Below are 115,343 nucleotides of genomic sequence, written 5' to 3'. Positions count from 1 at the left end.
CAAACTCTCCCATCAGGCGTTTGGCATTTTTATTAATGTAGTCGTAATCCAAAACACCATGGTGACTAAAAGGCTCCTTATAATAAGTTTGTAAAGCCATATTTTCAGCTAGCGTCATTTCAAGAATCATTCCATCACGATGCCGGTCTTCCGGAATATGGCCAACACTCATCTCTGTTATTTGACGAGGATTGGCATGAGTAACTTCTGCTCCCTTAACTTTGACAGAACCAGATTTAGCCTTACGTAAACCAGTGATAGCCTGAATGAGCTCGGTTTGGCCATTGCCATCAATCCCAGCAATACCTACGATTTCACCACCACGAACATCGAGGGACAAACCTTTAACAGCAGGCACACCACGGTTCTCATTAACAACTAAATCTTTAATAGAGAGTACCACTTCTTTTGGATGTGAGGCAATTTTATCTGTTTTGAAAGAAACCGCACGGCCGACCATCATTTCGGCCAATTCTGCGCTGGTTGTTCCAGCCACTGGGACGGTCTGAATAGACTTACCACGGCGGATAACTGTGACACGATCGGCAACGGCACGAATCTCATCCAATTTATGGTTAATAAGGATGATTGATTTACCTTCCTTGACCAAGTTACGCATGATATCCAAGAGCTCAGCAATTTCTGCTGGAGTCAGAACAGCAGTCGGTTCATCAAAAATCAAGATGTCTGCACCACGATAGAGGGTTTTCAAAATTTCTACCCGCTGCTGTGCTCCAACCGAAATATCAGCTACCTTGGCCTCAGGGTTGACTGCTAAGCCATACTTCTCAGAAAGCGCTTTGATTTCTTGGGTGGCCCTTTTGAGATCCAGAAAGGCTCCCTTTGTGACCTCAGTCCCTAAAATAATATTTTCAGCGACTGAAAAGGCATCAACCAACATGAAATGCTGGTGAACCATCCCAATTCCTAAACTTGCTGATTTAGACGGCGAATCCAATTTTACAGCTTTACCATTGAGAAAGATTTCTCCTTCTGTTGGTTCGAGTAGGCCTGATAACATATTCATCAAGGTAGATTTACCCGCACCATTTTCACCCAATAAAGCATGGATTTCACCCGCTTTGACATCTAGATTAATATGGTCGTTGGCCACAAAATCACCAAACTTTTTGGTAATATTGCGCATTTCAATGACAGTTTCTTGTGCCATAGTAGTTCCTTTCAACTTATATTTTTAGGTCAGTTAAACCCACTAGCGGCTACAGTTAATGGATTTAACTGAGATAAAAATCTCAGTCCCTTAAAAAGCGACCATTTTAGGTCGCCCTTTTAAAAGTTATATTTTTGATCGTTTATTTTTTCTTAACGCCATCGTCAACTTTGGTTTTACCATCAATAATGTCTTTCTTAGCACTGTCAACGGCCTTCTTGATATTATCTGGCAAATTCTTAGTGACAATATCAACACCCTTATCTTTCAATCCATAGGTAGTTGTTTTTGCTTGGAATTTCTTGCCATCCAATTGATCATTAGCGATATCTTTTACGACTGTACCAACTTCTTTAACGGTTGAGGTCAAAACAAAGTTTGATTTCTTACCATCTTGAGCAGTATAGTTTCCTTCTTCGGATTGGTCACGGTCAACACCGATAACCCAAACTTTATCAGCAGCATCAGAATTCAATCCTTCATTGATTTCCTTAGCTTGCGAGAAGACACCTTTACCAGAACCACCAGAAGCATGGTAGATGACATCGGCACCACCAGAGTACATTGACTGAGCAATGGTTTGTCCTTTAGCAGCATCATTGTAAGAACCAACATATTGAACTTCTACTTCAATATCCTTGTTCACAGAAGCAACACCAGCCTTAAAGCCAGTTTCAAAACGAGTGATAGTATCTGATTTAACACCACCGACAAAACCAACCTTATTGGTCTTAGTTTGCATAGCAGCTGCAATACCTGCAAGGTAGGCACCTTCATTATCAGCAAAAAGGACACTGGCTACATTCTTTTGGTCTTCAATGACATCATCAATAATAACATAATTTGTCTTTGAATTTGATTGAGCTGCTTCAGCAACAGCATCGTGGAGATTGTAACCAATACCAAAAATCAGATTGTAACCCTTACTTTGGGCTGAATCTAGGTTGGTTGCATATTGAGACTCATCGTCTGATTGGAAATAAGTGAAATCAGTATCCTTTTTCAACTTATTTTCCTTACCCCAAGCTTGCAAACCTTCCCAAGCCGATTGGTTAAAGGACTTATCATCAACCCCACCAGTATCTGTTACGATAGCAGCTTTAACTGAACTAGATGATGAGTGCGATGAACGGCTACAAGCACCGAGTGATAGGATGGCAACTGCTGCCAAACCTAAGCCAATAAGTTTTTTGTTCATCTTCATAAATGAACTCCTCCTCTAAAAAGTCGCAACTAGGTTGCAAAAATATCTTAAACCCTAAGGTCTAATCCAATTAACACAAGAACCTACTCTAGGTTCTGAAAAGAGTATGGTAATAACTCACCGACTGTCATCTCGACAGTCGCACCATCTTTAGAAACTAAAGTAACAGGGCAATCCAAATCAAAAAACTCAGCCATAACCTGTCTACAGGCCCCACAAGGAGAAATTGGCCGATTTGTTTGGCCATAAATCGCAATGCTGCAAAAATCTCGCTGTCCCTCAGAAATTGCCTTAAAGATTGCCGTTCGCTCTGCACAATTAGTCAGGCCAAAACTGGCATTTTCAATATTACAGCCCTGAAAAACTTGACCAGACTTGGTTAGAACAGCCGCACCAACCGGAAAATGCGAATAAGGCACATAAGAACACAGACTAGCTTTCCTGGCCAATTCAACTAGATTGGAATCAGTTAGCACCACTGGCCTTTTCTCCTTCAACAATAGCAACGCCTGCTGAAGCGCCGATTCGACTGGCTCCCGCCTCAACGAAAGCTTTGGCATCTTGGTAGGTACGGGCACCACCAGATGCCTTGACACCGACCGTATCACCAACAGTTTGGCGCATTAATTTCACATCAGGAACATTTGCACCACCCGTTGAGAATCCCGTAGAGGTCTTGACATAATCCGCCCCAGCTGCAACAGCTAACTGACAAGCCTTGACTTTTTCATCATCTGTTAACAGGCAGGTTTCTATAATGACCTTGAGCAGGGTTTTGCCTGTCGCCTCCGCTAAGGCATGAATATCTTCCTTAACAGCTTCATAATTACCAGCTTTCAATTGGCCGATATTAATGACCATATCCACTTCTTCAGCACCGTTTGCAATGGCATCCTTAGCCTCAAAAACCTTAACAGCAGTGGTATTAGCACCCAGAGGAAAACCGATAACCGTACAAACCTTGACATCTGAGTCTTTCAAAGCTTCTGCACAGTAGGCAACCCAATATGGATTAACACAGACAGAAGCAAAATCATAATCTTTAGCTTCTGCCAACAGTTGATCTATCTGATCCTTAGTCGCATCTGGCTTCAGTAGAGTATGATCAATGTACTTATTAATAGACATAACTCTCTCCTAATCAATGATTTTTAATATTTCACTTATGGACACTTTTTCGTTACTTATTGTAACATTTTTTGCGAATTCTGTAATCTTTTTTTGAGGAATTTTTCGATTTGAGTAAATTTTTGCTAACGAATCTCCAGCTGAAACCGTATCCCCGACTTTTTTGTCGAACATAATTCCAGCATCATAGTCTAATTGGTCGGTTTTTACTGCGCGGCCAGCTCCTATTTCCATGGCAAAGCGACCAAAATAGAGGGCCGGAAGAGACGAGATATAACCTGAGCATTCCGCCCTTACTTCATAGATAAATTCAGTCTGAACTGGCCGATAGATATCTTGGACTTCACCGCCTTGAGCAGCTACTAGGTCTTCAAATTTTTTTAGGGCATGGCCTTGTGTCAAGTGGCTCTTAATTTCCTCTAGTTCTACTTCTTGTCCACCTAATTTCAACATAATCTGTGCTAGCTGGCAAATGAAATCAGTAATATCCGACCGCCCTTGTCCCTTCATGATTTGAACAGCTTCAAGGACCTCTAGTCGGTTACCAATAGCTTGGCCCAAAGGCTGTTCCATATTGGTAATGACAGCAACGGTCTGGCGTCCAACCTCTTTACCAAGGTTGACCATAGTTCGAGACAGCTCTTCTGCATCATCAAGGTTCTTCATAAAAGCACCGTCACCAACAGTAACATCCAGCATAATAGCATCTGAGCCAGCAGCAATCTTCTTAGACATTACCGAACTGGCAATCAAAGGCATAATATCAACTGTTGCCGTCACATCCCGCAAGGCATAGAGCAATTTATCAGCCTTAACCATCTGCTCTGACTGGCCAATAACCGCAATACCTATGTCTTTCACCTGCTGAATAAAGTCTTCTTCTGCAACCTCGATTTGGTAACCTTTGATGGATTCTAGTTTATCCAAGGTTCCGCCAGTATGCCCCAGCCCTCTTCCACTCATTTTAGCAACGGGTACGCCAAAACTGGCTACCAAAGGAGCCAAAATTAATGTTACCTTATCACCAACGCCACCGGTCGAGTGCTTATCAACCTTAATACCAGAAATGGCCGATAAATCAAGCTGATCGCCCGAAGCAACCATAGCCATGGTCAAATCGCGAGTCTCTCGCATGGTCATCCCCTTGAAAAAGATAGCCATAGCAAAAGCTGACATTTGGTAATCAGGCACAGCCCCCGCTACATAGTTCGCAATTAACCACTGAATTTCCGCTGTAGTTAATTCGCCGCCATCACGTTTTTTCTGAATTAAATCAACCGCTCTCATTCCTTTATACTCCTTAAAACATAGTAACCCTTATCTTTTTTGACCAGTTCAACATTGCCATAGACTTGCTCCATCTTAGCCTTTGCGCTAGGGGCCCCCTGCTTCTTTTGAATAACTACGGTTAAGCTACCAGTCGGATTGAGATGGTCATAGGCACCTTGCAAAATTTCATGAACCACCTGTTTACCTGCCCGTATAGGGGGATTGCTGATGATGTGATCAAAACGCCCCTTGACATGCTCATAGATATACGACTGGTAAATGTCGGCTTGAACGCTATTGCGCTGAGCATTTCTTCTAGCTAAATCCAAAGCTCGCTGATTAATATCAACCATGCTTACGGTTAAATTATAAACTTTAGCACAGCTAATCCCAAGGGGTCCATAGCCACAGCCAACATCAAGGAGACTGTCCCCAGCTGAAAAATCTAGGGCAGACAAAAGGACCTGACTACCATAATCAATCATCTTTTTTGAAAAGACACCAGCATCAGTATAAAAACGAAAAGTTTCACCTAATAGCTGGACCGTCAAATCATGGATATCATGCTCAGCATCAGGCTTTTCAGCGTAGTACATCTTAGCCACTTCTTCATTTACTCCCTTTATTCAGTCACTTCATTTTATCATATTTTGTGCTACAATAGTCCTATGTCTCATGAATTTATTAATTTCGAAGAAATCAGTCGAAAAACTTGGCAAGGCCTGCATCAAGCCGAACAAGCACCCTTAAGCCAAGAAGAACTAGATTCTATTAAAAGTCTCAACGATAAGATTGATATTCAGGATGTGACAGATGTTTATCTTCCGCTCATTAGCCTGATTCAAATTTATAAGAATGCTCAGGAAAATCTCAGTTTTGCTAAGGGAATCTTCTTACAGAAGCAAGCTAAAAAACGACCCTTTATCATTGGTATCTCTGGTTCAGTAGCTGTTGGTAAGTCTACTACCAGTCGACTTCTGCAACTTCTTCTAGCCCGAACCTTCAAAAATAGTCGTGTTGAAATGGTAACAACCGATGGTTTTCTCTATCCTAACCAGATCTTAATCAATAAGGGTATTTTGGACAAAAAAGGCTTCCCTGAAAGTTATGACATGGAACGTTTGATTAATTTCTTAGATGGTATGAAAAATGGTCAAACCATGTCTATTCCTGTATATTCTCATGAAATTTATGATATTATTCCTCAAGCTGAGGAAACCATTCAGTCACCTGATTTTCTTATCATTGAAGGTATCAATGTCTTTCAAAATCAGCAGAATCACCGACTGTATATGAATGACTATTATGACTTCTCCATCTATATTGATGCAGAAATTGCCCATATTGAAAAATGGTATCTTGAACGTTTTCAAAGTTTACTCCAGCTAGCTAAAACGGATAGTAAAAATTATTATTATTCCTTGACAAAGCTAGATTTAAAAGAGGCCTTAGCCATTTCCAAAAAAACTTGGCAAAGAGTCAATTTAGTTAATCTGGAAAATTATATCGAGCCGACTCGCAACCGTGCTGAGCTCATCCTGCATAAATCACAGAATCATAAGATTGATAAAATTTACCTGAAAAAGTGATTAAGACTTGTCAAAGCCAGCTATTTCCTATATAATGGAATGGTTAGTAAAAATGGAGGTGAAAACTGTGGCAAATATTAAATCAGCTATCAAACGTGCTGAGCTTAACGTTAAGCAAAACGAAAAGAATTCAGCTCAAAAATCAGCTTTGCGTACTGCTATCAAAGCTTTTGAAGCAAACCCATCCGAAGAACTTTTCCGTGCTGCTAGCTCAGCAATCGATAAAGCTCAATCTAAAGGGTTGATTCACAAAAATAAAGCAAGCCGTGATAAAGCTCGTCTTGCAGCTAAACTTGGATAAAACTGACCTCCGTCTGGAGGTTTTTTTATAACTCAAAATCAAGAGTCAGCTCCAGCTTAGCCAAACCGATATTAATACTCAAAGAAAATCAATTAGAAACAAGGTCACAAAGTACAACAGCCTATCAGTTCTGGGAGACCATTGAAGCTACAAAAATAATCAAACAAAGTCTTAGCAAGCTGAAATCAATAAGGTACAGTTTTGATTATCAAAGAACATAAGTCAAAATAACTGTTCCCCTCTCCCTTAATCTCAAGTTCCATAAAAAAAGTGGGAAAGAACCTAAAATTGAAAATTTTGGTTCGCCCCAGATCCTGGTTTCAAAGTGGTGACCTGAAACGCTCTCTCCCCAGACCGTTTTTGACACTTGCTTTGTAAGCTTCATTTCCCGATTAAAAGGTCTCCCAAGCCTTTTACCCCACCTTTGCACAGCTCAACAGGTCTGGAAGACCTGTTGAGGTTAGAAATAAGATAAACGATGGCCATCACATTCGTTTAGGTTTTATACTTTGGCCTTGTGGTAAAAGGAAAGACGCTCAGCAGCGGTTTATCGAGGCTGGTAAAAGGTATTCCAACCTTCTATTTGTGCAGTAATAACAGTTTGACGCAATAGTTGATTGGAGTGAGACAGAAGTCAATTTTTTATATAACTTGACTTCTGTTCCACTCTCTAATGAACTTGAACTGCGCAGGAGTAAGAGTTTATTCCAAAACAAAAAGACTGGACAAATTTTTATACGAAAACTACAAAGAATGCAAAAATTCCCTCCCTATGATATAATCAAAGCGAAAAAAATTATATTTAGACTACTAGCTCGTCCCTAGTAGTCTTTTTCTGTGCTAAAAATTCAGAATAAGTCATCTGTCCTTTTAAGAGGATATAGGCTATTTTTAATAATTGATGTGCTAGGGCAATTGTTGCTTTCTGTGGACCACGCCGATTTTGAATCTGATAAAATCGTTCCACTAAGGGACTTCCTTTTTGATTCCTAGCGGCAAAAGCGGCTTGACATAAGCATTTTTTCAAATAGGAATTACCATGTCGAATCTTGGTACTGCGTTTCTTGCCAGCACTCTCATTATTACCAGGACAAAGTCCTGCCCAAGAGGCTAAATGTCCAGCAGTTGGAAACTGGCTCATGTCAACACCAACCTCAGAAATGATGACAGAAGCTGTAATCACATCGATACCAGGAATAGAATCCAAAACTTCTACTTGTTTCTCGTATTGTGATAGATAGCTATTGATTCGCTCTTCCAACAACTCAATCTGCTTCTGATAAAAATCATAAATCTCCAAGGACTGCTTTAACATAAAGCAATGATGGTCAGAGAAATAACCATCCAAAGCTTCCAGAAGTTGTGGCACTTTCTTCTTCAAGGTGGTATAAACTGATTGATGGACAATGCGAGGAGTAATAGGCGTCTTATCAATCAATAGTTGAAGGAGATGACGACCAGAAGCACCCATAATATCTTCGATATACGTCGTTATCTTAATGCCGCCTGACTGAAGAATTTTATGAATACGATTGGTTTCACGATTACGGCTTTCCACATAATGTTTTCGTTGTCTGGTCAACTCTCTCAATTCTTGGATGGTTTCATCGGGAACGAAACTCCGAGGAAGCAGACCAATCCGTGTTAATTTAGCAATCCAGTGAGCATCTTTCTTATCGGTTTTCTGACCCGGAATGGCCTTCATGTGAGCTGGTTGAGCGAGTATCAACTCGAAGTCATCACATAGAGCATGCCAGACAGGTCGCCAATAAACACCGGTGCTTTCCAGACCAACGGCTTCCACATGAAATTGTCTAAGAAAATCGTGGCAAGCACGTAGGCCTTTAGTTGTTGTATCAAAAGTTGCCATCTCACGCTTTGGACGAGTTGAGGTGAGTGACCCATGTAAAATACAAACAACAATATTGGCTTGATGGACATCAATACCTGCACAAGATTGATAGAGAACATCCATGACAATTCCCTCCTTCCTAAAATAAGAGAGCTTATCTACCGAATTTTAATCGTATTTTTATACTCATGCTTATCGCATATTTTGGGGTGCTCGTCAGTAGAGTGGATCAGTTTTGCCCTCGATTACTAGAATCATTAACTCGTCAACCACAAAGCCCTCACTAAGATTATACACCTAGTGAGGGCTGTGTGTCCGTTTTCATTATTCTGTGGGTGAGGGCGGAGCCATCATGGATGTCTTGCCCAGCTTTTTTAAGCGCTTAATTTAATTTCAAAAATAGTTCCTGTCGGTTCATTATCACGAACAGAGATAGTTCCTTTCAAGGCATCCACAATCTGCTTAGCTAAAGATAGCCCTAAGCCAAAACCACCGGTCTGACGATTGCGAGCTTTATCAATCCGGTAAAAGCGGTCAAAAATCTTTATCTTATCTTCCTCGCTAATACCAGCCCCATTATCCGCAACTGAGATAAGCATTTTGCCTGCTTCGCTAGTAACGCTAATATCAATAGCCCCATCTTCTCCTGTGTACTTAACAGCATTATCAAAGAGAATGGTCATGACTTGCTTAATTAATGTCTTATCAGATTTCATCGGTAAATCAAGCTGATTACGACAGGTTAAACTTTTGCCATTTTCCTCAGCAATCATTTGGTAATTCTCAAAAATACTGTCAAAGAAAGCTGGCTCAATTTCTTCAATGTTAGGATTAAGATGATCATCTCGCCTAGCTAAATTCAACAGATTGGTAGTTAAAATCCGCATATTCCGGACTTCTTCCAAACTAGAAGCAATAGTTTCATAATTGTCCAAAATCGTTTGGTCTGGCTTACGAAAAAGACTCTCTAAACGGTTTTGCAAAACCGTCAGAGGTGTCCGCAATTCATGACTGGCATCCTCAACAAAATTCTTTTGCCTTTCATAACTTTCCACAATCGGCTTACGTGACCAATTGGCCAGATAGACACTGGCAAAGACTGACAATAGCCAGAAGGTTACCATCACCGATATAATGATAATTTGATAACGAGAATTAACACTATCCAGCTGATTGACGCTAATGGCAATAGTGACATAAGCAACCTTAGGAAATTGCTTGTCTGATACCGCAATGGTCTTATAGCGGTAGTGTTCCTTCTCGCGAAAACTACCATCAATACTAACCTCGTTGACATCACCCAGTTCATCCCGATTCATTTTCAGTTTGTTCAGTCCGGAAAAAATTTCTGAGCTATTGAGTACCTTGCCATTTTTATCATACATGACTGTTTCAATCGTAGCATTCAATTCCACATGGGATTTGTTTTGTTCTGGACTACCTGAAGCATTTGCATCAGCGGGAAGAGTCGTCCCATTTCCCAAAAAATCATCCCCATCAGTAAAGATGGAGAGATCTGAATCATCATTACCATCAAAGGCTGAGTAAAGACTCGCCTTATACATATTCATATAGATATAGGAGTTAACACTTTCAGCTGCCTTATCGAGGTTGTCATCAACTGATGAATAAATCCCAATCCGCATGATTTGCAAAATCAAAATGGTCATCACCAAGAAAATTACGGTGAAGACAGATAGGAAGTGAAGAAAAGTCGAGAATCCTTCAGAAAAGAGACCCTTCTTTAACTTATTGAACATCCTTTAAGATATACCCCACACTACGTAGTGTTTGCAAGTTTTGCTCGAAATCTGTTCCTTTGAGCTTTTTACGAATCTTAGAAACATAAACTTCAACAACTGAGACAGTTGTATCGCTGTCAAACCCCCAAATGCGATCGAAAATTTGTGTCTTAGGCAAAATAACATTTTGGTTTTGAAGGAAATAAACCAAAAGATCAAATTCTTTACCTAAAAGTTCAACAACTTTACCATCAACGGTTACCGTATTAGTTGACGTATCACAATCTAAATTTCCGTAAGTAAGAAGCTTATCATTGATTTTACCAGAACGCTTCAAGAGTGCTTGAATCCGCATTTTCAATTCTTCCAAATAGAATGGCTTGGTCAAGTAGTCATCGGCACCGAGTTCAAAACCATGTCCTTTATCATCCAAAGCTTCTTTAGCAGTTGTAATCAAGACAGGGGTTGGGATACCTTTGTCACGCAGCTCTTTCAAGACAGTAAAACCATCTTTTTCCGGCAACATCAAATCGAGCAGAATCAAATCATAAACACCAGTTTCTGCTTCAAAGAGGCCTTCCTCCCCATCGAAAACTTGAGTAACTTCAGCAAAGTCATCCAAAAAATCGAAAACAGAATTTGAAAGGCTAAGGTCATCTTCTACTAATAAAATTTTAATCATATATCTGTACTCCAATCTTTCCTCTATCTTATCATAAATCCAGTACCTTGTCGCCGAAAACTTAATCTGACAATAAGAATTTTTACCTAATAAATTCTATCCAGAATGCGCGAACTAATCACTAATACTCAGAGAAAATCAAAAAATAAGTCGGGCAACAAAACGTAGACAGTATTTGGTCATGACAAGATGAGGTTAACAACATGTAGTTTTGATTTTCAAAAAGTTAAAATAAGTCGTTCGACTGACACCAGTCTAGCAAGACTTGCTAAAAAGCGACTGAACCTGTCTAAGCAAAAAGAGAGTGGGATAAAAATCAGTAAACCGTGATAAAAATCACGGCTTTGATTTTCCTCGCTCTCCCGCTTTAAGGCTCAGGCCTCTGCCACTTTCTTATTTTTAGGTGGCAGGCTTTAGCAGTCTATCCCCAGACTGCCAAAGTCCACTGGAGCATTTTGACACTTGCTTTGCAAGCTTTATTTCCCGATTAAAAAGCTCTACCAGAGCTTTTTAACCCACCTTCGCACAGCTCAAACATACTAAGATTAGTAGTGAGGAAATCTCCGACGGGAGACAGTGACAGTCCTCACTACTTTTTCTTTATGATAAAGTAGAGGTGTCTTGTTAAGTCGTAAGACCTTTTGAGGTTGGAAATAAGATGAACAAGGTTCATCAGATTAGTAACCTCCAACAGTTTTACAAACTGTTGAAGCTATCACTTACGTGGTAATTAAACAGTCCTGTAGACTGTTTAAGGGGAGCCTGAAAATGAGACTGCGCCCTAGCCCTAAGATAAGGACAGCCAATCAGCAGTAGTTCATTGGTGCTAAAGTACCTAATGAACTGTGCAGGGGTAAGCTATCATGGCTGTTTGTCCCAGACCCTAGGCTTTATTTGGCAACAGCTAGGTCGATAGCTACTTCAACCGCAGCCTTGTCTTTTTTAATCAAGTCAATGCGAGCAGAGATTTCCTTGATACCCATTGTTATATTTCTAGCAATGGCTTTATCACCAAGTTGAGGTTCAAAGAAAGCCTTATAATCAGCTAGACGTGCATCTGTCTTAAAGTTATTAGAAGGGTAAATCACAAACTTATCAAAGCTCATGTCACCACCCAAAGTCGTCTTGATCCACTCCCAATTTTCCTTGGCCCAATTCCAAACCTTACCTTGAGTGAAGTCTTGCTGCAAGAAATAAGCATACCAAGTTGCTAAATCTTGTGGTTTCACAACATCTTTATCCTTCCACTGAGTTAGAATATGAACCAAAGTTGCAGGATCCTTAGTATAAGAAAGCGCATTAGAGAGTTGGCGCTTAAAGATTCCATCTGTACTTGCCACATAGGCAGAAAGATACTGTTCAACTAAAGCTGGGGTCTCAGAATGTTTCATTTCATTAACTAAAACTGACAAGCGAATTGAGGCCGGAATAGCTTCGATATTAGCTTGATATTCTTGGAAAATAGCGTGTGCTTGCGCAATGGCACTCTCATCATCAGCCTTGAGCATGAGATGAATAGCTGATTGACGAACCATTTCATCTTCATCAGCTTCTCCAGCAATTTTTTCAAAACCTAGGCGATTAAAGTTGTTTTCCGCGACCTTCTTAATCAAGCTCTTGAAGTTGTCCTCGGTGCTTGTTCCTTCATCAACAAAGCTATCCAAACCTGAAATAATTTGTTGGCCAGCTGCTGCGACCAGATAGGAACTTTCTTCTGGCAGCTTATTGAGCAAGGTAACAAGATCAGCGTAAGAAACTTCACCGCTTTCAGCTAACAGACGGCGTTCCTGCAAAACCTGCAGTTTGGCTGTCTTATCTAAATTAGCAAAATCGGCTAGAACGTCATCCAAAAGTTTGCCTTGATAGTTAGTAATATAATGGGCTGTATTGTCGGTATTCAAACGCAATGCCCCAGCCCCTTTATTCTGAGCGACTAGACTTGAGTAATTAGGAATGGTCAAACTAGCTTCAGACAAAGTATCCGGAAGGCCAGACCAATTACTATTTAGTGGAATCTGCCAGGAGCGATTCCTATCTTCATGTTCTCCAATAAAGAACTGCTTCTGACTGAGAATCAGATTATCATCAAGGACTTGGACAGTCACAACTGGATAGCCTGGCTGTTCCAACCAAGCATCCATAAAGCTAGCGACATCCTTTTCGGAACTTGCTGAAAGAGCATTCCACAAATCGCGACCGATCGTATTACGATACTGATGTTTTTCGAAATAACTTTTAAGCCCTGCTGCAAAGTCCTTATCTCCTAACCAGCGACGGAGCATGTGCATGAGGCGACTTCCCTTAGCATAAACAATAGCTGGATCAAAGAGAGTATTGATTTCATCAGGATGATTGACCGCTACATGAACAGACTGCACCCCATCGGTAGCATCTCGCTTAAGAGCTAGAGGAACACCTGTTGTTTGGAAATCTTCAAAGATATTCCAATTTGGCTCAATAGCATCAACCGAAACGTATTCCATCATGTTGGCGAAGGACTCATTGAGCCAAAGATCATCCCACCATTTCATAGTAACCAGATTGCCAAACCACTGATGGGCTAATTCATGGGCAATCACTAAAGCCACCTGTTGTCGGGTACTGACCGTTGAATTTTCATCAACCACCAAATAAACTTCACGATAGGTTACCAACCCCCAGTTTTCCATAGCCCCTGCTGAAAAATCAGGCAGAGCCAAATGATAAGAATGAGGAATGGGATAAGCAACACCATAATAATCCTCATAAAAATCAATAACACGGACAGCAATATCCAGAGCAAAGTCTAAAGACGAAGCCTTATGGGCCTTGGTAGAAAAAACACCAACCTCGGTACCATTCTTAGTCTGAGCTTTCTTAGCCTGCAAATCACCTAGAGCAAAAGCTAAAAGGTAAGAAGACATTCTTGGTGTCGTCGCAAAGGTCCAAATGCCTGTTTCCTGACGTAATTCAATATTAGTCTCAGGCATATTTGAGATGACTACTTCCCCATCTTCTTGGTCAAATTTAATAGCCAAATCAAAGGTAGCCTTAGCTTCTGGTTCGTCGATAGACGGGAAGGCTTCTCGAGCAAAATGACTTTCAAATTGTGTGGCAATCACTTCTTTTTTGACACCATTAACCGTATAATAAGACGGATAAATCCCCGTCATATTATCTGTAATTTTACCTGAGAATTCTAATACTAGAGTCATATTCCCCGTTTCAGGCAAGTCGAGATGGACCGCTTCCTTTTCAGAATCCAGATTAAACTCCACCTCCTGATTATCCAAAAGGACCGAAGTGACTATCAAATCTTTCTGATGAAAGGAAACCTGATTATCTAAGGCCTCACCACTGATAGCAACATTCCCTGAGAAAGTCTTTGCCTTTCGGTTAATATCCAGAAAAATATTGTAATTTTCAGGTACAAATTTTTCGATAAAATGTTCTACTGAATTCATAAAACTCCTCAATTTTTTATAAATTTTACAAGACTTTATCCTGCTTCTTAGACCAAAAAAGATTGGTCAAAACCAATCTCAATTATAACATAATCATTATTAAAGTTCGATAATTTTTCCTGTCTTAAGATAGACAACCCATTCACAGAGATTGCGAGCATAATCTCCAATGCGTTCCAAATACATTAAGACTTGGAAATATTCCTTAGCCGCAAAAGCTGCATCTGGATTAGCTTTGATAGCCTCAACTGTCATATTTTGGGTTTCGATAAAAAGGTTATCAATATGTTCATCATGAGCTGCTACCGCATAGGCAGCCGCTTCGTCAGCCTTGATATAGACATTCATGGCTTCCTCAACCATATCTCGAACAGCACGCCCCATTTTATTAATGGACTCTTCAACCGATGTAATCCGCTCTTCGCCCTTCATCCGAATAGTAGCCTTTGCAATAGCTGAAGCATGATCTCCCATACGTTCGACATCGCTGGACGCCTTGAGCACAGTAATAACTGATCGTAAATCAGTCGACACAGGCTGTTGCAGAGCAATGATTTCCAAAGATTTCTTTTCTAATTTCGTTTCATAGTTATTGACAATCTCGTCTGATTCAATAACTTCCTTGGCTAACTGCCGATCGTGACTGATAAAAGCACGAACGGTCTTACTGATTTGAGAACTGACTTCAGTCCCCATAGCATAAAACTGATTATGCAATTTATCTAATTCATCTTCAAATTGTGTACGTAACATAAAATCATTTCTTTCTATCTATTTAGTCAGTGAGGCTAACCAAATTTACCACTGATATAATCTTCAGTCTCTTCATGGGCAGGATTGAGAAACATTTCTTTGGTTGAATTAAATTCAATTAAGTCACCATCCAGGAAGAAACCTGTTTTATCGGAAATCCGAGATGCTTGCTGCATGGAACGGGTCACAATGAGCATAGTGTATTGGTCCTTCAGACCATAGAGCGTTTCTTCAATCTTCCCAGAAGAAATCGGATCAAGAGCAGATGTTGGCTCGTCCATTAAAATAATTTTGGGACTAGTCGCTAATACACGAGCAATGCAAACCCGCTGCTGCTGTCCACCAGACAAACCCAAAGCTGAATCATGCAGCCGATCTTTAACCTCATCCCAGATGGAAGCCCCAATCAAGGACGTCTCTACTGCTTCATCCAAGACAGCCTTATCTTTAATCCCCTTGATACGAAGACCATAGGTGACATTTTCATAAATGGTCATAGGAAATGGGTTGGGCTGCTGAAAGACCATACCAATTTCCTTACGTAATTCCACCGTATCAGTCCTTGGTCCGTAGATATTATGACCATTGTAAGTGATGGCCCCTGTCAAGGTTACTTCAGGATTGAGATCGCCCATACGGTTAATAGCTCTCAGCAGAGTTGACTTACCTGAACCAGAAGGTCCAATCAAGGTAGTAATCTCATTAGACATGAAATCCATAGTAATATTATTCAGAGCTTTTTTTTGATTATAGTAGACCGACAGGTCTTTAACCTGCAAAATAGGTTCTGTCATAAGATTCCTTTCTATCCGAAGCGGCCAGAAACATAATCACTGGTTGATTGACACTGCGCATTTTGGAAAATCTTAGCCGTCTTGTCATACTCAATCAAATCCCCTAGGTAAAAGAAGGCTGTATAATCGCTGACACGGGCAGCTTGCTGCATATTATGGGTAACGATAATAATCGAATAATCCTTTTTGAGTTCAGCCATTGTTTCTTCTAACTGCATGGTCGCAATCGGATCCAAGGCCGAAGCCGGTTCATCCATTAAAAGAATGTCTGGCTTAACCGATATAGCCCGAGCGATACAAAGACGCTGCTGTTGTCCACCAGACAAAGTAAAAGCGGACTTATGCAAATCATCCTTAACCTGATCCCAAAGCGCTGCCTGTTTAAGCGACGTTTCAACAATCTCATCTAGAGTCTGTTTATCTTTCACACCAGCACGTTCATGCGCAAAGGTGATATTTTTATAGATAGATTTAGCAAAAGGATTGGGACGTTGAAAAACCATACCGATATGCTTACGCATAGCATAAACATTAATTTCAGGCCGATTGATATCAATCCCTTCATACCAAATTTCACCCGTCACCTTAGCAATATCAATAGTATCATTCATACGATTGAGACTGCGCAAGAAAGTTGATTTCCCACAGCCGGATGGACCGATAAAGGCTGTAATTTTATTTTTTTCAAACTGCATATCGATGCCCTTGATAGCCTCGTTTTGGCCATAATAAACATGCAAATCCTTGGTTTCAAGTGCCAATTCCTTGCCTTCAAAGGTCATGATATGACGCTCATTCCAATTATATTCTGCCATATATATTCCCTTATTTCGCTGATGTCAAGCGAGCATGTAATTTCTTGCCCAAATAGCGAGCAGATAAATTAAAGATTAAAATGAAAATTAGAAGGATGGCGGCACTACCAGCCGACACCATAGTCGCATCAGGAATGGTCCCTTCGCTGTTAACCTTCCAAATGTGGACAGCCAGCGTTTCAGATTGTCTAAAAATCGAGATAGGGCTCGTAACGCTTAAAGGATTCCAATTATTCCAATCAAGAGCAGGAGCTGACTGCCCTGCTGTATAGATAAGCGCTGCTGCCTCACCAAAGATACGTCCGGAAGCCAATACAACCCCCGTAACGATACTAGGAATTGCTTCTGGAATAACCACATGAAGCACTGTTTCCCAACGAGAAAGCCCTAATGCCAACCCTGCTTCGCGCTGCGTATGATGGACATTGCGCAAACTATCCTCGACTGTCCGTGTCATTTGCGGCAAGTTAAAGACAGTTAAAGCCAAAGCACCCGAGATAATAGAAAAGCCATATTGAAACTGGACAACAAAAATCAAATAACCAAAGAGGCCTACTACAACAGAGGGCAACGAGGACAAAATCTCAATACAAGTTCGGATAAAATCTGTCAAACGTCCTTTTTTAGCATATTCAGCCAGATAAATCCCAGCTCCCATAGAAAGAGGAATGGAAATGATTAGTGTGATAACCAATAAAAAGAGGGAATTATAGAGTTGGACACCGATACCGCCCCCAGCTTCATACGAAGAAGACTTCCCTGTCAGAAAGTGCCAGCTGACATGCGGCAGTCCTCTGAGTAAAATGTAGAGAATTAAAGCAGCCAGTATAGTAACAATGATACCAGCAATCGTGTAGAGGATTGCCGTCATAACTTTATCAAATTGTTTAGCGTTCATAGTTTACTTTTTTCTCCCTCGTAATAAACCTCATCAGCATATTAAAGGCCAAACTCATAATCAACAGAACCAAGGCCAAGGACCAGAGAACATTATTCTGAACTGTTCCCATAACAGTATTTCCGATGCCCATGGTTAGAACTGACGTTAAGGTTGACGCTGGAGTAATCAGCGAAGTTGGCATAACAGCTGAATTTCCGACAACCATCTGAATAGCCAAAGCTTCACCAAAAGCACGCGCCATTCCAAAGACAACAGCTGTGAAAATCCCTGGCTTAGCAGCGTGTAGAATGACGCGCCAAATTGTTTGCCAACGTGTAGCCCCCATAGCCAGACTAGCTTCACGATAATGACGAGGAACCGAACGCAAGCTATCCGTTGTCATAAAGGTAACAGTAGGCAGAATCATGACGAAGAGCACAAAAACTCCCGAAAGGATCCCAAAACCGGTACCACCGAACAGTGTACGGACAGCTGGTACAACCACTTGCAAACCAATAAAACCATAAACTACTGATGGAATCCCTGTCAGAAGTTCAATAGCAGGCTGAAGCAGGCGCGCTCCCCGCTTGGGAGAAATCTCTGTCATAAAGATAGCAGCTCCAATCGCAAACGGCGTTGCAATCAAGGCCGATAAAATAGTAACAATGAAAGACCCCGTAATCATCGGTAGAGCTCCCATCATATATTGCCCGTGAGCATCTTTGACCGATGGTTTCCAGTTTTTTCCAAATAGAAAATCAAAGATATTGACACCATCAACAAAAAAAGTTGATAAGCCTTTTTGAGCTACAAAAATTAAAATCATGGCGACAATAAAGGCAATTAGCATCAAACAAAGAAAGGAGATGGTCTTGCCAAATTTTTCCAGCCGTGAATTTTTCGATGGCGAAGTTAACTGTGTCGCCAAATCCTGTTTTTTCATGAAAACTCCTCTTATTTAGTTGTCACATTACCATCAGCGTCTTTAACGACCTTCATATCATTAATGGAAATGTAACCCATGTCTTTAACGACCCCATTTTGAACCTCATCACTAAGGATATAATCCAAGAATTCCTTGGTTAAACCTGTAGCTTTCCCTTTGGTATACATATGCTCATAGGACCAGAGAGGCCAATCATTGGTGGTGACATTTTTTGCAGTTGGGGCATGTCCATTAAGCTTAACAGTCGCTACGCTATCATCAACGTAAGCAAAAGCCAAATATGAGATAGCTCCAGGAGTCTGTGACACAATAGAGCGAACCATACCGTTTGAATCCTGTTCTTGGCTCTGTTTGCTCTCCTTATTTTTCATGATAACACTGTCAAAAGTTGAGCGGGTTCCTGAGCCAGCTGCGCGATTGATAATGGTAATTTCCAAATCCTTACCGCCCAATTGTTTCCAATTGGTATATTCTCCAGTAAAGATTTTTTGCAGCTGCTCGGGCGTTAGATTTTTCATCCCTACCTCTTTATTCGCAATAACGGCGATCCCTGCGACAGCAACCTGATGATCAACGAGTTTGCTGGCATCAATACCACTTTTTTCCTCAGCAAAGACATCACTGTTACCAATCTGGACCGCACCGGATTGAACTTGAGATAAGCCTGTTCCAGATCCACCGCCTTGAACGTTGATAATCTTACCTTGATTCTTTTCAGAAAAACTGTCAGCTGCTCCTTCTACCAAAGGTTGCAGGGCTGTTGATCCAACAGAAGTAATATTCTCTCCTCTGTCAATCCAGCTGGCGCAGGCAGACAGACAAAAGAGAGCTGCCCCCATCATCGCAAGGAGAAACAAACGTTTTTTATTCCATTTTTTCATCTTCAATTCCTGTCAATTTAGTTCTAAAATCAAGCGATTGTAATATATAATTGGAAGCATCAAACCTCCACTCCTAATGATAACACATTACTTTTATTTTGGATATACCAGTTTTCATTGTAACAAAACTGTTACATCATGGGGAAAAGCGCAAACCTTTAGGGAAATAATTTTTTAAGGTTCCATTAACCAGTTTGGCAAATCCAAGACCATTGCCGCCCGCTAAAACCTGATACCAGCCATTGCTGTGCTCACCATCAATGGCTACTGTATTCCCAGAGACATAGGCTCTGAAGTCTTCTTCGCTTAAGGTCAAGCTATAATTGACTTGATCACTAGTCAGAGCTAACCCCAAAGCAAATGAAGGTTCAAATCGCTTCTTTTTAAAGGTTCCAAGATGGAGTCCATTGCGGGCTATCTTTAGGCCCGACAAATCAGGCAGGTCTTTAGGAAGACAGTAGAGCTCATCACCGAAGGTCTGCAGTATACCTGTTAGCTTGATGTTTAATAGCCGGTCCGCAAACTCCTGCCAGAGGCGCTTCTGCTCTTGAGTCAAATTGCTCTTAGGAGATTTGACTTTTAGGGGCTTCTTGAGCACAGGCCGTCTATCTTGCAGATGAGCGATGAACTGTCCCTCTCCCTTAAAACGATGAGGATATATTCGAGCGGTTTCAGGCATATCAATGCCGTCAACCATCCCATTAATTTTTTCAATTGGCAGCAAACGTAGATCAGGATAATGCTTCAAAAGCCAAGAGATAACAGTTTCGTTTTCTTCCGGAGCCCAAGTACAAGTAGAGTAAACAAGACGGCCACCAGGAGCCAGCATAGTCATGGCTTCTTTTAGAATCTCTCTTTGCAAGCCGGCACATTGAACCGGATAGTCCTGATACCAATATTGAATAGCCTCTGTATCTTTGCGAAACATCCCTTCGCCGGAACAGGGAGCATCAAGGACAATCAGGTCAAAATAAGCTGGGAAAATTTTAGCTAAACGCTGGGGAGACTCATTTGTCACCACAACATTACGCGCCCCGAAACGCTCGACATTTTCCACTAAAACCTTGCTGCGTTTTTTTGAAATCTCGTTACTGACGAGGAGTCCAGTATTATCTAAGTAGGAAAGTAAATGAGTTGTCTTACCACCAGGAGCAGCCGCCAAGTCTAAAACCTTCATGCCCTTGGCCGGAGCGGCAACTTGCCCCACCATCTGAGCAGCTGGTTCTTGTGAATAGACCAAACCGGTAACATGCTCAATAGACTTGCCTGAAATCTTGCCATAATAGCCCCAGAGTGTATGAGGGATTGCATTAGGAAAACTTTGTGGTACTTTTTTTAAAGGGTTTAAGCGAAAAGCGGACACAGCTTCTTGCTGCAGACTTGTCAAAAACTCATCACTGCTATCCCCTAAAATTGCTTGATATTTTTCAATAAAGTCCTTAGGTAATGTCATAAAAGCATTATACCAAAAAAGGCTAGTGGTTTGCACCATTCTAACCTTTTTAAAAGCATTTTCTATCTACAGCGAGAGACTTACTTTCGCTGATGAATCCTACATTCTAAAATCTGCCCCAAGGGAAGAAATCTCGAAGATCAAAGAAATCATAACCGCCGAAGCCATAATCTCTGAAACTGTAACCATAACGATTCCTTTCAGTATGACGTGGATAATGATAGAAGTATCCATTTAGAGAATAACGATTCTGATGACGAGGACGTTCATAAATCTGATTGCTAGATCGTCTTGACCTTTGGACTAAAACACCATTTGCATTAAAGTAAAGTCGTTGTCCATCGATGACCTGCCAACCAGTTACGGCAATACCATTTTTATCAAAGTAGAACGTTTCACCGTCTGAATTTTTAACAAACTGGTTAGAAACCATATTCCCGTACTCTTTATCGAAATATCTTACTTTACCTTTATCATCAGTAATAAAGCCGCCCTTAACTTGGAAACCATAAGCATCGTAGAATTGGGTGTAGGTCTTGTACTTACCTTTGACTTGAGTCAAGCCAACATCCATAATGCCATTGGTGAAATGACGCCATTTATTACCAAATTGATAGTAGCCATTCTCGTAACGCGTACCATCTCCAGTGAAATAAGATTTTTTACCTTGAGCATTGGTGATAAACTGGTTCACGGCCATATTACCATACTGTTTATCGAAGTATCTCACCTTACCGTCTTTATCAGTTACAAGTTCTCCTTTGATTTGGAAACCTTGAGCATCATAGTATTGGGTATAAGTTTTGGATTTACCTTTGACTTGGGTTAGACCTACAGCCATGACACCATTTTCAAAATGACGCCATTTATCGCCAAATGGATAGTAGCCATTTTCAAGGCGTTTTCCTTGACTGTTGAAGTAATAGCTCTTACCGGCATTATCCGTATAAATGCCATCTTTCAGAGCCTTACCATCTTTTCCGAAGTAATAAGTTGCACCGTTAATCTTTTGCATACCTGTAACCATGTATCCCTTTTGATCAAAGTAATACAAGTTATTATTTTCAGTGATAAAGCTAGATTTCGCCTGTACACCATTCTTATAGTAAACATAGCCCTTACCATCATGAGAAATACCTGAAACAGATGGTTTTGAAGGCTGAGAAGGTTTTGAAGGCTGAGATGGCTCAGATGGTTTCGACGGAGTTGTTGACTTACTAAACAAGGCTGTTGGCAAGTAGAGCTTATTGTCTGTCAGATTGAAATAGCCCTTGCTGTCACCCAGCACATATTTAGCTCCACGGCCTAAAATATTAGAACCATTGAAGTACTTAGCCGACCAGTTAGTAATCTTAACCGAACCATCAATTGGTTTTCCTGTAGAAATCTGTTTGGTCGTGAAGAGACTTGGGTAGAGCTTTTGCAGCTCATCTAAGAATTTACCGCCATATTGCTCTTGGTAATCACCATAAGTCTTGGTATTGACTACATAAGGCGTCTTGTTGATCGTCGCACCAGCCTTAGGTCTACCATATTGGTCAACCCGAGTCGCTGTGACTACTTCTTTGCCTGGCAGGTTATACATTTGATCTGGTACCCAGTCAGATAGAACCTTGATACCAGCTTGGTGCAAGCTCTTAATAGCATTGGCCAAATCTTCTTTGGAACCATACTTGTTGTTCTTACTCATGGCCAAGTCGTAGCGATCGCTAAAGGCGTAACCATTTAGAACAACAGAATCCAAGAAGGTTCCGTCTTCTGATGACACATACTGCGGTGCCATTTCAAATTGGGTAATGCCCCATGATTTAAAGAGATTTGCATTCTTAGCAATCACCGCATTGGTATATTGTTCAGGTGTCTTAGCAAAAGCTTGGAAATTAGAGAAACCTTCATAGATCACTTGGGAATCCAAGGCATCGCTCTGAGTATAGATATTAGATGATTTGTTACGTCTGGTGCTAGGAGCAATGCGAACATCCTGATTGTCAGCAGCACCAACTGGTACCCAAACTTGAATCATCCCTGAAACTTGAGCATTGGCAACACCACGAAGTTCTGAGGCATTGAAAATTAACCGTCCTTGGTTATCAGTATATTTATATTGACTGCTCTTAACATCACTGTCATTCAAATAAGTCGCAATACCTGTTGAAGTCGAAAGCAAGAGCGGACGGTAAGCTTGATTAGTATGGGCCGCTCCCATATTGAGAGTCACACCACGATTAGCTTGGAAGTTTGGTATATTGTTTATCAGGAGCGCCATACCTGATGTACGTGTTTCACTTGTTCCACGATCTGTTACACTATTAGCTCCCTTACCGTAACGGACAGAAGTCAAAATCCCGCCATTCCAATCTCTATTATACCCTGCAGTTTGACCGCCAGCAACGTATTTGATACGTGCCTTGAGCATGGTTTCAATGGCATTGTAGAACGGGGTCTTTGTGGCCATGTATTGACCGTCATCTGTGTACATATCACCATAATAAACACGGGTCACTGTATCTTTATTTTGCAGCATCCAAGCATAGGCCATTGGAAGGTTGTTGATATAGTACTGCTTATCTGTCGCGTACATATCTTTATTATAGATAGCAAAGGCCTTTTCTAAGTCATCTAAGGTGATATTGGTTAGACCATCGGTATTCGCTTTTCCTAAACGCTCCCGAATGATGGTGGCAATCCGAGTTTGTACTTCCGAATCATGAGCCCGAATAAAGACGTAGTTAGGAACCGGATCAGCACTGTTGGTTCGGCTGCGATTTTGCAAACCAGCTGTGGCTAAAGTACTCAAATCGCTACGGTAGGCTGACGCATACCCGAAAGCTCTCAACATAGCACTGCGTTGGTCATTATCGATAGACAAGGAGAAATTATCCTGATCTCTGACATAATCATTATCATTACCAGACCAAGCTTCTAAGATTGACAAATGATCAATGGCATTCTTTTCATTTTGGTCAATACCGTATTTGGCCTTGTAGTAATCGCGCTGAATCTGCAAAAGGTCAGCATCGACATTATCCACTGCATCAACCCGAACGCCATCAAAGTTAGCTTCCTTATCACCCATGACAATCTCACCCCAGTTCATGAGGTAATGGAAATGGTTGAGTTGTTCAGCTTGAACGATTGGGTTAGAGTTATCAACATCGTTAGCCAAAAGTAACTCATAACCACCATAAGAAGATTTATGGTAATTGACACGGCCATTTTGCTGAGTAGGATTGCGGTTGAGCAAGCGCCAATCTGAGTTAGCATGAGCCGTTGCTTCGTTATTGCTAAAGAGTAAGGCTCCCCCTTGGAAGTGGTCCTGATTAGGGTAAGCTGTTGGATTTTCCGAATTGATATTCCACTGAGATTGCGATTGAACAAACTGACTCATCTTATTGCGCAACCAAGTCGTATTCCCTTCGGAAGCAATTCTCTTTTCAATAGCGGTCTGAATAGCCTGAGCAGCGCTATCAAGATTACGGGAATTTTGTGTATAGGTACCAGAAACTAGACCTTCCTTAGCCCAGAAATTAACATAGGCAGCCTTGGTTGCTGTATCTGGCCACCAAGACATCAAGATAGGACGAAAATCGTTTTCACCACTGGCTGTCCACGTTTGACCATTTTTCAAGATAGCTTTAGGACGATACCAAGAATCAGCCGTCAGGTAGTTATCAACTGTTTCAAAACTGCTGGCCTGATTGCTATAAGCCTGATTATTGGTTGCAAAATCATTCACTGATGGTGTCTGTACTAACTTAGATAAGTTTAAATTATCAAGCTTAGGAGTCGTCAGCTCAGGTCTTTCAGCAACCAAACGATTAACGTCTGTCTTAACTGTTTCTGGTTTGGTTTGCACCAGGCGGTTAACTTGCCTAGCAGCCCTCGGTTGAGCCACAGCCGCTTGAGTGGTTTGTAACTGGCTCTCTTCTGCCTCGGCAGGCGCTTGACTGACTTGGCTTGTAACATTGGCTTGATCGGCACCCTTGTTCACTGAAAGATCAGCACTTTCTTCAACTTCTGTTTGGACAAGATCAACTTGAGCTGACGGCGCAATCTGAACGGCTTGCTGCTCTGTCACAGTTTGGGGTTCCGCAACTGCGGTTTGACTAGTTACAAGAACCTGATCAGCTGCCGACGCATCGCTAGTCACTACCGAGTCTGCATTTACAGTGCTTACCCCCAATAGCGTCATTGAAACGGCTGCTGTCGCAATGGCCACAGTTACCCAGCGCTTCTTAACCTTTCGCATCTTGTAATGCAATTTTGTTTCTCTCTCCATGAAAAACTCCTTTATCTTTATTTATTCGATAATTGAAATAGTATTTCTCATCAAAATATTTCAACATCCTAATTATCATAACATATCATTGGATTTATTACTAGTCAGTTATATTAATTTTACAAAAATATTTCCTGTTTTTTAATAAAGACAACTTCAAATCAAAATTGGCTTCAATTGTTTGCACTTAGTTAGGCTCAAAAAATTAGAAGCAAACAAGTCAAGGCCTTAGATAAATCCGTTATCACTGGATTTAACACGGCAAGTCCTATGGGATCTTGGCTAAAGCCCTCACTAACTCGCCTACCGCAATAATATCGATTGCTTCGGCTCGTATCGCAAGGCCTTAGATAAACCCGTTATCGCTGAATCTAATACAATACGAGACTGAGCAAAAACTCTCCAGTATTCCTATTTTGGAATAAACGCTTGGTTCAGTGCAGGCGAAGCAAAAATACAGTAAACTGAAGTCATTGACTTATTGTTTCGATTTTTAAAAAGTATTAAAAAATCTTCGTGCAGCTCTATAAAGAAAGGCAAGAAAAAAATCTGAGACAAAAGTCCAGATTCTTTAACATTGTTTTAAATTTACTAGATGGACGCAGTGGTTAGGAATAAGACTGGTTAGCTAGGCTAACTTAGTCTCATCCCTGCACAGTTCATGAGATACTTTACCACCAATGAACCACTGTTGATTGGCTTATTTTGCAACTGGGTGCTTTTTAATTTTTAGACACCTACCTTAAACACTACTGGACTGTTTAAGGACTACGCAAGGAGTAGTGGCCAGCCTAAATTGTGATGAACGCCGTTCATCCTATCTCCATCCTCAAAAGGTCTTACGACTTAACAAGACACCTCTACTTTATCATAAAGAAAAAGTAGTGAGGACTGTCACTGTCTCCCGTCGGAGATTTCCTCACTACTAATCTTAGTATGTTTGAGCTGTGCAGAGGTGGGTTAAAAAGCTCTGGTAGAGCTTTTTAATCGGGAAATAAAGCTTGCTGCAAAGCAAGTGTCAAAATACTCCAGTGGACTTTGGCAGTCTGGGAATAATAGACTGCCAAAGCCTGCCACTTAAAAACAGGACAGGGGCAAAGATCTGAGTCCTAAAACAAGAGAGCTAGGGACATCAAAGCCGCGATTTTATCACGATTTACTGATTGAATCCTACTCCCAACTTCCTCTTTGTTTATTTATGAATGATTTTTTTGACCCTTGCTACCTCTGCCTGTGGAATGAACATAACCGCCTGACGATTTTTGTAATCTAAGGGCTCTCCCGCCATGGTTAAGAGTTCATAACCTAATTTCTTTCCCATAATAGTTGCCGCTGCATAGTCCCAAGGGGAAATCGACGAGCAATAACCAAAGAACTCACCTTCCAGAACCCGACTCATACTGATACCAGCACTCCCTAAGACTCTGACACCAAGAAGCTCCTTGGAAAAGTCAGCTAAGCCAAGGTAGTTATTAGCATACATACTGCCATTTGCTCCCAGCAGTTGGCGACTCAAGGGACGAGCCTGATAAGAGAGTAAAGGACGACCGTTACAAGTTACTTCAAAATGGCCACCGCCGCTATAAAGCTTATCGCCTGTAACATCATAGATGAGACCAAATTTGCCAATTCCTTCCTCGTAGTAGGCAATCATAATCGCAAAGTCTCGCTTTTGAGCGATAAAATTGACCGTTCCATCAATTGGATCCAAGACCCACACATGACCTAACTGGAGATCATGATAGAGGCCGTTTTCTTCTCCAAGGATATAATCATCAGGATAGGCTTGCTGAATACACTCAACCATAAAATCTTGCGTATCCTTATCAATATTAGTGACCAGATCATCAAAACGGGTCTTTTCCTCAATCTGTAAATCTTCTGTCATCCGTTTACGGACGTAATCCGCTGCCTGTCGAATTAAGTTCTGAGCAAATTTAAATTTAATGTCCAAGGGAAATCCACCCTTCTTCTTTTCTTTTTGCTTTTGCTGCTTGAAGAGCTCGATAGCTGGAGTAGCCGCTAGCTTTTTCAAAAGCACGGTCAATCTGTTTTTCTTCCATCTTGCTTGGTATCACCTTTTTGAAGTCCCGATAAGCTTCCATAAAGGCTTTAACATCAACTCTGGATTCATAAGCCTCTTCAACACGATTCAAAAAAGAAAGCACTGATGAAATCTCGTCAGTGCTCCATGAAGAATCGAGCGAATAAGAATAATTCTTAGTCATGATTTCTCTCTAATTCTGCTCTAATTGTTGCTTGACGTAACTCTTGCTCCCGATAATGGCGAGGCAAAAAGGCTCGAATTTCATCTTCGTTAAAACCTATTTGCATCCGCTTTTTATCCAAGATGATTGGTCGACGAAGCAAGCTTGGATTTTTAGCAATCAAATCAATTAATTCTGAAATGGATAAATCGTCAACATCTATATCAAGTTTTTGAAAAACCTTTGAGCGTGTCGAAATGATATCTTCAGTTCCATTTTCGGTCAAAGCTAAAATAGCTCGTAATTCATCTGCCGATAAAGGACTGGTAATAATATTATGTTCTTGAAAAGCTACCTCATGGTTGGTTAACCAGGCGCGGGCTTTACGACAACTAGTGCAGCTAGGCGATAAAAATAGTGTAATCATAAAGTCATTAATAACCCTTTCACCCTGCCATTATACACAAAAAAAGCCAAAAATTCCAGATAAAATTAAGCCAACCCATATCACTAACTAGAGATTTAGAAGGGCCAATCGTTAGCCAGTTTTTGATCTTGCCGGAGCTGGTCAACTAAGTCATCTATTCCGTTGAATTTAATCATCTCACGAATTTTATATAACCAGATGATTTCAAGCTCTTCACCATAGATGTCCCCAGAGAAGTCAAAAATATTGGCTTCCAAACGGAGGGTAGTCCCGCCGAAGGTAACATTCTTACCAATGCTAGTCATGGCTCGGTACCTCTGTCCCTTTAACAAGATATCCGTGACGTAGACCCCATCGGCGGGAAGAAAAGTCCGGTCAAGAGGAGCCAGATTAGCTGTTGGAAAACCAATAGTTCGGCCTCTTGCGTCTCCATGAACGACAAGCCCTCTAGTTGAAAACTCATGTCCTAAGAGCTGATTAGCCTTGTCAACTTGACCTTGACTAATCAAGTTACGGATGCGAGTAGAGGAAATCTTTTGCCTATCTTGGGTGACTTCTGCCACTTTGACAAGTTGACCAGAAAAATTTCTTGCCAAGTAATCCGCATCGCTTCGATCATGGCCAAACTTATAATCAAAACCAACAACAATCGTTTGAGCTTTCAGAGCCTTAATATAGGTCTTAATAAACGCATCAGAAGCTATTTGTGCGAAGTTTGACGTGAAATTTGTCAGATAGAGATAGTCCACCCCGTAATCCGCAAACTTAGCATAGCGTTTCTCTGGGGAAAGAATATGATTAAGTAAATCAGGTTCAAAACGTGAGAAAGCTAATTTAGGAGACTCATAAAAAGTCAGGACAGCCATTTTTAACTGTTTTTCCTCAGCCAATGCCTTGGCGCGGTCAAAAAGAACCTTATGTCCCTTATGAAGGGCATCAAAATAGCCCAAAACAAGGACTGTTTCCTCTTCTTGTCGAATATCGTGATAATCTTTAATTGAAATAATTTCCATTGCTTCTCAAATAAAAACCTTACGCGGTTTGTAGCTCTGATCACACTTTTCTAAAATAGCTACCAAATGTCCCTGATAGAAGGCCGCCAAGATCTGTTCTTGTGACTCTTCAGTTTGCAAGTCAATAAAGCGACCAAATGAGATATCCTGCTTTTGTTTATCAGACAGGTCTACATGGGGAAGATCTAAGACACCATACTCGATTGGCAAAAGAAAATCATAGTCTCCCGCAGCAACCCTATCAGCAAGTTCAGATAAAGTATAGGCTTGCTCAAGCTGCAATCCGGCTGAAGCAGTTCGCCTGAGAGCAGACATATGGCTGGCATAACCAAGCCTAGCCCCTAAATCAACTGCCAAAGTCCGAACATAGGTTCCCTTGCTACAGGATACTCGAAAATCAAAATGACATACACCATCTTCAAAGCTTAAGGGAGATGTCCGAACAAACTCTCCAATTGTCACTTGACGCCGAGGACGCTCAACAGTCTCACCTGCCCTAGCATACTCATAAAGCTTGCGACCATTGACTTTGACAGCAGAATACATAGGCGGTATTTGTGTGATTTTCCCTAAAAAGCTAGACATGGCTTGGTCAACTTGTTCATCTGTCAGTTGCTCCTCCCTACTAATAGGAGTTTTATGAACAAGCTGGCCACTAGCATCCTCGGTAGTAGTCGAATAACCTAGGGTAACCTGCCCCTCATAAACCTTACCGCTTTCGGTCATGTATTCTAAGACACGGGTTGCCTTGCCAACCGCAATAGGCAGAACTCCCGTCACATCGGGATCAAGGGTACCTCCGTGGCCAATTTTTTTTTCTTGCAAAATCTTTCGCAATTTAAAAACTGCATCATGACTGGTCATACCAGCTTCTTTTTTAAGATTAATAATACCGTTAATCATTCTGATATTATACCTTTTTTTGGAACTAAAAGAAAGGGAGTGGAAAAAACCAAAAATTGAAAATTTTGGTTCTCCCCACATCCTGGTTTTAAAGTGATAACCTGAAACGGTCTCTCCTCAGACCGTTTTTGACACTTGCTTTGCAAGTTTTATTTCCCGATTCAAAAAGTCTCCCAGACCTTTTGAATTGAGGCTGGAAATAAGATGAACGATGGCCATCACATTCGTTTAGGTTTTCTGATTTGGTACAGGAGTATGACTTCTTGGCGTAGCCAACAAGTCTTGCTCCCAAGCACTAATCCAAGAGTTTATTCTAAAACAGGTACTGGACGAGTTTTATACGAAAACTACAAAGAATGCAAAAATTCCCTCCCTATGATATAATCAAAGCGAAAAAAATTATATTTAGACTACTAGCTCGTCCCTAGTAGTCTTTTTCTGTGCTAAAAATTCAGAATAAGTCATCTGTCCTTTTAAGAGGATATAGGCTATTTTTAATAATTGATGTGCTAGGGCAATTGTTGCTTTCTGTGGACCACGCCGATTTTGAATCTGATAAAATCGTTCCACTAAGGGACTTCCTTTTTGATTCCTAGCGGCAAAAGCGGCTTGACATAAGCATTTTTTCAAATAGGAATTACCATGTCGAATCTTGGTACTACGTTTCTTGCCAGCACTCTCATTATTACCAGGACAAAGTCCTGCCCAAGAGGCTAAATGTCCAGCAGTTGGAAACTGGCTCATGTCAACACCAACCTCAGAAATGATGACAGAAGCTGTAATCACATCGATACCAGGAATAGAATCCAAAACTTCTACTTGTTTCTCGTATTGTGATAGATAGCTATTGATTCGCTCTTCCAACAACTCAATCTGCTTCTGATAAAAATCATAAATCTCCAAGGACTGCTTTAACATAAAGCAATGATGGTCAGAGAAATAACCATCCAAGGCTTCCAGAAGTTGTGGCACTTTCTTCTTCAAGGTGGTATAAACTGATTGATGGACAATGCGAGGAGTAATAGGCGTCTTATCAATCAATAGTTGAAGGAGATGACGACCAGAAGCACCCATAATATCTTCGATATACGTCGTTATCTTAATGCCGCCTGACTGAAGAATTTTATGAATACGATTGGTTTCACGATTACGGCTTTCCACATAATGTTTTCGTTGTCTGGTCAACTCTCTCAATTCTTGGATGGTTTCATCGGGAACGAAACTCCGAGGAAGCAGACCAATCCGTGTTAATTTAGCAATCCAGTGAGCATCTTTCTTATCGGTTTTCTGACCCGGAATGGCCTTCATGTGAGCTGGTTGAGCGAGTATCAACTCGAAGTCATCACATAGAGCATGCCAGACAGGTCGCCAATAAACACCGGTGCTTTCCAGACCAACGGCTTCCACATGAAATTGTCTAAGAAAATCGTGGCAAGCACGTAGGCCTTTAGTTGTTGTATCAAAAGTTGCCATCTCACGCTTTGGACGAGTTGAGGTGAGTGACCCATGTAAAATACAAACAACAATATTGGCTTGATGGACATCAATACCTGCACAAGATTGATAGAGAACATCCATGACAATTCCCTCCTTCCTAAAATAAGAGAGCTTATCTACCGAATTTTAGTCGTATTTTTATACTCATGCTTATCGCATATTTTGGGGTGCTCGTCAGTAGAGTGGATCAGTTTTGCCCTCGATTACTAGAATCATTAACTCGTCAACCACAAAGCCCTCACTAAGATTATACACCTAGTGAGGGCTGTGTGTCCGTTTTCATTATTCTGTGGGTGAGGGCGGAGCCATCATGGATGTCTTGCTCAGTGCCTTTGGCTTTTTACTTATTCGATGATATCACGTTGGTTATCTCCTTCTAACTCAAAGAAGGGTTGAATATCTTGAACATATTCCAGTACCCCTTGAAAATGTCCAGCTTGATCACGAACAGCAGCGTAGGTGACATACACAAACTGACCTCGCTTTTGCGATTTAAACCACATGGTCACCTTATCTTGTTGGCCTGATTTCAACAACTCAAAAACACGTTTAACCTTATCTAAAACCTTAGGCGGATGGCAGAGCTCAACATGGCGGCCAATTTGACTGGGACTTCTTTTAAAAATCATCTCCTGTGCAGGGACACTATTGTTGTAGTACTGAAAAATATCGTCTTTATTAACAAAAGTCACTTCCAAGGGCAGATGGTCCAAAATTAAATTGGCCTGCTCAAGCGACAGGTAACCATTGGTAAATTTCTGCGGAGTATGGCGGTCAACTTCCTCTCCTCGTGCTTTAGGAATGAAACTGATTTTAAATTGCCCTGCCGGTGTATCAATGACTTGCTCCTGCCCTTCTGACAAGTGGTATTCTGAAGGAGCTTGCTCTGCTAAATTCTCAGCAGATCCCTGCCCTTCTGTCTGGTCGGAATGCTTTTCAAAATCCTCTCTCTTGGGCAACCACTTCTCCTCAGGTCTGACAATGGCATAACCAATCGCATCACTTTCCTCAGCAATTTTCAACCAGTCATCTTGAGTAAAAATCTCTAAAAGAATCATCAGCAAGATCGATTCTTCTTTAAAAATCATCTCTTCAAATTCATGAGCAAATGCTTCAAAAGCCTGACTGATAGAAGTAACTGGAACATCTGGAAGCTGGTTAACCTGAAATTCTAATTTTTTAAAGAGGTCCCGAATCTCATCATCCACACCCCACATCACCCGAGGTGGGGAATCATGCCCGTAAGCCTCCATGATTGGAAAAAAGAGATCTTCCTTACGCTGATAGTGCAGCTGAAATTGACCTAACAAGGTCAACTGATGTTTCAGCCCTTTAATGATATCAGCTTGGAAATCTTCATTTTCAGACTGGTCCAAATTATCTAAAATCCGCCGAATCCTTAATAAAGCTCCTCTCAAAGCCAAATTTTCCTGTTTGAAAACATAAACAGGATGACCAAGATGATCAGCATCTGCTACCTCCACCTCTTCCACTGCATTCTTAAACAGATTAGCATGAACATCACAGAGATCCATAACATCTTCAAACGTCACACCAGATTTTTCATCAGACATCAGTTCATGCTCCATAAGGGAAATTTCTAAAGCCGAAACGCCTTTAAAGGTCTTATCGAAACGCTCTTGAACCGCCTCAGGACTAGCTCCGTGGTGAAGGTCTAGAAGAATATCTTTTAGTATTTCGATACGATTATCAGTCATCTCAGTCTCCTTTCACCTCATAACCATTGAATTCCAGCGTTCGCTTAATCTTTTCCAAAGGAACATTAGCTAGTTTAGAACCAGCTTTTAAGCTAGTAGCTTGGCCGAGGGTCTTTAACATTACCGGATTAGCTAGAGGTTTGAAACCCAACTCAATCAAAATGTCTTTTAGTTCTGGGTGCTCTTTGACTATTTGAGCAACCGGTTGAGATAAATCTATAGTATTGGTCATCAGCATGACTCACTTTCTCTTTTAATAATCTTATTATAACAAAAGTAAAGCCAAGTAATCCGGACAGAGAAAGGTTAGTCCGCTTTTTTTAGCAAGTCCCTATAATCGATCCAAAAAAGCCTCGATCTTAAATCGAGACTTTCTCCTACTCTTATTTTGCTTCCCAGTAACGCACTGTAAAATAAGTAGTTGTTGTGATACCAGTTTTACTGTCATAGGTAGTAGAACTTGAACTACTATCACCACGCCAATAATATTGGGTGAAGTCCGTTCCTTCCGTTGGAATGACATTGTCATTAATATCCACATTATGGACATTTAAATCATAGTAGGTACGATAATAATTAGGATTTGGAGCAGTACCATAGCGATTAGTCTCAGTCCAACCGAGAGCTGAAACAGTTGAAGATGCTGCCAACATAGCTCCAGCTAAAGCTGAAGTGAGAAGAAATTTTTTGATAGGTGATTTCATAAAAGTTGAATCCTTCCTTCTTAAAGTAATGATAGCTGAGTTACCTCAACCAATCTATTTTATAAGACAACGGATTCCTAATCTAGTACCTTATCCTCAAATGTTTCCTATTTGGCCTAGAATGTTCTTCTGCCACAACTATTTAGTAGGCTGCTACTATTATTTCCATCTTTTAATTTATAGTTAGATTAAATCAATGCCAACAGTTGCTATTCACCTCCTCCTGAATTGGCAGGGACGTGAAAAAAGGTCCAGTGAAGCTTTTACGTTGGGAATTGAGCTGATATGATTACTAGTCATCACAACCTCTTTTGCAGTTCCACTGCGAAAAAACCATTAGACTAAAAGATGTGTTGAACACCTTGTTCGCTATCCTTTTAAAATCAATGGAACCGCTAAACTGTTAATTTGATTTGAACTGAGTATTTATTGGACTTATATTGGATACAAAAACAATAACTCACACCAAAACAGAGCTGGGAATATCCCAGCTCTGTTTGAGTCGCATTCAAGTTTAAATATAGCGAACGGATGTTAGTTCACCAGTATCTGCATCAAAGGTATAGATACGGTTGTCAATTTTTACAGTTGTTCCCTTAGCTTGTGTACCATCAGGATTAAAGTAGAGATGCTGACCACGGATATCACGGAATCCTGTTACAGCAACCCCGTCATAACCAAAGAAATACCAACTACCATTAACGAGAACGAATTGATTGGTAACTCGATCACCAGTGTTTGCATCGTAGAAATACTTATGACCATTGGCATCTGTAACCACGATTCCCTTAGCTTGCTGACCAGTTTCAGCATCAAAGTACATGTGACGAGATTGGATGATTTGATGACCGCGAACCGCATAACCATCTGCCCCCATATAGTACCATTGATTGGAACCTGCCTTCGTTTCTAGGAAGCTGTTGGTCACCAAAGCACCTGTATCAGCATCATAGAAACGCAATCCTTTAGCATCACGAACAAAACGACCTTTAGCTTGCTGACCTGTCTTGGTGTCAAAATAAAGCTTTTGACCATTGATGGTCTTTTCACCCTTGGCAATATGGCCGTTTTCATCAGCATAGAACCAAGCATTGTTGCCTGTTGAGAAGAAAGTGGAAACAGCTAAATCACCAGTATCGCCACGATAGAAGGAAGTATTGCCATCCTTATCTGTCACAAAATCTCCCTTGACTTGGGCACCAGTCTTAGCATCAAAGTAAAGCTTTTGCCCTTTAACGGTTTGCGCCCCCTTAGCGATAAGGCCTTGGTCATCTGAATAGTACCAATGACCATCTTTATTGAAGAATTGCCCTTTAACAAGATTCCCTGTATTCTTATCGAAATACCGCGTTTGTCCAGCCTTATCCGTTACAAAGTCTCCCTTAACTTGGAATCCTTCTTCATCGTAATATTGAACATTACCATGAATCGTCACCAAACCTACAGACATAAAGCCATAATTGTCAAAATGACGGAAGCGTAATTGACCTTTGGAATCAGTCATCGCAAACCATTCATTATTGCGGCTTCCCTTATACATAACGCCAGTTTTACCATAGTAGACAGAACGTCCATGCTCATCTTCCATAACAGCGTCTTTCAGCATCACACCATTTGGCAAGAAGTAATAGAATTTCGTGTTAATAACGTTAGGTCCAGTAACCATGTGACCAGTGTAGTCAAAGTAGTATGTGTTTCCTGCTACTGTAACAAAGTCAGATTTAGCCTGATTACCAGCAGTGGTAAAATAGGTCATTCCCTTGCCATCATTGTAGAAACCAGTTTTAGCTTCCTTATTACCAGTCAGTACAGCTGGTAAAAACTCACCCTTTTCATTGACAGTGAAGTACTTACCAGTACCTTCATCGTTAAGAACGTAATCAGTACCACGACCGAGAACATTAGTACCATTAAAGTACTGAGCAGACCACTCCTTCAACTTCACAGATGAATCAATTGGTTTACCAGTTGAAATCATCTTAGTGGTAAACATTTCAGGATACTGCTTCTGCAATTCAGCTAAGAATTCACCACCGTATTTTGCTTGGAAATCTTTCCCTGAGCTCTTGGTGTTAGCCAAGTAAAGCTTATTCACCATCGGTTGGTCAATTTTTACACGGCCATAGTTGTCAACACGACTAGCCGTAACAACTTCCTTACCTGGCAATTGATAGATTTGATCTGGTACCCAGTCAGCAATGGCTTGAATTCCAGCTGCATGGAGGGCCTTCAGGGCGTTAGCTAAGTCTTCCTTAGAACCGTATTTGTTATTCTTGCTCATGGCAAGGTCATAACGGTCACTGAAGGCATAGCCATTTTGGATAATAGAATCCAAGAAGGTGCCATCCGTAGCTGAGACGTACTGAGGTGCCATCTCAAATGACGTTACGCCCCAAGCCTTGAAGAGATCCGTATTTTCAGCAATTTTCTTATTAGTATACTGAGCATCTTTTTGAACAAAATCTTGGAAGTTTGAGAAACCTTCGTAGATTAATTGTGAATCAAGAGCCTGACTAGCTGTGTAAGACTTGTCACCCTTAGCATTAGCTTTAGTTGAAGCAGCTACACGGATATCTTGGTCAGACTTAGCTCCAACGGGTACCCAGACTGAAAGGTAACCATTGACTTCAACTTGTTTGTAACCCTTGATTTCGCTACCTTTGAAAGTAATGAAACCGTCCTTGTCAGCAACCTTGGTCAAGTTTGTATCTGAATCATTGAGATATTTTTGCAGTCCCTTATCGGTTGTCAAAAGCAATGGACGATACGCTTGGCCGGCATGGATTTTACCAACATTAACCTTGATTTCTTCATTAGCATCCAACTCCAATTCAGGGTTGTTAGCAATCAAGCTGAACATACCTGATGTTTTAGCCAGTTGACCGCCGGTCATATCATCGGCAGACATGACATCTTGGCCAAAACGAACAGATACTAATACTTCGCTGTTACCCAGCACACTTCCGCTATCAGGATTTTTAGCCTTCATAGCGGCTGAAGGTGTATAAGCCTTATGTTCCATGGTTTGACCACCAGCTGCGTAACGAATACGGGCACGCAGGAGAGTGTTGATGGCATCATAATACGGCGATTTGGTTTCCATATATTGGCCATCATCAGTGAAGAGGTCACCATAGTAGACCCGAGTCACTGATTCCATATTGGACAGCATAATCGCATAGGCTGCAGGAATATTATAGTGCGTATAGTGTTTTTCAACACTGTTCATGTCCTTGTTGTAAATGTCAAAAGCCTGTTTCAATTGATCCAAAGTGAAAGTGAAACCATCTGTCGTTGGATCAATTTTTTCTTTAATAATTTGAGCAATGACAGTCTGAACTTCTGAGTCATGCGCCCGAACAAAGACATAAGATGGTTGAGTATCACCATACTTATCATCTTTAGTCCGGTCAGTCAGGCCGTATTCTGACTTAATCAAGGTTGACAGGCCTGGAGTCCGCTCGCTAAGTGGGCGCGTCAATGTATAAAGAAGCGAAAGACGCAACCCATTATCCATAGCTAAAGCGGCACCGTTGGTATCTTGGTTATAATAATTATCATTGTATGACCAAGCTTCCAAAATTGAGATATGAGCTAGGGCTTGTGCTTCTGATTTATCGACACCATAAACAGCATTAAAGTAGTTGGTATAGAGCTGCAAAGTATCAGCGTCAACATTATCCACCGCATCAACACGGATACCATCAAAGTTAGCATCCTTATCACCCATGACGATAGAACCCCAGTTCATAAGATAGTGAATTTGGTTAAGCATTTCTGCCTGAACGACTGGGTTAGAGTTGTCCACGTCATTGGCCAGAAGGAATTCATAACCTCCGTATTCGTCAGCCTTAGAGTAATGGGTCTTACCATCTTGACGAGTTGGTGTGCGGTTAAGCAAGCGATATTTTGAATCTGCCCACTCGGTTAATTTATTATTGGTATAGAGCAAAGCACCGCCTTGTAAGTGGTCATTCTTATCAAATTGCTCACTATCACTATTCCAACGAGATTGAGTAGCTACAAAGGCAGCCATAGCATCACGTAACCAAGCGGTCCCTTGTTCCTTGCTGATGCGTTGCTCGATCTTCATTTGAATCATTTCAGCGGCTGTATTTAAAGCAGTCTGAGAGTTTTTAGTTGTAAATTCTTCTTTGCCCCCCAAAGCCTTGCTCATGTAGTTGAGATAGGCTACTTGAGTATCCTTATCTGGCCACCAGCTTGTCAGAACTGGACGTAGGTCAGTTTCTTTGGAATCAACCCAAGTCTTACCATTTTCAAGAATCTTAGTCGGACGATACCAGCTTTCTGCTGTTAAATAACCATCCACCAATTCAAAACTTTTTGCTGATGAGTCAAAAGCTTTATTGTTGATCGAAAAGTCCGAAACAAGCGGTGTTAGCCCTTGACTAAACGAATAGGTTGACGTTGATGACAGCGCACCTGTTTCAGCATCAAAGTAGAGAAGTTGACCCTTAACAGTGATGGCAAAGTTCTTTTTATAGGAACCATCAGCCATGACATAGTAATACTTCCCATCAACTTTTTTGATGTTGTCAAGAGAAAGCGCTGCTGCCTCTTCTTGGTCTGACAAATCAGCGCCTTTTTCAGCCGTACGATTCTCAGCAGCAGGTGCTGCTTCTGACACAGCCGTGTTCGTATTATTTGAAGCTGCTGCCTGTGGGGCTGCTGGAGCTGCTGGTTGATTATTAGCTGAGACGCCATCAACATTTTGGACTTGATCAGTTTCTGAGTTCGTATCTACTGAACTTACTGCCGCTTGTTCAGAAGTTGCCTTGGCATCGGTTGCCTGCGCAGCGTCAGAATCTACTACTTCTTTATTCTGACTAGCAGAGGTGTTTTGTTCAGCACTAGCTGAAGCACCATTTCCTATGTCATCGGCAGAAACAGTCTGACTGGCAGCACCAGCGCCAATGACACTAGCAAGGCCAGCAGAAGCAACAGCAATGGTCACCCACTGTTTCTTAACCTTATGCAACTTGTAACGTAATTTTCTTTCCATGAAAATCATTCTCCCTTTAAATTTTAATAGTGAAATATTATTGACCTAAAAATTATTTCACTCACCAAACTATCTTAACACTTTTTCAAAAAAATTACTAGTTATTTACATTATCTGCTATTTGAGAAAACGCTTTTTTGCAGATTGCTGAACTCAAGGTCTTAAAAGGGACTTACGTGTCTTCTTTTCTTGTTACAATATCATGACAAAGCTCTTTTTTCTCTAAAAAACAGCCTCCTAACGAGTGAACATTAGAAAATCATGTTCAAAAGTCAGAGACTGTTTTTTTATAAAGGAGATAGGATTACCATCTTGAAGCAATCCCTTGGTTATTGAACCAGTACCATTGGTTATCACCGATATTATACCAACGGTTGGTAATCATGTCACCGGAACCTGCTGCAAAATAACGAAGATTACCGTCCTTATCCCAGATAGCCTTACCCTTAGCTTGGATACCATTATCATCAAAATAGAGCGTTTGGCTTCCAATCTTTTGAAGGCCAGTGACAACACGACCAGCATCATCGACATAAACCCAGTTGTTATCAGCTGTTGAGTACCAACCCTTACCAGCTAAATGTCCTTGATCACGGTCGTAAAAGCGAAGAACTCCTGCTTCATCCTTAGCCGTGCCACCCTTGACTTGGACACCATTAGGCTGGAAGAAGACTTTTTGTCCAGCAATCGTTTGGCTGCCTGTCAAAAGCTTGCCATCCTTGCGATAGCCCCATTGGTTATCACCCAGTGCTTCCCAAGCTCCTTGATTGTTTGGTTCTGGACTTGGCGTATTCCCCATAATCAAATCACCTTCATTGGCATCAAAGCTATAAGTTTTACCATTGATAGTCAGAGTTTGACCCTTGACTTGGTAGCCATAGGCGTCAAAGTAGAGGGTACGATTATCAAGAGAAACGAGACCGACAGCGATGGAGCCATCACCGTTAAAGTAACGCCATTTATCTTGACCGTTTACCTTGAACTCGACAAATCCCTTATTTGTCCAAGTTCGACCGTTATCATCATAATAGTAAGCCTTCTTGCCATCATACCAAACACCTTCTTTGAGCTGCTTACCATTAGGCATGAAGAGGTAGGTAGTATTGCCAATCTTGGTTTGTCCAGTAGCCATCTTACCATTGGCATCGAAATAATACCAGCTGCCAGCAATTTCCTTAAATTGATTCTTGACTTCTTGACCATTATTATCAATATAATGAATACCACCATTCTTAGAAATGAAACCATTAGCTGGAGCTTGTGGCTGACCGTAGGTATTATTGAGATTGGTTGGTAAGAAGAATTGACCAGCACCTAAATTGAGGTACTTATTATTATCGCTGAGAACATATTTAGCCCCACGTCCTAAGATATTAGAGCCGTTGAAATATTTAGCTGACCAGTTAGTAATTTTGACCGATGGGTCAATTGGTTTGCCAGTTGAAATCTGCTTAGTCGTGAAGAGACTTGGATAAAGCTTCTGCAATTCATCCAAGAATTTACCGCCATACTGCTCTTGATAATCACCATAAGTCTTGGTATTAACTACATAAGGTGTCCTGTTAATCGTCGCACCAGCCTTAGGTCTACCGTATTGGTCAACCCGTGTTGCAGTCACGACTTCTTTACCTGGCAGGTTATACATCTGATCCGGTACCCAGTCCGACAAGACCTTAATACCAGCATTATGGAGACCCTTGATAGCATTGGCCAAATCTTCTTTGGAGCCGTACTTGTTATTCTTACTCATAGCCAGATCATAACGGTCGCTAAAAGCATAACCATTCAAGATGACAGAATCCAAGAAAGTGCCATCTTCGGATGATACGTACTGCGGTGCCATTTCAAATTGGGTAATGCCCCATGACTTGAAGAGATCCGCATTCTTAGCAATCACCGCATTGGTGTATTGTTCAGGTGTCTTAGCAAAAGCTTGGAAGTTTGAGAAACCTTCATAGATCACTTGGGAATCCAGAGCATCACTTTGAGTATAGATATTGGAAGAATTATTGCGATTGGTGTTAGGAGCTACACGAACATCTTGATTGTCAGCGGCACCCACGGGTACCCAAACCTGAATCATTCCTGAGACTTGAACATTAGCAACGCTGCGCAGTTCAGAAGCGCTGAAATTCAAACGACCCTGCCCATCAGTATATTTGTACTGATTGCTGCTAACATCACTATCATTAAGATAGGTTGCAATTCCATCCTTAGTTGATAAAAGAAGAGGGCGGTAGGCCTGATTCTTATGAGCAGCACCCATATCAAGCGTCAAACCATTATAGGATTGGAAATTAGGCTTATTATTAATCAGGACAGCCATGCCAGAAGTGCGAGTTTCTGCTGTCCCAGCATCAATAGCAGTATCGGCTCCCTTACCATAACGCACAGAGGTTAAGATACCGCTGCCCCAGCCTTGTACATACCCAGCTGTTTGACCGCCAGCCACATATTTAATGCGTGCCTTGAGCAACGTTTCAATGGCATCATGGAATGGCGTCTTAGTTTCCATGTACTGACCATCGTCGGTGTACATATCACCATAATAGACACGAGTTACCGTATCCTTATTTTGTAACATCCAAGCATAAGCCATTGGCAAATTATTTGGATAGTACTGCTTATCAACAGCCTTCATATCTTGATTGTAAATATCAAAGGCCTTATTTAAATCATCTAAAGTAATATTGGTCAGGCCATCGGCGTTCGTTTTCCCCAGACGTTCCCGAATAATTTTCGCAATTCGCGTTTGGACTTCGGAGTCATGGGCACGAATAAAGACATAGTTTGGAACTGGATTACCATTTTTAGCATACCGGCGATCCTTCAGACCAACTTTAGGTAACAGGCTGATGTAATCATTCCCCCGTTGACTGGCCGGATAAGCAAAGGCTGCCAGCATATAGCTACGTTGTGAATTATCAATAGACAGCGAGAAGTTGTTCTGATCCTTAACATAGTCATTATCATTACCCGACCAAGCCTCTAAAATAGATAAATGATCAATGGCATTCTTTTCATTTTGATCAACGCCGTATTTAGCCTTGTAGTAATCCCGCTGAATCTGCAGGAGATCGGCGTCAACATTATCAACTGCATCGACCCGAACTCCGTCGAAATTAGCGTTCTTATCTCCCATGACAATCTCACCCCAGTTCATGAGGTAGTGGAAATGATTGAGCTGTTCTGCTTGAACAACTGGGTTGGAATTATCAACATCGTTGGCCAAGAGCAATTCATAACCAGCATAGTTAGTTGTGAAATATTTTTGTTTACCCGTTTGGAAGGTTGGGTTGCGATTGAGCAAACGCCAATCAGAATTAGCATGAGCCGTTGCTTCGTTATTGCTAAAGAGCAAGGCTCCACCCTGCAGGTGATCCTGATTAGGATAAACGGTTGGATTTTCAGAGGCAAGGCTCCATTGATTTTGCGATTTAACAAATTGCGACATCTTGTCACGCAGCCAAGCTGTGCTGCCTTCCGAAGCAATTTTCTTTTCAATAGCCGCCTGAATCGTTTGGACGGCTGTCTCAAGATTCGCTGAGTTTGGTGAATAGGAGCCTGAAATCAAACCTTCCTTGACCCAATAATTAGCGTAAGCAGCTTTAGTAGCTGCATCAGGCCACCAAGTCATCAGGACAGGACGCATGTCTGATTCAGTACTAGTCTGCCAACTTTCTCCATTCTTTAAAATCTTCCGTGGACGATACCAAGAATCAGCCGTCACATAATTGTCAACCGTTTCAAAACTAGAAACATCGTTGGTGAAGGCTTGATTATTAGCCGCATAAGTATCTGGTGCTACCTGATTATCATTTTGATTAACCTGTGGTGTTTCGGCCTGAGCCTGACCAGTCTGAGCGTCAAAATAATAAGTCTTGCCATCAATCACGGTTGAATAATTTTTCAAACGCTGACCGTTAGCATCCACATAGTAGGTTTGGCCATCCACATTTTCCAAATGACCTGGCTGGTCGCTAGTTTGAGGAACAGCTTGGCCGTCTGTTGCAGCATCTTCAGCAGTCTGAGGCTCGATTCCTCCCGCCGGTTGATTAGCACCAGCATTATCGCCTGCTGGACTTGTTTGAGCATTCGCAAAATTAAGACCAGTGAAAATTCCACTTGGAGTATCGAACTTATAGTCAGTAGGCTCTTTAGGAATCAAGTGGGCAACTTGAGTATTCCCTCCGTTACCATCAGTCGTGTCAGCAGCAACAACCTGCCCACCTGCTAGAAAACCGACTGCAAAAGTGGTCACACCGATAGCTACCCATTGCTTTTTAACCTTATGCAATTTGTAGCGCAGATTTTTTTCCATGAATATCATTCTCCTGTAAAAATAAAAGTTATTTGATAATTTTAGTTTTGATATCCAAACTATTTTAATTATCAATTTATTTTAACATGAAATTAAATTATTCTGGACCTTTATTAAAAAATGTCATCTTTTTGTAAGCATCTGGTAATTATAACGGTTTCTTTAATTTTAAATGTAAAAACGGCTGAAAATCTTATTGTTCAGCCGCATTACTATTATTTAGAGTAAATCAATAATTAATTTGATATTGAGTAGGGTCAGTATCAAGGCAATACCATAGGCTAAAATAGTATTCCAGCGAGCATTACGATGCTGCCCCATTAATTCCTTGCTGGAGGTGAAATAAATAAGTGGAAAAATTGAAAAAGGCAAGGCTAGTGACAGAAAAACCTGTGAATAGACAATTAGCTGATCCAACACCTTCTCCTTGCTCCCCCAAATTAAGGTAGCCAGAATGACTGGTAAGAGAGCCAGCAAACGGGTAACTAACCGAATAAACCACTGAGGCAATCGCAGGTGAATGAATCCCTCCATGACAATTTGGCCAGTCAAGGTTCCTGTAATCGTCGAGTTTTGCCCACTCGCCAAGAGGGCAATCGCAAAGAGAGTTGACAAGAGACCGCTGGCAACACTGCCTGCAATGGACGGATCTGCCAAAGCATTATACATCTGAGCAAAAGCCGAGATTTGGCTGGCATGGCCATAAAAAAGGGCAGCACCAAGAATCAAAAGTAAGGAATTAACGATAAAAGCAAGGCTTAACTGAATATTTGAATCCCAAGTCATAAAACGAACGGCCTGTTTAACAGAGTCTGGATTCTCATAATCCACCCGTCTGGTTTGTGAAATTGACGAATGAAGATAGAGATTGTGAGGCATGACAGTTGCTCCAATAATCCCCAGTGCCAGAGTCAATTTACTATTGTCCCCAGTTTGATGAAGATCGAAGATAGAGGCAGACGGAAGAAATCCTTTGAGAATCCCAGAGATACTTGGCTGAGAAATAAGTGTTAAATAAAGGAAAATCAACAAAATAGTTAATATTAAGGTTGAAACAACCGCTTCAATCTTACGAAAGCCCAACTTCATTAGACTCAATAAAATGAAAACATCCAAAATCGTTATAAAAATTGAAAGCATTAAGGGCCAGCCAAAAAGCAAATGGAGAGCAATCCCAGAACCAATAACCTCTGCTAAATCAGTCGCCATCAAAGCCAACTCAATAACCACAAATAAGATATAACGCAACCACTTAGGAAGATGATTGGCTGTGGCCTGAGCCAAATCCTGACGTGTGACGATTCCTAACTTCCCCGCCATCTGTTGCAATTGCATTGCCATGAGAGACGAAATCAGTACGACCGATAGGAGCAAATATTTATAACTGGCACCTCCGACCACGCTGGTAATCCAATTTCCGGGATCCATATATCCTACTGCTACTAAAGCGCCCGGTCCGATAAAAGCCTTCAAAGTTCGCCAAAAAGAAGCACTTTCAGGCACGGCAACACTTTGATTAACCTCACTCAATGAACGCCTATTTCTTTGATTTTTCTTTTGATCTTTCAAGAGAAAACTCCTTTTCTATTTTTTAATCGGGTTCATTATAGCAAAAAACAGAAAATTAAGCACGCTTAAAAAGTAAATAAATGCAACCAAACTTTTAATGCCCGACCATAACTTCACGATAGCATCCCTGACTCTACAGCTGATTGCTAGTTTTAAACATGAAGTGAACACACCTATAATAGTGAGTACTCTTAATGCCTTTCTTAACAATCGGCTTGCGCGCTAAGTTTTAATCCCTTTTAATATGACTACTGGTACAGAAGTCTCGGAGACACACTTATTGATTCGCCTTCCCAAGTCGTCTCAGATGGCACAGGTAGTAGCTTACTCACACCTGCTCCAAATACCAATACTACTTTCTTGTAAACGGCCATTCCTCCTGCCAGACAGCACTTTTTCTTACCAATCACTTCCTATAAATCACTATCAAACTAAGTGACACGTCACAGACAGCTTAAACTATCAGTGGATAATTTAAGATTGAAGATAAGGCAAACAACAACTTATTGAAGTACGAACAAATCAATGTCAAATAACGCACCCTCTTGATTTTAAAAGAGTATTAGCTAATTGAATTGACTACAAGCCCTCTTCTTCTATATGCAATTACACAGTCGCTTTTAGCAGTTAGCTCGCTTCTTTTAAGCATACAAAAACTCCCTTCATAGCTTCTAGTGAAATTTCTGTTTTTCACTGTCCACTATGGGGAGTGTATCAAAGTACTTAAGCTTTTGTTAATTGCCTTGATGAAAACTCTGAACTTTTGGTTATCTTCCTGGTGCTTAATCGTATGATTTTTAGTATCAAAGACAAAAATAATCTTCTACCTCCTAGTTATGTTTTAACAGTTTCATATAATCACTCTTAGTAGAAAACAAATAGATAATATTAACAACTAAGTTATTATCGTCAATAGTATAGAGCGCAATGTAGTCCTTTTTTAATGGCATTCCTCTCGTGGTCATGTTTTCTGTGATAACTCTACCAAACTTCTTATCGGCGTTAAACCCTACTTCTGGAAACAATTTGAGGATTTCCATTCCTTTCACCAATTGGGACACGTAGCGCTGAGACGTATCTTTCGACTGCGACTTTTCCAAAACATAAGCTTTAACCTTCCTTAGCTCGGTCGCAACCTGCGAAGCATATTTAATCTTATAAACCTTAGATGTCAAGATAGTCCCTCAATTCCTCTTCGGTATAATATTGGCCAGCTGCCATTTCAGTTAGACTAGCTTTGACTTCCGCCTGCAATTCTCTAAGTAAACGCTCTTTTTCCAACTCTTCAGGCGAAGGAAGATCCACTTCTCCTGTGACAGCCACATTTGTCAAAAAAGTCCTAAGAGCACCCGTGAGACTGTAGTTATGTGCTTTAAAAACATCTCTAGCGGATTGGACGATAGCCGCATCTGTTTTAAAGGCAATATTGATTGGCTTAGACATAAAATACCTCCTAGTAGTTCGTGAACTTTTTTCGTGTCTTTATTATATCATAATCTTTAGTGACAACAAATTAAAACTTGGCACATCTATCTCTCAGAACACATCGCTCACATATTATAAATCCCAATCGTCTGTCTTCAAATGCATTTTCAGCTGGAAATAGTTGGCTGAGGACATAGGCTATATGGGGTTGGAGCTAATCATCGTATCTCTCGTAAGTCTGCTTTTGTGTTGGGCGCTGCCAAGAGGCTAATAGGCTTGAACTTCTTGCCACAATAAATTTAACAGCAGCATCTGTCAGTTCACCAGATTGCCCGGCACCTGACTTCCCCCGTTCCCCGCGCATGCAGGTAAAACAGATTTTGGAAAATATTTCTAACCAATTGATCAGGATCACCGATCATCCCTGCGTGTATGGGTAAAACTTTTCAAATGTTATTTACCCTTAATAATCCGCAGGATCACCCCCGCATGTGCGGGTAAAACCAGCTCAAAACGCCTTTTATCATGGAGACTTTGGGATCACCCCCGCGTGTGCGGGTAAAACAAAGACTAAAAGAAAATTTCTCAAGGCGCTCACTTTTAGTGACCTATCTGCCTTCACTCTAGTTATCAACAATTGACCTAGATTACTTCATCCATCCAAAAAAGCTGTTTGAGCTAGCTCAAACAGCTTAATGATGCAATCTGTTGCACTTCTTTTTGAATAAGTGCTCCCTTGTCAACTCTTCCACCAAAGGCAGGCCCACTTTTCCTGTGATGATAATATTGGGTCAATAAGGTTCCATGAAACTATATAGTTATACACTTTAAAGACTGCCTAGCAGATTGTTTCAGAATCAGTCTTAAAGGAAAATATTAGTAAGTAGACTTAGATACAAATACTCCTTCATAGTTCGTGATTTTTTTCCGCATTTCTTTGATTTTCAATCTCTGAAATCATGTCTAATCTAACTTGATGACGTCCACCTTCATATTCTGCAGTCAACCATTCATCCACAATCATTTTAGCTACTTCTAGTCCGACTACACGGGATCCAAATGCTAGGACATTCGTATCATTGTGTTGACGAGATAGTTTAGCCGAGTAAGGCTCGCTACAAATCACACAACGGATTCCCTTAATTTTATTGGCTGAAATACCAATACCAACCCCGGTACCACATATAAGGATACCCTTGTCAACTTTATTAGCAGTAACGGCTTCAGCTACGGCTTTCCCAGACTCAGGATAATGAAACCGTTCTGTACTATCTGTCCCGTAGTTAATGACCTCATAACCGTACTTATCTTCAATATAAGTTTTGATGGCGCGTTTATATTCTACAGCGACATGATCGTTTCCAATACCAATCTTCATAACTTTTGTAACTCCTCTACTAACTCTGTATAAGATCTTTCTTTGCCAAATAAAGCGCTGGTCCCTAAAATAAAACCATCAGCTCCAATTGTACTTAATTCCTTGATAATATCTGGGCTGCAAGCACCATCAATCATAATCTTATAATGGTAGTCTGATTTTAAATCAACCAGCTTTTTTATTTTTTTCTTAGTAAAATCGATAAATTTTTGACCCGCAAATCCTGGATTGACAGTCATAACCAGTACATAATCAACTAATTCTAACATTTCACTGACTGTCTCAATACTTGTATCAGGATTAAGTGCCAAACCAGCTAATTTTCCACAATCTTTAATATGACTGAGCGTTTTGATAACATAGCGCTCACTTTCTGGATGAATATAAATTAAATCAACGCCTGCATTGATAAACCAATCCACCTTATTTCCGGGGTTTTCAATCATTAAATGACAGTCAATTAGCTTATCCGTGTATCTTCTAATAGTGCGTATATCATTAATTCCCATGGTTATATTTGGTACAAACTCACCATCCATAATGTCACAGTGGTAAATATCTACACCGGCTTGGTTCAAGTCTCCAACTTCTTTTTGTAAATGACTAAAATCAGCGCACATCATGCTGGGACACAATAACTTCGTCATAATACCCTCCTCTTTTAGCTAAAAAACAGCCCTAAATCAGTATTAGGACTGCTATCCAAATTAGTTAATATTAATCCGCTGCTATAATGGTGGAAACCTTCCCAAGACTATCATCCCAACTATCTGATACGATTGTGACATTTTTTAAATCAAAAGCTTTGACATTGGATAAATTATGAAATTTAGTACTGTCACACAAGAGATAGACTTCATCGGCATGTTCCCGTACCATTTTCTTTTTCGTAGCTTCCACAAGTGTTGGAGTAGTCACTCCAAACTTTTCATCAACACCATTAACACCTAAAAAAGCTTTACCAAAATAGATACTCTTCAAATTTTCCTCAGTCAGAGCACCGCTGACAGAAGAGTTTATAGGATTGAATTGACCACCCAATACGATAACCTCTGCTGCAATGCTGTCGGCAACTCCGAATATATCAGTATTTGTCGTATAAATTGTGATTTTTTTATCCAGAATTTTTCTAAATAATCCTGAGCAGGTTGAACCGGAATCAAGATAGATAACATCACCATCATGAATCTGTTTGGCTGCTAGATTAGCAATCTTATCTTTTTTATCACTGTAAAGTGTGTTGCGCATGGTAATTGGAATCTCTCCCACCGTTGACATCAATTTGATGGCACCACCTGACAAGTATTCAATTTTATTGTTCTTTTCAAGCTCTTTTAAATCACGTCGCAATGTTGAGGAGGAAACTTTTGGAAACACGGATTGAATTTCATCAAATTTTACTAATTCAGTATCTTTTAACAGACCTAATATTTTTTGTTGTCTTTCGTATGGAATCATCTTACATTTACCTTCATTTTGGTAATAATGATACCATATTCAGAAAATTATTTCATGCAGGTAACTAGGCTAACTGGTCATCTCTATTTGTGAAAATAAAACCTAGAACCGCTCCAACAAGGGCAGATATTCCCAGCCCGATAACACCATTAATAACATTAGCATTGCTCTCGATAAACGCAGGGAAGGTCGTCACACTGCCAAATACAAAAGCGTTAGTAACGACTTTTGTCAACCCTAGATAGGCTCCGCCAGCTGCACCTGCAATAATTTGTGCCAAGAACAATTTTTTGTTTTTGACAAGCATACCAAATAAAGTAGGTTCTATAATTGCCGATAACGCAATGGTAATGACGCCTGTCATTGCAAAATTTTTAAGGTTTTTATTCTTTGCCTTGAGCCAAACTCCGAAGGCTGTTCCAATAACAGCAAAGTTACAGGCAAAGGTCAGAGGACAGATGTAATCATAGCCATTTTGAGAAATATTATTAATCATGATAGGGTTGACAGCCCAATGAATACCAAAGCTGACCAAGACACTCCAGCCACCGCCAACAAGGATACCTGTCAGTACACCACTGCGTTCAATTAACCAATTAACAACGTTAGCAATTCCTTCACCGCTGTAAACACCAATCGGACCAATAACAATGACGGTTAAGGGCACCATAATGGCTAGAGAAACCAAAGGAATCAGAACAAGCTTGAGGGTTTCTGGAATATGCTTGTCTAACCACTTATAGAGGTAAGAGTAAGCCCAAATCGCAAGTATGATAGGAACAACCGTTGAGTTGTAATTCATCAAGACAACTGGGATTCCAAAAAAGCTCGTTGTAGCACCATTACCTGTCTTTCCTAGCAAGGATAAAAAATCCGGATGTAATAAAGCAGCTCCAATTAAGGCTGAAATGTAGGGACTGGCTCCGAAACGTCGTGCAGAAGAAAAAGCGAGCAAGACAGGAAGAAAGTAGAAGACTGCCATAGAAGCAGCAAATAAAATGCTGTAGGTACCGCTTTTATCACTAATCAAACCCAACTGGACACTTAAAATAAGCAAGCCACGTAAAATTCCCGATCCAGCTAAGGCCGGCAGTAAAGGTGCAAAAATTCCTGATATAGCAGAAAAAATCTGACTGATAATACTGCCGCCTTGACCTGATGATTCGTCCAAAGCATTCTCTGTACTGCCTTTTACAAGTATTTCAAATTCGTCATAAACATGCGGTACTTCTGTACCAATCAATATCTGATACTGCCCAGCCTTATTGACAACATCCACAACACCATCTACGGCTTTAACAGCAGCATCATCTGCCTTGGATGGGTCTTTCAAGTTTAGACGTAACCGTGTAGCACAGTGGGTCATATTAGAGATATTTTCTGGTCCGCCAATATTCTCTAGAATCCCTTTGGCAGTTGCTTTGTAATCCGCCATAATAATCACCTCCCTAGTCTTTGTTTCCCTTTAAGAACGTTAACATTAATTTATTAGCTGCAATAGCATCATTTTTATCGATAATATTTTGGATATAATCCATTCCGACTGTATCAATTAATTGATCCATATAGGTAATCATAGCCACATTTCTTTCTGCCTCTTCTACTGCAGGTTCAATAACTGGGAAAGTATCAAAATAGACGACTCCCTGATAATCGTACTTTTTCAGGTAGTACAAAAGTTCTAACGTTTTAAAAGGTGATGCTGTTCCAATCATCAAACCGTCATCAGCAACACCATAGCCGTCATTCGCATGAATACCATACAGCTGCCCCCTACTGCCAAAAATATCTGCAGCAAAAGCAGGATTTTCATGCTTCATAAGCATGTGGCAGTAATCCAAGGTAACACCAATATTTTTACGATTCACTTCATTCAGCAGCATCCCAGTTATTCCCATACTGTCAACAAAGGCATAGGCTCTCTCTTCATACGGCTTATATTCAATACTAATTTTTAAATCTGGGGCATAATCACAAATTTCTTGATAGGCTTTAACTAGCTGGTCCCAAACCTTGCGATAATTGATTTGAAAGCTATAGTCAAATCCATCAAACCCCAGCCAAATGGTGATAACTTCTCCGCCTATTGCTCGGCAATAATCGACTGCTTCCTTACATAACCCAAGCGCTTTAGCTGCAACAGCAGGATCTGCGTTGCCTAGTTCGCCATTAATAAAATCATCCCGAAACCTAAGCGCAAGTCCATTCAAAACAAGGTTATGCTTGTCTAAAAGGTTTTTCATTTCCTCAGGAGAAACACCCTTAGTATGCTCTGGATAATTGAGATCAACATAGCCTAGACCAGCTGTTTCAAAATCTGAAAAAGTTTTTTCCAAATTGTAACCGTCTCTCCTCAGATAGGAATTAATCCTTGTCGCTAATTTCATTTATTTCCTCCTAATTATTAACTTCGCCTATATTCTAGCACTAAAAGAAAGCGATTTCAACAAAAATTATCATATTTTTTTATTTTTTTTCATATTTTATCATATTTTTCCATCATTCTATCTATTAGCACAAAAACAGCTGCTACTTATATTAAAAAAGTCGCCATGCCTAAGCATAACGACTTTTAAGATTTCAGCTGCTTAAACAGCCTAGTTTCATAGATTATAGATTAGTGGCTGCACCATCATTGCCGAAGTAAATCCATTGATCGTTGATACGAACAAAACGGTTTTTAGCCATATTACCTGAATCAACATCAAAATAATAACTACGGCCATCAATAGCTACCAAAGCACCCTTAACTTGTTTACCGGTTGTAGGATCAAAGTAGAGGTCTTGATTGTCAATGAAACGACGACCTTTGGCTAGATTACCCTGAGCATCCGCATAATACCAAGCATTGTTGCCAGTTGTAAAGAAGCCGCCGACCTTCTTATCGCCTGAGTTGAGGTCGTAATAAGAAGTGTTGCCTTGGCCATCGGTGACAAAGTCACCCTTAACTTGAATACCGGAATTAACATCAAAGTAGAGCTGTTGACCATTAACTGTTACAGCACCCTTGGCTTGTTGACCGGTTACGTCATCGAAGTAGTACCAATGACCATCCATTTCCTTGAAGCCTTTAGCAACATAACCATTTTCATCGGCGTAGAACCAAGCGTTGTTACCAGTTGTGAAATAACCGCCGACAACCTTATCACCAGAATCTCCACGGTAGTATGACGTATGGCCAGCACCATCGTCAGCAAAACCACCCTTAACTTGAATACCGGAATCCTTATCAAAGTAGAGCTGCTGACCATTGACTGCTACTGCACCCTTGGCTTGTTTGCCTGTTGTTTGATCGAAGTAATACCACTGATCTTGATTTTCAGCTACTTGCTTGAAACCTTTGTAAACATAACCATTTTCAGCATAGTACCAGTCATTGCCGTTGGTTGTGAAGAAACCACTCGACTTCAGGGCGCCTGAGTTGGCGTCATAGTAGGAAATCCGACCTTGGGCATCAGTAATAAATTGTCCTTTAACCTGAACGCCCGTTTCTGGATTGAAATAAAGAATTTGATTGTCAACTGGGTATTGTCCCTTGACAGCATTACCGTTACCATCCATGTAGTACCAGTTATCACCATCATTGACAAATTTATTCTTAGCCATAGCACCATTATCTTCATCGAAGTAATGGGTACCCTTATCATCAGTCACAAATTGACCCTTGGCTTGGAAGCCATTTTCGTCAAAGTAGTAAGTTTGACCGTACATATCTCTGTAGCCTGTAGCCATAACATTGTTGGAATCAAAGTAACGGAAGACAGTCTTATTAGGGTTAGTAGCAGATACGAATGGATACCAGTTATCACCCTTATAGAGGATACCAGTCCGACCATAGTAGTATCTGTTACCCTTCTCATCTTGATGGATAGCATCCCGCAATTGGATACCATTTGGCAAGAAGTAATACTCATTACCATCAGCAGTCTTGTAGGTACCTGTTACCATGTGACCATCTTTATCAAAGTAGTAATAATGACCACCTTCATAAACAAAGCTATTGACAGCCTTGTTACCTGCTGTTGAATAATAAGTCATACCAGTGCCATCATAGTAGAAACCAGTCTTAGCATTTTGGTCACCTGTCAGACCTGCCGGTAGGAAATTACCAGCTGCATCAACCTTGAAGTAAGTGCCAGTAGCATCATCACTAAGGACATAACCAGCCCCTTTTCCGAGAACATTGGTACCATTGAAGTATTTAGCTTCCCATTGTTTAATCTTGGTTGATGGGTCAATTGGCTTACCGGTTGAAATCATATTGACTTCAAACATGTGAGGGTATTTAGCCTTGAGTTCATCAAGGAAGGCACCGCCATACTGAGCTTGGTAATCCTTACCGCTGCTCTTAGTATTCGCAGCATAGAGAGTATTATTCACAAAGGCATCGAAGGTTGGTTTACCATAGTTATCAGTCCGCTTAGCTGTCACCACTTCTTCTCCAGGCAATTGATAGACTTGGTCTGGAACCCAGTCAGCGATAGCTTGGATACCATTAGCATGCAAGCTCTTAAGAGCATTAGCCAAGTCTTCCTTAGAACCATATTTGTTATTCTTACTCATAGCAAGGTCATAACGGTCGCTGAAAGCATAACTATTTTCGATGATAGAATCAAGGAAACTACCATCTGTGGCTGATACATACTGAGGTGCCATTTCGAATGATGTGATACCAAGTTTCTTGAAGAAGTCTGCATTTTCAGCAATCTTCTTATTTGTATAATCAGCATCTGAAGCTGCAAAATCTTGGAAGTTTGAGAAGCCTTCGTAGATAACTTGTGAATCAAGAGCTGCGGAACTTTCAAAGGTCAAACGATTTGGTCCTTTGTCAGCTGTACTTGCTGCAACACGAATATCTTGTCCATCTTTGGCACCAACTGGTACCCAAACAGCTAAGTAACCGCTCATATCAACTGTTGAATAGCCTTTAATATCATCAGCAGTGAAGGTTAAATTACCGTCAGCATCAGTATATTTAACTAGACTAGTATCAGAATCTTTGAGATAAGATTTAACGCCATCATTAGTTCCCAAAAGCAATGGACGGTAGGCTTGGTTGGCATGGGCTTTACCCATATTTACCTTAAAGCTATCTCCGCCAAGGTTGAGATTAGGATCATTGCTGACCAGGGTCACCATACCCGAAGTGCGGCTGAGATCCGTTCCCTGAGTATCATCAGCAGACATGATGTCTTGACCAAAACGAACAGAAGCCAAAACTTTATTGCTGCCATTCACAGTATGAACCTGCTCATTTTGTCCACCAGATACATAGGCAATCCGCCCTTGCAGCATAGTGGTGATGGCATCATAGTAAGGTGTTTTCTTAGCCATGTATTGGCCATCATCTGTATAGAGGTCCCCATAGTACACCCGTGGCACAGATTCCATATTACTTAAAAGCAGGGCATAAGCCGCTGGCATATTATAGTGGGTGTAGGTCTTGCTGACCTTGTTCATGTCTTCGTTATAAATCTTGAAAGCATCTTTCAACTGATCCAAAGTAAAGGTATAACCATCAGTATTGGTATCAATTTTTTCCTTGATAATCTTAGCAATAACAGTTTGCACTTCTGAGTCATGTGCCCGAACGAAGGAATAAGTTGGAATAGAATCACCGTAAGCACGGTCATCACCACGTTCCTTGTTAACAGAATCAGATATGATACTTTCAAGACCGACCCGTTGACCTGGTTGCTTAGTCAGGACGGCTAAGGAAGTCAAACGAGATTGGTTATCAATAGACAGAGCAGCTCCGTTTGTATTGGTATTGTACCAATTATCATTGCCAGACCAAGCTTCTAGAATAGAAAGATGTGCCAGAGCGTTGGCTTCTTTTTGATTAACCTTATAGTATTCTTCGAAGTAATTGGTGTAAACTTGGAGCAAGTCGGCATTAACATTATCAACGGCATCAACCCGAACTCCATCAAAGTTGGCATCCTTATCATTGAGTACAATCGAGCCCCAATTCATTAGATAATGCAGTTGGTTGAGCATTTCAGCTTGAACTACTGGATTAGAGTTATCGACATCATTAGACAGGAGGAACTCATAACCACCCATACCATCTTCATCAAAATACTTCTGTTCACCCGTTTGCATAGTAGGAGTGCGGTTGAGCAGACGATAATCAGAGTTAGCCCAAGGAGTCAAATCACTATTGGTGTAAAGCAAAGCCCCGCCTTGCAAGTGATCGCTCTTGTTAAAGTTTTCGGTGCTCATATTCCACTTGGATTGCGTTGCTACAAAAGCCTTGATAGCAGTGCGAAGCCACTCCGTGTTATTGTCACTGGTAATTTTTTGTTCAATACGCGTTTGCACCAGCTGAGCTGCCTTATTCAAAGCTGTTTGAGAAGTCTCATTGGTAAACTCTTCATTACCAGCCCCCAAATACTTAGTCATATAGTTGAGATAGGCAACTTGAGTGTCCTTATCAGGCCACCAACTCATCAAAACCGGACGCAAATCATTTTCATTTGATGCTTCCCATGTTTGACCGTTGCGCAGAATCGAAGCAGGACGGTACCATGAGTTTGCCGTCAAATAGCCATCAACCAACTCAAAGCTCTTAGCGGTTGAATCGTAAGCCTTGTTGTGACTGGTAAAATCATCAACGATATTTGTCAAGCCTTGAGAGAAAGAATAAGTCGATGTTGACGAAAGGGCACCAGTATCACCATCGAAATAAAGCATTTGTCCATTGACAGTAATGGCAAAATTCTTCTTATAAGAGCCATCCGCTTGAACATAATAGTACTTGCCATCAACTTGCTTGACATTATCAAGCGACATAGCTGCTGTCTTTTCTTGTTCAGAAGGCCCCGCTTGCTGTTGGTCAGCCGCTGTCGCAACATTGGCTGCATCTTGACGTACAACTGCTGTGCCATCTGTCGCAGGCGTTTGAGTTTGAGCTTGAGCTTGGTCTGCTGCTTGACCTTGATCAATTGCCTGTTCAGCAGTTGCTTGATTTTGTGTATCAGCTTGGTTTTGATCTGCTGCTACTGTTTGATCGGATGAGGCTGAATCATTAACTGTATTAGCATCGTCGGCTTTAGCCTGATTTTGCTGTCCAGATTCCTCTACCGCCGCTGTCTGTGCTGCTGTATCCGTTCCGGTATTTTCCTCAGCTGATACTGTACCAGCACCCACAAGTGTTACCAAACCGGCAGTGGCTACTGCGATAGTCACCCAATGTTTCTTAACCTTGTGAAGCTTATAATGTAGCTTTTGTTCCATAAAAAACACTCCTATAGCTATTAAATTAAACTGTGTTGTTATTAAACCTTAGAAGAATGTCATATAACAACATTTTCTATGATAGCACTTTCATATTTAAGAATGAAGAAAGTTAGATGTCAATTTTTTTGATAATTATATCAAATCAGTGACATTGCAAATGTTTTACTTTCATAAGATTTTCAAATCAATTATCTTTAGCTTTCATAACATAAACAAACACTTTCTGAAAGCCTTTTTTAGTTATCTATAACGATTTCACAACTACAGGGTGGGCTAAAGTCACTAGTAGTAAAAAGCTCCTATCCTCAAAGATTTGGGATAGAATGTCTTAACTAAATGACACTGAATAAAAAGGTTTTCAGTTTAGCAATACTTTGTTATCACTTCCTGTTTTGTGATATAAAACCTCAAAAAAACGAACAAAACTGGAATTTCCACTGTTAGAAATCCAACTCTGTTCGTTTTTTAATTTTTACCATCGGGTTTGTTTTACGAAGCCGAGACATACCATACGGCCATGAGCGACACCCTCATGAGCTGATCCGTTCTACTATCATATTTTTTGTGTGAAAGTGCAGTAGTACCTATACCTGCCTGTCTCAACTCCAATGATTAATAGAGGTTTTTTTCAACTTCTTCCTTGATATATTGCCATTCCTGCTGAGCTCTTGCTATCTTGCGTTGATAATCAGCCCGTCCCCTGTTGGCATACTGGACAAGATAGTCTTGCTTAACCAGAGGAATCTGAGGGATAGGAATTTCCAAAAGCTGGGCAGTCGAAATATTCAGAACACCCTTGCCATGGTCGGCTGTATCCAAAAGAGCCTGTCCCACCTCTGATTCTAAAAAGAGCTTGAGATAAAAACCACTGAGGGTCTCACTAGGGCGTAAAACTGTAATATTAGAAGATGCCACCACTGGAAAAAGCTGCTCCTCAAAAACAGCAACCTTTTTAACAGTTCCTTTAGAAGCGACTAAAACATCACCAGTCTCTAACAAGTACTTCTGTAACTTCTCTATTTCCTCATCAAAAGTTTTGAGGTTTTGATAATCGATTCCAAACTCTGTCATATCCGACAAATTAATATAGCTAACACGTCCAGGGTCAGCTTTACTAGAAACAGCTTTCCCCTTAAAGGCTCTTGCTACTTGTCCCAGTGGCAGCTTCTCCACTTGATTAGCCAGATAGTCTTCTACCAGCCTCATGGAACTCCTCCTTCTCCCTACGTTTTCATGGAAGTTATGTGAAAGCGTATCATTCTTCTGCTATATCATACCCTAAATTATCAAGAAAAGCAAAAAAAGGCTAAAAAACAGGTTGTTTAAGCAGCCAAACCATAATCAACTTAGTTTTTTAGCATTTTTAACTAATCGGTATCAATCACAAAGCCTGAACAGCAGCAAGAGCTGCCTGATAATCCGGCTCTGAATTAATATTATCCAGATATTCCGTATAAGTCACTTGGTTGTTTTCGTCAAGCACTAAAACGGCACGCGCCAGTAAGTGCCACTCCTCCATCAAAACCCCATAAGCCTTACCAAAATCATTATCATAATAATCCGAGAGTAAAACAGCATCGTCTAAACCTTGGGCTCCGCACCATTTTTCTTGAGCAAAAGGCAAATCAGCTGAGATGGTAATGACTACTGTATCAGCCATATCTGAAAGCTCCTTATTAAAAGTTCTGGTTTGGGTCGAACAGAGACCCGTGTCAATAGAAGGTACAATACTCAGAACTTTTTTCTTCCCAGCGAAATCTGACAGAGATTGCTTCTTCAAATCCGTTCCTATCAAAGTAAAATCAGGGGCGGTATCTCCCACCTGTAGCTGGTCATCTATAGCCACTGTGACTGGTTGTCCTAAAAATGTTGGCATCGTTATCTCACTTTCTAGCCGTTTCCATACCCTTTGAAAACCAAAACGATAGATCGCTGCAAACTGAACATACCTACGTTTTTGCGAAAATAAATAAGTTTTCCTTGAATCTTTAAATTAATGACTCTGTGTCAAACTTCCTAAAATCTTTGAAACGCTTAACAGCTTTGTATCTTAATCTCAGCTTACCCTACCAAAGTACTGGTCGCACCTTGTCTACTTTTGATTTTCTTTGAGTCTAACGACGCCTCAATCATATCGCATTTAGCTGGAAATTACGAAAATTTTGTTTGTGGATCCTTTCCCACTCCCATAATTTTGTGCCAAAATTTACTAGAAAAATAAAAAAAACAATTAAGAACTAAAGCAAAGTCTTAGAGAAAGAGACTAATAAATTCTGTAATTTCGCATGTTATCCTATCGCATAATGTTTGTAGACACCCATCCGTATCCCCCCTATCTCTACTAATAAACATCACAGCCACATGTATAAATCGTATCCCAATCTTATAACTTTATACCTGACAAGAGCAATCAGCAGAGTAGTCCTAATACTGAACAAGCTCTTCCTTCTTCTACCTCAGCGGATAAAAACACAGATAATACAGATAGTGCCGCTGGCCCAGAACACGAGGGTTCAGACCAAGCTCAGCAAACATCACAAGCACCTGATGCACCCGGAGTCTAATCCTAATACTACTCCAGCAGGAGATGATACGACTGCTAAGTCCCCTACCGAAAACAATAACAGTGCTGCCACTGTTCAAAAACAAGAATCTGCAAACAATACCAATCCTCCAACACCTTCTGTTACTACAGCTGCTGGAGAAAATGAGCAGGAGATTACGTCAATTACTCCTAAGGAGTATGAAGCTAATGTTGCTAATTTGAACAAGGTCTCAATGACTGATGTCTATCAAATGTTTACACAGGATGGAAAAGAACATACTCTTTACCTTGGGCGTCCGACTTGTCCATACTGCCGTCGCTTCTCACCAGAAGTTAAAAAATTCAATGATTTGATTGGTGGACAGCTAGACTATTTTAATACAGACTCTCCTGAATATGATGACGCTGCACAGACAGCTATTCTTTACAATCTGGACAGCATGTTTCTCCTACTGCAGCTCAAAGTAAAGCCAATAAGCTTCCGCAAACAGGGCAAGCTAAGAGCTATCTTTCCCTCTATGGCTACCTCACGCTGTTACTAGCGACAATAACTGGGATTGTTATGAGAAAGAGGACCATTCACTAATTAACTAATTTGTTAGTGTTTTGTTTACAAAAAAATCAGCTTTCGGTGTCCTGCGAAAAGCTGATTTTTCTATTATAAGAATAAATTCCAGGCCAAACTGTATCTCAATTAAAAAATCTCAAAAAGCAAGGCCAACCTATTTCCCTTGAAATTCTTGAAAAAGCTCTAATATCTTAGCAGCAACAGCTTGACTATCTGCTTCTACTTGGTCATCTGCATAAGTCTTCAAGTAAGGATAACGACCGACCTGAACAGCATAAAGCGCATCTTTAAACATACCAATATCATTTTTATCATTGCCAAAAGCTATGTAAGGCTCATCAAACACTTCCCTAATAGTTGAAGACTTACTGATATGGTTAGGATTGAGATAAAGGCACTTCTCACTTTCATGATAAATCAATTCAAACAAGTCCGTCTCCTTAGCTTGATAAGTAATATCAGCTAGGAGATCCTCATGATTTCCCAGATAAATCACCATTTTAATGGGATTTTTCAATTCATCAGCCGAAACTTTCTGAGCCAAATTTAAAGGGTCAACCATCTTGATAAAAGGAATGTATTCCTCATTATCTGTTGCATAATTAAAACAATTATCAACAAAGAAAGGCAGATTAAAGTAACGGCAATAGTTTACAGCCTCCTGATAGCCTACAGGATCTAAGTTATGCTCGAGAATCAACTGACCTCTTTCATAAACGAGACCGCCATTAAGACCGAAAACGCGCTCTTGAGCTAGTTTTTCACCCAACATATCAAGGGAATCACGATAGGAACGAGCCGAAGCAAAATTCACCTTATGGCCATAGCTAGCCGCTTGAGCCAAGACCTCTTTGATGGACTCATCAATACTATAACCATCAAAAGATAGAGTTCCATCTAAGTCAAAAACAAAATTCATATTAAACTCCTAGTTGAGCACCGCCTCAAAAAGCAAAACTCACAATAATCAAAGCTCCTACATTATATCAAAAAACTAGGTTGAAACCTAGATTTTATTGGATATTTATGGCACTACTACCGCCTCTTCCCGAATTTTCAAGTAGATGAAGAGACAAACTGATGCATAAATCAGTAAAGTCAGCAAACTCCCCTCGATACCGAACTGACCACCCGTCAAATAGGTAGGCCCAGAGAGCTTGAACTTAAAAATAGCCGATGAAACCAGACTGAGTCCCGAAACTTGAACCCCAAAAACAGAGCCTTGGAAACAATTCCAAGCTGCATGAAGGCCAAAAGCACCCCAGAGATCACCCTTCCAAATGACATAGAGGCACATCATGAGACCAAAAAGACTGGCATTAAGTAAAGATATCAGAGTAATGTGAGGACTCAATAAATGAAGAACTGCAAATAAAAGTGACACGATAGAAACTGCTGTAACCTTTCGATGATGGCTAGCGAGAACTGGCAGCAACCAGCCTCTTGTCATTAATTCTTCACCAGCACTTTGAATCTGCCAAGCAAAACTGAAAATCATTAGAAAAACAAAACTTGAAAAGGTCAGATTAACCTTATCAAGTCGAGCTATCCCTAAAAGACCAAGCAACAGAATGATAACCGTAAACATAACTCCGCCCCAGAGCAAGCCCTTCAGCAATTCCGATCCTACCCGGTTTTTAAACAATCCCATAGAGGAAATCGGACGTTTCTCTACCCATTTTACCCAGCCAAAAAAGATAACAAATACCCCTATATCATAGGTTAAAAATGTTAACATTCTTATATCTGCCCATTGAGCAGGCAAGCCGAACAAAGATAGAATTTTAACAATCCCTTCCATAATTCCAATCCCTAAAAGCTGACCAGCAGCAAATAGAAAGACTGCAAGAGGAATCGCTACAGCAATATACTTAGTTACTCTGCCCTTGGCAGTTTCGGTAAAAAGATTAGGTTTCATTCTATGTTTTCCCTTTCATAAGGATATGATCCATGAAGCATTCAAACAATAGGAACCTTGACAAGTTCTAGGCAGGTAAGTTTTTTCACAGGAGTGTAGACAGAGGCAATCCATAGGGAGGTGAGCTCGATCCATTAAACACTCCAAAGATAAATGAGGAAAATTCCTTGAAGAGGGAGGGCATAATAAACAACAGCAGGCTTACTTCAAATGTTTATGGCACTACTACTCCCTTACGAATTTTTAAATAGAGGTAGAGACAAACTAGGGATAGCACGAATACCGTCAAAATACTTCCCTCTACACCAAAAGCACCACCACTCAAATACGATGCCCCTTTTAACTTCAACTGGATAATAGATGATGGCAAGACAGCTGTGCCAGAAACTGGGATACCAAAAACAGAACCTTGAAAGCAATTCCATGCCGCATGAAGCCCAAACACGCCCCAGATATTGCCCTTCCAAATGACATAGAGGCACATCATGAGACCAAATAATATGACCACTAAGAGAGAAATAATGGTCACATGAGCATTAGGCAGATGCAATAAGCCAAACAGAAGCGAAGCTACCATAACGGCCGTAAATTTCCGATGATGGCTAGCCACTGCAGGCATTAACCAGCCCCTAGTCAAGAGTTCCTCAGCCCCACTTTGAATTTGCCAAGCAAATACATATAATAATAGGAATCCTAGGCTTTTAGCTGAGACATTAATTTTTTCCAAATCAACCATTCCAAAAAGGCTCAATAAAACCACTATGATGCTAAAAAGTCCTGCACCAACCAACCAGCCCTTGGCTAGTTCTCTACCTGCATCCTTTTTAAACAATCCCATAGAAGAAATGGGACGTTTCTCTACCCATTTAACCCAACCAAAGACAGTTAGATAAATGCCCAAAAAGGCAAAAAGCTCAATTAAGGTAGAAACATCTGTTGAAAATGGTAAGCTGGTTTGTATTTCTCCAGACGGACTAGGGGCCGGAAAGCCATGCTCAAGATAATAAATTAAAGTAACAGGCACTAGGCTAAGTCCACCTATCAGAGTACCTAAAAACAAGAGCATCAGAGCTATAAGAATTAATAATATAATGGACTTCGTTATCTTACCTTTTGCCGTTTCAGTAAAAAGATTAGGTTTCATTTTATGATCTCTCTTTCATAGGGATATTAAGCCATGAAGCACTCCCAAAAATAGGAATCTTGACAAAGGTGCACTAACATCTAGAAATTCTTTTTCAACAGAATCGTAAACGGTTCATGATTAAGATACAAAGGACTTCTGTGGGCATAGCTAAAATAGGGGTTTCGGATTCGACACAGAGTCACAAGTATTCTGGGGGAATACGCTGTCTTTTTAGCCAAGTGCCCGTGTTCCATTCACACGAGACTAAGCCGTGAAGTGGTTCAAAGGAATTTAAGGGCTTGAAGTTTCTGCCGACTAATTGTTGCTTTTTCACTTTTAAGCAACAAACTTCAGCAGTCTCTCCCCAGACTGCTGAACCCCTCAGAGTCTTAAGCATGTTCAAGTGCACAGACTTTAACTTTTTGTACTATTTTAATATAACAGATGTTCTAGCCTTTTGCAAGATAAAAAGAGAGTGGGATCAACCAAATTATTAAAAATTTTGATTCTTACCACGTCTTGGTTTTAAAGTGGTGACCTAAATGGTCTCTCCTCAGAGCGTTTTGACGCTTGCTTTGCAAACTTCATTTCCATTTCCCGATTAAAAAGGTCTCCCAGACCTTTTTGTCCCCCTGCACAGCTCAAAGGTTCAGAGGACCTTTTGAGGTTGGAAATAAGATGATCGATGACCATCATATTCGTTTAGGTTTTCTGCTTTGGCCTTGTGGTCAAAGGAAAGACGGTCAGCAGTAATTTATCGAGGCTGAGAAAAGTATTCTAGCCTTCTATTTTTTGCAGTCATAATAATTTGACGCAGTAGTTGATTGGAGATCCTTATCTTGGGGTGCAGTCCCATTTCAAGCATCCCCTTAAACAGTCCACTGGACTGTTTAACTACTCCGCAAGTGATAACGGCCACCCCATCTACTGTGCGAAGGTAAGACTTCTTGGCCTAGCCAACAATTCCTGCTCACAGCCACTTCACCAGAGTTTTATACGAAAACTACAAAGAATGCAAAAATTCCCTCCCTATGATATAATCAAAGCGAAAAAAATTATATTTAGACTACTAGCTCGTCCCTAGTAGTCTTTTTCTGTGCTAAAAATTCAGAATAAGTCATCTGTCCTTTTAAGAGGATATAGGCTATTTTTAATAATTGATGTGCTAGGGCAATTGTTGCTTTCTGTGGACCACGCCGATTTTGAATCTGATAAAATCGTTCCACTAAGGGACTTCCTTTTTGATTCCTAGCGGCAAAAGCGGCTTGACATAAGCATTTTTTCAAATAGGAATTACCATGTCGAATCTTGGTACTACGTTTCTTGCCAGCACTCTCATTATTACCAGGACAAAGTCCTGCCCAAGAGGCTAAATGTCCAGCAGTTGGAAACTGGCTCATGTCAACACCAACCTCAGAAATGATGACAGAAGCTGTAATCACATCGATACCAGGAATAGAATCCAAAACTTCTACTTGTTTCTCGTATTGTGATAGATAGCTATTGATTCGCTCTTCCAACAACTCAATCTGCTTCTGATAAAAATCATAAATCTCCAAGGACTGCTTTAACATAAAGCAATGATGGTCAGAGAAATAACCATCCAAGGCTTCCAGAAGTTGTGGCACTTTCTTCTTCAAGGTGGTATAAACTGATTGATGGACAATGCGAGGAGTAATAGGCGTCTTATCAATCAATAGTTGAAGGAGATGACGACCAGAAGCACCCATAATATCTTCGATATACGTCGTTATCTTAATGCCGCCTGACTGAAGAATTTTATGAATACGATTGGTTTCACGATTACGGCTTTCCACATAATGTTTTCGTTGTCTGGTCAACTCTCTCAATTCTTGGATGGTTTCATCGGGAACGAAACTCCGAGGAAGCAGACCAATCCGTGTTAATTTAGCAATCCAGTGAGCATCTTTCTTATCGGTTTTCTGACCCGGAATGGCCTTCATGTGAGCTGGTTGAGCGAGTATCAACTCGAAGTCATCACATAGAGCATGCCAGACAGGTCGCCAATAAACACCGGTGCTTTCCAGACCAACGGCTTCCACATGAAATTGTCTAAGAAAATCGTGGCAAGCACGTAGGCCTTTAGTTGTTGTATCAAAAGTTGCCATCTCACGCTTTGGACGAGTTGAGGTGAGTGACCCATGTAAAATACAAACAACAATATTGGCTTGATGGACATCAATACCTGCACAAGATTGATAGAGAACATCCATGACAATTCCCTCCTTCCTAAAATAAGAGAGCTTATCTACCGAATTTTAGTCGTATTTTTATACTCATGCTTATCGCATATTTTGGGGTGCTCGTCAGTAGAGTGGATCAGTTTTGCCCTCGATTACTAGAATCATTAACTCGTCAACCACAAAGCCCTCACTAAGATTATACACCTAGTGAGGGCTGTGTGTCCGTTTTCATTATTCTGTGGGTGAGGGCGGAGCCATCATGGATGTCTTGCCCAGCCTCTTGATATTTTATACTGTTTTAGCACCACTCATCCACTGCAGTTTGACCAGCAATTCGGCCGAAGGTAAAGATATCAGTCAAGGAATTGCCGCCCAGACGATTACCAGCATGAAGACCGCCAGCGACTTCTCCTGCTGCATAGAGACCCGAAATAATACGGCCTTGTTGGCTGATAACATGGGCTTGTGTATCAATCTTCAGGCCACCCATGGTATGGTGAACTGCTGGCTTACGCGGAGTCGCATAGAAAGGCGCTTTCTCAACCTTGAGGTCAAAGGCTCCCTTATTAAATTCAGGATCATAACCCGCATCGACATAAGAATTATAATCAGTAATAGTTTGGACAAAGACCTTTGGATCAATATTAATTTTCTCTGCTAATTCTTCTAGAGTATCAGCGCGATAAAGCGTACCTGCTGCTACCTGTGCCTCGATTTTTTCGTCACTAGTATTATAGGCTGTTTGTTTGATATTATCATCCGCAATCAAATAGAAAAGTCCGCCGTTATCAATAGCCGCTTGTGACAATTTATCACGGCTACCATATTCATCAACGAAACGCTTACCTTCCTTATTAACCATGATAAAGTTTGCAGGCGGTACCTGCAGGCCTGAAAAGAGAGCTCCAGTTTCTGGATCCGATACAGGCATCATCTGAGTGAAGCCCATACCAACAAGATCTGCTCCAACACTTTGACCAAGGATAATACCATCTCCTGTGATAGCTGGTGAGTTGGACGTCCTGATGTCATCGTCAATTTCTGTCCAATAAGTGTTGTATTTCTGCAACATCTCAGTATTCGCACCAAAACCGCCCGAGGCCAGAATTACAGCCTTGGCATAAACTGTAATGGTTTGACCGTTGCGACCTTCTGCAATTGCTCCTTTGATATGACCATCTTCAACAAGCAATTCCTTAACAGGGGTATCTGTCAGAATAGTGCCTCCTGCCTTACGAACATAGTTGTCAAGGACGGAAATATAGGCATAGCCCATTGGCGTCTTAGGCTTATGACCGCGGCGCCAGATAGCCCCTACCGGCATGGTTACATCACTGTGATCAAATTCAACCCCGACATTTTCCAGCCAGTGAACCGAATCCAAGGCATGTTCGGTCAAAATTTTCACCAAATCATAATTGCCATGAATTTCATTACCCTTGAGGTCAGTTCGTTTACCACCTAGATAGGTTTGGATACGATAGAGCAATTGAGAGTCAAAGAGAAAACTTGGATCTTTAAGATAGGCTTCGACTTGTTCTTGAAGTGCTTGAAAATCGTCACGATATTCTGGATCAATTGTTGATAAATCCTTGGAAATCAACTCTTCCAAGTTATGGGCTTCGCCAGGATTAGCCGCAAAGGTCTTTTGCCAGTCAGGATCCGGAGCATTCATAGGACCACCAGCTCGAACTGTATTCCCGCCTAAGGCTGGGAATTTTTCCAAAAGAACAACGGATTTTCCCTTTTGCAAAACAGTAGCTGCGGCAGAAAGACCGGCACCACCACCGCCAACAACCAAAACATCGGTGGTAAACTCCTTGTCTTCCTTATCTAAGGCGGACGGAGCCTTCGACCGCTTCTTCAACGTATCAGGATTACCGCCAGCTAGCCGAATTGCTCGGGCTACACCATCAAGAACACCGTTGGAGGTTACAGAAGCTCCAGAAACAGCATCCACATTAAGAGTTTGTCCTTCAATAATTTCATTTGGAATACGGGTAAAGACAATATCAGAAATGCCAGAAGTTTCGCCAGAACTATCAATATCAATCTTTTCAATTCTGTCATCAGACAAGGTAACCGTCACAGGCAGAGGTCCATTATGGCCTTCTGTCGTAACCTCATATTCACCAGGCTCAAAATGAACGTCTTCAGGCTCATTAAGCTGGTTAGCGACATTGACAAAGCGGACAAAACGATAGAAACAACTTTCTAAAAAGTCTACTGTCTTTTGATCCTTGAGATCACCCTCATCATCAAAAGCTTTATGAGCAAAGCCCAGCAAAAATTCATTGCCTGGCATAACGGTCGCATTCACACCAGGAGCATCCAAAATCTGCCGCAAATGCAGCTGAGCCCGTGAAGACCCCTGCTCAGAATAGGAAGCTCCAACAATCATAATTGGTTTGCCATCAAGCGGATGAATATTAAAAGACAGCCATTCAAGTAAACTGTTCAAACTGGAAGGAATGGTATGATTATGCTCAGGTGTAGCAATAATAACCCCTTCAGCCTCAGTAATCTTCTGATTAAAATTTTGGATGATAGGTGAATCTGTCTGATCATCGGTTTCATTAAACATGGGAACTTGATCGATGTCCAAGATTTCAATCTCGGCTTTATTAGCAAAATGTTTAGCCATAAACTGCAATAACAATCGATTGTAGGAATGCTTAGCATTGGTCCCCGCAATAGCAACTAATTTCATAATAATTTCTCCCTTTACACTTCCCAAGCGAAGGCTTGTTTACGCTTTGTATCAGCTTCCTTGACCAACTGATTGGTTAGGTTAACAAAGCCTTGAAATTCCGCAAAGCAATCATCCAGTTCGGAAACTTTCTCAGGATTATTTAGCTGGTTATCATCGGTTAGAACCTGCTCGGAGTGGCCTAATAGGAATTCATTTCCAGGCATAACCCTAGCCTTTAATTCTGGAGCATCTAAGATTTGCCGCAGGTGGGCCTGCGCCCGAGAAGTCCCCAGAAGTCCAAGTGAAGCCCCGACAATCATCGTTGGCTTATTAATCAGAGGGCGGCTGGTGTAAGCAATCCATTCCAAGGCACTTGAGAGCGGTGCTGGAATAGTGTGGTCATATTCCGGAGTTGCAATAATCACACCCTCTGCATCTGCAATCTTCTCGTTAAAGTCAGCCACAGCTTGAGGAACTTGCTTATCTTCGGGTTCATTAAAGGCTGGCAGATCCTGAATTTCTAGGATTTCAATGTCAGCTTGGTTGGCAAAATGCCTAGCCATAAACTTTAAGAGTTTTCGGTTAGTTGAACGGGCCGAATTAGTCCCAACAATCGCAACTAATTTCATTTTGTTACCTCTTTCACATTATTGGTTCCCCCTCATTGTACTACTCCCCTATTTTTTTGTAAACGCCATCTCCCGAAATTTAATGTCATAATATCTATTTTTCAGATAATAGTATTGCTTTACTCGGTACTCCTGCAGACTAACCACTCGATCCAAGATATCACTAGTCAGGTCGGTTTCGCCAACCAATCCAATTTTAATCGTCAGTTTAAGAAATATTACAAGTTAACACCCAGACAGTATCGGCAAGAGTTTATAAAAGAATCTTTGCGGAAGTAATCCCCTAATTTAGTCCGAGCTCTCCTTTCTAAAAGATCACAAAAAAGCTACTAGGAAAACCTAGTAGCTTTTATCAGGACTCCGCTAAAACCTTATTTTTTAAGGTTGTAGAATGAGTTGATTCCTTTGTATTGAGCAACTTCACCAAGTTGATCTTCGATACGAAGCAATTGGTTGTATTTAGCCATGCGGTCTGTACGTGACAATGAACCTGTCTTGATTTGACCAGCGTTAGTTGCAACTGCGATGTCAGCGATTGTAGAATCTTCTGTTTCACCTGAACGGTGTGATACAACTGCAGTGTAACCAGCTTCTTTAGCCATTTCGATAGCTTCGAATGTTTCAGTCAAAGTACCGATTTGGTTAACCTTGATAAGGATTGAGTTAGCAGCACCTTCTTTGATACCACGTGCAAGGTAGTCAGTATTTGTAACGAAGAAGTCGTCACCAACCAATTGAACACGATTACCAAGGCGTTCAGTAAGAGCTTTCCAACCTTCCCAGTCGTTTTCATCCATAGCATCTTCAATTGTGATGATTGGATATTTATTTACCAATTCTTCGATGTAATCGATTTGTTCAGCGGCAGTACGCTTAGCACCAGTTTCACCTTCGAATTTAGTGTAGTCGTAAACGCCATCTTCGTAGAATTCTGATGAAGCACAGTCGAAACCGAGCATGATTCCGTTTTCACCAGCTTCGTAACCAGCTGTTTCAATAGCCTTAAGGATAGTTTCAACACCATCTTCAATACCGTCGAAACGAGGTGCAAATCCACCTTCATCACCAACAGCTGTTTCCAAACCACGTTCTTTAAGGATTTTCTTCAATGCATGGAATACTTCAGCACCCCAACGAAGACCTTCCTTGAATGTTGGTGCACCAACAGGCATAATCATGAATTCTTGGAAAGCAATTGGAGCGTCAGAGTGAGAACCACCATTGACGATATTCATCATTGGAGTTGGAAGAACTTTAGTGTTGAATCCACCAAGGTAGCTGTAAAGTGGGATTTCAAGGTAGTCAGCAGCTGCGCGTGCTGCAGCGATAGACACACCAAGGATAGCATTTGCACCCAATTTACCTTTGTTTGGAGTACCATCAAGAGCGATCATTGCACGGTCGATTGCTTGTTGGTCGCGTACATCGTAACCGATGATAGCTTCTGCGATGATGTTGTTTACGTTGTCAACAGCTTTTTGAGTGCCAAGACCGCCGTAACGAGATTTGTCACCGTCACGAAGTTCAACTGCTTCGTGTTCACCAGTAGAAGCTCCTGAAGGAACCATACCACGTCCGAAAGCACCTGATTCAGTATAAACTTCTACTTCAAGTGTTGGGTTACCGCGTGAGTCAAGGACTTCGCGTGCGTAAACATCAGTAATAATTGACATTACAATACTCTCCTTATGAGTTTTAATTTTTTACACCACAATAGTAACACAAACTTCGTTAATTAGCAAACGAGAACTGAAGCTTGTATCATTATTTTTTAAATTTTGAAAAAATTTTTGAATCCCTTTTTCCTTATCATTTTGGCCATCTCTGGCCTTTATTTTCTATCTTATGATAAAATAAGGTAACGAGGTACACTATGGATAATTTAGAGAAGAAATTAATGACAGCTGCTTCTGGTGAAACAAGATTCAATCCAGACGAGCAGCGCCGATACATTGGCACCTTTCGTGAGCGTGTTTTGCTTACGATTGATAAAAATATGGGTAACCGGGATGATGTCAAGGCAGCTTTTCCAAAAATCTTGGAAGACCTAAAGAAAAACTACTCTGTCATCAAGGTCAAATCCTGCTCTAATCTAACTCAGACCAATCAAGTCATCTACATGAAAATGGCTCAAGAGGCGGGCGTCAGCTTTACCAATGTCAATGAAAAAGGCGAGCATGCTTTCGACCTAATTGTTCATACCGACAAAGCTGTCAATCAAGCAGAGACGGATATTTTTAAAGTTTATCCCCAATTCTTTGAAACGATTACTGAACCAGCGCCTGAAAAAAAGAGTTTTTGGAAAAAATTGTTTGAGAGTAGAAAAAAAAATCAGTAAACCGTGATAAAATCACGATTTTGATTTTCCTCACTCTCTCATTTGAATGCCTTGGCCTCTGCTGCTCTCTTGTTTTAAGGCGGCAGACTTTGGCGGTCTATCTCCAGACCATCAAACACCACTGGAACGTTTCAAACCCACCTTCACTCCGCTCAGTTGGTTAGGTTTTCCGCTTTGACCTTGTGGCAAAAAGAAAAACAGCCAGCCACTGTGCCAAAAATTAATTCTAAAACAGGGATACCAGACGAATTTTGCACAGTCCCCAATTAAGAACTGTGCAGGGTTAAGACTAAGTTGCATAGCCAACAAGTATTACTCCCAACCACTGCACTAATTTGGTAAATCTAAAGCAATACAAAGGAGGCAGAACTTTTTGTCTGCTTTTCTTCTAAAACAAAGAGGAACGAAATATGAAAGAGAAATACATCCACGAAATCAAAGTCTTTGAAAATCACCAACTAAACAGTTTTGACTATGGCCATGTAGTCGTCACCAGTGACATTGTCCAGTCATCACTCAATTACTACGGCCATGCCCATGGTGGCTATCTTTTCACCCTCTGTGATCAAATCAGCGGCCTAACAGCCATTTCAACTGGTTCTGATGCCGTGACCCTCCAATCAAGCATCAATTACCTCAAGCCAGGGAATTTAGGGGACAAGCTGACTATTGAAGGGAGCTGCAGCCACGACGGTAGAACCACCAAAGTCATTGATGTCACTATCAACAATCAAAACAAGGAACTAGTAGCCAAGGCCAGCTTTACTATGTACGTAACTGGCCAGCATAAGGAAGAAACAATCCAATAGGAAGTCGATCTAAGAATAGTGTTATCTGGCTAACTAAAAAGAGCGTCTTTTAAGCGCTCCTATTAATCTTCAAAAAAATCTCTAAAATCTTCCTGAATAAATGTGATATCGGGGTGGCTCTTTGCCACCTCATTTTTTTCCTTATCCAGCCAAATAATTTTTGCAGGATCTTGCTGCAGAACTAAGCCTGCCAAAGGGTAAACTTCCAAGGTTGATCCAATAACAATGATGAGATCACTGAACTGAGTCCAACGAGCTGCTAAGTCTAAATTGTCGGGATCAATGGCATCACCATAGAGGACAATTTCTGTGTCAACGTGATCCGCTAGAATAGCTAGAGGGTCATTGGTTAGCAGAGTGTGAGCATGTCCCATGATAGCTTGATCATCTCGCAAATCAATTTCTTGAAAACAGATTTGACAAATCCCTCTGTCGGCCTTGCCATGAAATTCAATAATTTCCTTTGAACCAGCCTGACGGTGAAGGCCATCAATATTTTGTGTCAGGACAGGGACTGCCTGCTTAGCGATCCAACGGTGAACCTTGTTGGGCTCCAGTCTTTGTAAAAATTGTTGCTTATGCCACTGCCAGAACTCTCTAGGATAAGATTGGAAAAAAGGACGTGATAAAATTTCACGGGCTTGGAAGTAGCGCCCCTTAAGTTTCATTCCTTTCATGGTGGTATAGTCAGGAACTCCAGATAGAGTCGAGACACCTGCACCTGTGACAACAAGAGGGTTCTGAGCTAACTGGATGCGGTTTTCGAGGTCTTTTTGGTTCATAGCTGCCTCCTTATCTTTTGACTTTATTATACTACGAAACAAAAACCTTAGTGTTTTCAAGCCACAGTCACACTTAAAGGGCTATGGATATATCTCAGATATTGCCCATGAATAGCTTTAAAAGAGAGCGAGATCATCCCTAAAATTGAAAATTTGGTCCTCACCACGCCCTAATTTTAAAGTGGTGACCTGAAACGATCTCTCCCCAGACCGTTTTTGACACTTGCTTTGCAAGCTTCATTTCCCGATGAGAGTGGGACAAAAATCGTAAATCGTGATAAAATCACGACTTTAATTTTCTTCGCTCGCCCATTTTAAGGCTCAGAGCTCTGCCACTCTCCTGTTTTTAGGTGGCAGGCTTTCAATCCCACCTCCGCACAGTTGATTAGGTTGACCGCTACCCCTTGCTACGAAAGGAATAAGGACTGCCAATCAGCAGTGGTTCATTGGTGCTAAAGCACCTAATGAACTGTGCAGGGGTAAGACTAAGTTGGCATAGCCAACAAGTCTTGCTCCTAACCACTGCGCCAAGAATTTATTCAAAAACAGGGATACTTGACCAACCTATCTTCCTTTATCATTTTGAAAAAGGAAGGTGATCCTGGCTAAAGATTACCTGATCTTCAGTCAGACCCGTTAGATTTAGAAATTTTGTCTTAAACTCTTCTAGAGAGTCCTCAGAATGACCATACCACTCCTCACCACTGGTAATATACCACTTGGCAAGGGATTTGATTTCCTTGGTTACTTGAGGGATATGGGATTTATCTTTAAAAGTAATCAGGTAAACTATTTCAAAGGCAGCTGCTATAGAATTATTTCGCAAAGTTTTTAAAGATTCTAACATGATAGATACCTACTTTCTAAAGGATACTAATGCTGAATGACTTGCAATCGGTTTGCTGGGGTGCAACCAAACTAACATTGCGCTTATCCTCAAAATAATCAGACTCATCTAACGAGGTTGATAGGCCGCTCCAAGGTTCAAGAGCGATGAAAGGACTTTGGTTGACAGTAGACCAAAGCACCAGATAAGGAAAATCCGGAAAATCTAATCGAACGCCCTTGTGATGTTTACGAGAACGTAAAGTGACACCGCGAGACTGAAGGCGATCCAGCGTCAGAGCATCACGGGTGAATAAACGATAATCTAAATCAAGCTTCTTCTGCTGATTCAAAAATGGAAGTCGATCGTTAAGATCCAACAGTCCTGTATCTGGAAATGAACGCGGAATTGAGCACGTTTCTTCTTCGTCGAATTCTAGATAATAATCCTCATACTTATCCATTTCCAGCAAAGGGCAATTAAACCCTGGGTGACCGCCAATAAAGTAGGGTAAGGTTTTGCTGGTTTCCTCATTAGCCACCTGATAAGTCGTCTGAATCCTTTTACCTGATAAGCGGTACGTAATGCTCAAATGAAAATGATAAGGATAAGCTCTCAGCATTTTTTCTGTTGGCCTTATTGAAAAGGTAACAGTATCCTCAGAGATGCTATCCACTATAAAATACTCCTTACGTACTAATCCGTGCCTAGGAATACTGCCTGTAAAATGCGGACGATCCGCTGGCCTATACACAGTCCAATTCATCCGCAAACTGCCGCAGATAGGAAAGAGTACCGGTGCTTGGGAGCTCCAATACTCAGGATTGCCCTGCCACAAATACTCAAGTCCATCCTTATCCTTGATCGACGTCAGCGCAGCACCAAATTCTGATAATTGAACGGTTAATTCATCATTTTTTAATGTAATCGTCATTATTGTCCTCACTTAGCTTATAGTTGAAATCAAAACAAAACAAGAGTCTCAATTAAACATTGTGACTCTTGCCTCGCTACGGTCTTTTCTGAAATTGAGAAAAGGGTTAATTAATGAATTAGGTGGAGATTTTAATTAATAAATGGAGAAATATTTGAAAGTTACAAGTTAGAAAGTTAATAAAGTATACTAATCTATTCATCAATTTCTTGAGTTTGAGCTAACTTTTTATACCAGTAAGCGCTCTTCTTAGGATAGCGCTCCTGCGTATCAAAGTCAACATAGAAAAGACCGTAGCGTTTCTCATAGCCATTAGACCATGAGAAAACATCCATCAAGGACCAAATGAAGTAGCCTTTGACATTGGCACCATCAGCAATGGCATCAGCAAGAACCTCTAAGTGTTTTTTGACATAGTCAATCCGTGCGTCATCATAAACAGTATGGTCGATAAATTCATCTTTATAACCAAGACCATTTTCGGTGATATAGATCTTCTTATAATTAGGATAGTCTCTTTTTACGCGCATGATCTGATCATACAGTCCCTGCGGGTAAATAATCCAGTCCCAATCTGTTTTTGGAATATGGGTTGGCGCTTCTCTGCGCCCGACACCTTTAATTTGGTATTTAGAACTGCCTTTTTCGCCCTTACCATTATGGATAATTTCCGTTTCGCCATCAAAAGCCTGCATCCAATCACTCATATAGTAGTTGATGCCCAAGAAGTCATTCAAATCCTTAGCAGCTTTAAGAGCTGCAAAATCGTCATCGCGCAGATCCAGTTTTCCGCCGTTGACACCTAAGATATGGTTGACCCCTTCCATGGTTTTATCCGAGTATTCTCCCAAATAAGTGGCATCAAGGATAAATTTATTGTGGATGATGTCTTCCAGTTCTGCAGCACGCACATCAGCTGGGTTAGACGGATCATAAGGATACTTGGTCGGCAGGGCGTGAACCACACCGATTTCACCAGAGTAGCCGCCATCTTTAAAAGCTTTCACTGCACGGGCATGGGAAACCATCATATTATGATGGGACTGGAAAACCTTAGCTAAGTCATACTTAATACCCGGTGGAAATTTTCCTACTAGATACTGACCATCACCAATAGGGCCGATTTCATTGAAGGTCGTCCAGTAGTTAACTTCTGGAAACTCTTTAAAACAGAATTTTGCATAATCAACAAAATGATCCATATTTTTCCGGTTGAGGAAATCTCCATTAGAATGGAGGGCTGCTGGCGTATCAAAATGGTGCAGGGTCACAAAGGGTTCAACATGACGCTTGTGACATTCCGCAAAAAGATTGTGATAGAACTCAACGCCTTTAGGATTAACATCGCCAAAGCCTGCTGGGAAAATCCGCGACCAAGCAATAGAGATACGAATACCATTAACACCAAATTCTTCAGCCAATTTCAAGTCAACAGGATACTTGTGGTAAAAATCGCTGGCAGGTTCTGCTGTGTACCAATAATTATCTTCCAGATATTTGTCCCAAGCAACAGGACCTTTACCTTCTCCTTTGGTGACACCTTCTGCCTGATAAGCAGCGGTTGCGCCACCAAAGATGAAGTCTTTCGGTAATGTTTTAGTCATCTTATGACCTCTCAATCTTTAAATTGCTCTTCAACAAATGCCAGAGCTCCCTGACCATCACGTGTCAGTTTAATATATTGAGCTCCCTCAGTCTTAGCTAATTTAATACCAAGTTTGTCTGTTTCAGCCTTCATGTCGTCGTAGTTAGAAGCCACTTGCGGAGCCAAAATAACTAACTGATATTGTGGCAGGATTTCACGGTGAGCACCGTAGCTTCCAGCAGCTGCCTTAACAGGTGCCCCATATTCTGCCGCTGCCTTATTAAGAGCATTAGCTAAGAGACCACTGGTACCGCCACCGGCACACAGGACTAGAACATTGGTTTCTTCTTGAATGCTGCTACTTTCCGCTTCAGCTTGAGTATCAGAATTTTCAAGAATGGCATCGGCCTTTTTAGTATCAAAGTTAGCAGCAACTTTTTCTTTAAGAGAATCGGCAGCGTCACCACCGGCTGCTTCTTCAGCTAAAATTTGCTCGTCATAAACCTTAACGAATGGGTAATAAATAGCGACATCAACTACAATCAAGAGAGCAGCTAAAGCAAATGATAGAATACCAAAGCCAGTCCCCATAACAATTCCCAAAGGTCCAGGGGTCGTCCAAGGTAAATTGACACTAAAGCTATTCATGCCAAGCGTATCAACAAAAAACTTGAAACACCAGACATTAACGATTGGAGTCAAAACAAATGGAATAAAGAAAACAGGATTCAAGACGATTGGGGCACCGAACAAAATCGGTTCATTAACCCCAAAGAAAGTTGGCACAACCGAAGCACGTCCAATGGCCTTATTCCGTTTGGACTTCGTCAGCCACATGAACATAAAAGGCACAACCAGAGTTGCCCCTGTACCACCCATAGTAGCGATAAACATCTGCGTTCCTGATGTGATAACCTTATCAGCATGTTGGCCGGCTTGTAATAATTGATAGTTAGTTTCAACATTGGCGTAAGTAATCGCTGCAATCGCGGGTTCGACGATAGATGGACCATGGATCCCCACAAACCAGAAAAGAGCGTAGGCGCCAAAGATAATGGTAATACCAATATAGCCATCCGCAGCTGAGAATAACGGAGCCAGGAGGGTTCCGATTGATTCTGCTACATTAACACCAATAGTAGCGTGCACAACCAATTGGATAGCGTAAAGAATAATAATGGAGAAGGCAAAAGGGAAAATATCTTTAAAAACTTGGGAGATATTTGGTGGAACCTCCTCAGGCATCCGAATCGTCACATTGTGTTTGACACAGAACTTATAAACATTAACAGTGATAAAAGCTGCAATAAAGGCTGTCAAGAGGCCCTTAGTTCCCATAAAAGCACTGAGGAAGCCGCCTTCCTTAGCGGGATCAGCTGCCATGATTAGGAAGCCAGCCATTGATGCCAGCATGGTTGAGATAAAATTAATTTGATTGGTGCTTTCTAAGCGGCGATTCATAGAATCTGTCAAAGACTTGGCTGTTGTACCAGCTACTAAGAAACCAATAATCCCCATGGTATAGTTGTAAGGGGTCATCAAACCATTTTCAATAGTTTTCGGCCAGGTAAACCCAAAAATATTTGGAACATAGGCAATCAAGAGGAAGATACTCGAAAACAAGATAACTGGCATGGCTGAAATAAAACCATCACGAATAGCTCGCAGATAAATATTTCGAGACACCTTCTCAAAGAAAGGTTTGCCCTTTTCAATTTGAGCAATTAAGGCATTCATAATTAATTTCCTCTCTTATAAAGTTCTACGATATGGTTAATCAAATCCTTAATAACCATTGTTGTCATCAGGTGGTCCTGACCGTGCATCAAAGTGACGCTAAAAGCAACATCATCACCTGACGCTTCTTTTTGGAGCAAACTTGTTTGAGCATTATGCGCATCGACTAAACAAGCATCTGCTTCCGCAATGAGACTTTCTGTCTTTTCATAGTCACCAGCTTGTGCTGCTTTCAAAGCTTCTAGCAATTTTGAGCGAGCGTCTCCGGCGTAGGCAACAATTTCAAAACCTAATAAGGTTGTTTCTTCTCTATTCATAGTTTTCCTCCTTCTACACTGACTAAGAGAATGGGTTTATAACAAACGTTGAATATGTAATGTAATGTAAAATCTTTCACTTTGGCAATCATCTATCCCTGTTTCGGTTGTGATAATCCGATAGATCTCATCAGCAATTTGATAAGCTTTAGGATAGGTTTCCTTTATCTGATCTTCCATCTCCAGCAATGACATATTGTCATCTCTGCTTCTATCCAAGTATTCAATGAAATAAGTCAAATGAACCATCAAGCGGTCATAAAAATGGGTATTCACTTTTGTCCGCTTAATATCGTATTGCTTCAGAACCTTTTGTATCTTCTCTAAAAGAGTCTTAGCTGTCCGGACTTTAGACTTCTTTCCATCAACTGTCAGACTTTTAGCATTGATAAAGTGGAGTGCGATTCGCCCGACTTCGTCATCAGGGAAATCACTCAAAAGTTGGCAGCGGAATCTTTCAAGAGCCTCTGTAGCCATCTCATATTCTTTTTTATAATCCTTAGATAGACGAGTTATTTCACTCTTTTGATAAGAATTATCAAGAATTGCTTTGTAAGCACAGTAAATATGATCGGTCAGGGTAACGTAAATATATTCTTGAACAGGATAATGATATTTGCTTGTTAAGCTGTCTATAACATCATAGGTGACTGTAATAAAATCAAGCGGTACATCTCTTAACAGTGTTAAAAAATTATCTTTAGATTCCTTACTTTTTAGAGAGAATACTTTCTCAATTTTATCGCTAACAATCAAATCGCCCTTACTCTTTTTAAAAGTAATCCCCAGCCCCATCACAACAGCTTGCTCACCGTAAGCATCTTTAACGAGTGCAACATTGTTATTCAGAGCCTGAACAATCCGATACATGGTTTTCCTCCTTTCTAATTCCAAACAAAAAGAGACCACAAACAAACCAAAGAAATTCACTGTTCCTTGATTCATTTGTAGTCTCGCCTAGTTTGATTAGTTACGATCTACCCTATTCAATTATGTTTTCATATTAACATAAACAAGGAAAAATGTAAACCCTTACTTTTCATGATATTTTCAAAGTTTTTACACATATAGATACAGCAGGAGATCAGCAATTTTCGTGAAGCTCTCCTTATTTACACGTAAAGAGGGCAGCTATCACTCCTAAGCTTTAGTCTTCCAAGAAGTAGCTGTTTTTTGCAAAACCTTATTAAGGTCGTCAATATTTTTAAAGCCAGTGGTTCGCAGCCATTCGCGAGCGGCTTCTTCTCCCTTTTCAATGTAATCTTTGACACTGCCAGCCCAAGTGGCACGACCGCAGAGAACCCCATTGAAATTAGCTCCCGATTCATGAGCAAAAATCAAAGTATCTTGGAAAAGCTTAGCCGACACACCTGCACTTAGATAAATGTAAGGAAGATTGGTTGCTTGCTCTTGTTGTTTAAAGAATTCAGCAGCTTCTGCCTTGCTGTAAACAATCTCTCCATCGCCAAATCCTTCAACATAATTCATATTAACGGGAACTTCGACCTTTAATACATCAATGTTAAAACGTGGATCTGAGAAGACCTTCATGGCTCCCAAAACTTTGTGCGGTTTTACCTTAGCAAATTCTGCCCCTTTAGCATCCGCAATCTTTTCATCATAGGCCAAAATTTCCAAGAAGAAAGGAATATCTTCAGCTACGCATTCAGAACCAACTCGTTCGATGTAAGCCTGTTTTTGCTGGTTGAGCTCCTCGCTGCTGTCTACATCATAGTAGAGCAAGAACTTAACCGCATCCGCTCCTTGTTCCTTCAAGCGTTTGGCTGACCAGACATCCAAACAGTCTGGCAGGCGTTTTGTGCTGGTAGTATCGTAGCCGGTCTTTTCGTAAGCCAGCAAAAGACCAGCATTTTTATCCAAAACCTTCGTTGCTGGCAGACCATATTCTGGATCCAAAAGCATGGATGAGGCATAAGGAGTCAATTCTTCAGCAACTAAGACTTTTAACTCTTCCATTTGCGCAACAGTGGGCTCTGAATCTTGATGTTCAGCCATCAAACGTTTGAGAGCTCCTCGTTGGTCAAAGGCTAGAGCCGAAATGATGCCATTTTCATCACTCAATTTTTCCATGTAGTTGCGTTTTTGTTCTGTTAATACCATTTTGCTTCCTCACTACTATCTTCAAGTTTTCTATCGTAACGTAACATCTGAACTTAATCGTGATATTCACCGCGGTCCCACTTATCAAGGAATTCCTTGAAAAAGTCTGGGTCCGATTGATCAGCATTTGATGTTTCCACATGGGCAATCTTAGCAATCAATTTGTCATTTTCTGGGGTTGCTTTGTATTCGGCATTGATAAAAGCGTCAATGATATCATTCATCAAAAGTCCACCAGTAATCATGCCACCAAAACCAATAACATTAGCATTGAGTTGCTCTTTAGCATAAAGAGCAGACGTCATGTCCCGTACCAAGGCTGAACGAACACCTGGCACCTTATTGACTGCATTATTGATACCGACACCAGTACCGCAGATACAAACACCGAGATCAGCTTGGCCGCTGACAACAGCTTCACCGACCTTTTTCCCGAAGATAGGATAGTGAGTTCGAACATGGTCATAGGTCCCAAAATCAAGTACTTCATGGCCTTTTGATTTCAAGAATTCTGAGACAGCCATTTTTTCATCCGTTACAATATGGTCACAACCAATAGCAATTTTCATTTTTACATCCTCCAGTTCAAGCTACTTCTCTTAGCACATCTTATTAAGCATATCCACACGGACTTGATGACGGCCGCCATCGTAGTGGCCTTCAACAAAGCCTTTAACAATATTCTTAGCCAGCTCATCTCCGACAATTTCAGCACCCATGGTGATAATACGAGCATTGTTGTGAGCACGTGTCATGTAGGCCGAGCGTTCATCCGATACTTCTGCTGCAATCATCCCTTTAACTTTGGTTGCTACCATGAAAGGCCCAGCTCCATAAGCATCGATCACAATGCCAAGGTTACCATCTGCTGCATTGACTTCCTTAGCCACAGCTAGGGTGACATCGACAAAATCCTCTTGTGAAGTGTCACTGACATCAAGGACTTCAAACCCTTTTTCTTGCAAATAGCCCTTTACGAGTTCTTTAAGACGATTTCCTGCCTTATCGGCACCAAGTACAATAGCCATTTTCGTTCTCCTTTGTTTGTTTTTGTTTGCTACGAGATTATGATAAACCAAAACCAACTTTTTGTCAAGAAAAAGTTGGTTATTTTTGTTTGTTTCAAAACATCTTTGTAAACCCTTTCATATCAATGATTAGAACTATTTTCCAATCATTTTTATAAAAAAATTTTTTCGTAACTTTTTGTTTATAAATGTGTTTTTTGTCCATTTAATATGATATAATGTCATCACAATAAAGGACTGGAGCAAAGGAATGATTAAAAAAGAACGTTTAAATTGGATATTAGATCAACTATCCCAGCAATCGATCATTACAGTCAATGCTATTATGGATGCTCTTAAAGTCTCTGATATGACTGTTCGCCGTGATTTGGCCGAATTAGAAAAAGAGCACCGCCTTATCCGTATTCACGGCGGTGCTCAAAGTATCAATTTATCAAATCGTCAAGAAAAAACAAATGTGGAAAAGCAATCACAACAGGTTGCTGAGAAGAAACAAATCGCTTCTTACACCGCGAAACGAATTCAAGACGGAGAAACAATTTTTATCGGACCAGGAACAACCTTAGAATTTCTGGCTCAAGAGTTAGTAGACAGAAAGCTGAGGATCATTACCAACAGCCTGCCTATCTTTGATGTTTTGAAAGGCAGCAACAGTGTCGATCTCCTACTAATTGGTGGTGAATACCGACCGATCACTGGAGCTTTTGTAGGTTCCTTAGCCAGCAATAATATTGAAAGCTTAGTCTTTTCCAAGGCATTCATCAGTGCTAATGCTGTCTACAAGGATTCTGTAGCCACCTACAGCGAATCCGAGGGTACTATCCAAGAGTTAGCCCTCGATAAATCCATTGAGAAATATCTCTTGATTGACCACAAAAAGTTTGATTCCTACGACTTCTTCGTCTTCTATAAAACCAGCAATTTTGATTATGTTATCACTGATGGAAAACTAGGCGATGACAAAAAAGCCGAATATGAAGAATTGACCCATGTTTTAAAAGCCAATGAATAATAGTTTTCTTACGCAAACAAAGCCAGCTTCAGCAGCTTGAGCCTCTCTGGGGAAAATTGAAAAATCCATTTAAAACCGCAAGCAAAAAGGCCATCAGGTTAAACCCTAATGGCCTTTTCATATCTAAAAATGCGAGTCAGTGCTTTAACGCACATAAATTCTACTCTTTGTCAGCTCTTTTATTAGAATTGAACACTAGAGCTATCTCCTAACCATTAAAGATATAGCCAGGCTAGGAGTCTTGTATCATTTTATTCATTTCTATCATCATAACCTTTTGGATGGCTAGAGTGCCAAGCCCAAGCAGTTTGGATAATTTTTTCGATATTATCAAATTCAGGTGCCCAGCCGAGAATCTCTCTTGCCTTAGTGGAATCTGCAACCAAAGTATCAGGATCTCCTGGCCGGCGGTCAGCCTTTTCAGCTGGAATTTCCTTACCTGTGACCTTGCGGGCAGCTTCTAAAATTTGCAGGTTAGAAAAGCCTGTGGCAGAACCTAGATTAAAGGCGGTAGAGGGATTGCCTCGACGCAAATAATTTAAGGCGAGTAAGTGGGCCGATGCCAAGTCAAAAGGATGGACATAGTCACGCACATTAGTGCCATCTGGAGTATCATAATCATCCCCGAAAATCATGATTTTTTCTCTTACTCCTTGAGCTACTTGAAGAATGATGGGCAGCAAGTGGGTCTCAGGTCCATGGTCTTCACCAATAGAACCATCTGGCTTTGCCCCAGCCACGTTAAAATAACGCAAGGGCACGAATTTAATCCCATAAGCTTGGTCGGACCATTTCATAATGGTCTCCATCATTAATTTGCTTTCGCCATAAGGATTGATAGGTCTTTGTGGCGTTGTTTCTTTGATAGGAATTTCTTCTGGAATGCCATACGTTGCTGCGGTTGACGAGAAAACGATATGCTTGATGTCAAATTCATTCATGACTTCCAAAAGTTTAATCATTCCAGCTGTATTATTATCGAAATACTTGAGAGGATTCTCCATAGACTCGGCTACCAGAGAAAAGGCTGCAAAATGGATAACAGCATTAAGATCAGGATTCTCCCTGAAAACTTGCCGCATGAAGCCTTGATCTGCCAGATCTCCTTGATAAAACTTGGCAGAGGAATGAACGGCAGCCCGGTGACCAGTCACCAAATTGTCCACCACTACAACATCTTCCTGCCCCTTTTGGACCAAATAATCCACCATGTGAGAGCCAATATAGCCAGCTCCTCCCAGAACTAAAATTGCCATGTTACAAGATACTCTAGGGCATGAGCCCTCCCTTTCTAACTGAGCCTTCTTTTATTCATCACAAAACTATTATACTGGGTTAAGGCCATTATTTCAACCAGCCCTGCTTGAAGGCTAATCCCCTTCTGAAATTTCTCTAGTCTGGCTGTTGCTGACCCACAACGGGTTAGTAAACCGTGACAAATAGCCCCATTCATCCGAACAGGGCTAAATTTGTTTTTTATGGTAAATATTTGCCAGATGCCAAGTAGAGTTCATACCAATCGTGATGGGACAAGGTTACCTTACTTGCTTGAGCAGCCTCTTCAATATGCTGCGGATTCATACTGCCAATAATAACCTGCATCTTGGCTGGGTGGCGCAAAATCCAAGCCAAAGCGACAGCAGACTTTGTCACCCCTTCGCGTTGGGCAAATTTTTCCAAAACTTCATTGAGTTCTGGGAATTTTGGATTATCGACAAAAGTTCCTTTAAAGAAACCAGATTGAAGCGGAGACCAAGCCTGAATGGTGATGTCGTGCAAGCGGCAATAATCCAGCGCATCACCATCACGATTGATGGACATTTCAGTTTCCTTATTATTCATGTAAAGCGGCTGATCAATCAATTGAGACTGATCCAAAGAAAGTTGCAATTGATTAAAAACAAGTGGCTGTTTAACGTATTTTTTAAGCAGTTCAATTTGCAGAGGCATTAAGTTACTAACACCAAAATAACGAACCTTTCCTGTACGTTCTAACTCATCAAAAGCCTCAGCTACTTCTTCTGGATCAAAGAGAACATCTGGTCTGTGAAGTAAGAGGGAATCCAGATAATCAGTTTGCAGACGTTCCAGACTCTCATCCACACTGGTTAAAATATTTTCTTTAGTCCAATCGAATTCCTGACGTTCAAAGCGTAAACCACATTTAGATTGTAAAAAGATATCTTCACGCTTGAGACCTGTTAGTTTAAAGGCTTGGCCAAATTTGCGTTCAGCAGCACCATCTTCTCCATAGCAAGTGGCATGATCAAAGAAGGTGATACCAGCATCGTAGGCCGTTTTGATAACCTGAGCGGCATCTTGATCGCTCAAATCAGGCATTCGCATACAGCCTTGAACAATCGCTGGAACAGCTTGTGGGCCATTGACAATAGATAAAGTTTTCATAAGTCGTACTTCCTTTCTAAAATTGCTTATGGTAAGCAAGGTCGAGAATGGGACAAAAATCAGTGAACGAAGTCTTGATTCCTTATTCGCAAGCTTCAGAGATTGCGATAGTTTATGGATAAGAGCAAGACTCTCATGACTGCCTGTCTCAGACTCGTCTCAACTATTTACCAAGAGTTAACAAAACATTGTTAACAATAGTATCCACACTCAAACCATTTTGAGCCATCAGCTCCTGCCGATCGTAGCGATCATGGAAATGCTTGTCAATACCGTAATTCTGAACCTTGAGGTCACTGTTACCAAGATAGCTAGCAATCGTTTGACCGTAACCTCCTTCAAGCAGACCATCTTCCAAGGTAACAACTAATTGGTGATTGGCAGACAATGAATCTAGCAGCTCCTTGTCAAGGCCTGTGATAAATTTAGGATTGACCAGAGTGGCCTTGATCCCATGCTGCTCTTGTAAAACTCTGGTTACTTCCTCTGCTAAACCATAGGAGTTACCCAAGCCAAAAATAGCGACTTGAGAGCCCGCTTGTGTCACTTGGTTCTTATTAAGGATAGAATAATCAGTCTCATCTGCCTGACCTATTTCCTTGAGCGGACCGACTGGTACACGAATGGCAACGGGATGTTCCTGCTGTTCAATAGCCCAATCCAACATGGCCAAGTGTTCTTCCTTATTAGTCGGAGCCAAATAGACGACATTAGGGATATGGCTGAGGAAAGGAATATCGAAGAAGCCCAGATGACTTTCGTCATTCATGGCATTGACCGAAGCCGCATGAACCAAAACAGTTACTGGTTGATTATTGAGAGCAATGTCGTGCGACCATTGGTCATAGGTCCTTTGCATAAAGGTTGAAGACACATACCAGACAGGCTTAGCCCCATTTTTAGCCAAACCTGTCGACATAGTTGCTGCTTCCTCTTCAGCAATACCCACATCAACAAATTGTTGACCAGCTTCCTTTCTTTGCTCCTGATTGAAAAGAACCATAGGGGTTCCTGCATTAACAGCGATGACTCTAGGATCTTTCTTGATTTTTTCAAGCAGAAAGTCGCCGGTCACGGAATTGTAGCTAGGCTCATTTGATCCTTTCAGATAGTAGCCGGTCTGTGGATCGAAAGGACCGCCAGCATGAAAGGCTTCACGGTTGGTTTCCATGAAGGAAACACCGTGACCTTTTTGTGTATGAATATGAAGTAAGACAGGATGGTCGCTGTCTTTAACTTCCTGAAAGAGGGCAATCAAAGCCGCTAAGTCATTTCCCTTGTCCAAGTAATAATAGTCAAATCCCAGAGCTTTGAAAATATTATCAGAAGCCTGGCCATCCGACTCTCGCAAACGACGCAGAGCTGTGTAAATCCCTCCCTTAGGATTAGCTGCAATGGATTGCTCATTATCATTGACGATCACAATAGTATTGGTGCCAGTTGTAGCAATTTGATTGAGACCCTCATAGGCCAGACCGCCTGACAGAGAACCATCCCCGATGACAGCAACAACATTAGAGTGTTCGTCTTTTAAATCACGCGCTTTGGCAACACCAGAAGCCAAGGACAGCGAAGTTGAAGTATGCCCAACAGTGAAGAGATCGTGGTCACTCTCCTTGGGATTGGTGTAACCCGAAACATCATCATAGTGCTTAGGGTCGAGAAAGGCTTGAGCCCGTCCTGTCAGCATCTTATGAACATAAGATTGATGAGAAACATCAAAGATAAACTTATCAATTGGTGAATTAAAGACATAGTGAAGGGCCACTGTCATTTCAACGACACCAAAATTCGGACCGTTGTGACCACCATGATGGCTAGTCTTTTCCAGCAGAGCCTGTCTGGCTTCCACAACGACTTGCTCTAAGTCATTCTGTGACATAGCTTTCAAGTCTGCTGGCGATTGAATTTTTTCTAACATAGTTTTCCTTTCTAAAGATACGCAGGGACTTGTTACTTAAGTGTTCCGCCCTTAATAACAAATGAGACTGGACAAAAACTCGACCAATATGCCTGTTTTGGAATAAACTCTTGACGCAGTGGTTGGGAGTAAAACTTCTGGGGTACGACAACTTAGTTTTAACCCCTGCGCAGTTATCAGGTGCCTTAGCACCAATGAACCACTGCTGACCCATTTAATTCTTTTTGCTTATAACGGCTTCATTATAAACCTTGAAGTTCACTCCAAGTCAAGTCTCAGCCTCCCATATCAAGGCTAATCCTAAAAATATATCTTCAACTACTGATATCACTAAAACTTAACTGAAAAACTCAGTCAATCGCAAGCTGTTGGGACAATATTAATTAAAGCAGTTTTGTCAACTGGACATAGGCAGAGCCACACAGTGGTGACGGTCGCAACTTGTCAGCTAGATCCAAATTTCCTTTGAGAAAATTTGCAAGATACGAATTGGAATTCCCCCACTAGAGAGGTAACCAATAATGATGGCTCCATAAATAGAAAATCAAAAACTAAGTCTACAGACCTACAACTCTGAGATGACCTGCAATCCGTCAGACTAACTGCATTACAATGTGCTAACTTATTCGGTAAAAATCTCAGCTTAAAGAGTTGTACCAACTAATTATCAGCCATTGTGAAGTACCCTACATCTTGTCGCTCTCATTATAGCAAAAAACTCCAAACCTAATAGGAATTGGAGTTAAACAAGCATTCTTGCCTTAGTTAGTTGACTCATCATCTCTTTGATAACGGTGATTTTCCAAGAGTCGCAAGAAATGGTCATTTGGCAATTGACCATTATGATATTTCTGATAAACTTCCTTGATAGCATCGGTATGCTTGGCATAAAGGTCTTTACGTAATTCCAACTGCTCTTGATGAAAGTCTTGGATTTCCTCTCGATTCTTCACAAGCAAGTCCCGCATTTCCTGACGCTCCTCAGGATTTTGAATAGTGTCTAACCCCCAAGCAATGCGCTTAGCTGCATAATCTTGATATTGACGGGCCCGTTCTCTTTCCTGCTCAAAGTGCTTGTTCAAAATCGTTGTGATGTCCCTTGGAGAATGAAAAATTTCACGCACGGCTGAAATTGGCTCAGCATCAACTACTGTATAGGTGAGTGCACCAAAATAAGGCATGAGAAAGACCGTAATGGCTCCTGCTGCCACCAACACCGAAGCAATGTCACTGGTCATAAAATCATCCTTAACCGCAATTCCAGTAATCCCAACAATCAAGGGAAGGGCTGTCGTACAATAAAAGGCAACAGAAAAACGATTATGGAGAGTCAAACGCTGTTCGGTATCCTTCTCTAGGGATAGGGAAAGAACGATAGGAACGGCGCGAATCAAGAAGAGAGCCAGAATAAAAGCCACAAGCAGCCAAGGACGATCCGCTACCGCTGTTAAATTGATACCACAACCCGAAATCACAAAGAAGAGAGGGATCAGAAAACCATGGGCAATCCCATTGATCTTCTTCTCCAAAGTATGACTATTCTCTGGAATAACAAAACGAAGGACAAAGCCAGCCGCAAAAGCTCCCAAGACAATATCCAAATCAAAGATAGCAGAAAAAGCTACTAGAACAATTAAGAGGAGGATCGTTACTCGAACCGTCATCTGGGAATTCGTATCAGACTTAGAGTGAAGAAATTGATACATGGCCCCGCCTCGCTGGACGGCCTTATTTCCTAAAGCTGCTAGCCAAATACAAATCAGTAGTAGACCGCCTAGAATAGCCGCCGTCTTCCAAGTCGACCGAGCTGAGAGCAGGACGGCCATGGCAATGACCGTCGATACCTCTCCCCAAGTTCCGTAAGCAATAATCGTATTACCGATTTGGGTACCTGTTAGGCCGCGTTCTTCAAGGATAGGCATGAGGGTTCCCAGAGCCGTTGTCGTAAAGAGCAAAGCAGTCGCTATCAGGCCCTGTTTCCCTGAGGCAATATCGGGCATGATAAAGGCGACACCTAAACCAATAGCAAAGGTTACGACCCAAGTTCCAAACCCCTTCTTGCCTTCTTTCCCAACAATAACCTTAGGATCAATTTCATATCCCGCCAAGAGAAAGAGGAAGGCACAGCCCAAATCAGACAAAAGCTCAAGAGCTTCACTATCTGAATGAATAAGGTTGAGAGCATGAGGTCCAAAGACTGCCCCTGCCGCTATTAAAATAACCGTCTCAGGCACGACCTGCCTAGGAATTAAACGAGCCACCATGGGGGTGACAGCTGCAATAAAAGTAATCAGTGTTAATGAAATAAACGTTCCTGTCATACTAAACTCCATTATCTAAGCCGGACCAGACAAACCGGCCCAACAGACAATTAGCCAGTATTATACCACTTTCCGCTCCAAGACGCTAGAATTTGAAACTGTATAAAACTGTATTAAGAATCACCAAGGCTGGTTATAACAGTGATGGTTGATGCTTGTTTTTCATAGAGAGCAGTATAGCCAAAACTAGAATAATTGCCTGACAACCATACAGTACAAACTGATTCCCTCCAACAGCTAATTGGGAACAGACATTTATCATGGCATGAGTCATGGCACAGATCCACAGACTATTTGTTTTGTGGTACAGTGCTGATAAGACAAAGCTATTGACTAACAAACTGAGGCAGAAATGACTACCTGTTGCTACTGACATGTCTCCTAAACTCCCATCAATATAAAAGAAAGCAAAATGCCATATTCCCCAAGTCATAAAGGTAAGAACCGTCGCAATAATATAGGGTACTTTCTCTTCAAGAATAGGCTGAAAGGCATATCTCCAGCCTATTTCCTCTATTCCGCCAAACACTAATGCTTTTAGGAAAAGCGCTAGTGGCAAATACCAGATATTGATCTGAAATTGTCCGCCTATCAAAACATAGACAAAATTCAAAGCTAAAAATGTGAACACCAACAAATAATCTACTGGACCTTGCTTAATGTAAAAGAAATCCTTTAGCACTGTTTTGAGGCTGATACCTTTATATTTATTAACAGTCACTATCCCCAAAGGGCCGACGATGTTCCGCCTATCCCAATAGCTGTCCAACCAGCAAACGATGAATAGCCCGTTGCTATGCCTATACGACCCAGCAACCAGACGACAAGACAAGTAAGGTAAACTTGCCCTAAGGAGCCAGTCAAATATAGCGCTAGTGCTCTTTTTCTATCCATTCTTAATAACTCCTGTGACTGCCAATCTGCCATAATCATTTTGTCCTGTTTTTCAATATCCAATAAACGTCAATTCTTTTTATTTAACAATGGTAGCATCTCTTAAAGCATTGATAGTCATGAGCTTTCCATAAGCTGTTCTTATTTTTCCCTCAATAGTTACTGATGCTAGAACTACTTTCGGACTCAAATTGATGATACCTTGCCCAACAATTCATCAGTCTATTTAGTCAAATAGCAATATTGAAGGAAAATAGTCTTCTTCAAAATATTTCACCGTTTGTCAGGAAATACGTCCATTGAAATAACAGAAACATCATTTTCTATGTCCTTATCTTCTAGTGAATAGGAATAGACACCTTTGCCATCTTCTTAAATAACACCTGCATATTTACATAGCCCTTCTTACCTTAATCTAAGAAGGGCTTGCTTTACCTCTTGTAAAGTCACTTTTTTATACTCATTTTCCAAAAATATTCCCTAATTACCTATTAAATAATTTTGCCCAGTTTTGCTTTGAATTCATGATACGAGAAATATAAACATTGTGCTCCTCAATGTAGTAAAAAGCTAAATAATTCTCAATTGGCATGTAGCGGTAACTTTTGCCATCAGCAGTTAATTCACCATAACCACGGCTCGCCACACGCGGACAGGCTTCAGGGAAGGTTTCTAAGATTTCTAAAGCTGATAAAATTAAATCAATCTTACCATCAGCAGATTGTTGGCTATAAAAGTTGAGAACAATGTACTCATGAATAGCTTTTAAATCCTGTTTAGCCGCATCAGATAAGGAAACACTGTAACGTTTATGACTAGTCAAGACCAAATTCCTTCCTTACGTCTGCAAGTGCTGTGACCTTACCTTGAGCAATATCTTGATGGCCTAACAGAATCTCTTTCTTTAAATCTTCAAAAGCAATTTGATACTGTGACTCTGGCAAGTCACTCGAAACAAATTCTTTGGCATCAACAGCACCAGTTGCAATCTTTCTTAATGCAGCATTAAAAACATCTGTAAGACTGATTTGCTCGTCTGCTAAAATGTCCTTAGTTTGTTGATAAAAAACAGAATCAGCACGAAAATTAACAGGTTGTGTAGTAGTCATATCAAAACCTCTTGTATATACATTTTGTATTTACATTATAGCATATCGTTAATGCCTATTTCAACTAAAAACTCAGTATACATCGTTCAGCATAGACACTTCCTTTGCTCCTTTGGTGACGAATACAAAAAATAAATGATGAATAAAATTATCTAATGACCCGTGGTGCTAGTTTATTTTTTAGTTAACAAAAAAGTTCATTTGGACTATGCTGTCAGTAACCAAACGAACAGAAGTCATCCAAATGAACCATTTAAATGATACCGCTAAACGCCATCACTTACCATACAATATGGGGGGAACCATGTGTTCCTCCTATTATCGCCGCTATGCGCCAAGGAACTGATACAGCGTCGAAATGTTAACTATTGTAAATTAAGGACAATTCCATTCTTGTCCTTCTAGTGCTTCGAGCTGAACTCGACATCAAATCCCAGCGACGATTTTATCAACTCTGTCAGATACTGCTTGTGAAATTCAAGCAAGAAATCATAATCGAAATCGAAACATATCATAAGGCTCCATCCTACTAATGAAGGCAATGTACGACAAACGCATGAAGAAAATTTTGTTTTCAGATAACAATTTTATAAAAATAAGTTAACCTTCGCTATAATAAAAGTGGAGGATTTTGTTATAGATGAGCTACTAAATTTCTTGGTTACAGTTAGAGATACTCGTGAACCATGGAAAATCAAACACCTATTGTCAAATATCGTTCTCCTCATTTTCTTTGCCCACTGGTAAGACCGAATCTCTCACGATCGGTTTTTGGGGATTGCAAATTGTCCACATTCATTTATTGTCACCAAGTCCCAGATATTGCTTCTTTGTGGCGCAGGTGGAATGTTCTCTTTTCTATCTATCGTTTCTGCTTTTATCAGCCTATCAATCATGACACCTTGGATATCCGCAAGATGCTTATATTTTTCGATGTCCGAGACAGTTCGCCACTCTCCCTTTTTGCATAAGTCCTACGGGGATATCTATTTTCTCCGCTATTTCTTCCTGCGAAAAGCCATGTATATTACGAAGCATCATAAGATTTTCTTTTAACATAATGTCCTCATTTTGATAGCAGCGAGTTTACCTTTTCAATATAGAAAGCACTATGAACAGTATGAATCACATGGTTACTGTCTTCAGTCTCGACCAACTGACAATTTTCACCAATATAAGCCACCGCTCTCTCGGCTTGTTCGCGGGATGCTGCACACAGATATGTTCCATTCTCGTGAACCATCTCCTTTGCATGAATATAGACACAGGGAACTTCTATTGCTGACAATATTTCTTTGTGTGTCAAACCGTGATTCCAGCTCAGGTCATAGAATCGTTCACCGTATGCAAAATCATATTTCTTGGCATATCCAAAAACATACCAAATCGAACTTGGTAGAAAGCCTATCTGAACAGCCTTATTAGGGTTCTTCTGATGTTGCTTTTGTGCATAGTTAGCAAGTTTCGGCATGGCATCCGGCATATATAGCTGACCCCAGTAGCAGTGACGGAGGTAATAAGCTTCCCAACACTCTGCCTTATCCGACTCATTGTAATCATGCAAAGGCTTATACGCATCCTTGTAAGCAAAGCTGTCTTCCCAGCCTTCTCCATCAGTAGAAAATACTGGTGGATCTTCCAGCACTGCTCCAGCTATGTTTTGACCGCCGTATGCTGCTACATACGCTGCCGTGATTGCTCCGTTGGAGTGTCCGGCAACAACGGTAGGCTTGCCGATGACATTATTGATAAACCAGATCAGATCGTCACCATTCACATCGAGGTAATACAGACTTTCATCATGTGATGATTCCCCGTGTCCATAAACATCAACAGCGTAAATATGCCAATTTTTACTGAATTCAGGCATGACAAGTGCATAGTCCTGCCATATACTCATCTGTCCATGGATTAATAGAAGGGCAGGTTTATCATTGTTCACTTCACCATAATTGATGACATTACCACTCGGAAGAGTAACTTGCTTTTCAACTGCACCTGCCATATTCAGTGTTTTCTTATATCTGTCATACCAATGGATATTGCGATACCAATAAAGTCCAAAAGCTACAATGGCAACTATAATGATAATCAACAGAACTATACCAACAATTTTCATTATTTTTTTCAAGAGAACCTCCTTATTTGATTCTTATGAAAATTGTAGTAAAAAGTTGCCCCATTATCTACCAATCAAAGCTGTCAAAAATGATTGATTTTTGTTATGTTTAGTTGCCTAACCTGCATACTCTATCCCGATATCTAAGCCACAGCCACAAGCTGTTTTTATCCAATTGACCATGTCAAATCTCTGACGAGTGCGATTGTTTGGTAATAAACCAATTTTTTACACTCAAATCTGCCCTCAGGGGCTGATGGTCAAATGCTCGAAAAGACCTGAAATGCAACTCGCTGTTTCCAATCGTTTCGTCACGTCATTCTTTACTCTTCGAAAGTTTTTGAACTAACTTTTTATAATGGACCTCCGCTTTTTCGTAATCTGGCTTCCACTTTGAATTAATTGTCTGTTCAACTTGTTTTAAAAATTTAGAAACCTTAATCGTCAAATCTAAAAGTTCTTTTACAACTTCCTCAAAATTTTCCTTCGAAAGTGAAGTCTCTCGAGAATACTCAAAACCACTCACTGTAGTTAGTCTGGGATTTGTTCCTGCAGCAAGATCTTCAGCAGGAAATCTATTAAGATGCGCTAGATCATTTCTCAGAGAAAACAGATTATCTAATTTATCCAATATATCGGTATTATTTTCATCAATCTCCAAAAATTTTGAATAATTTTGATATTTTCCAGAAAATTTTTTTCCGCTAGAATATTGTTCTGTAATTCTATTTAGATATTTTAAATACTTTTTCGGGACATAATTCTTATCCAAATTTTTCTCTGATTTCCCTTTTTCTGTCTCCTTAAAACCTTTTACTAACAAATCTATATTTAGTTTTAGTAACTGCTTAATAGAATCTTTGAAATATAGTTCAAGGACAGCAGTCAGTCTTAAAATATAGTAGTTTATAAAAGCACTGTACATTTTTGAAGATGTTACTTTTGGATCAGTAAATATTGAATCAAGATTTCCCTTATCAAAATCCTCCGCAAGCGTCCCTTCTTTAATACTTGATGCAATAGCACGATCCCCAAGCTTAAAGAAGTCATTCTCACTAACATGTAGCATAATAATTGACTCATTTCTTAATTCTTTCACTAAACATTCAAATACTTTATAAGGTGCCCCAATTTCTCCTTTAGATTTTTTAAAAGATTTTTCGTGTTCCATGACTTAATCTCCTCAAATAAATATTATCTATAAAAATTCCATTTTATTAATGGTATTATTAAACAGTGTTGACAGATCAAAATAGAATTAATCATTAACATAACCCATACTAACTAAATCTACTCTTAGGCAGCTATTTCAGGAGCAGAAGTCATTACTACTCTTCGTCGTGCCACTCCTTGACTAGCAAACTTACGCACTCAACATGGTGGTATTCGGGGTCAACAGATCCACTGGATCTGTTGAGCATCTTGCCTTAAAACAAGAAAGCAAGGCGGACAATCTAATGGCATTGTTCAAGTAAAGCGACACACTCGATGTGGTGTGTGTTTGGGAAAAGGTCCACAGGCTGCACTTTTTTAAGCTTATAGCCCAGTTCTTCATAAAGCTTGATGTCACGCGCCATGGTGGCTGGGTTGCAGGAGACGTAGGTGATTTTGTCTGGTTGCACGGCGACACTAGCTTTGATGAAGCTCTCAGTCAGTCCCTTGCGCGGCGGGTCAACGAGGAGGACAGTCGGCTCGATACCTGCCTTGACCCAATCCTCCATAGCCGCCTCGGCCGAGGCACAGACATAGTCGGCATTACTGATACCGTTAGCTCGAGCATTTTCTTGAGCATCTTGAACGGCCTTGGCTACCACTTCGACCCCATAGACCTGCTTAACTTGCTTAGCCACAGATAAGCCAATGGTACCGATACCTGAATAGGCATCAATAACGACATCCTCCTTGCTCAGCTCAGAAAAATCAATAGCTGTCTGATAGAGCTTTTCAGCCATGACCGTATTGACCTGATAGAAGGACTGAGCTGAAATTTCGTACTGATTCCCCAGCATGCTGTCGATAATGGTATCTTTACCGTAGAGGGTCCGAAATTCTGAACCCAAAACGACATTAGTAGCCTTATCATTGATATTTTGGATGATGGATTTGACTGCTGGAAAGGCAGTAGTAATCTGTTCAATCATTTGCTCAATTCGAAAGATTTTTGACCGCGTCGTCACCAGAACCAGCATCATCTGACCTGTATAATGTCCTCGACGGACGACTAAGTTACGGATAAGACCTGTCTGCTCTTTCTCATCATAAGGTTTGAGATCATAGCGTCGCAAAAGATCCCGCACAAAAACAATAAGCTTATCGATTTCCTTATCCTGAATATAGAAATCCTCGATAGGCACAAGATCGTGAGAATTCTTGCGGAAAAAGCCTGTCTCCAGCTGCCCGCGAACCCTGCGAACAGGTACCTGCGCTTTGTTGCGATAGGCATAGGGCTGATCCATACCAAGTGTCGGGAGCACCTCGACATCACTAATTCCAGCAATCTTGGTCAGATTATTAACCACTTGCTGACGTTTAAAATCCAGCTGCTTGTCGTAAGCTAGATGTCCCAAGTCAGCAATCCCAGTTCTCAGGTAGGCTGTATCCAGATTCTGCACCCGATCAGGTGACAGTTCTAAATAAGTCTCAACCTTGCCGTAACCAATTTTCTTTTTGATTTTCAAAATACGCATGCGGATTTTTTCACCCGGAAGAGCATTATCCACAAAGAAAACCAAACCATCAACCTTGGCCAGCCCTTGACCCTGATGGGTTAGATCGACAATCTCAACATCAATCACATCATTTTTATTTAACATTTTTTCTCTTTTCTTAAATCATTAGTCTATTTCTATAAAAAAGAGTCTGAGACAAAATTTCAGACTCGATTTGACTGTTTTAAACGGAAGTAATCATCAAGTAGTTAATTGGAAGTCTTTATCTAGGGCGCATGCCCATTTTCAGGAATCCCTTAACCCCTTTAGTTGCCATATTAGTGATAACTTCAACAGTCTGGGAAACTATCAAAATAGGGGAGAGCAAGTAAGACTCGCCCTATCTACTTAACCCTGCATCTGAGGATAAACTGCCAAAGCCTGCCGCCTTAAAACAAAAGATCAGCAGAGGTCTGAGGCTTAAAATAGGAGAGCGTGGAAAATCGAAATCGCCATTTCATACGATCTACTGATGATTGCCCTACTCTCATTATAGTATAGTTGAGCCAATCACCGCATACCCATTTTCTTCAGTTGGGAACGATAGTGGTCAAAATCAATAGATAGGCCTAAACCGCCATACATATCATAATCATCAACCCAGTCCCCATTTTCAGGTACGGTTTTCTGCTGAATCCCCTTAGAGGCATCTGTCATAATGGGCACCCCATTTTTCAGCAAGAAACTGTAAGGCATATTAGTTGAAGTCATGGCAAAGACTTTACCAACGGCTTCTGACCCCGTAAAAAGTTTGGTCGGATTCTTTATCTGGCTGATAACAGCCTTCATAACCTGCTGCTGCCGCTTGGTCCGTCCGAAGTCGCCTTCGTCATCATGGCGGAAACGGGCATAATTCAGCAGCGTTCGGCCATCCATCTTTTGCTTCCCAACCTTGATAGTCTGCTCAGGTGTCACCCCATCCTTGGCATTAAGGTCATCGGGCACTTGAACCTCTGAAACTTCTTCTCCTTCAACGGTCGCAAACTTGGCATTAATTTCAACCCCATTCGGGAAAAGCGTATCAACAGCTTCAGCGAAGGTCTCGAAGTCCAGCATAACATAATACTTAATCTTGAGACCAAAATTATCCTTGAGGGCCTGCCGCATATATTCAGCCCCCTGATTACCGTCTTGCTCCCCTAAATTAAAGGCAGTATTGAGTTTTTGATCATTGGAATAACTATCAGCACTGGTCCCGTCAATATTGATTAGGGTATCTCGCATAAAGCTGACCATCTTAGCCTTGTGATCGCTGTTGCCGATATTAACCACCATAATGGAGTCGGTTCTCGCATCGGTAGAGCCCTGAGTAACCCGTTTATCACTTCCTAGAATCAGGATATTAGTACCATCCTCAGTATCCTCACCATTGAACTTTTCCTTGATTGCTGGTTTATATTTACTGTTGGCTCCATTGACAGCTGAAAGACCCTTATAGAACTTATAGCCCATTCCTGCAAAGATGAGCAACATAATCCCTAAGAGGGCTAAAAAGGTTCTCTTGACCCAATGGCGATTATTTCTAGGCCTCTTGGGACGAGAGGGTCTGGCAGAACTATCATAGGCAGTCGGTTCAACTGTCCTTTGCGATCTTTGCCTCGCCTTACGTGCTTGATATGAGGAATGTTCATCATCATAAAGGGGCAAGCCTTGATCAGTATAGCCGTCCTGATCTAGGTCGTCATCGTAGTCTGAATAGTAGCCATCATCAGCGTCGTCATTTTGATACCACTGGCTTGAATTATCGGACTCTTCCTGATAATCCGATTGGCTGTATTGATAAGCACTTCTGCTACGCTGGGCCTGATTGAAAACCTCAACTTTATTTCTTAAATAATTAAACTCTTCCTGCTCCTTGGGCGATAGATAATGGTAGTTTCGCATCAAGTAGTTGTAACGCAACTCTTCATGATGCGTAAGATTATGATTTGCCATAGTTTCTCTCTATTATCCGATAATTCTGTAGATTTTAAATGTTATAAACATTATACTCCCCTAGTACCTTAAAGTCGATTCCAAGGACTTGCAATTCCTCCAGTGCAAATGCGACGAGCGCACTTAAAGAATTGTCCAAATCAATGATAAAGAAATATTCTCCCAAAACCGTCTTCAAAGGCCGGCTCTCAATCTTAGTCATATCAATACCCCGCCAAGCAAAGACTGACATAGCCTTATAGAGAGCTCCGGGTAGATTGTCAGGCAAGGTAAGGGCTAAAGAAATCTTGCTAACCTGAGCTTGCAGAGGCAGCTGAGGCGCTTCTTGCCCCAGAATCCAAAAGCGGGTATAATTCTCATCAATCTCTTGTATATCTTGACCAATAATGGTTAAGCCATATTCCTGCGCTGCTACGCTAGGAGCAATGGCTGCATAAGACTGCTCAGGATGTTCTGCTACATAGCGAGCCGCATAGGCCGTGCTGGCTGTCACTTCGATTTTTGCCTGAGGATAATGCTCCCGAATATAAGCTTTTCCTTGAGCAAGTGCTTGAGGGTGAGAAAATATTTTCTCAATGTTTCTATCTGCGGTACGAGCCATTAACTGCTGCTGAATAGGCTGAACAATCTCTGCCACAGCCTTAATATCAGCTTGATGGAAAAGGTAATCCAAGGTCTCATGAACCGAACCTTCGATAGAATTTTCCACTGGGATGATAGCAAAATCAACCTGACTATTTTCATAGGCCTTAATCACATCGGTAATATTAGCATACGGGACTAATTCTTGTTCTGGAAAGGCCTTGAGAGCAGCATTATAGGTAAAGGAACCACTAGGACCTAGGTAGGCAATCTTCATCTGATTTCCTCAACAATTTCATCTGGTGTCTTATTAGTAACATCAATAATAACATTAGCTGCTTCCTCATAAAGGGCTTGCCGGCCATCAAAGATGGCCTGAAACTCTTCCTTGCTATTATTGACAAAGAGCGGACGAACATTGGCTTCATCCCTGGCAATCCGATTATAGAGGGTAGCAAAGTCTGCTTTCAGATAGATAGTCTCTGAATTTCGAGCTAAAATATCTCGATTAGCAGGGCTTGTAACCACACCGCCGCCTGTTGCAATCACTGAATTGCTATCAGCCAGTTCTGCTAAGGTTTCAGCTTCAACTTGACGAAAGGCCGCTTCTCCTTTAGTTGCAAAGAAATCTGCGATCGGCATACCAATTTTTTCGGTAATCAGGGCATCCATATCAATAAAATTTTCATCCAAAAGGCCAGCAATAGTAGATTTACCAGAACCCATAAAACCAATTAAAATCTTAGCCATTCATCAATCCTTTCAAATCATCAAAGAAGCCTGGATAACTAGTATTGATAGCCTCCGCTCTCTCCAGCTCGACCTCTCCTTTTTTGACCAAGAGAGCTGCGACAGCTGCCATCATGCCAATCCGATGGTCTCCAAGGGTATTGATCCTTGACCCATGCAGAGCAGTCTTCCCTCGGATAATCATGCCGTCTGCAGTCGGTTCAATGTCAGCTCCCATACTATTGAGGGCATCTGCTACTACTTGAATGCGGTCGGTCTCTTTAACCTTGAGCTCTTCCGCATCAGCAATCACTGTCTGCCCTTGAGCCTGCGTCGCCAATAAGGCAATGATAGGCAATTCATCAATCAAACGTGGAATGATATCACCAGAAATGCTCGTCCCCTGTAAAGCTGAGCTTTCTACTGTAATGGTAGCAGACTTGGCCACAGGATCCACTTGACTGAGACTAATTTTCCCGCCCATCGCCTTGATGACATCCAGAATACCCGTTCTGCTTTCATTAATTCCAACATTTTCCAAAATAATCTTAGAATCAGGCAAAATCAGGCCAGCTACTAACCAAAAAGCGGCACTGGAAATATCTCCGGGAACAACAACCTCCTGACCAGTTAATTTTTGACAGCCATGAACACGAATTTCCTTACCTGAAATCTCTAAGTGACCGCCGAACTGCTCAATCATATCTTCAGTATGATTGCGGGTTTTCTCTTTTTCGATAATAAGGGATTCTCCATCTGCCTGTAAAGCCGCAAAAATCAAAGCCGACTTGACCTGAGCTGAGGCCACTGGCAGCTGATAATGAATCGGTTTAAGTGAGTGGCTGCCGTGAATTTTTAGAGGTGGTAAATCTCGTTTCGTTTGACCAGAAATCTCCACCCCCATCTGACGCAGGGGAATCGAAATCCGATCCATGGGACGCTTAGACAGGCTGTCATCACCATACAATTCAGCAGAAAAGTCTTGGCCGGCTAAAACACCTGAAATCAAACGGATGGAAGTTCCAGAATTACCCATATTAAGTTGGTTCATTGGTGCTTTGAGACCATGGAAGCCCACACCGTAGATTGTAACGACATGACCATCATCCTCAATTCTAACCCCCATATCTCGAAAGGCCTGCATAGTAGACAAGACATCTTCGCCGCGCAAAATATCATGAACAGTCGTCACTCCCTTGGCTAAACTGCCAAACATGATGGAACGATGACTAATGGATTTATCACCGGGAACACGGATCGTTCCCTGAAGATGCTGAACATTCGTTGCTAATTTCATGAAAGACTCCCATAATAAGGCTAATATATACTAGTATTTTACCATAAAAGACAACCATTTTTAGACAAAATCCTAATTTTTCCTAAGTCGAGATGCGGAAATCTCTTCTAAAAACTCCAGTTGTTCCAAGGCAAAAATTGATGCTAAGCTAATACAAGATACTAAGCCGTTAAGCGACTCAAAGAAATTTAGGGAGCTTGACAAAGAATCCCTAAATATTTTGGGAAAGCGAGTCTAATTTCACAGAGCCGCAGGTGTCTTCAATTTAAAAATGCTCAATAAACCTGACAAATGATAGAAAAAAGACCTGAGAAACTCAAGTCTTATCTAAATTAAACATAACCATACAATTCACTGACAGTCACAAACTTATACCCCTGTGAACTTAAATAGCCCAGCACTGTCGGAAGAGCATCAACCGTTGTCTGGTGAATATCATGCATCAGAATAACGCTGCCATTTTTCACCTGAGACTTTACTTGACTTAAAATAGCCTGTGTGTTGCGATTTTTCCAATCCAGTGTATCAACATCCCAAAGCACTTGATAGAGATTTGTTAAGCTCCGCACCTTATCGTTGGTAGCACCGTAAGGCGGACGTAAGAGTTTAGGCGCCTGACCTGTTGCCTTTTCGATCGCCTGACTTGTTTGGGTAATTTGCGAAGAGGCTTGATTAACCGGTAGTTTATTCAATTGGGGATGATTCCAAGAGTGGTTCCCAATATCATGACCGTCTTTCAACTCTTCCTTGAGGATACCTTCATTACCAGCAACGCTTTGGCCGACAACAAAGAAGGTGGCCTTAGCCTTATATTTCTTCAAAATTTTAAGAACCTTAGGTGTTGTCATAGGATTAGGACCATCATCAAAAGTCAAAGCAACAACGTGTCCTGACATCTTCTCCTGTAAACCTGCCCCATGTTTATAAGATTGGTAGGCTTTCAGATCCTTATCTTTTAGATAATTAGGATTGAGAATATCGTAAAGGCTAGTAATAGCAATCATAACCTTTTGACCACCGATAGATAAAACTAACTGAGACTGACTGTAGCTAAAAGCTATCTTTGACAGTTTCTCTTTTTTAAAGACAGTCAAGACCTTAGCCTGCTGCTTCTTACTGATTCCTTGGGCTTTAAGCGCTGCTTTAACCTTAGGCGTTAAGGCTTCCCTTAAATCTGTTGTCCGCGACAGTAGATCCGTCAGTTTCAAAGCCGTATTATCCGACTTGATTAAAAAGCTTCTGAGTACTTTGCTTTTTCCTTTATGCAATGATGCTCCCTGCTTATAGTAAGGGTGTTCATAAAATTTAGCCTGCTGAACATTTTTTAAAGCAGAGTCCGAACAAGCCATGCCAACAAATCGATAATCGCCATCCTTAGCCGTTTCAGCTGCTTTATTTATAGTTTCTTTTAGTCCAGCATAAGCTTTTCCTTTATCATTACAAGGATAATAAAGCCAAGTATCTTGCTTCTTAACTGCCACTACAGATCCTTGCTTTTTACTAAAAATTTTCTCAGACTCAGCTGCTCGGGTTAAATCCTTCTTAATAGCACTATGTCGGTACACTATTATTCCTAATAAAGCTACTAAACAGAGCAAGATCCCCCAAAAGCGATACGATTGTTTATTCACATTTGTCCTCCATTCCAACATCTACTATTATAGGGCAATTAGTCCCGAGCTTCAAGGGGCTGTCCATAATCTATGACAAAAGGCAAACCAAAATTTCAGCATTAAAATTCAAAACGAGATGTTTCCAGACAACTAACTGCCATTGCTCCCTATCTAAAAATTGTATCAATTCCTGTCTTTCTCGAAGCGTGCTTAAAAAATAAATCGTCAAGCAAATAAGAACCTAATGTAATTACATTAAGGCAATTTTCTAAATGATGAGAGTGGGACAGACAGCCATGATGGCTCAGCCTCCTCAATCATACAAAACTCCACCAAGGACTCATCAAAACTTTGATATAATAGCATTATCAACCCGATAGGAGATTATGACCATGAACAGACTGCTAATTCCAATGCTATCGACATTAATGTTAAGCCTCTCAAGAATACTCTTAGCACACCTTTCACAATCAGACTTATTTTTAACAGACCCTGTACATTGGATCAAATCACATGATAAACTGCTCAAATTTTGTGATGAGTTATTAGCCATCACAGCATTTTTATTTAGTGGCTCTATCATTTCTTTCGTACTATACCATAGGCAGGACGACTATTTTATGCTCGCAATAATTAGTGTTAGCTTGATATACTGCATCTTTGCTTGGATAGGTACTGTGTTAATTATTGGAAATAGTATCTATCCGGTTAATGGTCTTAAAGCACTGAAAGAGTCTGAATTACCTAAGGCTTTATTGCAAATATATTCTAGACTGCATTTATCAGACTTATCTCTTGGTATATTAACGATTGCTTTATCTAACTTGAATCCAAATTTATATATCAGATTGAGCGGCTATGCTGTTGGCCCAATGCAGATTTTGTTTACTTACTACAGTAAGCCATTGAAGTACAAAACCTATATCTTTACAGTCATTGCATGGACTATCTGGATGATTTTATTTCAATTAACAACTAACTGAAGTCATTTATATCCTTTATATTTTAAAAATAAAAAATGAGCACTAGGCCCATTTCTCATTTTTATTTACCAAGTTTTGCTTTAGCTGCATCAGCGAGTGCTGTGAAAGCTGCTGCATCGTTAACAGCTAAGTCTGCCAACATTTTGCGGTTAACTTCAACTTCTGCCAATTTCAAACCATGCATCAATTGTGAATAGGATAAACCGTTCATACGAGCTGCCGCATTGATACGTGTAATCCACAATTTACGGAAATCACGTTTTCTTTGACGGCGGTCACGGTAAGCATAGTAGTAAGAATTCATTACTTGTTCTTTTGCCGTACGGAACAAGATATGCTTAGCACCATAATAACCTTTAGCTAATTTAAGTACACGTTTACGGCGTTTGCGAGAAACAACGCCACCTTTAACACGAGCCATTTATATTTTCCTCCAAATATTCTTCTTAATTGCTTTGACTAAATGCCTTATTTCATTTGAGACAGCATTGCTTTGATACGTTTGAAATCTCCTGAATGCACCATAGCTGCCTTACGAAGATGACGACGTTGTTTTTTAGTCTTACCGTGGAAGCGGTGTGAAGTGTAGGCACGGAAGCGTTTCAATCCGCCTGAACTTGTACGTTTAAAACGTTTAGCTGATGCGCGGTGTGTTTTTTGTTTTGGCATTTTAATTTCTCCTCTTTAAGTTTAATGACTGATAAATCCCTTATTTTTTCTTATCAGGGATTGGCGCCAACTGCATGAACATTTGGCGGCCGTCCATCTTAGCGCGTTGCTCAATGATAGCGATATCTTGCGTCGCTTCAGCGAAGTCAGCTAAGACTTGTGCACCAATATCCTTGTGAGTAATCATCCGTCCACGAAAACGGATAGAAACCTTAACCTTGTTGCCCTTTTGCAAGAACTTACGGCCGTTTCGGAGCTTGGTTTCAAAGTCACCCTTATCAATAACGGGACTGAGACGAATCTCCTTAACAGTAACAGTGCTTTGTTTCTTGCGCTGCTCCTTTTGTTTCTTTTGATACTCAAACTTGAACTTTCCATAGTCCATAATCTTAGCAACTGGTGGAGTTGCCTGCGGTTGGATCAAGACGAGATCAACATTAGCATCATCAGCCGCTGCTTGAGCTTCAGACAGGGGTTTGATTCCAAGTTGTTCTCCATCAAGTCCCACAAGGCGAACTTCCCGAACGCGAATTTCATCATTTATGAATAAATCTTTTTTTGCGATGATTTTCACCTCTTCATTTTTTTAGAGAAAAACGAAAGCGGACTTGCCAACGCAAGCCCGCACTACAGTAATATTTCATGGAAATGAAACTTGACATGTAGAGCCAGACAACGTTAGTCGCAAGGCGAGAAGCTCTCACTTCTGCTTTCCTCATTGTTAGCAGTATAACATGTCGACTAACCTCTGTCAATAATTTTCTCTGCTTTTTCTGAAATAAAATCAACCACACCATCAATTGATACCCCAGTCGTATCAAAGGTAATGGCATCATCAGCTGCCTTCAGCGGAGAAACCTTGCGGTGGCTGTCCTTGTAATCCCGATCCGCAATTTCTTGTTTGAGCTGCTCAAAATCAGTTACAATTCCTTTTTCTTGATTCTCTTTGAAGCGGCGCTCAGCCCGTTCTTCAACAGAAGCAACCAAAAAGATCTTTAACTCAGCATCAGGCAGGACAACTGTCCCAATGTCACGGCCATCCATAATAATAGCCCCACTCGCAGCGATTCGGCGCTGCTCATCAACCAATTTTTCACGAACTTGAGGGATAGCTGAGACAGCTGAAACATGGTTGGTCACATCATTTTGACGGATAGCCAGCGTAACATCCTCACTACCCAGACTGACGGTTTGACTGCCATCAGCTGCTTTGCCAAAAGCAATCGGATAGCGGTCAAGCAATTTTAATAAGGCATCAACCTGCTCCAAATCAATACCATGTTTGAGTGCCAAGTAGGTGGCACAACGATACATGGCCCCTGTATCTAAGTAAGTATACCCCAATTTCTTGGCGAGAATCTTAGCAACAGTGCTCTTACCACTGGAAGCCGGACCGTCGATAGCAATTCTAATTGTTTTCATCTTAGTTTACGTGTACCTCATCACCCGGATTAGCATACCAGTATCCTTGAGTCATGTGTTCAGGATTAAGCTCTCTAAGTTTGTCAACAGAGATTCCTGCACGCGCTGCAATAGCCGCTTCACCTTCACCCGGTTGAACAGTAATAGTTTCACCATCACCAGAGGCAGACGATGACGAAGAAGATTCGCTACTGGATGACGCCTCTGTACTCTCTTGGGTATCAGCTTCTGAACTAGAAGGCTGCTCAGAGCTTGATTCTTGTTTAGCACTTGATTTAGAAGCACCATAAAAACTTGAAGTTTCCTTAGTTTCATTGCTGCCGCCGTTTGACGTGTAAAAGACAAAGAAAAGAATAGCAACTACAACCACAAAGAAGACACTGAGTAAAATAGTCAAAACTGGAGTGCTGACAAAGGAACTACGATTTTGACTACTGACCGAGCGGCTACCGCCAGAACGATGTCGCCCAATAACAATATCGTCATCCTCATCATCCTCAACTGCTGCCGCCTCCGCTTTATCACCAACATCCCTGATTTCCGCATCTTCGACATTGTCAAATTCTTCAGCTTCGTTTACTTCTTCAAGCTCTTCAACTTCTTCTTTGATCGGTGTTTCCCATGGTTTTTTAGACATGCTGTCCTCCCTCATCCTTGTAAAATTAATCAATACGTACTAAAATAATACTATGAAAGTCTCAATTATTCCAGAAAAATGCATTGCCTGCGGGCTCTGCCAAACTTATTCTGCCGCCTTCGATTACCACGATGACGGTATTGTCAAATTCGCTGACAGCAACAAGCTCGAACGCATGCTGCCAGACACACAAGCTAACCTTTTAGCTGTTAAATCTTGTCCAACGAAAGCCCTCAGGATTGATTCCTAAGCGAGGGCTTTTCTTTTTTATCATTTTGATAAAGCTTGAAATAATCCAAACTATCCGAATGGTCAAGCAGCTCCACTTCTCCCTTGAAAGCTGGATTCAGTGCTAGGTCATCTAAGAAATATTTCTTAGGCCACTTACGCATATAAAACAGCCGGGACTTGCCATTCGTAAAAATGAGGGCCAGAGTTGTTCGTGTCACCTCAATCCGCTTGATGCTTGCAATATCAACCTTGAGTGGTTTTAAAAAGTTAAGGGAAATAATCCAAAGTTTATTATCCTCACCAATCACAAAGTAGCGGTGAAATCCCAGACCGACAAAAATCATGAAGATGGCAATAAAGGTCAATCCTGTCCTTGGGACAGAAGCCCTTTCATAGAATAATGACATGGCAATAAAAATCGGAATAAAAGTGATGGACCAATAAATAATGGACCAAGATAATTCCGGCTGCCAGTGATATCTAACTTTTCCAAATATCTTTATCATAGCGGCCCCTCCATACCAGTACATTTTACCATAAAAAGAAGAGATTTCCCATTCTAACCGAAAAAACTTGGAAGAATTTTTCATACCTTCTTGTTGGGTTTGAACACTAAAAAGGAGATTGGAAAAACTTTGCCAACCCCCTTTTATTCAATAAGTTTTAACTCAACCGACCTGTATAGTCAATACTTTGGTCAACATTGGCCCCCAAAGCTTTGGAAACACTGGTATATTGCCAAGCTGCCGCATTGCTATAAAGATTATCATTGGCAGCTTCTTCTTCAGACATTTGATTGTAACCATTGACATAATGGGCTACCCACATATTTTCCATACCAACTTGGCCTGTTGAGAAACTACCACCTCGGGTGTCTAGCCAGCTGGCCATAGTATAGTAAATCAGGTTATTATAGCCCATACTCTTCATGGTTTGGGTCCAAACCGCAGTATTTTCATTGACATTGGCCCGAACCTCACTTGCTTCAATATCATCAACCATAGCAGTTCCTGCAGTCAGGCCATAAGACTTAGCCACATTGACAAAGAAGGCTGCTTCGCTTCTGGCCTCATCCGCATTAGTGTAGCGGGCAAAATGATAAGCAGAAACCTTGAGCCCAGCCGCTCTTGCATTAGTAATCTGACGAGCTGCATAAGGGTTAATGTAAGAATTTCCTTCAGTCAGTTTAACCACAACTCCTGTGATTCCACGCGCCTTGAGCGAACGATAACTTTCAACAGAAATGTTGTCATTATAGCTGCTGACGTCGATAAAGTAACGATTGGCTCTTGCTTTATTTAAATCATACTGCCCTAAATTGAAGCCAGTCCGGCTACCATCTTGGTAGTTAACATAGACGTGGACGGTGTAGCTGCCCTTAATATTTCCGTGGTTACTTTGATTGATATCTACACTGGCAACACCATTATTGACATCTGCACTATACCAATGAATATTAGTTTGGTTTTCTTCTGACCACACTGCAACATCCATGCTTTTAGCTTTTTTAGAATGATCTGTTTCATTGAGAATAACTCTCATAGTCCCCTGTTCAGCGTTATGATCCCTAACGGTTGGCCAAACTTCGGCTGGCGTAACTGCATCTGCTACAGAAAAATCAGCAGCTGATAAGCCAATTAAACGCCCACCATCAAGGCTTGAGTAGCCATACAGATGAACAAGGTATTTCCCTGATTCAAAATTATGATTCTTCAGCTTAATGAGTCCAGTATAACTGCCATCGGCATTTTTAGTTGTGTCGTACCATACAATATCATCCTGATCATTTTTTTCAGTCCAGACAGGAACTAGAACCGATGTTATGTAACTTGGCACTTTATCAACTGTAACCCTATAAGTTACATCATCTTGCTTGCTAATGTTAGCTGAAGCAGTCGGTGAAGGGACATCTATCGTAGTGGTATTGATACCAACAAATTTTCCATCCTTATTTGCGTAAGTATGAATATGATAAGTTCCGTAACCAGAATGATTAGTATAAGGGGCTAATGCTGAGAAACTGCTGTCAGCTTGATACCAATGGACATCGTCCTGATCTCCAGTTTGAGACCAAACAGCAAAATAAATATTGCTGAGGTTTGCTACCTCATTTGAATCTAGGTGAAGTTTAATACCATTTGTATCCAAGCTAGCTGTAACATTATTTTGCGGAGCAACCTTGATGGCATCAGCAGTCTCTTTTTTATCAAAGCCAGAAGTAGCTGCTAAGCCTACCAAGCCACCTGTAATAGAACTTTGTCCATATATATGAACACTATAATGCCCTAAATCATTGTGATGATTAGATGGATTGATCCTTAAGCTGTAGCTAGTAGTACCTGTCTTTTCAGCATGATACCAAGCAATATCATCTTGATCATTTTTATCTGACCAAACTGGCACCAAAAGATCGGTAATATCATCAGAAACATTATTGACCGTTAAACTATAAGTCCCATCTGAGTTTGGTACAATCTTAGTAGAAATTTGAGGAGGATTAACCTCAGTGCTTGTTGCATTTCGACCTACAAAATGTTCTCCAATTTTAGAATAGGTATGAATAATATATTTCCCATAAGAGCGATGTTTAGCAAGATCTATATAGGCAGCACCTTTATCATTAGCAGTATACCAAACCATATCATCTTGATCATTCTTTTCGGTCCAAACCGCAAAATAAATAACCTCATCTTTAGCCATTGGACGATTATATTGAATCGTCATCATTTGACCAGATACAGAGGCAGTCGTCACTTGAGACGAAGCTTGATTGGCGGCGCTAGCCCGACTGACTGTTGTAGAAACGCTCGCTCGAACAACTGTTGTATCAGTCGCCGGACCTGAAACAGGTTGAATTTGATCAGCCTGAACAGTACCTGCCTCTGAAGCAAGCTGATTAGTGGATACTTCTGATGTCGCTTGGCTTTCTGAATTAGCTTGACTTGAATCTATCTCAGACGTAGACTGCTGATTGGTCGGAACTGCTTCTGAAACACTGGTTGCCTCAGAATTGGCCAGAGCTGCTTGATGAGCTTGGTTGGCTTGTTCTTGCTGGCTAGCATCAGTATCGGTTGTCACGGATTGATCCACTGGAGCAACCTCTCTTGCCGAACCAGCTGGAACATCACCGGTTTCATCAGCAGAGACTAAACCACTTATCCCCAACACAGTCAGGGCAGCCGCACTGGCAATTACCCAATGTTTCTTAGCTTTGTACATTTTTTTCCGCATTCGTCCTAATTCCTTTTTTAATTTGATTAATGAAGTTAGTTTACCATAATCGCCTAATATCGACAATAGATAGGGCTTCCAAGGCTTTTGGAATTAGTTTAAGAGGGGTCCCCTAATATTCCATAAAAAGAAAATTGATACGCCAAAGGCGTCTCTGTAAAACTATAATTCAAATAGCTGCTCCCCCTTTTATAACGCTTTTCATTCGGATCTTATTCGCCAAAGCATTCTCTGCCTTAACTGTCCGACTAACTATTGATAAAGAGTTCAAATTATTGTCCGTAAAAAAAAGCTGGGCAAACACTTGTCCAGCCTCGACAGACTTATTTTTTCTCATCTTCATCCATAGATAGGACTGAGAGGAAGGCCTCTTGTGGAACCTCGACAGATCCGATAGCTTTCATGCGTTTCTTACCAGCTTTTTGCTTTTCAAGTAGTTTACGCTTCCGGGAAACGTCGCCACCGTAACACTTAGCCAGAACATTCTTTCGCAGGGCCTTAATGTCGGACCGTGCCACAATCTTTTGACCGATGGCAGCCTGAATAGGCACTTCAAATTGTTGGCGCGGGATGATTTTCTTGAGTTTTTCAACAATCAGCCTGCCGCGCTCATAGGCAAATTCACTGTGAACAATGAAGCTGAGGGCATCAACTTTTTCACCATTGAGCAGGATATCCATCTTCACCAATTTGGACCTGCGGTATTCGGAAATTTCATAATCAAAGCTAGCATAGCCACGCGTTGAGGACTTCAACTTGTCAAAGAAATCAAAGACGATTTCAGACAACGGAATTTGATAAATAACATTGACTCGATTATCGTCAATATATTCCATAGTGACAAAGTCACCCCGCTTCCGTTGGCAGAGCTCCATAACTGCCCCAACATATTCCTGCGGAACCATGATCTGGGCCTTAACAAAAGGCTCCTCAATACTATCGACTTTGGTTGAGTCAGGAAATTCAGAAGGGTTAGAAACTTCCAACAGCTCTCCATCTGTGGTATTGATATGGTAAACAACGGATGGAGCCGTCATAATCAAATCAATATTAAATTCCCGCTCCAGTCGTTCCTGAATAACATCCATGTGAAGGAGCCCCAAGAAACCAGCCCGAAAACCAAATCCCAAAGCCTGTGAGGTTTCCGGTTCAAATTGTAAGCTTGCATCATTAAGCTGGAGCTTTTCCAAGGCTTCCCGCAGGTCATTATACTTATTGGACTCGACAGGATAGAGACCGGCAAAGACCATGGGATTCATCTGCTTGTAGCCGTGCAAAGCTTGCCCTGCTGGTCGGTCAGCTAGGGTAATGGTATCCCCAACCCGCGTATCAGCCACAGTCTTGATCGAGGCAGCAATATAACCGACATCACCAGTTGCTAGATAGTCTCGGCCAACGGCTTTAGGAGTAAAAATACCAACCTCAGTGACATCAAAGGTCTTACCATTGGACATGAGCTGAATCCTGTCTCCTGGTTTGACCAGACCATTGACAATCCGAACTTGGAGGATAACCCCGCGATAGGCATCATAAACCGAGTCAAAAATCAGAGCCTGCAGGGGGGCTTCCACATCTCCAGTTGGAGCTGGAACCTTCTCAACGATTTGCTCAAGGATTTCTTCGATTCCGATACCAGCCTTGGCTGAAGCCAAAACAGCCTCACTGGCGTCCAGACCGATGACATCTTCGATTTCCTGACGAACCCGCTCTGGATCAGCGGCTGGCAAATCGATTTTATTGATAACGGGCAGAATTTCCAGATCGTTATCTAAGGCCAGATAGACATTGGCCAAGGTTTGAGCTTCGATACCTTGGGCAGCATCCACCACCAATATTGCTCCTTCGCAAGCCGCAAGCGAACGCGACACTTCATAAGTGAAATCGACATGTCCTGGTGTGTCAATCAGGTGGAAAATATAGGTTTCGCCATCCTTGGCAGTATAGTTAAGCTGAACAGCATTGAGCTTGATCGTAATACCACGCTCCCGCTCTAAGTCCATGCTGTCAAGCAGCTGGGCCTGCATTTCACGGTCGGAAACTGTCTCAGTTTTCTCCAAAATTCGGTCAGCCAGAGTTGATTTCCCGTGGTCAATATGGGCAATGATAGAGAAATTTCGAATTTTCTCCTGCCGTTTTTTAAGTTCTTGAATATCCATGATTCGTCCTTATCAGTGAAAATTAATCACTCTATTATACCAAAAAAGGAAGTGGGAAAGAAGTCGCAAATTGATGAATTAGCACAACGTTCCTCCTTCTCTCAGTTAGTAAGATGGCTTGCTGTCACTTGCCTAAAAGGAAAGTCAACAGAGCCGACACTTTGTCGCAGCTTAAATGCTCGACATTGAAACAACAATCCTTTCATCACAAGCCAATCACTGCGTTAAGAAATAACAACGACAAAACCCTATGATACTGCTTTTTAGGTCTGTCAATTAAAAAAGATGGGCATCATGACCCCACCTCTAAAGCTAAATTTCTTCAGTTATTCGTCAAACCAGATAGCAATTTCCCTTTGGGCAGACGCTAAAGAATCGGAACCGTGAGCGATGTTCTTGATGGCCTCACCGGGAAATGATCCTAGAGCATAGTCACCGCGAATGGTGCCGGGCAGAGCCTTGCTAGGATCTGTAGCTCCCAGCATATCCCGCCAAGCTTGAACCGCTCCAACGCCTGTAAAAGTCCCGACAATAACAGGACCGCTAGTCATAAAGTCGGTAATTGCTGGGAAAAAGGGCTTGTCAACTAGGTCAGCATAATGCTCTTCCAAAAGCGACCGATCAATCTGGCGCATTTCCATGCGGTTAATTTTTAGTCCCCTCACTTCTGCCCGCTGCAAGACTTGGCCCACCAGCCCGCGCTCTAGGCAATCCGGCTTTAAGATAAAAAAAGTTTCTTCCATGATAAACTCCTCGAATGAATAGCAAAAATTTTAAAATATAGTTTTATTATAGCAGGATTTTCAGAAAATTCCATGGAATCATTTTCAGAGAGAAGTATGGTAACTGCCAAGCTGTTGACATAAGGCACTCCATCTGCACGTCTGGCTTCATACCTATTATTTAGAGACTACTCCATTCTCCTGCTCCTTGCGATAGGCCTGCAGGCTTCCTTTGCTTAGCCAAAAACAGCCTAACATGACGATTTCATAAAGAACAAAAAAAAGAATAAAACAATGCAGAAAATAATCCTCAGGCAGAACCCAAATGATGGGATCAGTATAGGGATTAAAAAGCCAATTAGTTGCACCGGGAAAAAGCAAATGATGAAAAAGCGTGAAAAATTGATCAAAACCGATGAAAAAAGCTAAAATCCCCAGTAAGACTGGCAGAGTAGCTAGGCCTGAAAAGACTCGGCTGGAGAGCCAGAAAGACTTGATCCGCAACTGTCTCCTGAAATAAAGCCAAGAGGGGACTAGTCCCAGCAGGAAAATAGCCTGATCTAAATGAAAGAGGTGCTTAACATCTCGAAAATGAGCCAACCCGTCTGCTGATGATGGAAAGTTGCTCATCTTGAGCTTGGTCACCCAGGGCAGGGTCAGATACCCCATAAGCTGATGGAAATTATGGAGTAGCTGCTGGCTGGACAGTCCTCTGAGGCTGGCCAAGTTCAGCCAATGATTTTCCAAAGGATAGATGGCCCAAGCCAAATAAATAGTCAACAAAATGGCTAAGCTTAAAAGCCAGAGAGCAAAGCCAACCAATTTTAGTTTATCTTTCATTTAGAGCTCCCAGTCGTCCAAGCTGTCCACGACATGGCTAGGTTTAATAGGCAGGCCCGACACTTCCTCCGGCTTAGTGAAACCAGTTAGAACCAACAGAGTATCAACATCGTTTTTGATACCGGCCATAATATCGGTCATATAGTTATCACCAACCATCAGAGCTTGTGAGCGTTCCAGACCCAATCGCTCCAGAGCCTTATTAATAATGACAGCTTCTGGTTTGCCGATAATAACCGGTTTGACTCGGGTAGCTACCTCCAAAAGCTTTTGAATAGCGCCAGCTCCTGGTTCTTGGCCGCGCTCGGTTGGAATATTGAGATCAGGATTGGTCCCGATAAAGAGAGCCCCCTTTTGAATGGCCAGAGTGGCCGTCACCAACATTTCATAGGTCAACCCACGGTCAAGACCGACCACAACGTAGGCAGGATTATCCTTATCCTCGATATAGCCAGCCTCAGCAATGGCTGACTTGAGGCCGACTTCGCCGATAACATAGGCGGTCTTGCCCCGCTTCATATCATTCATGTAATCGACAGTTGCCAAAGTCGCTGTGTAGATAGTCTCCAGTGGCGTTTCCACATTAAAATGCTTAGCCAACATTTCTTGCACCATCTGCGGGGTCCGCATAGTGTTGTTGGTCACCAAGGTATAGGGGATCTTTTGCTCCTGCAGGCGTTTGATAAAGCGCTCACCTGCTGGAATCCGCTCCTTCCCTCGGTAAATGGTTCCGTCTAAATCAATTAAATAACCTTTGTAAGTCATATTTACTCCTATATGCTGATTTCTTTAAAAATAAGGGAGTGGGATCAACCCAAAAATTGAAAATTCTGGTTCTCACCACTTCTTAATTTCTAGGCGATGGCCTGAAACGGTCTCTTCCCAGACCGTTTCACTCCCAACACTGCGCCTAGAATTGATTCTAAAACAGGACTCTGGACGAGTTTTTACCCAGCCTCAGTCTGCTGTCTAAAAGCAAAGCAGCCACTGTTTACTAGAGTTACTATCTTAAGAAAGGACTGAGTCAAAAAATATTCGGCAGCGGCTTAAGCCTCATTGCGTTCCCGCCACTCAATCTGAGCTTGGGCATGAAGACCCTGATCAGTTTTAATTTCGTGCTGGCTGATCAAGCCATCCTGTTTAATCCGAGTAATAATATCCTTCCCGTAGTGAATTTCCTTGAGGTACTTAAGATGAACTTTCTTGGGCACATGGGTCTTGAGAAAATCAATATCCATCGCCTCATACATCCATTCCAGATATTTGCTGTTGTTGACATGGCCATTCATATCCAAATCCAAATACCGCACATGAAAGAGGGATTCTTCCGCTTCTTTCAGGGGTTTATATTTTGGACCTCGAATCACTTTTTTAATTTTTTCAGAACCATAAGGGGCTACAATTTCATCCTTGACTGTCACAACCTTTCGGGTATCGTAATCCATAAGGACGAAGGTGGAGAAAATCTCAATAATCTGCTGACCATCTTCGCCGTAAATATAGAACTTCCGATAACAAAAAAGTTTGTTGTAGGCAATTGCCTCGGTCTCTACTACAATATTTTCCGCATAGCGAGGCAGGCGCTGGATATCCAGCTCATAGTCAGTAATGACCCAAACCAAATTAAAATTGTCCAAAAGCCAGTCATCAGTATTGCCCAAACTTTCTGACTGCAAGCCCGATACCTGAAGGGCAAAGGACAGCAGATGAGGCACTTTAATCTGATGATTGATATCACTCTCGTAAAATGGAACCTGATAAGCCACCTGAAATTTTTTTCCCATGATTTCTCCTTTAAAATCGGGACACGTCCTGCCCTCACTACTTTTCAATCACTACTTTGACGCAGTTGGTTGGGAGTAAGACTTGTTGACTATACCAACTTCGTCTTATCCCTGCATAGGTCATGAGGCGTTTCATCACCAATGAACCACTGCTGGTTGGATGCCCTATCCTGACAAGCAAGCCATAGGTCAAACAGTCTCCCAGACTATTTGAGAAGACCAGTAGCAACTATGCGAAGTTGAGCCTCCAGAATCGATAGCTTTGCCATACTGATCTTGGACGCACTCCCTAATCAAGTATAAATTTCTCAGCCACGGTGTCACCCAAGAAAAGGCCCCGCTTAGTCATACGCAACTGATCACCTGTGACTTGAAGCAAACCGTCCGCCAGCAAATCGGCCACAATCCGACCATACCGCTGCTGGAAGTCCTCCTGAAATTTTTCCTCAAAGCGGCTGATAGAGATACCCGCTTTCTTTCGCAGTCCAAGGAAGATTTCTTCTTCCATCTGCTCGGTCTTAGTCAATTCTTCTTCATGCAAACGGGCCTGACCTTCCTCTGAAATAGCTTTTAGGTAGTGCTGGATTGGGCCACGGTTGCGGTAGCGAACGCCGTCCAAATAACCCGAAGCTCCCGCTCCGACTCCGTAATACTCAGCATTATCCCAGTAAACAAGATTGTGCCGGCTCTCATAGCCCGGCTTGGTGAAATTGGAAATCTCGTAATGCTCAAACCCATGCTTTTCCAGCTCATCAATAATATAAGTAAACATATCGCTCTCAACATCCTCATTAGGCAAATGAAGTCGACCCCGTCGCATTTTGTTCATAAAGACCGTATGATTCTCCAAAATCAGACTGTAGAGACTGAGATGGGGAATATTCAGAGATAAAGCCTTTTTAACATTGAGTTTAACCTGATCCATAGTCTGATCGGGTAGAGCATAGATGAGGTCAATAGAAATATTATCAAAACCTGCTGCTTTGAGGGCTGAAACCGACTCATAGATCTGTGCTTCATTGTGACTGCGGCCGATTCGTTTGAGCTCCTGATCATCAAAGGTTTGCACGCCAAGTGAGACCCGATTGACCGCTGATTTTTCAAGCACAGCAATCTTATCCGACGTCAAATCACCAGGATTGGCCTCGATGGTGAATTCTTCCAGAAGCGATAAATCCAATTGCTCCTGCAAACCCGACAGCAGGTAATCCAACTGCGAAGCTGAAAGAGCCGTCGGAGTTCCGCCGCCAATATAGAGCGTTCGCAATGTTCTAATATCGTAGAAACGAAACTCCTCCAACAGCTTTTCCAAATAATCATCAACCGGCTGGTTCTTGATAAAGACCTTGGAAAAATCGCAATAATAGCAAATTTGCGTGCAAAAAGGAATATGCACATAAGCTGAAGTGGGTTTAATAAACATGGCTTTATTATAGCATTTTAGAAAGAAGAAATTAAGGGAGGGGATTAAAAAAACCTACTTATGATAAGTGAGACAAGAAAAGGCTCTAGGGTTTCTGAAGTAGGTAATGGGTAAATAGTAATTCCATATCAGATTACAAACAAGTCTAGTATTAGTATGAAGCTCTAAAAGGAAATAATAATCCTCTTTAAATGGCTAGTGACGAGTCAAAATACTAAGACTTGAACAAAGTAAAAGCCAGCGGCTTCATTCGCTGGCTAACTTTATCGGTTGTCTTCTTATTTTCTAATCTTGATTTTCTTCTGCGAGTACATTTGGTTCAAGATGGACCGAAGGTTTCGTATGAGCCTCTGCTTGCTCAGTCTGGAGTAGA

Annotated in this window: 97 protein-coding genes, 3 pseudogenes and 1 other annotated feature (2 of these 101 running past the window's edge); of the genes and pseudogenes, 11 read left to right on the top strand and 89 right to left on the bottom strand. The window is 41.2% G+C overall.

Annotated features, from left to right (window positions below; all coding sequences use genetic code 11):
• From ACFSN5_RS04025 to ACFSN5_RS04000, 6 genes are all read right to left on the bottom strand, one after another.
• A protein-coding gene (locus ACFSN5_RS04025) for an ABC transporter ATP-binding protein (RefSeq protein WP_165212766.1) crosses the window boundary here: on the bottom strand, positions 1–1,171 show its 5' portion. Its footprint begins 365 nt before the window's first position; only the first 1,171 of its 1,536 coding nucleotides appear in the window; the start codon lies at positions 1,169–1,171; its stop codon lies off the left edge, out of view.
• Positions 1,172–1,313: 142 nt separating this feature from the next.
• The gene (locus ACFSN5_RS04020) at positions 1,314–2,369 is read right to left on the bottom strand and encodes a BMP family lipoprotein (RefSeq protein WP_157769183.1); all 1,056 of its coding nucleotides are present in this window, start codon (positions 2,367–2,369) and stop codon (positions 1,314–1,316) included.
• A gap of 89 nt (positions 2,370–2,458) precedes the next feature.
• Entirely contained in the window at positions 2,459–2,854 is a 396-nt protein-coding gene (locus ACFSN5_RS04015) for a cytidine deaminase (protein ID WP_241154221.1), read from the bottom strand.
• Positions 2,841–3,503 (bottom strand): deoxyribose-phosphate aldolase, encoded by a 663-nt coding sequence (gene deoC, locus ACFSN5_RS04010; RefSeq protein WP_165212764.1) that lies wholly within the window; start codon positions 3,501–3,503, stop codon positions 2,841–2,843. Before deoC ends, ACFSN5_RS04015 begins: the two co-directional genes overlap by 14 nt.
• A gap of 9 nt (positions 3,504–3,512) precedes the next feature.
• Positions 3,513–4,790 carry a pyrimidine-nucleoside phosphorylase gene (locus tag ACFSN5_RS04005; RefSeq protein ID WP_165212762.1) on the bottom strand — a complete coding sequence of 426 codons (1,278 nt, stop codon included), beginning with the start codon at positions 4,788–4,790 and terminating at the stop codon, positions 3,513–3,515.
• On the bottom strand, positions 4,787–5,377 hold the full coding sequence (locus ACFSN5_RS04000; protein ID WP_165212760.1) for a class I SAM-dependent methyltransferase: 591 nt from the start codon (positions 5,375–5,377) through the stop codon (positions 4,787–4,789). Before ACFSN5_RS04000 ends, ACFSN5_RS04005 begins: the two co-directional genes overlap by 4 nt.
• Positions 5,378–5,440: 63 nt before the next feature.
• Between ACFSN5_RS04000 and coaA the strand changes: the two genes are divergently transcribed.
• Positions 5,441–6,361: a type I pantothenate kinase gene (gene coaA, locus ACFSN5_RS03995; RefSeq protein ID WP_165212758.1), complete on the top strand. Its 921-nt coding sequence runs from the start codon at positions 5,441–5,443 to the stop codon at positions 6,359–6,361.
• A 52-nt stretch (positions 6,362–6,413) separates the two neighbouring features.
• Entirely contained in the window at positions 6,414–6,662 is a 249-nt protein-coding gene (gene rpsT / locus ACFSN5_RS03990; RefSeq protein ID WP_206221365.1) for a 30S ribosomal protein S20, read from the top strand.
• 802 nt (positions 6,663–7,464) lie between these two features.
• On the opposite strand, the gene ACFSN5_RS03985 is transcribed toward rpsT, so the two are convergent.
• From ACFSN5_RS03985 to tpx, 35 genes are all read right to left on the bottom strand, one after another.
• Positions 7,465–8,637, bottom strand: coding sequence for an IS110 family transposase (locus tag ACFSN5_RS03985; protein ID WP_398600534.1), 1,173 nt, complete (start codon positions 8,635–8,637; stop codon positions 7,465–7,467).
• A 251-nt stretch (positions 8,638–8,888) separates the two neighbouring features.
• The gene (locus tag ACFSN5_RS03980; RefSeq protein ID WP_165213433.1) at positions 8,889–10,274 is read right to left on the bottom strand and encodes a sensor histidine kinase; all 1,386 of its coding nucleotides are present in this window, start codon (positions 10,272–10,274) and stop codon (positions 8,889–8,891) included.
• Positions 10,264–10,938 carry a response regulator transcription factor gene (locus ACFSN5_RS03975; protein ID WP_165213431.1) on the bottom strand — a complete coding sequence of 225 codons (675 nt, stop codon included), beginning with the start codon at positions 10,936–10,938 and terminating at the stop codon, positions 10,264–10,266. Before ACFSN5_RS03975 ends, ACFSN5_RS03980 begins: the two co-directional genes overlap by 11 nt.
• Before the next feature lie 890 nt (positions 10,939–11,828).
• Complete coding sequence (locus tag ACFSN5_RS03970) at positions 11,829–14,381, bottom strand: M1 family metallopeptidase (protein WP_165213429.1); 2,553 nt, start codon at positions 14,379–14,381, stop codon at positions 11,829–11,831.
• 99 nt (positions 14,382–14,480) lie between these two features.
• On the bottom strand, positions 14,481–15,134 hold the full coding sequence (gene phoU / locus ACFSN5_RS03965) for a phosphate signaling complex protein PhoU (RefSeq protein WP_398601071.1): 654 nt from the start codon (positions 15,132–15,134) through the stop codon (positions 14,481–14,483).
• Between the two features lie 35 nt (positions 15,135–15,169).
• Entirely contained in the window at positions 15,170–15,928 is a 759-nt protein-coding gene (gene pstB, locus ACFSN5_RS03960) for a phosphate ABC transporter ATP-binding protein PstB (protein WP_398601069.1), read from the bottom strand.
• Between the two features lie 11 nt (positions 15,929–15,939).
• Positions 15,940–16,743, bottom strand: coding sequence for a phosphate ABC transporter ATP-binding protein PstB (pstB, locus tag ACFSN5_RS03955; RefSeq protein WP_398601067.1), 804 nt, complete (start codon positions 16,741–16,743; stop codon positions 15,940–15,942).
• Positions 16,744–16,753: 10 nt separating this feature from the next.
• The gene (gene pstA, locus ACFSN5_RS03950) at positions 16,754–17,641 is read right to left on the bottom strand and encodes a phosphate ABC transporter permease PstA (protein WP_165213423.1); all 888 of its coding nucleotides are present in this window, start codon (positions 17,639–17,641) and stop codon (positions 16,754–16,756) included.
• Positions 17,631–18,566, bottom strand: a complete 936-nt coding sequence (gene pstC / locus ACFSN5_RS03945; protein ID WP_165213421.1) for a phosphate ABC transporter permease subunit PstC — start codon at positions 18,564–18,566, stop codon at positions 17,631–17,633. The genes pstA and pstC overlap by 11 nt, the downstream gene beginning before the upstream one ends.
• An 11-nt stretch (positions 18,567–18,577) precedes the next feature.
• Complete coding sequence (locus ACFSN5_RS03940; RefSeq protein WP_165213419.1) at positions 18,578–19,450, bottom strand: phosphate ABC transporter substrate-binding protein PstS family protein; 873 nt, start codon at positions 19,448–19,450, stop codon at positions 18,578–18,580.
• Between the two features lie 136 nt (positions 19,451–19,586).
• The gene (locus tag ACFSN5_RS03935; protein ID WP_165213417.1) at positions 19,587–20,903 is read right to left on the bottom strand and encodes an RsmF rRNA methyltransferase first C-terminal domain-containing protein; all 1,317 of its coding nucleotides are present in this window, start codon (positions 20,901–20,903) and stop codon (positions 19,587–19,589) included.
• Positions 20,904–21,009: 106 nt separating this feature from the next.
• On the bottom strand, positions 21,010–25,182 hold the full coding sequence (locus ACFSN5_RS03930) for a glycoside hydrolase family 70 protein (RefSeq protein WP_165213415.1): 4,173 nt from the start codon (positions 25,180–25,182) through the stop codon (positions 21,010–21,012).
• A 1,192-nt stretch (positions 25,183–26,374) separates the two neighbouring features.
• Positions 26,375–27,136: an inositol monophosphatase family protein gene (locus ACFSN5_RS03925; RefSeq protein ID WP_165213413.1), complete on the bottom strand. Its 762-nt coding sequence runs from the start codon at positions 27,134–27,136 to the stop codon at positions 26,375–26,377.
• Positions 27,126–27,410, bottom strand: coding sequence for a UPF0223 family protein (locus ACFSN5_RS03920; protein WP_398601065.1), 285 nt, complete (start codon positions 27,408–27,410; stop codon positions 27,126–27,128). Before ACFSN5_RS03920 ends, ACFSN5_RS03925 begins: the two co-directional genes overlap by 11 nt.
• Positions 27,403–27,816, bottom strand: a complete 414-nt coding sequence (locus ACFSN5_RS03915; RefSeq protein WP_165213409.1) for a Spx/MgsR family RNA polymerase-binding regulatory protein — start codon at positions 27,814–27,816, stop codon at positions 27,403–27,405. Before ACFSN5_RS03915 ends, ACFSN5_RS03920 begins: the two co-directional genes overlap by 8 nt.
• 95 nt (positions 27,817–27,911) lie before the next feature.
• Complete coding sequence (locus tag ACFSN5_RS03910; RefSeq protein ID WP_165213407.1) at positions 27,912–28,829, bottom strand: bifunctional riboflavin kinase/FAD synthetase; 918 nt, start codon at positions 28,827–28,829, stop codon at positions 27,912–27,914.
• A 6-nt stretch (positions 28,830–28,835) separates the two neighbouring features.
• A complete protein-coding gene (gene truB, locus ACFSN5_RS03905; RefSeq protein WP_398601063.1) occupies positions 28,836–29,732 on the bottom strand; it encodes a tRNA pseudouridine(55) synthase TruB in 897 nt (298 codons plus the stop codon).
• Between the two features lie 405 nt (positions 29,733–30,137).
• Entirely contained in the window at positions 30,138–31,310 is a 1,173-nt protein-coding gene (locus ACFSN5_RS03900; RefSeq protein ID WP_398600534.1) for an IS110 family transposase, read from the bottom strand.
• A gap of 263 nt (positions 31,311–31,573) precedes the next feature.
• Positions 31,574–32,947 carry a DUF438 domain-containing protein gene (locus tag ACFSN5_RS03895; RefSeq protein ID WP_398601061.1) on the bottom strand — a complete coding sequence of 458 codons (1,374 nt, stop codon included), beginning with the start codon at positions 32,945–32,947 and terminating at the stop codon, positions 31,574–31,576.
• A 1-nt stretch (position 32,948) separates the two neighbouring features.
• Entirely contained in the window at positions 32,949–33,179 is a 231-nt protein-coding gene (locus ACFSN5_RS03890; RefSeq protein WP_165213357.1) for a DUF1858 domain-containing protein, read from the bottom strand.
• Between the two features lie 151 nt (positions 33,180–33,330).
• On the bottom strand, positions 33,331–33,651 hold the full coding sequence (locus tag ACFSN5_RS03885; protein WP_165213355.1) for a hypothetical protein: 321 nt from the start codon (positions 33,649–33,651) through the stop codon (positions 33,331–33,333).
• A 514-nt stretch (positions 33,652–34,165) separates the two neighbouring features.
• Complete coding sequence (locus ACFSN5_RS03880; RefSeq protein WP_398601058.1) at positions 34,166–38,674, bottom strand: glycoside hydrolase family 70 protein; 4,509 nt, start codon at positions 38,672–38,674, stop codon at positions 34,166–34,168.
• 304 nt (positions 38,675–38,978) lie between these two features.
• Positions 38,979–42,995 (bottom strand): glycoside hydrolase family 70 protein, encoded by a 4,017-nt coding sequence (locus ACFSN5_RS03875; RefSeq protein ID WP_398601056.1) that lies wholly within the window; start codon positions 42,993–42,995, stop codon positions 38,979–38,981.
• A gap of 219 nt (positions 42,996–43,214) precedes the next feature.
• Positions 43,215–44,564, bottom strand: a complete 1,350-nt coding sequence (locus ACFSN5_RS03870) for an Nramp family divalent metal transporter (RefSeq protein ID WP_165213349.1) — start codon at positions 44,562–44,564, stop codon at positions 43,215–43,217.
• An 830-nt stretch (positions 44,565–45,394) separates the two neighbouring features.
• Entirely contained in the window at positions 45,395–45,739 is a 345-nt protein-coding gene (locus tag ACFSN5_RS03865) for a type II toxin-antitoxin system RelE/ParE family toxin (protein ID WP_241154235.1), read from the bottom strand.
• Positions 45,729–46,007 (bottom strand): type II toxin-antitoxin system RelB/ParD family antitoxin, encoded by a 279-nt coding sequence (locus ACFSN5_RS03860; protein WP_004226602.1) that lies wholly within the window; start codon positions 46,005–46,007, stop codon positions 45,729–45,731. Before ACFSN5_RS03860 ends, ACFSN5_RS03865 begins: the two co-directional genes overlap by 11 nt.
• A gap of 196 nt (positions 46,008–46,203) precedes the next feature.
• Entirely contained in the window at positions 46,204–46,353 is a 150-nt protein-coding gene (locus ACFSN5_RS03855) for a hypothetical protein (protein ID WP_165213347.1), read from the bottom strand.
• Positions 46,354–46,896: 543 nt separating this feature from the next.
• Positions 46,897–47,367: a ribose 5-phosphate isomerase B gene (rpiB, locus tag ACFSN5_RS03850; protein WP_165213345.1), complete on the bottom strand. Its 471-nt coding sequence runs from the start codon at positions 47,365–47,367 to the stop codon at positions 46,897–46,899.
• Positions 47,364–48,014, bottom strand: coding sequence for a ribulose-phosphate 3-epimerase (rpe, locus tag ACFSN5_RS03845; RefSeq protein ID WP_165213343.1), 651 nt, complete (start codon positions 48,012–48,014; stop codon positions 47,364–47,366). The genes rpiB and rpe overlap by 4 nt, the downstream gene beginning before the upstream one ends.
• Before the next feature lie 70 nt (positions 48,015–48,084).
• Entirely contained in the window at positions 48,085–48,825 is a 741-nt protein-coding gene (locus ACFSN5_RS03840) for a DeoR/GlpR family DNA-binding transcription regulator (protein ID WP_165213341.1), read from the bottom strand.
• A gap of 64 nt (positions 48,826–48,889) precedes the next feature.
• On the bottom strand, positions 48,890–50,260 hold the full coding sequence (locus ACFSN5_RS03835; protein WP_165213339.1) for a PTS transporter subunit EIIC: 1,371 nt from the start codon (positions 50,258–50,260) through the stop codon (positions 48,890–48,892).
• Positions 50,261–50,273: 13 nt separating this feature from the next.
• Positions 50,274–51,212 (bottom strand): sugar phosphate isomerase/epimerase family protein, encoded by a 939-nt coding sequence (locus ACFSN5_RS03830; protein WP_165213338.1) that lies wholly within the window; start codon positions 51,210–51,212, stop codon positions 50,274–50,276.
• Between the two features lie 223 nt (positions 51,213–51,435).
• Positions 51,436–56,064, bottom strand: a complete 4,629-nt coding sequence (locus ACFSN5_RS03825; protein ID WP_398601052.1) for a glycoside hydrolase family 70 protein — start codon at positions 56,062–56,064, stop codon at positions 51,436–51,438.
• A gap of 615 nt (positions 56,065–56,679) precedes the next feature.
• On the bottom strand, positions 56,680–57,273 hold the full coding sequence (locus tag ACFSN5_RS03820; RefSeq protein WP_165213334.1) for a restriction endonuclease subunit S: 594 nt from the start codon (positions 57,271–57,273) through the stop codon (positions 56,680–56,682).
• A 175-nt stretch (positions 57,274–57,448) separates the two neighbouring features.
• The gene (gene tpx, locus ACFSN5_RS03815) at positions 57,449–57,943 is read right to left on the bottom strand and encodes a thiol peroxidase (RefSeq protein WP_165213332.1); all 495 of its coding nucleotides are present in this window, start codon (positions 57,941–57,943) and stop codon (positions 57,449–57,451) included.
• Between the two features lie 671 nt (positions 57,944–58,614).
• Between tpx and ACFSN5_RS03810 the strand changes: the two genes are divergently transcribed.
• Both ACFSN5_RS03810 and ACFSN5_RS03805 read left to right on the top strand, forming a co-directional pair.
• Positions 58,615–59,154, top strand: coding sequence for a hypothetical protein (locus ACFSN5_RS03810; protein ID WP_241154234.1), 540 nt, complete (start codon positions 58,615–58,617; stop codon positions 59,152–59,154).
• Positions 59,124–59,198, top strand: a pseudogene (locus tag ACFSN5_RS03805) (hypothetical protein); the annotation flags it as partial. The gene ACFSN5_RS03810 and the pseudogene ACFSN5_RS03805, both read left to right, overlap by 31 nt.
• Positions 59,199–59,334: 136 nt before the next feature.
• Here ACFSN5_RS03805 and ACFSN5_RS03800 read toward each other — a convergent pair.
• The 6 genes from ACFSN5_RS03800 to ACFSN5_RS03775 all read right to left on the bottom strand — a co-directional run bounded on the left by ACFSN5_RS03800 (position 59,335) and on the right by ACFSN5_RS03775 (position 67,749).
• Positions 59,335–60,099 carry an HAD-IIB family hydrolase gene (locus ACFSN5_RS03800; protein WP_165213330.1) on the bottom strand — a complete coding sequence of 255 codons (765 nt, stop codon included), beginning with the start codon at positions 60,097–60,099 and terminating at the stop codon, positions 59,335–59,337.
• 105 nt (positions 60,100–60,204) lie between these two features.
• Positions 60,205–61,098 (bottom strand): CPBP family intramembrane glutamic endopeptidase, encoded by an 894-nt coding sequence (locus ACFSN5_RS03795; protein WP_398601049.1) that lies wholly within the window; start codon positions 61,096–61,098, stop codon positions 60,205–60,207.
• 214 nt (positions 61,099–61,312) lie between these two features.
• The gene (locus tag ACFSN5_RS03790) at positions 61,313–62,242 is read right to left on the bottom strand and encodes a CPBP family intramembrane glutamic endopeptidase (RefSeq protein ID WP_398601047.1); all 930 of its coding nucleotides are present in this window, start codon (positions 62,240–62,242) and stop codon (positions 61,313–61,315) included.
• Positions 62,243–63,285: 1,043 nt separating this feature from the next.
• Positions 63,286–64,458 (bottom strand): IS110 family transposase, encoded by a 1,173-nt coding sequence (locus ACFSN5_RS03785; protein WP_398600534.1) that lies wholly within the window; start codon positions 64,456–64,458, stop codon positions 63,286–63,288.
• Between the two features lie 268 nt (positions 64,459–64,726).
• Entirely contained in the window at positions 64,727–67,138 is a 2,412-nt protein-coding gene (locus tag ACFSN5_RS03780) for a flavocytochrome c (RefSeq protein WP_165209749.1), read from the bottom strand.
• Between the two features lie 14 nt (positions 67,139–67,152).
• Positions 67,153–67,749 (bottom strand): NADPH-dependent FMN reductase, encoded by a 597-nt coding sequence (locus ACFSN5_RS03775; protein WP_165209746.1) that lies wholly within the window; start codon positions 67,747–67,749, stop codon positions 67,153–67,155.
• A gap of 126 nt (positions 67,750–67,875) precedes the next feature.
• Here ACFSN5_RS03775 and ACFSN5_RS03770 point away from each other — a divergent pair.
• Positions 67,876–68,028, top strand: a pseudogene (locus ACFSN5_RS03770) (helix-turn-helix domain-containing protein); the annotation flags it as partial.
• Between the two features lie 92 nt (positions 68,029–68,120).
• Here the strand turns inward: ACFSN5_RS03770 and eno are convergent.
• Positions 68,121–69,422, bottom strand: coding sequence for a surface-displayed alpha-enolase (gene eno / locus ACFSN5_RS03765; RefSeq protein WP_165209743.1), 1,302 nt, complete (start codon positions 69,420–69,422; stop codon positions 68,121–68,123).
• 200 nt (positions 69,423–69,622) lie between these two features.
• On the opposite strand from eno, the gene ACFSN5_RS03760 reads away from it, so the two are divergent.
• On the top strand, positions 69,623–70,087 hold the full coding sequence (locus ACFSN5_RS03760; protein WP_165209740.1) for a DUF1694 domain-containing protein: 465 nt from the start codon (positions 69,623–69,625) through the stop codon (positions 70,085–70,087).
• Between the two features lie 410 nt (positions 70,088–70,497).
• Positions 70,498–70,896 carry a PaaI family thioesterase gene (locus tag ACFSN5_RS03755; RefSeq protein WP_165209737.1) on the top strand — a complete coding sequence of 133 codons (399 nt, stop codon included), beginning with the start codon at positions 70,498–70,500 and terminating at the stop codon, positions 70,894–70,896.
• 62 nt (positions 70,897–70,958) lie between these two features.
• On the opposite strand, the gene ACFSN5_RS03750 is transcribed toward ACFSN5_RS03755, so the two are convergent.
• The 10 genes from ACFSN5_RS03750 to lacA form a co-directional block, all read right to left on the bottom strand.
• Positions 70,959–71,678: a Sir2 family NAD-dependent protein deacetylase gene (locus ACFSN5_RS03750; protein WP_165209734.1), complete on the bottom strand. Its 720-nt coding sequence runs from the start codon at positions 71,676–71,678 to the stop codon at positions 70,959–70,961.
• Positions 71,679–72,255: 577 nt separating this feature from the next.
• Positions 72,256–72,525, bottom strand: a complete 270-nt coding sequence (locus tag ACFSN5_RS03745; protein WP_206221342.1) for a DUF3884 family protein — start codon at positions 72,523–72,525, stop codon at positions 72,256–72,258.
• A gap of 16 nt (positions 72,526–72,541) precedes the next feature.
• Positions 72,542–73,438 (bottom strand): aldose 1-epimerase family protein, encoded by an 897-nt coding sequence (locus tag ACFSN5_RS03740; RefSeq protein ID WP_165209731.1) that lies wholly within the window; start codon positions 73,436–73,438, stop codon positions 72,542–72,544.
• Positions 73,439–73,632: 194 nt separating this feature from the next.
• A complete protein-coding gene (gene lacG / locus ACFSN5_RS03735; RefSeq protein WP_165209728.1) occupies positions 73,633–75,042 on the bottom strand; it encodes a 6-phospho-beta-galactosidase in 1,410 nt (469 codons plus the stop codon).
• Between the two features lie 11 nt (positions 75,043–75,053).
• A complete protein-coding gene (locus ACFSN5_RS03730) occupies positions 75,054–76,760 on the bottom strand; it encodes a lactose-specific PTS transporter subunit EIIC (RefSeq protein WP_165209725.1) in 1,707 nt (568 codons plus the stop codon).
• A 2-nt stretch (positions 76,761–76,762) separates the two neighbouring features.
• A complete protein-coding gene (locus ACFSN5_RS03725) occupies positions 76,763–77,077 on the bottom strand; it encodes a PTS lactose/cellobiose transporter subunit IIA (RefSeq protein WP_165209722.1) in 315 nt (104 codons plus the stop codon).
• 36 nt (positions 77,078–77,113) lie between these two features.
• Positions 77,114–77,947: a PRD domain-containing protein gene (locus ACFSN5_RS03720; protein ID WP_165209809.1), complete on the bottom strand. Its 834-nt coding sequence runs from the start codon at positions 77,945–77,947 to the stop codon at positions 77,114–77,116.
• A 270-nt stretch (positions 77,948–78,217) separates the two neighbouring features.
• Positions 78,218–79,198 carry a tagatose-bisphosphate aldolase gene (gene lacD, locus ACFSN5_RS03715; RefSeq protein ID WP_165209719.1) on the bottom strand — a complete coding sequence of 327 codons (981 nt, stop codon included), beginning with the start codon at positions 79,196–79,198 and terminating at the stop codon, positions 78,218–78,220.
• A gap of 53 nt (positions 79,199–79,251) precedes the next feature.
• Positions 79,252–79,767 carry a galactose-6-phosphate isomerase subunit LacB gene (gene lacB, locus ACFSN5_RS03710; RefSeq protein WP_165209716.1) on the bottom strand — a complete coding sequence of 172 codons (516 nt, stop codon included), beginning with the start codon at positions 79,765–79,767 and terminating at the stop codon, positions 79,252–79,254.
• A gap of 30 nt (positions 79,768–79,797) precedes the next feature.
• On the bottom strand, positions 79,798–80,226 hold the full coding sequence (lacA, locus tag ACFSN5_RS03705; protein WP_165209713.1) for a galactose-6-phosphate isomerase subunit LacA: 429 nt from the start codon (positions 80,224–80,226) through the stop codon (positions 79,798–79,800).
• Positions 80,227–80,476: 250 nt separating this feature from the next.
• On the opposite strand from lacA, the gene ACFSN5_RS03700 reads away from it, so the two are divergent.
• Positions 80,477–81,238 (top strand): DeoR/GlpR family DNA-binding transcription regulator, encoded by a 762-nt coding sequence (locus ACFSN5_RS03700; RefSeq protein ID WP_165209710.1) that lies wholly within the window; start codon positions 80,477–80,479, stop codon positions 81,236–81,238.
• A gap of 251 nt (positions 81,239–81,489) precedes the next feature.
• On the opposite strand, the gene galE is transcribed toward ACFSN5_RS03700, so the two are convergent.
• The 8 genes from galE to ACFSN5_RS03660 all read right to left on the bottom strand — a co-directional run bounded on the left by galE (position 81,490) and on the right by ACFSN5_RS03660 (position 89,889).
• On the bottom strand, positions 81,490–82,494 hold the full coding sequence (galE, locus tag ACFSN5_RS03695) for a UDP-glucose 4-epimerase GalE (protein WP_165209707.1): 1,005 nt from the start codon (positions 82,492–82,494) through the stop codon (positions 81,490–81,492).
• A gap of 220 nt (positions 82,495–82,714) precedes the next feature.
• Positions 82,715–83,644: an aldo/keto reductase gene (locus ACFSN5_RS03690; RefSeq protein ID WP_165209704.1), complete on the bottom strand. Its 930-nt coding sequence runs from the start codon at positions 83,642–83,644 to the stop codon at positions 82,715–82,717.
• Positions 83,645–83,807: 163 nt separating this feature from the next.
• The gene (locus ACFSN5_RS03685) at positions 83,808–85,565 is read right to left on the bottom strand and encodes a 1-deoxy-D-xylulose-5-phosphate synthase (protein ID WP_165209701.1); all 1,758 of its coding nucleotides are present in this window, start codon (positions 85,563–85,565) and stop codon (positions 83,808–83,810) included.
• A 761-nt stretch (positions 85,566–86,326) separates the two neighbouring features.
• A complete protein-coding gene (locus ACFSN5_RS03680) occupies positions 86,327–87,886 on the bottom strand; it encodes a cation:proton antiporter (RefSeq protein ID WP_165209698.1) in 1,560 nt (519 codons plus the stop codon).
• A gap of 133 nt (positions 87,887–88,019) precedes the next feature.
• On the bottom strand, positions 88,020–88,607 hold the full coding sequence (locus ACFSN5_RS03675) for a CPBP family intramembrane glutamic endopeptidase (protein WP_241154189.1): 588 nt from the start codon (positions 88,605–88,607) through the stop codon (positions 88,020–88,022).
• Positions 88,607–88,780 carry a hypothetical protein gene (locus tag ACFSN5_RS03670; RefSeq protein ID WP_165209695.1) on the bottom strand — a complete coding sequence of 58 codons (174 nt, stop codon included), beginning with the start codon at positions 88,778–88,780 and terminating at the stop codon, positions 88,607–88,609. The genes ACFSN5_RS03675 and ACFSN5_RS03670 overlap by 1 nt, the downstream gene beginning before the upstream one ends.
• A 484-nt stretch (positions 88,781–89,264) precedes the next feature.
• Positions 89,265–89,603, bottom strand: coding sequence for a type II toxin-antitoxin system RelE/ParE family toxin (locus ACFSN5_RS03665; protein WP_165209692.1), 339 nt, complete (start codon positions 89,601–89,603; stop codon positions 89,265–89,267).
• Complete coding sequence (locus tag ACFSN5_RS03660; RefSeq protein WP_004227383.1) at positions 89,596–89,889, bottom strand: type II toxin-antitoxin system RelB/ParD family antitoxin; 294 nt, start codon at positions 89,887–89,889, stop codon at positions 89,596–89,598. Before ACFSN5_RS03660 ends, ACFSN5_RS03665 begins: the two co-directional genes overlap by 8 nt.
• Before the next feature lie 208 nt (positions 89,890–90,097).
• On the opposite strand from ACFSN5_RS03660, the pseudogene ACFSN5_RS03655 reads away from it, so the two are divergent.
• Positions 90,098–90,362: pseudogene (locus ACFSN5_RS03655) on the top strand (IS982 family transposase); the annotation flags it as partial.
• A gap of 448 nt (positions 90,363–90,810) precedes the next feature.
• Here ACFSN5_RS03655 and ACFSN5_RS03650 read toward each other — a convergent pair.
• From ACFSN5_RS03650 to ACFSN5_RS03610, 9 genes are all read right to left on the bottom strand, one after another.
• Positions 90,811–90,948, bottom strand: coding sequence for a hypothetical protein (locus ACFSN5_RS03650; protein WP_165209689.1), 138 nt, complete (start codon positions 90,946–90,948; stop codon positions 90,811–90,813).
• A 7-nt stretch (positions 90,949–90,955) separates the two neighbouring features.
• The gene (locus ACFSN5_RS03645) at positions 90,956–92,020 is read right to left on the bottom strand and encodes an alpha/beta fold hydrolase (RefSeq protein WP_241154188.1); all 1,065 of its coding nucleotides are present in this window, start codon (positions 92,018–92,020) and stop codon (positions 90,956–90,958) included.
• Between the two features lie 304 nt (positions 92,021–92,324).
• A complete protein-coding gene (locus tag ACFSN5_RS03640) occupies positions 92,325–93,179 on the bottom strand; it encodes a HEPN domain-containing protein (RefSeq protein ID WP_165329135.1) in 855 nt (284 codons plus the stop codon).
• Positions 93,180–93,462: 283 nt separating this feature from the next.
• A complete protein-coding gene (gene rlmD / locus ACFSN5_RS03635) occupies positions 93,463–94,821 on the bottom strand; it encodes a 23S rRNA (uracil(1939)-C(5))-methyltransferase RlmD (protein WP_165209685.1) in 1,359 nt (452 codons plus the stop codon).
• A gap of 405 nt (positions 94,822–95,226) precedes the next feature.
• The gene (locus ACFSN5_RS03630) at positions 95,227–96,651 is read right to left on the bottom strand and encodes an LCP family protein (RefSeq protein ID WP_165209682.1); all 1,425 of its coding nucleotides are present in this window, start codon (positions 96,649–96,651) and stop codon (positions 95,227–95,229) included.
• Between the two features lie 34 nt (positions 96,652–96,685).
• Complete coding sequence (gene pheA, locus ACFSN5_RS03625; protein ID WP_165209679.1) at positions 96,686–97,510, bottom strand: prephenate dehydratase; 825 nt, start codon at positions 97,508–97,510, stop codon at positions 96,686–96,688.
• Positions 97,507–97,983 (bottom strand): shikimate kinase, encoded by a 477-nt coding sequence (locus tag ACFSN5_RS03620; protein WP_165209676.1) that lies wholly within the window; start codon positions 97,981–97,983, stop codon positions 97,507–97,509. Before ACFSN5_RS03620 ends, pheA begins: the two co-directional genes overlap by 4 nt.
• Positions 97,976–99,259, bottom strand: coding sequence for a 3-phosphoshikimate 1-carboxyvinyltransferase (gene aroA / locus ACFSN5_RS03615; protein ID WP_165209673.1), 1,284 nt, complete (start codon positions 99,257–99,259; stop codon positions 97,976–97,978). The genes ACFSN5_RS03620 and aroA overlap by 8 nt, the downstream gene beginning before the upstream one ends.
• Positions 99,260–99,591: 332 nt before the next feature.
• Positions 99,592–100,890 (bottom strand): polysaccharide deacetylase family protein, encoded by a 1,299-nt coding sequence (locus ACFSN5_RS03610; RefSeq protein WP_241154244.1) that lies wholly within the window; start codon positions 100,888–100,890, stop codon positions 99,592–99,594.
• A gap of 374 nt (positions 100,891–101,264) precedes the next feature.
• Between ACFSN5_RS03610 and ACFSN5_RS03605 the strand changes: the two genes are divergently transcribed.
• Positions 101,265–101,855: a hypothetical protein gene (locus tag ACFSN5_RS03605; protein WP_165209667.1), complete on the top strand. Its 591-nt coding sequence runs from the start codon at positions 101,265–101,267 to the stop codon at positions 101,853–101,855.
• Positions 101,856–101,916: 61 nt separating this feature from the next.
• On the opposite strand, the gene rplT is transcribed toward ACFSN5_RS03605, so the two are convergent.
• From rplT to ACFSN5_RS03580, 5 genes are all read right to left on the bottom strand, one after another.
• Positions 101,917–102,276, bottom strand: coding sequence for a 50S ribosomal protein L20 (rplT, locus tag ACFSN5_RS03600; protein ID WP_165209664.1), 360 nt, complete (start codon positions 102,274–102,276; stop codon positions 101,917–101,919).
• Positions 102,277–102,323: 47 nt separating this feature from the next.
• On the bottom strand, positions 102,324–102,524 hold the full coding sequence (gene rpmI / locus ACFSN5_RS03595) for a 50S ribosomal protein L35 (RefSeq protein WP_004229520.1): 201 nt from the start codon (positions 102,522–102,524) through the stop codon (positions 102,324–102,326).
• A 40-nt stretch (positions 102,525–102,564) separates the two neighbouring features.
• A complete protein-coding gene (gene infC / locus ACFSN5_RS03590; RefSeq protein ID WP_004228388.1) occupies positions 102,565–103,098 on the bottom strand; it encodes a translation initiation factor IF-3 in 534 nt (177 codons plus the stop codon).
• Positions 103,099–103,112: 14 nt separating this feature from the next.
• Positions 103,113–103,242, bottom strand: a sequence feature (ribosomal protein L20 leader region).
• Between the two features lie 23 nt (positions 103,243–103,265).
• Positions 103,266–103,946 carry a (d)CMP kinase gene (gene cmk / locus ACFSN5_RS03585; RefSeq protein WP_165329136.1) on the bottom strand — a complete coding sequence of 227 codons (681 nt, stop codon included), beginning with the start codon at positions 103,944–103,946 and terminating at the stop codon, positions 103,266–103,268.
• 1 nt (position 103,947) lies between these two features.
• The gene (locus ACFSN5_RS03580) at positions 103,948–104,583 is read right to left on the bottom strand and encodes an SAG1386/EF1546 family surface-associated protein (RefSeq protein WP_165209658.1); all 636 of its coding nucleotides are present in this window, start codon (positions 104,581–104,583) and stop codon (positions 103,948–103,950) included.
• A gap of 52 nt (positions 104,584–104,635) precedes the next feature.
• Between ACFSN5_RS03580 and ACFSN5_RS03575 the strand changes: the two genes are divergently transcribed.
• Positions 104,636–104,833 carry a ferredoxin gene (locus ACFSN5_RS03575; RefSeq protein ID WP_004228511.1) on the top strand — a complete coding sequence of 66 codons (198 nt, stop codon included), beginning with the start codon at positions 104,636–104,638 and terminating at the stop codon, positions 104,831–104,833.
• Here ACFSN5_RS03575 and ACFSN5_RS03570 read toward each other — a convergent pair.
• The 9 genes from ACFSN5_RS03570 to gtfB form a co-directional block, all read right to left on the bottom strand.
• Positions 104,817–105,320, bottom strand: coding sequence for an EbsA family protein (locus ACFSN5_RS03570; RefSeq protein ID WP_004229273.1), 504 nt, complete (start codon positions 105,318–105,320; stop codon positions 104,817–104,819). The two genes, ACFSN5_RS03575 and ACFSN5_RS03570, sit on opposite strands and share 17 nt — an antisense overlap.
• 157 nt (positions 105,321–105,477) lie before the next feature.
• The gene (locus ACFSN5_RS03565; protein ID WP_165209655.1) at positions 105,478–108,045 is read right to left on the bottom strand and encodes a GBS Bsp-like repeat-containing protein; all 2,568 of its coding nucleotides are present in this window, start codon (positions 108,043–108,045) and stop codon (positions 105,478–105,480) included.
• Positions 108,046–108,368: 323 nt separating this feature from the next.
• Positions 108,369–110,201: a translation elongation factor 4 gene (lepA, locus tag ACFSN5_RS03560; protein WP_165209652.1), complete on the bottom strand. Its 1,833-nt coding sequence runs from the start codon at positions 110,199–110,201 to the stop codon at positions 108,369–108,371.
• Positions 110,202–110,527: 326 nt separating this feature from the next.
• Entirely contained in the window at positions 110,528–110,944 is a 417-nt protein-coding gene (gene ndk, locus ACFSN5_RS03555) for a nucleoside-diphosphate kinase (protein WP_004229878.1), read from the bottom strand.
• Positions 110,945–111,100: 156 nt separating this feature from the next.
• Positions 111,101–111,763 carry a TIGR01906 family membrane protein gene (locus tag ACFSN5_RS03550; RefSeq protein ID WP_004228935.1) on the bottom strand — a complete coding sequence of 221 codons (663 nt, stop codon included), beginning with the start codon at positions 111,761–111,763 and terminating at the stop codon, positions 111,101–111,103.
• Complete coding sequence (locus ACFSN5_RS03545; protein ID WP_004226992.1) at positions 111,764–112,528, bottom strand: TIGR01457 family HAD-type hydrolase; 765 nt, start codon at positions 112,526–112,528, stop codon at positions 111,764–111,766. It abuts the gene before it with no gap.
• 281 nt (positions 112,529–112,809) lie between these two features.
• Entirely contained in the window at positions 112,810–113,547 is a 738-nt protein-coding gene (locus tag ACFSN5_RS03540; RefSeq protein WP_004227045.1) for an acyl-ACP thioesterase domain-containing protein, read from the bottom strand.
• A 289-nt stretch (positions 113,548–113,836) separates the two neighbouring features.
• A complete protein-coding gene (gene hemW / locus ACFSN5_RS03535) occupies positions 113,837–114,970 on the bottom strand; it encodes a radical SAM family heme chaperone HemW (protein ID WP_165209649.1) in 1,134 nt (377 codons plus the stop codon).
• Positions 114,971–115,255: 285 nt separating this feature from the next.
• Positions 115,256–115,343: the end of an accessory Sec system glycosylation chaperone GtfB gene (gene gtfB, locus ACFSN5_RS03530; protein WP_165209644.1), read on the bottom strand. The gene runs 1,724 nt beyond the window's last position; only the last 88 of its 1,812 coding nucleotides appear in the window; its start codon lies beyond the right edge, outside the window — the gene reads right to left on this strand; it ends in the stop codon at positions 115,256–115,258.

Source organism: Streptococcus tangpeifui, assembly GCF_044503215.1.
GTDB classification, from domain to species: Bacteria; Bacillota; Bacilli; order Lactobacillales; family Streptococcaceae; genus Streptococcus; species Streptococcus tangpeifui.
The sequence above is the reverse complement of the archived record's forward strand: the minus strand, read 5'-3'. Positions and strand labels throughout refer to the sequence as shown.

Coding starts and splice junctions, on each gene's coding strand:
- ACFSN5_RS03725 (WP_165209722.1), bottom strand. CDS start 77,077: ATGAATAGAGAAGAAACAACCTTATTAGGTTTTGAAATTGTTGCCTAC.
- pstB (WP_398601069.1), bottom strand. CDS start 15,928: ATGACAGAACCTATTTTGCAGGTTAAAGACCTGTCGGTCTACTATAAT.
- ACFSN5_RS03575 (WP_004228511.1), top strand. CDS start 104,636: ATGAAAGTCTCAATTATTCCAGAAAAATGCATTGCCTGCGGGCTCTGC.
- ACFSN5_RS03630 (WP_165209682.1), bottom strand. CDS start 96,651: ATGGCAAATCATAATCTTACGCATCATGAAGAGTTGCGTTACAACTAC.
- ACFSN5_RS03890 (WP_165213357.1), bottom strand. CDS start 33,179: ATGACCAATACTATAGATTTATCTCAACCGGTTGCTCAAATAGTCAAA.
- lacG (WP_165209728.1), bottom strand. CDS start 75,042: ATGACTAAAACATTACCGAAAGACTTCATCTTTGGTGGCGCAACCGCT.
- ACFSN5_RS03860 (WP_004226602.1), bottom strand. CDS start 46,007: ATGTCTAAGCCAATCAATATTGCCTTTAAAACAGATGCGGCTATCGTC.
- ACFSN5_RS03775 (WP_165209746.1), bottom strand. CDS start 67,749: ATGAAATTAGTTGCGATTGTTGGGACTAATTCGGCCCGTTCAACTAAC.
- lacA (WP_165209713.1), bottom strand. CDS start 80,226: ATGGCTATTGTACTTGGTGCCGATAAGGCAGGAAATCGTCTTAAAGAA.
- ACFSN5_RS04020 (WP_157769183.1), bottom strand. CDS start 2,369: ATGAACAAAAAACTTATTGGCTTAGGTTTGGCAGCAGTTGCCATCCTA.
- ACFSN5_RS03920 (WP_398601065.1), bottom strand. CDS start 27,410: ATGACTAAGAATTATTCTTATTCGCTCGATTCTTCATGGAGCACTGAC.
- ACFSN5_RS03540 (WP_004227045.1), bottom strand. CDS start 113,547: ATGGGAAAAAAATTTCAGGTGGCTTATCAGGTTCCATTTTACGAGAGT.
- ACFSN5_RS03935 (WP_165213417.1), bottom strand. CDS start 20,903: ATGACATTACCTAAGGACTTTATTGAAAAATATCAAGCAATTTTAGGG.
- ACFSN5_RS03855 (WP_165213347.1), bottom strand. CDS start 46,353: ATGCGCGGGGAACGGGGGAAGTCAGGTGCCGGGCAATCTGGTGAACTG.
- ACFSN5_RS03885 (WP_165213355.1), bottom strand. CDS start 33,651: ATGAAATCACCTATCAAAAAATTTCTTCTCACTTCAGCTTTAGCTGGA.
- pheA (WP_165209679.1), bottom strand. CDS start 97,510: ATGAAGATTGCCTACCTAGGTCCTAGTGGTTCCTTTACCTATAATGCT.
- ACFSN5_RS03570 (WP_004229273.1), bottom strand. CDS start 105,320: ATGATAAAGATATTTGGAAAAGTTAGATATCACTGGCAGCCGGAATTA.
- ACFSN5_RS03620 (WP_165209676.1), bottom strand. CDS start 97,983: ATGGCTAAGATTTTAATTGGTTTTATGGGTTCTGGTAAATCTACTATT.
- ACFSN5_RS03880 (WP_398601058.1), bottom strand. CDS start 38,674: ATGGAAAGAAAATTACGTTACAAGTTGCATAAGGTTAAGAAACAGTGG.
- ACFSN5_RS03910 (WP_165213407.1), bottom strand. CDS start 28,829: ATGGAAATTATTTCAATTAAAGATTATCACGATATTCGACAAGAAGAG.
- ACFSN5_RS03680 (WP_165209698.1), bottom strand. CDS start 87,886: ATGACAGGAACGTTTATTTCATTAACACTGATTACTTTTATTGCAGCT.
- ACFSN5_RS03755 (WP_165209737.1), top strand. CDS start 70,498: ATGAAAGAGAAATACATCCACGAAATCAAAGTCTTTGAAAATCACCAA.
- ACFSN5_RS03745 (WP_206221342.1), bottom strand. CDS start 72,525: ATGTTAGAATCTTTAAAAACTTTGCGAAATAATTCTATAGCAGCTGCC.
- ACFSN5_RS03810 (WP_241154234.1), top strand. CDS start 58,615: ATGCACCCGGAGTCTAATCCTAATACTACTCCAGCAGGAGATGATACG.
- ACFSN5_RS03605 (WP_165209667.1), top strand. CDS start 101,265: ATGAACAGACTGCTAATTCCAATGCTATCGACATTAATGTTAAGCCTC.
- pstC (WP_165213421.1), bottom strand. CDS start 18,566: ATGAAAAAACAGGATTTGGCGACACAGTTAACTTCGCCATCGAAAAAT.
- rpmI (WP_004229520.1), bottom strand. CDS start 102,524: ATGCCAAAACAAAAAACACACCGCGCATCAGCTAAACGTTTTAAACGT.
- rpiB (WP_165213345.1), bottom strand. CDS start 47,367: ATGAAGATTGGTATTGGAAACGATCATGTCGCTGTAGAATATAAACGC.
- ACFSN5_RS03900 (WP_398600534.1), bottom strand. CDS start 31,310: ATGGATGTTCTCTATCAATCTTGTGCAGGTATTGATGTCCATCAAGCC.
- truB (WP_398601063.1), bottom strand. CDS start 29,732: ATGATTAACGGTATTATTAATCTTAAAAAAGAAGCTGGTATGACCAGT.
- ACFSN5_RS03930 (WP_165213415.1), bottom strand. CDS start 25,182: ATGGAGAGAGAAACAAAATTGCATTACAAGATGCGAAAGGTTAAGAAG.
- ACFSN5_RS03780 (WP_165209749.1), bottom strand. CDS start 67,138: ATGAAATTAGTTGCTATTGCGGGGACCAATGCTAAGCATTCCTACAAT.
- ACFSN5_RS03980 (WP_165213433.1), bottom strand. CDS start 10,274: ATGTTCAATAAGTTAAAGAAGGGTCTCTTTTCTGAAGGATTCTCGACT.
- ACFSN5_RS03985 (WP_398600534.1), bottom strand. CDS start 8,637: ATGGATGTTCTCTATCAATCTTGTGCAGGTATTGATGTCCATCAAGCC.
- aroA (WP_165209673.1), bottom strand. CDS start 99,259: ATGAAATTAGCAACGAATGTTCAGCATCTTCAGGGAACGATCCGTGTT.
- ACFSN5_RS03750 (WP_165209734.1), bottom strand. CDS start 71,678: ATGAACCAAAAAGACCTCGAAAACCGCATCCAGTTAGCTCAGAACCCT.
- lacD (WP_165209719.1), bottom strand. CDS start 79,198: ATGGTATTAACAGAACAAAAACGCAACTACATGGAAAAATTGAGTGAT.
- ACFSN5_RS03565 (WP_165209655.1), bottom strand. CDS start 108,045: ATGCGGAAAAAAATGTACAAAGCTAAGAAACATTGGGTAATTGCCAGT.
- ACFSN5_RS03840 (WP_165213341.1), bottom strand. CDS start 48,825: ATGATTCCATACGAAAGACAACAAAAAATATTAGGTCTGTTAAAAGAT.
- lacB (WP_165209716.1), bottom strand. CDS start 79,767: ATGAAAATTGCTATTGGTTGTGACCATATTGTAACGGATGAAAAAATG.
- ACFSN5_RS03685 (WP_165209701.1), bottom strand. CDS start 85,565: ATGTTAGAAAAAATTCAATCGCCAGCAGACTTGAAAGCTATGTCACAG.
- ACFSN5_RS03825 (WP_398601052.1), bottom strand. CDS start 56,064: ATGGAACAAAAGCTACATTATAAGCTTCACAAGGTTAAGAAACATTGG.
- ACFSN5_RS03975 (WP_165213431.1), bottom strand. CDS start 10,938: ATGATTAAAATTTTATTAGTAGAAGATGACCTTAGCCTTTCAAATTCT.
- ACFSN5_RS03640 (WP_165329135.1), bottom strand. CDS start 93,179: ATGGAACACGAAAAATCTTTTAAAAAATCTAAAGGAGAAATTGGGGCA.
- ACFSN5_RS03580 (WP_165209658.1), bottom strand. CDS start 104,583: ATGTCTAAAAAACCATGGGAAACACCGATCAAAGAAGAAGTTGAAGAG.
- ACFSN5_RS03795 (WP_398601049.1), bottom strand. CDS start 61,098: ATGAAACCTAATCTTTTTACCGAAACTGCCAAGGGCAGAGTAACTAAG.
- ACFSN5_RS03650 (WP_165209689.1), bottom strand. CDS start 90,948: ATGTTAAAAGAAAATCTTATGATGCTTCGTAATATACATGGCTTTTCG.
- pstA (WP_165213423.1), bottom strand. CDS start 17,641: ATGAACGCTAAACAATTTGATAAAGTTATGACGGCAATCCTCTACACG.
- ACFSN5_RS03800 (WP_165213330.1), bottom strand. CDS start 60,099: ATGAATTTTGTTTTTGACTTAGATGGAACTCTATCTTTTGATGGTTAT.
- ndk (WP_004229878.1), bottom strand. CDS start 110,944: ATGGAAGAAACTTTTTTTATCTTAAAGCCGGATTGCCTAGAGCGCGGG.
- ACFSN5_RS03660 (WP_004227383.1), bottom strand. CDS start 89,889: ATGACTACTACACAACCTGTTAATTTTCGTGCTGATTCTGTTTTTTAT.
- ACFSN5_RS03895 (WP_398601061.1), bottom strand. CDS start 32,947: ATGACTGATAATCGTATCGAAATACTAAAAGATATTCTTCTAGACCTT.
- pstB (WP_398601067.1), bottom strand. CDS start 16,743: ATGGCAGAATATAATTGGAATGAGCGTCATATCATGACCTTTGAAGGC.
- ACFSN5_RS03690 (WP_165209704.1), bottom strand. CDS start 83,644: ATGAAAACTTTATCTATTGTCAATGGCCCACAAGCTGTTCCAGCGATT.
- ACFSN5_RS03940 (WP_165213419.1), bottom strand. CDS start 19,450: ATGAAAAAATGGAATAAAAAACGTTTGTTTCTCCTTGCGATGATGGGG.
- ACFSN5_RS03550 (WP_004228935.1), bottom strand. CDS start 111,763: ATGAAAGATAAACTAAAATTGGTTGGCTTTGCTCTCTGGCTTTTAAGC.
- rpsT (WP_206221365.1), top strand. CDS start 6,414: ATGGAGGTGAAAACTGTGGCAAATATTAAATCAGCTATCAAACGTGCT.
- ACFSN5_RS03545 (WP_004226992.1), bottom strand. CDS start 112,528: ATGACTTACAAAGGTTATTTAATTGATTTAGACGGAACCATTTACCGA.
- coaA (WP_165212758.1), top strand. CDS start 5,441: ATGTCTCATGAATTTATTAATTTCGAAGAAATCAGTCGAAAAACTTGG.
- ACFSN5_RS03785 (WP_398600534.1), bottom strand. CDS start 64,458: ATGGATGTTCTCTATCAATCTTGTGCAGGTATTGATGTCCATCAAGCC.
- ACFSN5_RS03820 (WP_165213334.1), bottom strand. CDS start 57,273: ATGAGGCTGGTAGAAGACTATCTGGCTAATCAAGTGGAGAAGCTGCCA.
- ACFSN5_RS03830 (WP_165213338.1), bottom strand. CDS start 51,212: ATGAAATTAGCGACAAGGATTAATTCCTATCTGAGGAGAGACGGTTAC.
- ACFSN5_RS03835 (WP_165213339.1), bottom strand. CDS start 50,260: ATGGCGGATTACAAAGCAACTGCCAAAGGGATTCTAGAGAATATTGGC.
- rpe (WP_165213343.1), bottom strand. CDS start 48,014: ATGACGAAGTTATTGTGTCCCAGCATGATGTGCGCTGATTTTAGTCAT.
- ACFSN5_RS03700 (WP_165209710.1), top strand. CDS start 80,477: ATGATTAAAAAAGAACGTTTAAATTGGATATTAGATCAACTATCCCAG.
- ACFSN5_RS03760 (WP_165209740.1), top strand. CDS start 69,623: ATGGATAATTTAGAGAAGAAATTAATGACAGCTGCTTCTGGTGAAACA.
- ACFSN5_RS03740 (WP_165209731.1), bottom strand. CDS start 73,438: ATGACGATTACATTAAAAAATGATGAATTAACCGTTCAATTATCAGAA.
- ACFSN5_RS03720 (WP_165209809.1), bottom strand. CDS start 77,947: ATGTATCGGATTGTTCAGGCTCTGAATAACAATGTTGCACTCGTTAAA.
- deoC (WP_165212764.1), bottom strand. CDS start 3,503: ATGTCTATTAATAAGTACATTGATCATACTCTACTGAAGCCAGATGCG.
- ACFSN5_RS03730 (WP_165209725.1), bottom strand. CDS start 76,760: ATGAATGCCTTAATTGCTCAAATTGAAAAGGGCAAACCTTTCTTTGAG.
- hemW (WP_165209649.1), bottom strand. CDS start 114,970: ATGTTTATTAAACCCACTTCAGCTTATGTGCATATTCCTTTTTGCACG.
- ACFSN5_RS03875 (WP_398601056.1), bottom strand. CDS start 42,995: ATGGAAAAAAATCTGCGCTACAAATTGCATAAGGTTAAAAAGCAATGG.
- phoU (WP_398601071.1), bottom strand. CDS start 15,134: ATGTTACGTACACAATTTGAAGATGAATTAGATAAATTGCATAATCAG.
- ACFSN5_RS03970 (WP_165213429.1), bottom strand. CDS start 14,381: ATGAATTCAGTAGAACATTTTATCGAAAAATTTGTACCTGAAAATTAC.
- rlmD (WP_165209685.1), bottom strand. CDS start 94,821: ATGTTAAATAAAAATGATGTGATTGATGTTGAGATTGTCGATCTAACC.
- ACFSN5_RS03790 (WP_398601047.1), bottom strand. CDS start 62,242: ATGAAACCTAATCTTTTTACTGAAACGGCAAAAGGTAAGATAACGAAG.
- cmk (WP_165329136.1), bottom strand. CDS start 103,946: ATGAAAACAATTAGAATTGCTATCGACGGTCCGGCTTCCAGTGGTAAG.
- galE (WP_165209707.1), bottom strand. CDS start 82,494: ATGGCAATTTTAGTTCTGGGAGGAGCTGGCTATATTGGCTCTCACATG.
- rplT (WP_165209664.1), bottom strand. CDS start 102,276: ATGGCTCGTGTTAAAGGTGGCGTTGTTTCTCGCAAACGCCGTAAACGT.
- lepA (WP_165209652.1), bottom strand. CDS start 110,201: ATGGATATTCAAGAACTTAAAAAACGGCAGGAGAAAATTCGAAATTTC.
- tpx (WP_165213332.1), bottom strand. CDS start 57,943: ATGCCAACATTTTTAGGACAACCAGTCACAGTGGCTATAGATGACCAG.
- eno (WP_165209743.1), bottom strand. CDS start 69,422: ATGTCAATTATTACTGATGTTTACGCACGCGAAGTCCTTGACTCACGC.
- ACFSN5_RS04005 (WP_165212762.1), bottom strand. CDS start 4,790: ATGAGAGCGGTTGATTTAATTCAGAAAAAACGTGATGGCGGCGAATTA.
- ACFSN5_RS03670 (WP_165209695.1), bottom strand. CDS start 88,780: ATGGATAGAAAAAGAGCACTAGCGCTATATTTGACTGGCTCCTTAGGG.
- ACFSN5_RS03915 (WP_165213409.1), bottom strand. CDS start 27,816: ATGATTACACTATTTTTATCGCCTAGCTGCACTAGTTGTCGTAAAGCC.